Source organism: Achromobacter sp. RT286_PF (assembly GCF_059760425.1).
The window spans coordinates 1-115,343 of record NZ_JCBAMR010000017.1 but is presented as its reverse complement, the minus strand read 5'-3'; the positions used below and the strand labels follow the sequence as shown (position 1 = coordinate 115,343).

The following is a 115,343-nucleotide window of genomic DNA, read 5'->3' as shown; positions in this document are numbered from 1 at the left end:
GGGTTCGAGAACAGCTGGCTCATGATCTGCTGGCCAACGTCCTGGTCGGTCGACACGCGCGACACCACCACACCGGCCGCCGTCGAAATCACCAGCGCCGGAATCTGCGCGACCAGGCCGTCACCGATGGTCAACAGCGTGTAGACGCGGCCCGACTCGGCCATCGACATATCGTGCTGGGCCACGCCCACGATCAGGCCGCCGATCACGTTGATCACCATGATCAGCAGGCCCGCAATCGCGTCACCGCGCACGAACTTGCTGGCGCCGTCCATCGAGCCGAAGAAGTCGGATTCCTGGGACACTTCGGCGCGGCGCTTGCGCGCTTCGTCTTCGCCGATCAGGCCCGCGTTCAGGTCGGCGTCGATGGCCATCTGCTTGCCGGGCATCGCGTCCAGGGTAAAGCGCGCGCCCACTTCGGCAATCCGGCCCGCACCCTTGGTGATAACGATGAAGTTGATGATGGTCAGGATCACGAACACGATGATCCCGACCGCAAAGTTGCCGCCCACCAGGAAGTGGCCAAACGCCTCGATCACCTTGCCCGCCGCGTCGGGGCCGGTGTGGCCGTGCAGCAGCACGACGCGGGTGGACGCCACGTTCAGCGACAGGCGCAGCAACGTTGCAAACAGCAGCACGGCCGGAAAGGCGGCAAAGTCCAGCGGCTTGCGCGTGAACATGGCCACCAGCAGGATCATTACCGACAGCGCAATGTTGAAGGTGAACAGCAGGTCGAGCAGGAACGTGGGCAGGGGCAGCACCATCATGCCCAGCACCATCACGATCAGGATCGGGCCAGCCAGAAGCCGCGCATGGCCGGCCCCGCTACTCTTCAACATGGTGAGCAAAGCGCTCATACCTTAGACTCCTTGTGCTGCGGTTTTTGCTTGCGGGTCCAGCTCGGCGGGCACGGCCAGGCGGGTCGGGGCCGTCGGTTGGACGCCCCATCCCGACCGCCACGAACGCAGCTGGAAGACCCACGCCAGCACTTCCGCCACCGCGGTATATAGCTCGGCCGGGATTTCCTTACCCAGGTCGACGTGTTGATGCAATGCGCGCGCCAACGGCGGCGCTTCCAATGTGGGAATGCGGTTTTCGGCAGCCAGTTCGCGGATCTTGGCCGCGATCAGGCCGGTGCCCTTGGCGATCACGCGCGGGGCGCCGCTTTTGTCCTCGTCATACTTGAGCGCCACGGCGTAGTGGGTCGGGTTGGTCACGACCACATCCGCCTTGGGCACTTCCGACATCATCCGGCGCCGCGCCGCCTGGCGCTGCTGCTGCCGGATACGCGCCTTCACGTGCGGATCGCCTTCGCTTTCCTTGTGTTCCTGGCGCACATCCTCCTTGGACATGCGCAGCTTTTTCAAATGGCTCCAGATCTGCCATGGCACATCCAGCAGCACAATCACCAGCAGCGAGGACACGATCAACGCGCAGCAGATCGCCACCAGCGACAGCGCCTTGATCAGCGCGGCCGACGGGGCCACGTGCATCAGGCCCAGCATGTCGTCGTGGTAGCGCCAGATGACCCAGACGGCCACACCACCCACCAGCAACGCCTTGGCCAGCGCCTTGATCAGTTCCACCACCGTCTGCGACGAGAACATCCGCTTCAGGCCGGCGAACAGGCTCAGCTTCGAAAAATTGGCTTGCAGCGGCTTGCCGGAAATCACGATACCGCCCAGCAACACGCTGGACAGCACGGCCACCACCGCCAGCACGCCGAATACGGGCAGCAAGGCGGTCAGGGCGTGGCCGAAGCCGATCACGGCCTGCTCCACCATCACGCCCGGGTCCGTCACGATGCGCTGGTCGAAGGCCAGGCCGTTGTGCAGCACGCCGCTCATGCCCTGGTACAGCGAGCCGCCCAGCGCCCAGATCACCCCGACACCGGCGGCCAGCATCATGAACGTTCCCAGTTCGCGGGAACGCGCAATCTGCCCCTCCTCGCGCGCCTTTTCCAGGCGCCTGGGAGAGGCTGCTTCTGATTTCTCGAGGTCGCTTTCTTCAGCCATGCTCTGCGGTGTCGTTGCGGCTCGCGGATTTTCGGATTACGAGCCGCCCGCCGAGATTCTAGGATCGCCCGGGGTTGGGCGATAAGCCAAGAAGCGGGAAGAAAGCGGCGCTATTCGCCGTTGCGCCCAATGGCGGGCGCGCGGCCCCCGTCCAGCGCTGCCTGGAAGCGCACGTAGTCCAGCCCGATACGGACGGCGCCCCAGTGTTCCGACCCCAGATAAAGCGGGACGGAAATGTCGTTGACGATCTCGCCGGTATCCCGAGAATAGGTCTGGAACAGCATCGCGCCGGTATTGGCCGCCAGCCGCGCGCCCACCGGATCGTCAAAGATGCGCTTGTGCCGCGACCGCGCGATGTCCTGCTGCGGGTCGCCCGTGGGCGGATGCGAAAAGCGCCCGTTGTGAGCCGGCGCATAGCCGCGCGCATCCACCACCAGCGTGTAGATGCCGCCCGGCACGGCGTCCAGCACCTCGTCCAGCAACTGCGTCAAGGCGTCGTCGATGGCCCGGTCGTAACGCGTGTGGTAGCGCGGCGGCTCGCTGCCCGCGATGCGCTGGTAATGGCGGTCGAACACATCCACGCCCCGGCGCCGGGCGTCGTCCAGCAAGCGCGTGGCCGCATCGCGGAAACTCTCGACCGCCTCGCACAGCTGGTCAAAGGCGGTACGGCCGGTGCGCACGTCCGCCAGCACTTCCTGCACGCTTTCCGTCTGCCGGCGGATGCGGTCGATCTCGTCCGACATGCTGCCCACCCGGCCCAGCACATCGGCGCTCAAGGCGGCGATGCGGCTCACTTCCTGGCTCATGCCGTGGTTGGTGGCGTCGACGTCGCCGATGGCCTGCACAACTTCGTTCACTTGCAGGTTCATGCTGCCGAAATCACGCACGAAGCGTTCGAAGTCGGTGCAGGTGCGGTCCAGCACCGCGCCGGACGCGTCCACATCTTCGCGCAGCGTGCCGGTTTGGCGCTGGGTGGTGTCCACCAGGTCCAGCATTTCAACCGTATGTCGGCCAATATCGTTGGTGGCGGCGTTCACGCGCTCGGCCAGCCGCCCCACTTCGCTGGCCACCACCGCAAAGCCCCGCCCCGCATCCCCTGCCCTGGCCGCTTCCACGCCCGCATTCAAGGCCAGCAGCTGCGTTTGCAGGGCAATGTCCTTGATGAGCTTGCTGATGTCAGCGACCGAACGCGCGCGCAGGGTCAGCTGACCCACTACTTCGGTAAACGCGGCCATCTCGCGCGTCATGCGGTCGACCCGGGATTTGACGTCGGACAGCTCGGACAGCGCCGCTTCGGCCGCATGCAGGTTCTTGCCGGATACGTCGGCAATCTGGCGTGCATGTTCGGATGTGGATGCGGACAACGCGGCAATCTGCGCGCCGCTGTCCGCCAGCGCACCCGCCGCCCGCGCCTGCTCTTGCGCCAAGACCGAACAGCGCCCCGCCTGGTATTGCGTGCGGGCCGCGTTCAACGCGATTTCAATGCTGGATTGCCTGACGGTGACCACGCGCCCGCGCATGCGCGACAGGAAACGATGCAGGGGAAATACCGCGGGACTTAAGGAAAAGGTGCGTTCCGACAGCGTGCCGTCGCCCCGGTTCAAGCGGCGTAAAAGTGCCCACATGCCGCCGAGGCGGAATACGGATCTGGCCATGATGGACCTCCTTGTGCTGGCCCGGACCGCCTTCTGTGGGCGTCCGTTGCCTGGCGCGCGGCGCGCGCCTTGTCTCGTACTGCAAGGCCCCCCTGCTTATTCTTCTATGCACGCGCCGCCGGCGGCCAGGCCGGGCGGCGCGATGGGTCGATCAGAACCCCAGGCTGGCCAGCAGGTCGTCGACCTGGTCCTGGCTGGTCACCACATCGGTCTTGCCCTGCGGACTGATCTGCGGACCGTTCAACAGGCTGTTGGCCTCGTCGCGGCGTTCCTGCGGCACATTGTCCAGCAACACCTGCAACAGCTCGCGCTCAATCGCGCCGACCACGTCCATCATGCGCATGATGACCTGACCCGTCAGGTCCTGGAAATCCTGCGCCATGATGATTTCCATCAGCTTGGACTGGGTCTGCTGCGTCTGCTTGGGCACGTCCGCCAGGAAGGCGCGCGTGTCCTTGACCAGTTCACGCGCTTCGGGCATTTCCAGCGGCTGGTCGTACCATTGCTGCCAGCGGCTATCCAGCGCCTGCGCCGAACGCGACATGCCGTCCTGGATGGGGCCGGCCTGCTCGGTAGCGTTCAGCACGCGGTTGGCGGCCTGCTCGGTCATCTGCGCCACGTAGCGCAAGCGATCGCGCGCATCGGGGATGGCGTTGGCGGCGTCTTTGATGGCCTGATCCAGCCCAAGCTCGCGCATGCTGTCGCGCAACATACGCGTCAACGAGGCGATCCGATGAATCAGGTCAGGATTTTCCCCAGCGGGTTCTACATGTTCCGTTGTGCTCATTGCACACCTCAGCCCGCAATTTTCTCAAAGATCTTGGTGAGCTTTTCTTCCAGCGTTGCCGCGGTGAAAGGCTTGACCACGTAACCGTTGGCGCCGGCCTGGGCCGCCGCGACGATGTTTTCCTTTTTGGCTTCAGCCGTCACCATCAGCACCGGCAACGAAGCCAGCGATGCGTCGGCGCGGATCTGCTTGAGCATTTCCAGGCCGTCCAGGTTGGGCATGTTCCAGTCGGACACGACGAATTGGAAGCCGCCGTTACGCAGCTTTTCCAGACCGATCGCGCCGTCTTCGGCCTCGTCGACGTTCTCGAAACCCAGCTCTTTAAGCAGGTTGCGGATGATTCGTCGCATGGTGGGGAAGTCATCCACCACCAGAATCTTGATGCCCTTGTCTACCATCTTTCACTCCAGAAGAAATTTGCTTGAGATCGATCGGGGTGCAGTCGCGTCACACGCGGTGCCCACGGTCGCCCAGGCGAGTCAGAATGCGTTCGCTAATCGCCGACAGCGTCACCACTTCGTCGGCCGCGCCAATGGCGATGGCCTCGCGCGGCATGCCGAACACCACGCAGCTGGCTTCGTCTTGCGCGATGGTGTGCGCGCCCGCGCGGTGCATGGCCAGCATGCCCGCCGCGCCGTCCTTGCCCATGCCGGTCAGGATGACGCCGATGGCGTTCTTGCCCGCGGCCACGGCAGCGGAATTGAACAACACGTCCACCGACGGGCGGTGGCGGTTGACCGGTTCGCTGGCTTCCAGTTCGATCACATAGTTGGCGCCGCTACGGCCCAGGCGCATGTGCGTGTCGCCGCCCGGCGCCAGATACACGTGGCCCGGCAGCACGCGGTCGCCGTGGACGGCTTCGCGCACCGTGACGGCGCACAGCGCATCCAGCCGCTGCGCGAACGAACGCGTGAAGCCGGCGGGCATGTGCTGCGTAATAAGAATGGCGGGGCTGTCCGGCGGCAGGGGTTGCAGCACTTCGCGGATGGCCTCGGTGCCGCCCGTGGAGGCGCCCACAATCACCAGTTTTTCCGAGCTGGCCAGCGGCCGGCGCAACATCGGCGCGGGCGCGGCCGGCGCGGCGTGCGGCGTGGGCGCGCGCAGCTTGGCGCGCGAGGCGGCACGGATCTTGTCGGCGATGATCTCGGTGTATTCCAGCAGGCCGTCGCGAATGCCCAGCTTGGGCTTGGTCACGAAGTCGATGGCGCCCAGTTCCAGCGCGCGCAGCGTGATTTCACCGCCGCGCTCGGTCAGCGACGACACCATCACCACCGGCATCGGGCGCAGACGCATCAGCTTTTCCAGGAAATCCAGCCCGTCCATGCGGGGCATTTCCACGTCCAGCGTCAGCACGTCGGGGTTGTGGCGCTTGATGAGGTCGCGCGCCACCAACGGGTCCGGCGCGGTCGCAACCACTTCCATGTCCGGCTGGCTGTTGATGATTTCGGTCATCAGCCCGCGCACCAGCGCGGAGTCGTCTACACACAAAACGCTTATTTTTTTCATTGTTTGCTGCCTCGACCCGTTCAGGCCTTACTCGCACATTCGTAGACGGTCTGCCCGCGCAGACGAAAATCACGGCTGATGTAGGTGAAGTTCTCGGAGTGCCCCGCAAACAGCAGCCCGCCCGGCTTGAGCAGCGGCGCAAAGCGCTCCAGGATCTTCGCCTGTGTCGGCTTGTCGAAATAAATCATGACGTTGCGGCAGAAAATCACGTCGAACTTTTCGTTGATCGGCCAGCTGGGCGCCAACAGGTTCAACGTTTCGTACCGCACCATGTCGGCAATCTCGGGGCGCACGCGCACCTGGCCGGCGTTGGCGCCACGGCCCTTCAAAAAGAAGCGGCGCAGGCGCTCGTCTTCCATCTTGGCCACGCGTTCGGCCGGATACACGGCGGCGCGCGCGCGGTTCAGCACGTTGGTGTCGATGTCGGTGGCCAGCACCGTGGACGAGGCCGCGCGCGGGCCCAGGGCCTCGACCAGCGTCATCGCAATCGAATAAGGTTCTTCGCCCGTGGACGCCGCACAGCACCACACCGACACCGGGCCGCCGCGCTTTTGGGCGAAGTCGGCCAGGATGGGAAAGTGATGCGACTCGCGGAAAAACGCCGTCAGGTTGGTCGTCAACGCATTGACGAACTCTTCCCACTCGTGCGCGTCGGGCTCGTTTTCCAGCTGGTCCAGATAGCTGCCGAAGTCGTGGCGGCCCAGCGCGCGCAAGCGTCGGGCCAGGCGGCTGTAGACCATTTCACGCTTGTGCGTGCCCAGCGAGATGCCCGCGCGCGCGTGAATCATCTTGCGGACGCGGGAAAAGTCCGCGTCACGGAAATCGAATTGGCGGTCCACCGAGATGGACGGCGCCTGGGTTGCCGCAGTTGCCACGCGATTCCTCAGTGCCCAAGCGCAAACGCGTCAGGCGCTTGCAAACGAGAGTCTTCATCGGACGGGCGCGCCGAAGACAGGCGATGCGCCGGTACTTCGATGACTTCGCCCGCATTGATCTTGAACACCGCCACGGCTTCCGCCAGGCGTTGGGCCTGCTCTTGCAGCGAGCCCGCCGCAGCGGCCGCTTCTTCTACCAGCGCCGCGTTCTGCTGCGTCACTTCGTCCATCTGCGATACCGCGCGGTTGACCTGGTCGATGCCGCTGGATTGTTCTTCCGACGCGGCCGAGATCTCGCCCATGATGTCCGTCACGCGCTTTACCGACGCGACGATTTCCTGCATGGTCGCGCCCGCGCGTTCCACCTGCTGCGAACCGGCGCCAACCTTGCTGACCGAGTCTTCGATCAGGCCCTTGATTTCCTTGGCGGCCTGCGCGCTGCGCTGCGCCAACGAGCGCACCTCGCCCGCCACCACCGCAAAGCCCTTGCCCTGCTCGCCCGCACGCGCCGCTTCCACGGCGGCGTTCAGCGCCAGGATGTTGGTCTGGAAGGCGATGCCGTCGATCACGGAAACGATTTCGGAAATCTTGCGCGAGCTGGCCGAGATGTCGTGCATGGTGTTGACCACTTCCGACACCGCCGAACCGCCCCGCTCGGCAACGTCCGACGCGCTGGCGGCAAGCTGATTGGCCTGGCGCGCGTTGTCGGCGTTTTGCTTGACGGTGGACGCCAGCTGCTCCATGGACGCGGCGGTTTCTTCCAGGGACGCCGCCTGCTGTTCGGTACGGCTGGACAGGTCCGTGTTGCCGGCCGCGATTTCATGCGAGCCCACGTTGATTTCGTCCACGCCCCGACGCACGGTCGACACCGTGCGCGTCAGGCTTTCCTGCATGCGCTTCAAGGCGGCAAACAGCTGGCCGATTTCATTGGTGTTGCGCACGTCCACGCGCGCGGTCAGGTCGCCGCCCGCGATGCGGTCAAAGTGATGACCGGCCTCTTTCAGCGGCAGCAGCACGCGGCGGCGCAGGAACACGTAGGTGGCGAACACCAGCAGCGCGGCGATCACGCCACCCGCGCCCACGGCGATCAACACAAATTGGTAACGCACCTGCGCCACTTCGTGCGCATCCAGCATCTTGCTGGCGCGCCAGAAATCAAAGCCTTCGACGGCGCGGGCAAAGCGCCCTTCCAGCGCGTCCTGCACCGTCTGCACCTGCTTCTGGTAGGCCGGCATGTCGGCCTTTTCCAGCGCGGCGACCAGCGGGGTCAAGCCCTGCTGCACCAGCGCGGCGTACGACGCTTCAATCTCTTTGAGCGGTTCGGCCGCATCCGCCGGCTGCGGCAGGCTCTTGTAATACTCGTACTCGGCCTGGCCCTTGTTCATGGACGCCTTGGCGCGTTCCAGCAAACCGGTGGCTTCCGCCGACAAACCCTGCGTCAGCAAGGTGGCCTGGCCCACGCTGCCCACGATGTCGGCATAATTTGCGGTCGCGGCGCGCCCCAGGCCGTTCATCGTGTCCTTGTAGCTGGATACGACGCGGCCCACCGCGTCGTCCAGTTCCTGCGATTGCTTGATCTGGGCAAGGGTGCCATTGCTGATGCGCAGGGACAACACGCCCAGCGCCGCCCCGATCACCAACATGAAGGAGAAGAACGCCAGCACCCACAACAGGCTGCTGCGTATCGTCATGTTCGCGAAAAACTTGCGCATCTCAAGAACCACCCTTTGACTGCAATCGTTAAAGGAAAGCGCCACATCGGATTGAATATGGCGCCTCTACCCCGCGTTCCGGCCGGATTCCGATCAGGAAGCGACCTTCTCCACCAGCGCCATTTCATCGCTGGTCATCATCTTTTCGATGTCGACCAGGATCAGCATGCGTTCGTCCACCGTGCCCAGACCGGTCAGGTATTCGGTGGACAAGGTGGCGCCGAATTCCGGTGCAGGACGAATCTGGCCGGCGTTCAGCATCAGCACGTCGGACACGCCGTCAACCACGATGCCGACGACGCGGCGATCCAGGTTGAGGATGATGACGACGGTCTGCTCGTTGTAGTCGACGCGACCCAGGTTGAACTTGATGCGCAGGTCCACGATCGGGACGATGATGCCGCGCAGGTTCGTCACGCCCTTGATGAACGTGGGAACGTTGGCGATACGGGTCACCGTGTCGGCGTCGTAGCCGCGGATTTCCTGCACCTTCAGGATGTCGATGCCGTACTCTTCGTCGCCCAGCGTGAAGACGAGGAATTCGCTGCCGACATCTTCGTTGCGCGCGGATTGCGCTTGCGGTTTGGCTGCCATGATTTTTTATTGCTCCATCAATTCAGAATGGCTTCGGGCTGCGACCAACGCTCACGGTTGGCGCGCGCAAGCGCAAATACGTCGACAATCAAGGCCACGCTGCCATCACCCAGGATGGTGGCGGCCGAGATGCCAGGCACCTTGCGGTAGTTGGATTCCAGGTTCTTGACCACCACCTGGTGCTGGCCGATCAGGTGATCCACCAGCAGCGCAAAACGGCGGTCTTCGGCTTGCATGATGACCGCGATGGCCTGCGTGGGATCGGTCTGCGCCTGGGCAACCGAGAACACGCGGTGCATCTCGACCAGCGGCAGGTATTCGCCGCGCACATGCATCACGCGTTCGTTGCCCGCCACCGAGTAGATCTGGTCGTTGGTCGGTTGCAGCGATTCGGTAACGTGGTTCAGCGGCAGGATGAAGGTTTCTTCGCCCACTCGAACCGACATGCCGTCCAGAATGGCCAGCGTCAGCGGCAGCACGATGCGCGTGGTGGTGCCGTTGCCCGGCTCGCACGACAGCTGCACGTGACCGCCCATGTCCTGGATGTTGCGGCGCACGACGTCCATGCCCACGCCGCGGCCCGAGATGTCCGTGACCTTTTCGGCCGTGGAGAAACCCGGCGCGAAGATCAACTGCCAGATTTCATCGTCAGGCGAATTTTCGTTGACGGCCAAACCTTGCGCCATCGCCTTCTTCAGGATCTTTTCGCGGCTCAGGCCACCGCCGTCATCGCTGACTTCGATGACGATGTTGCCGCCGTTGTGTTGCGCGGACAGCACCAGCTGGCCAACCGGGTCCTTGCCGGCGGCGATACGCTTTTCGGGCGTTTCGATGCCGTGGTCCAGGCTGTTGCGCACCAAGTGCGTCAGCGGGTCGATGATGCGTTCGATCAGGCTCTTGTCCAGCTCGGTCGCGCGGCCGTAGGTCTGCAATTCGATCTGCTTGCCCATCTTGCCGGCGATATCGCGCACCAGACGCGGGAAGCGGCTGAACACGTAGTCCATCGGCATCATGCGGATCGACATCACCGCTTCCTGCAAGTCGCGGGCGTTGCGTTCCAGCTGTTCCATGCCGTTGAGCAAGCGGTCGTGCAGCACCGGGTCCAGCGTGGACGCGGTCTGCGCCAGCATGGCTTGCGTGATGACCAGCTCGCCCACCAGGTTGATGACCTGGTCGACTTTTTCAACGCCCACCCGAATCGACGTGGATTCCTTGTCGGCATGCGCGGGCGCAGCCGGACGCGAGGCGCGGGCGGCGGCTTGCGTGATGGCTTCGGCCGCGGCGGCGGTGTCGGCGACCGACGGCACGGGCTCGGCGGCGACGGGGGCCGGGGCGGCTGCCGGTGCCGGGGCCGCTGCCACGGGTTCGGCCACGGGCGTGGCGGCCTGGGCGGCGGGCGCGGCTTCGCGGGTGATGGACAACTGGTCGCCGTCAACGATGAAGCAGCACACCGCTTCGATATCGTCCGGCGTGCACGTGCTGTCCATCCACACGGTCAAGGCGCCGTTGGCACGTTCGCTGGCGCGCACGTTGCCCAGGTTGCCCATTTCTTCGAGCAGCGACGCGGCGTCCTTGTCGGACACCTTGGTGATCCTGACCTTGAGCGGCAAGTCGCCGGCGTCAGCCGCCGGCGTCTGTACGGGTTCGGGCGCGGGGGCCGGCGCAGCGGCGACAGGCGCGGGCGCAGGGGCCACGACGGGCGCGGGGGCCGCCGGCGCGGCCACGGCCGCGGCGGGGTCCTTATGCTCCAGCGCCAGCTGCCTCAATACGGCGCAGATACGCTCAAACACGGCTTCATCGGGCTCTTCGGAGGCCCGATAGGCATCCAGTTGGCTTTTGAGCACGTCTTTCGTTTCCAAGAAGATATCAATCATGTCCGTGCGCAGCGCCATTTCGCCGCGACGGATTGCGTCAAGAAGGTTTTCAAGCAGGTGGGTGGTGCCCGCCAGCTGCGTAAAACAGCCGAATGTCGCCGCGCCGCCCTTGATCGAATGCGCCGCGCGGAAGATGGCATTGAGCTGTTCAATGTCGGGAGACCCTACGTCGAGCTCCAGCAGCAGCTGCTCCATCTGCGCGAGCAGCTCATCCGCCTCGTCGAAAAAGGTCTCGTAAAACTGACTGAGGTCCAAACCAGAACTCATGACCCGTACGCCTTCATAAATGAACCTGCTTTACGCGCCGGCCTGCTCATCGAGCAGCTCGGTCGCCAATTCCACCAGCACATCGGGGTCGACCGGCTTGGACAGCCAGCCACAAACGCCCAGATCCCGAGCGGCCATCTTGCTACCCACATCGTCTTCGGTGGTCAGCACCAGCACCGGCACATCCAGGTACTGGTCCAGCTCACGCAGGCCTTGAATCAATTCAAGCCCGCCCTTGACGGGCATATTCCAGTCGCTGACCACGAGGTCCACCGGATGGCTCTTGGCCACCTCCAGCGCTTCCTGACCGTTGCCGGCCGTCAACACTTTCCACCCCGCGCCCGTCAACGTCGCCTGGACGATCATCCGCATCGTCGCCGAGTCGTCCGCCACCAGAATCGTTGCCGCCATTGCTATCGAACCCCCTGAACCGGCGGCGCGTTCGCCGCTTCGCCTTGATTGGTTGCCGTCGCGGCCTGGGCGGCGGCTTGCACCGCCTCCACGGCCGTCCCCACCTCGCGAGCATCTTTGGCGCTTACGTCCGCGGCTGCGGCGTTCTCGTTTTCGATGCGCTTCTGGGTGTTCATATTGAGCACCACGAGGCTGATACGTCTATTAACGGCTGCATACGGATCATCTTTAACCAGACTCATGCTGGAAGACAGACCCTGGATGCGCATGACCTTGCTTTCGTTCATGCCGCCGGCCACCAATTCCTGACGCGAGGCATTGGCGCGGTCCGCCGACAATTCCCAGTTGCTATAGGCGCGCTCACCGCGCGCGTACTGCGAGGCGTCGGTGTGGCCCGAGATACTGACGCGGTTGGGCAGCTCGTTCAGCACCGGCCCCAGTTCGCGCAGGATGTCGCGCATGTACGGCTGCACTTCGGCGCGGCCGGTGGCGAACATCGGGCGGTTCTGGTTGTCGATGATCTGGATGCGCAGGCCCTCGGTCGTCAAGTCGATCAGCAGCTGCGGCCTGAAGCTTTTCAGGACGGGGCTGGTCTCGATGACGTTTTCAAGGCGGCGCTTCAGGTTTTCCAGGCGGTGCTGTTCGCGCCGTTCGGCGTCGCCCATGGGCTGGGATTCGACCCGATTGCCCTGCCCTTTGCGCACATCGCCCTCGCTGCGCAAGGGGTCGCGGCCGCCGCCGGGCACGGCGCTGGTCTCGGCCGAGCTGCTGGGCCCGCCCGTGATCGCCACGCGCAGCGGCATGCGGAAGTATTCCGCGATGCCCTTGAGCTCTTCGCGCGGCACGATGCTGATCAGCCACATCACCAGGAAGAACGCCATCATCGCCGTGATGAAGTCGGCGTAGGCGATTTTCCAGCTGCCGCCATGGTGCCCGCCGCCCTTGACCTTCTTGCGGCGGATCACCACACGGTGGTTGTTTACGGTGCTCATCGCCCGCTCCGTCAGGCCTTGCCGGTCGACTTGGTTTGCCGGACGTGCTCTTCCAGCTCACCAAAGGTCGGACGCACGGACGAGAACAGCACCTTGCGGCCAAATTCCACCGCCAGCTGCGGCGGGTAGCCGTTCATGCTGGCCAGCAGCGTGGTCTTGATGCATTCCAGCACTTTCATGGCCTCGTCATTGCGGCGCTCGACCCGCGAAGCCAGCGGCCCCACGAAACCGTACGCCAGCAAGATGCCCAGGAACGTGCCGACCATGGCCTTGGAGATCAGGTCGCCCAGAATGGCGGGCGGCTGGTCCACGGCGGCCAGCGCCTTGATCACGCCCAGCACCGCGGCCACGATACCGAAGGCCGGCAGGCCGTCAGCCATCTGTTGCAGCGCGTGCGCGGGCACTTCGCGTTCATGGCGATAGGTCTCGATTTCCTCGTCCATGAGCGTCTCGATTTCAAACGAGCTCATGTTGCCGCTGATCATGATGCGCAGGTAGTCCGTAATGAACTCCATGAGCTTCGCGTCTTTGGCAATGCGCGGATATTCGCTGAAGATCGGGCTGGAAGCCGGGTCCTCAATATGCGATTCGATGGCCATCAGGCCTTCACGGCGCGCTTTATTCAACAACACGTACAGCAGAGCCATCAGCTCCATGTACACGTCCTTGCTGTAGCGCGAGCTTTTAAGCGCGTCGGGCAGCGCCTTCTTGACCAGCATCAGCGATTTTTTGCTGTTGCCGGCAAGAAAAGCCCCAAAGGCCGCACCAAAGATCAGTGTCAGCTCGAAGGGCTGGTAAAGCGCGCCCAAATGGCCGCCCAGCGCTATAAAGCTGCCGACGACCGACACGATCACCACGAGAAAACCGATAACAATCAACACATCAGGCCCCTGCCAACGAAGTCTAAAACTGGCGTCAATGATCCCCTGTTCCCCCCGACCCAAAAAGGCGGGTTACGGGGAGTTTTCCAGGGCTTTTGATGTATTTGGACGCGCGCCTGGCGCGTCCGGGTCACGGACGGGCAGCGCCGAGCGCGGGCACCGGACGGGTGCCGGCACGGGCTTTGGCCGCCGCGCGCGTCTTGCCGGCGCGAGGAGGCGGGCGGCAGATCGCGCACACGAAATCCGAGTGCGGATCGTGGGCATGGGCGATGAAATGGCCGCCACATTGGCGGCAGGCGGACAGCTGGAGCATGCCGCTGTCAAAGAAACGCACAAGCATCCAGGCACGGGTGAAGCTCAACACCGGTTCCGAGCTTTCGGCCGTATCCAGGCCGGCGTTTTCCAGATAAAGGCGGTAGGCGTCGATGATGGCGCGAATGCCTTTGCTGCTGGTGCGCGCGTTCAAGAACGAATAAACGTTGTAGAACAGCGACGAGTGAATATTCGGCAGCCAGGTCATGAACCAGTCCACCGAGAACGGCAGCATGCCCTTGGGTGGCGAGCAGCCGCGGATTTCGCGGTACAAGCGTGCCAGGCGGTCGTGGCTGAGGCTGGTTTCAGCCTCTAGAACCTGAAGCCGCGCTCCCAGGGTAATCATGGAGCTGGCAAGCAGGATGTCGTCCGCTTCCTGAGATACGCTTTTGGAGGCCATTACACGAGTCCGAGTGGGTGTTGGAGCGGCCGTCAGGCCAGTTCTTCTACAGGTTGCTTGGCCAGCAAGATTGTTGCGTGAGCTTGTTGCAGCGCGCCGCCCAGAACATCATGGGTCAGGGCCGACAACAGGCTGTAGTCATCAAAGCGGAAACGGCACAGCAGCGAGCTCGAGCTGGCCAGCTTGACCAGTTGCGCCGGCGACAGGCGCATCAGGATGTCAGCGACTTCGTTGCTGAATCCCAAACGAAACATGGATGCTGCAAAGTCATCACGCAACATACGTTGCGCAAGTAACAGGTATGACAGATTCACTTCGCGAATGTCTGCCAGCAAAGAATTTTCGACTTGTTGCACGCCCTACTCCCTATCCCAATCCCACCCACGGGGGCTCGATAACCAAAAGCACCGGTGTCTTAGTGACACCTGATTGCTGCTGCATCCTGTTTTAATGCGAAATGTATCATTTGTTCGCAATTTAAGTAAAATTTACCACAGGTGATGTCATTTTCTATGACTTATATGACAAATCTTTGTTGATATTGCGCAACCTGTGAGTTTCGATACACATTGACATAGAAACTCGTGACGAATTTACGTCAATTTGGCAAATAAGCATTCAAAACGTTGCGTACTTCCAGGAATGAAATGTTGTGCAGTGCCGACAATGTCACCTTGCCGATCACTAAATCCTGGTCGCTTTAGCGCAGCCGCGCGTTTGTCGACAATGTCGCAAATTGACAACGTCTGACGATGCGTCACGATGGACACCGCCTGACATTCCCGCAATGCCCCACGCAGATGACAGCTTGGTCGAATATGCCCCGCTAGTGCGGAAGCTGGCCCTGCAATTGCTCGCACGGCTACCCGCTAGTGTGGAGCTCGACGACCTGATACAGGCCGGCATGATCGGCCTGCTTGACGCCGTAAGGCGCTATCAGGAAACGGCAGACGCCCAATTCGAGACCTACGCCACGACCCGTATTCGTGGCGCGATGCTGGACGAGCTTCGCGGCCAGGACTGGCTGCCCCGCAGCGTCCGCACCAAGGCGCGCAAGATCGAGCAGGCTATCCAGCAGCTCGAGCAGCGCCTGATGCGCGCGCCTTCCGAAGCCGAGATCGCCGCCCAGCTTGAAATGCCGATCGGCGAATACCAATCGCTGCTGCACGACGCCCAAGGCGTGCAGATCGTGCATTACGAAGACTTCACCACCGAACCCGATTCCGCCTCCGGCCAATCCGACTGGACCGCCACGCTGAACCACGGCTCGGCCGGCGGGAATCCGCTGGATGCGTTACTGGCTGGTGATTTCCGCCAGGCGCTGGTGCAGGCGATTGATGCCTTGCCTGATCGGGAGAAGTTGTTGCTGTCGCTGTGCTACGAGCAGGGCCTGAATCTGAAAGAGATCGGCGCCATCATGAATGTGACCGAGGCACGGGTGTGCCAGTTACGGTCGCAGGCCACGGCGCGGATCCGGGCGAAGCTGAAAGAAATGGCTTGGCAGGACCTGCCGCTGGAAGGGCAGATCGCGCAGATTATTTGATGGGGCGATTTCGCGACAGGAAATTCCCCCGCAAATCCATCGCTGTTCGGCCCATATAGCCGAACGCCACGCTGATAGCCTTTCGCACAGCATCCCAATCCGCAAGCAGTCGCGTTCAAACCGCGCGCCGCCCCTTCCCCTGGAATTCCGCAATGACCGCAGCCGATTATTTGACTCAGGCCATCTCCGACGCCTACGACGAAACCCCCTATATATCGAACGCATTCGCGTACACGTCGCCGGGCAACCTGCGCGCAGTGGCAAGCCTTTATGGCTTGGCCGCGCCCGCGCTTGATACCGCACGGGTACTGGAACTAGGCTGCGCGGCGGGTGGGAACCTGCTTCCCTTCGCTTTGGCCCACCCCAACGCTCGCGTCGTCGGCATAGACTTGGCGCCGCAACAAATCGAAGCCGGCCAGCAGGTTGCCGAAAAGATCGGCGCCCGCAATCTGGACCTGCGCGCAATGAGCGTGACCGATGTCACCGCTGAATTGGGGGTGTTCGACTACATCATCTGCCACGGCGTGTTCAGCTGGGTGCCGCCCGAAGTCCGCGACGCAATCCTGCGCATCTGCCGCGAAAACCTCGCGCCCGAGGGTGTTGCCTACGTCAGTTACAACACCTACCCCGGATGGAAAGCCGCGGACGTGGTCCGCGATGCCATGATCCTGAACAGCTTTGGCGCGCAAACCGCACAAGAGAAGCTGGCCAGCGCCAAAGAGATGTTGGACCTGTTGGAAAACGGCTTGTGGCACAACAATCCGCTGCAGTCGGCCCTGCAGGCCGCGGCGCATAAACTGCGCGGACAGTCCGACCACTACCTGCTGCACGAATACCTGGAAGCGATCAACACGCCTTGCTACTTCCTGGAATTCGCCGCTGCCGCCCAGCAGGCCGGGATGGCGTATCTGACGGACTCCGAACCGCATCTGACCTTCGCTTCCACCTACGGCAGCAAGGTCGCGCTGGGCCTGAACGGCTTGTCGGCCAAGGGCAACCGCGAAATGCGCGAACAGTATCTGGATTTCGCGGTGGGCCGCTCTTTCCGCAAAAGCCTGCTGGTGCATGGCGAGCGCGCGGAAAAAATGCTTGAGCAGCCCGAGGGCACGGCGTTCAAAGCCATGCACTTCGCCACGCGGCTTGACGCCGCCGCCCCCTCGCCTGGCGCCTCGGCGGAACATCGCCACTACCTGACCCCCAACGGCGCGACCCTCAGCAGCAAAGACCCGGCCATGCTCGGCCTGATCGACGCGCTGAACAAGGCATGGCCGCGCTCTCTGCCGTTTGACGCGCTGCTGGACATTGCGCAATCCCACCATTCGGGCGTGCAAGGGGACGACCTGGCCAACGTGGTCTACATGAACCTGATCACACTGGTGCAATCCAGCGGGGTTCATTTCCGTATGGAGCCATCGCCCTACCTGGCGCCCGACGCCAAGCCCGCTTTGATCCCGGGTGCCCGCGAACTACTAGATGAAGTAACAAGCACGGCATGCCAAGTGGGTATGTACAACCTGTGGCACCAACCCGTAACGCCGCCCGCTGACGCATTGGGCCGATTCATCGCCCTGCATATGGACGGCTCGCGCAGCGTGGCGGAGCTTCGCACCCTGACGCGCGACACCCTGACATCCGGACGTAGGCCCCACCCCAACGGCCAGTCGTATAAGGGTGCGCGGAATCTGGAACCCGTGGCGCAGGAATTCCTGAATGCCTTGCTGGCTGAATTGCGACGCACCGGCCTGCTGGTGAATTGAAGCTTACAACTTCCACGGCCAGCGCCTTGCCGGCAAGCGCCGGGCCCGCGCCGCGGAACCGCCTAATAAAGCCAACATATTTACGATTGCCGAAAAAAAAGCCTAAAGATTGATTTGCGACTGCCGTAATCCTGACAACGGAGAAATTCGAAGACGCAAGAAAGCGAATTCTCCCGTTAACACGATGGGCGGCCCCGCTGCCCGGTTTGAAGAAGCCTTTCTCTCTTGGGAGCCTAAACATGGCTGCAGTCATTAACACCAACTACTTGTCGCTCGTTGCTCAGAACAACCTGAACAAGTCGCAATCTTCCCTCGGTACCGCCATCGAACGCCTGTCGTCGGGCCTGCGCATCAACAGCGCCAAGGACGACGCCGCCGGTATGGCCATTGCCAACCGCTTCACCGCGAACGTCAAGGGCCTGACCCAAGCCGCTCGTAACGCCAACGACGGTATCTCGCTGGCTCAGACGACGGAAGGCGCCGCCTCCGAAGTCAACACCCACCTGCAACGTGTTCGCGAATTGTCGGTGCAAGCCGCCAACGGCAGCTACTCGCAAGAACAGCTGAACTCGATGCAAGACGAAATCAACCAACGTCTGTCGGACATCGACCGCATCTCGCAACAAACCGACTTCAACGGCGTGAAGGTTCTGTCGGATTCGGCCAAGCCCCTGACGCTGCAAGTTGGCGCCAACGACGGCGAAACGATCACCCTGAACCTGTCGGAAATCAGCGTCAAGACGCTGGGTCTGGACGGCTTCAACGTGAACGGCTCGGGCGTGACCCAAAACCGTTCGGCCACCGTGTCGGATCTGCAAGCTGCCAACGGCACCGCCGCAGGCAACGACTGGACCGTTCAAACGAACCACGCTTCGGCCACCGCTGAAGACACGTTCGGCAAGCTGCAAAACGGCAACAAGGTCACCGTGGGCACGGGCACCGCCGCTACGACCTACACGTACGACTCCACCGCCAAGAACTTCACGTTCACCGACAAGTCGGCCTCCGATGCTGGCTCCATCACCGCGCTGGCAAACACGCTGCGCCCGGCCACCGGCACCACCACCGCCAGCTACACCCACAGCAACGGCTCCGCTTCGACCTCGTTCGAAGTCGACGCGACGGGCAAGGTCACCATCGGCGGCCAGGCAGCCTATCTGGACACCGCCGGCAACCTGACGACCAACAGCGCCAGCGCCACCGCTGCCACGCTGGACGGCGTGTTGCAAGCTGCAGCCACCACGAACGCAGCCGGCACCTCGTCTGTTTCGATCGGCGGCAAGACGTACTCGAACGTCGGCGGTGCTGGTAATGCCGCCAAGCTGCAATTCACCAACACCATCGCTTCGGATGCCCTGCTGGCCAACGTCAAGGGTGCCGCCGACTCGTCGATTCAACTGGGTTCTGGCATCACCAGCGCCACCGTGGCACTGACCAATGGTGTCTCGGCCACGACCTTCGTCGACGACACGGGCGAGTTCACGACCACCAAGAACTACACCACGGTGTACACGGTTGATCCCAACACGGGCAAGGCCACCGTCAAGAGCGGCACGGGCACGGGCGACTACGAAGCCAAGGTTGGTGCAACGGCTTACGTCAACTCTGACGGCAAGCTGACCACCGCAACCACCAGCGAAGGCACGAAGACCACCGATCCGCTGAAGACGCTGGACGCTGCCTTCACCAAGCTGGACAAGCTGACCGGCGAACTGGGTGCTGTGCAGAACCGTCTGGAATCGACGATCTCGAACCTGAACAACGTGGTCAACAACCTGTCCAACGCTCGTTCGCGTATTCAAGACGCGGACTACGCCACGGAAGTGTCGAACATGTCCAAGGCTCAGATCCTGCAACAAGCCGGTACCTCGGTTCTGGCGCAAGCCAACCAAGTGCCGCAAACGGTTCTGTCGCTGCTGCGTTAATTCAAGAACCGCCTCACGGGCAATGGAGAGAGATCACCCTCTCCTTATTGCCCGGCCGCATCGGTCCTTCGCGCCGATGCAAGGAAACCAAAGCCCGCCTTATGGCGGGCTTTTTTTCGCGTCTGCGCGGCGCTTCAGCTTCTCTGAAACTGACGGGATATTCGCACGCTGATTGATCGAATAGGGCGCGCCACTCATTCGTAGAATTGCTGCAACAAACTCAGTTGGTTCGTTCCACCGCCAAGCCACATGTTCCATCCGGCCTACATCCACCGCCAAACCGCCGCAGAGCCCGGCCCTGTCGCTCCCAGCCATTCTCCCGCAAGACTGCGGGCGACGGCGCATCTCTATGGCATCGACGCCGTTCCCTTGGAGCAAGCGCGGATACTGACGATTGGCTGTGGCGACGGTTCCGGCCTGCTGCCATTTGCGCTGGCCTACCCCAAGGCGCAGGCGATCGGTATCGACACCTCGGAGGCCCTGATCGCGCAAGGCACGGAAGCTGCCCGCCGGCTGGTAGCCACCAATGTGCAACTTTATGTCGGTGACGTATCCGACGTCGGTAGCCAGCTCGGAAAGTTTGACTACATCATCGCCACCGGCCGATACAGTTTCCTGCCCGAGGAGGCAGGCCAGGATCTGATGAAGGCATGCGGCCAACTGTTGTCGCCAAACGGCATCCTTTACTTGGACTGCCATGTGTATCCCGGTGCAAAATCGCTTGAGGTGGTGCGCGACGCCATCATGCTGCACGGTCATGCCGCAACGAACAATGACGAGCTGAGGCAATCCGCCATCGCCGCCCTGACGCTGTTCAAAGACGGCATGGCGGCAGGCAATCCGTTCAACGCATCGCTTTCCGCAGCAGCCGCGCAATTCGATCAAAGCTACCGCGCCGATGAGCAGCCGGCTCACACGGACCCTTTGGTGTGCAACCCGAGTTACTTCGTCGAAATCGCGGGCCGAGCCGCGCAGGCCGGGCTCGCCTACCTGGGCGACGCGCAACCTCTAAGCGAAATCCCCCTGTCATTCGGACAGGGGGTGTCTCTGAACCATAGTCTGCTGGCCCTAGGCCAACCCGCGACTGTCCGCCAACAATACCTCGATTTCGCCACCGGCCGCGGTTTCCGCCAGTGCCTTTGGATACCCCAGCAGCTCGCAGACGAGGCGCTTGGCAAGCTCGATATGAATCGCCTGCGCGACTTGCGATTCGCGTCCGGTCCGATCCGGCTTGCCGGCAATGGCCAGGAACAGGGCGCAGCCTATGTGAACCATCTGGGCCGATCCCTGATCACGCACGATCCCGACATGGTGACCGTGGTCGATACGTTGGGGCATGCCTGGCCTGGCACACTGCCCTACTCGACGCTGCTCGCAGTCCTGTTGCACCGCAATCAGATCGATGACACGGCCGCACGAAAGATCCTGGACCGCCTGCTGCATACGCTGATGGAACACGACCTGATCCATTACTGCCTGGATCATGGGCCTTACGACCTCGAGGCAGAAACGCCGCTGCGTCTATTGGGGTTCCTAACCGATTCCCCGGCATCCGGCGAGGCCGCGTTGCCACGTTTCAACCTGTGGCACGAAACGGTCAATTTCATGCCGTCGCGCGCCCAACTGGTGATCCTTGAGAATCTGGCGACGGGACGACTGCCCTCTGCGACCACCGGGGATGGCGATTCGTTCGAGCCTGCAGACGTGGGCGAAACCCTGACCATGCTTAAACGCTATGCGCTCGCGCATGGCGGTGCCAAGGCTTGGGCCGATATGCTTCGCAGTACGCTCAAGGCGTCGGCCGACGGCTACATGCCGCTGACAGGCCTGTACGCGAGCGCCATGGCCAGCATATGTCTGCATGCGCGTGTCCTGTCTGGAAACGGGCATCAGCCCAATCCGCCTCCAATCATTGCGGCTCAGGCCAAGCGAATGCACGAACTGCTGATGAAAAAGGCGCATGTGGACACCGAGCAGGCAGCCCGCCGCATTATCAAGCTCGCTCCAAATTTCTGGGATGCCTGGGAAGCCCTTGCGTTCTCGCTCTTTGGCACGTTCCGAAACCTGGAAGCATTGCAGGCTGCGCTGACCATGCTGGATTTGGCGCCCGCCGATGCGCAGAGCCACATCATGCTGGCCGCAGTGCTTACCCAGCTGGGGCGCACCTCTGAAGCGATCGTAATCAGCCGCCGAGCTGTCGAGTTGGCAAATCGCAGCGCCGAATCCCATTCGGCTCTTGCTGACGCCCTGGCAGCTGAAAGGCGATACAAGGAGGCCGAGGCATCCAACCTCGCTGCGCTCGCTCTGGATCCCACGCATCGCAAGGCGCTCATCAATCTGAGCAAGATCTACATAGATTCAGGCGAGGTCACGCGCGCCGAAGAGATGACCCGGAGAACGCTGTCGCATTATCCGTCGGCGACTGTTGCGCGCAACAATCTGTTGTTCGCGCTGAACTATTCCGATGAGCGCACGGCGGAAGAGGTGTTCCAGGCCTATGCCGACTACGATGCCGAACAATGCGTGCACTTGCGCTCGACATGGAAGCCGCATAACAACGGCCGCAACCCTGACCGAAAACTGAAGATCGGCTACGTTTCGCCGGACTTCCGTCACCATTCAGGCAATTGTTTTATCGAACCCTTGTTCGCGCACCATGACCGCGACCGCTTCGAGTTGACCGCGTACGCGGAGCTGGTGTCCGAAGACGCCACGACACCCCGCCTCAAAGCCTATTTCGACCGCTGGGTGCCCACCGCCACATTGACCGATGCACAACTGGCCGAACGCATCCGCTCGGACGGCATCGACATCCTGATCGATGTGGCCGGACACACCGCCGGAAATCGCTTGGGTGCGTTTGCTCGCAAACCGGCGCCCGTGTCGGTGACCTGGCTGGGATTCGGCTATACGACCGGACTGTCGGCGATTGATTACATCATGACCGACGAGGCCATGCTGCCGAAAGGCTACGAACGGTTGTTTTCGGAAGAACCCTGGCGCCTGGAGCAATGCAACTTCATCTACCGGCCCGGTAACACCACCGGTGATCCGGGACCACTCCCGGCGTTGAGCAATGGCTATGTGACGCTTGGCACGTTGACCCGCGCAATCCGAATGAACGACCGCACCGTCAAGGTCTGGTCCGAAATTTTGCGCCGTTTACCCAAGGCGCACCTTGTGGTCAACAGCGCGAGCTACCGCGACGGCCCCATGTGCGAGCAGCTGATCCGCCGCTTCGAAGCCCATGGAATAGAGCGCAACCGCCTTGAAATCGGTTGTACCAGCCCGCCCTGGGATGTGCTGCGTGGCATGGACATCGGCCTTGACTGCTTTCCGCACAACTCGGGAGTCACGCTGGTCGAAACGCTGTATATGGGCATACCTTACGTCACGCTGGCCGACCGCCCGAGCGTCGGCCGCATTGGCGCCTCCGTGCTGAATGGAGTGGGCCATCCGGAATGGATCGCGGACGATGAGCAAGCCTATATCCAGAAGGTCGTCGATCTCGCCAGCGATCTGCCGGCGCTGCAGGTCCTGCGCAACGAGCTGCGTGACGACATGCGGGCCAGCGCCTTGATGGACGAATCCGGGTTTGCCCGAAAGTTTGAAGCTGCCCTGCGCAGCATGTTCGCTAAATGGTGTGAGAAGAAAGCATGAAGGCAATCATTCTGGCCGGCGGCCTTGGCACAAGGATTTCTGAAGAAACCCACACGCGCCCCAAGCCGATGATCGAGATCGGCGGGCGGCCCATCCTGTGGCACATCATGAAGACCTATTCCGCCCACGGCGTGAACGACTTCGTGATCTGCTGCGGCTACAAGGGCTACATGATCAAAGAGTATTTCGCGAACTACTTCCTGCACATGTCGGATGTCACCTTCGACATGGCCGACAACCGCATGGAAGTTCACCAGCGAAAGGCGGAGCCTTGGCGCGTGACGCTCGTGGACACCGGCGAAACCACGATGACCGGGGGCCGGCTGAAGAGAGTGACTGATTACGTGAAGGACGAAGAAGCCTTCTGCTTCACATACGGCGATGGAGTTGCCGACATAGACATCAGCGCGCTACTCGCGTTCCACCGCGACCATGGAAGGCAAGCAACCGTGACCGCGGTACAACCTCCAGGCCGATACGGTGCACTGCGACGCGAAGGCAACCGCGTAACCGGCTTCACGGAAAAGCCTCGCGGCGACGGCGGGCTGATCAATGGCGGCTTCTTCGTTCTATCGCCTAGCGTGTTGTCGTTGATCGAGGGCGATGACACGAGTTGGGAAGCTGCGCCCCTGGAATCATTGAGCCGCAGCGGCCAACTGCATGCCTACGAACACTTGGGCTTCTGGCAGCCCATGGACACGCTCCGTGAAAAAAACCTGCTTGAGTCGCTTTGGAACTCTGGCGAGGCGCCTTGGAAGGTTTGGTGAGGGGGTCATTTGGCAGCCAATAACCAAAGTCCCTTAAGACAATCGCGGGAAGGGACGGCAGTGCGCCGTCCCGATTCAGCAGCGTTCACTTGATGATCAGGCCCTGCCCCGTCGGCAGTTCCAATACCCGATAACCCCGTTTCGCGAACCAGGGATCTTCGGCGTCCTTTTGCGCACGGTAGGCGAGCCAGCCATAGTCGTCCAGAAGGAGCACGGCACCGGGCACCATTCGATCAAACAGTACATCAAGCGCTCCGACTTCCGCGTCAGCATTGTTCAAGTCGAGATGCATGAATGCGATCTTTTTAGGTGCGACATCCTCGAGGACATCGGGAACCTTGCCTTGCGTAACGGTTACGTTGGGTAGGTCGGAAAACCTTTCTTTCACCCAGCCATACAACTGCTTGCTGTGCTCCGGCATGGCATGGTGGGGCAAGTTGGGGTCGTGATCGAAAAGGTCGTAAAGGTAATAGTGGCGATCTTGAAGCGACCCAAAGTCGATCGCATCGCAGACGATTCGTGCCGTCGTGCCTTTATAGCAGGCGCACTCGACGAAATCTCCCTCCAGGCGCAATCCGTTTCGCACCCCCCAGAGAACGACTGAAATTCGCCACAACACGGCCTGCTCCACTTCCGTAGCTGCATGCTTTTTGAAGGCATCCATCAGCTTCTGGTCTTCCAAAAACCCCAGATTCCGGTGATAGGTGAAGAGATTGTCGCCGGCGTAGGTGCCCGCGAGAACGTTCACTCCATCCATGGCAGATTGGATTCCCTGAAAGAACTTTGATGGATCTTTCAGCCCAAAAAACACCGCTTTCAAATGGTTGTTGCTCATGTTCGACTTCTTAGTGAATGGGGGCGTCTAAGTACGGAGTACGGGCAGAGTGCTCGCGGAATATCAACGGACATGTTACCGGACCAGCATCCTCAGCTTGCCGGAAAACTGGGGGTTGATTTCTATACTGATCCATCTATTGGCGAACGCTTACCTGCTTAGAATGTCCACACTACAAAGAGTCCATTCCCTCACTTTTCATCAATCAAGAATGCCGCCTCCTTCTTATTTGCGGCAGAACCACTCATGACCGGGTCCATTACGCCTCCCCCCCCCTTCTGGCGCGGCAAACGGGTTCTGCTGACTGGCCACACCGGCTTCAAGGGCGGCTGGCTGGCGATCTGGCTGCATCGCCTGGGTGCTCAGGTCACCGGCATCGCATTGCCGCCCTACACCGAGCCCAGCCTGTACCGGGCCGCCCGCGTCGGCGACCTAGTCGACAGTCGTTATTGCGACATCCGCGACGCTGCGGCGCTGCGCGAACAGGTGGTCGCCGTCCGGCCGGACATCGTGCTACACCTGGCCGCGCAGGCCCTGGTCCGCCCGAGCTACGCGCAGCCGGTAGAGACGTTCGCGACCAACATCATGGGCACGGCCCATCTGCTGGACGCCCTGCGCGCCGCGCCGTCGGCCCGGGCCGCCGTCATGGTCACGACCGACAAGGTCTACCGCAACAATGAATGGCCCTATCCCTACCGCGAGAACGACACGCTGGGCGGGCATGATCCCTACAGCGCCAGCAAGGCGGCCAGCGAACTGGTCATCGCCTCGTACCGCGACGCCTTTCTGCAGGGCCAGGGACTGGCAATCGCCAGCGCGCGCGCCGGCAATGTGATCGGCGGCGGCGACTGGTCCCAGGACCGCCTGCTGCCCGACGCCGTGCGCGCCTGGCGCGGCAATGGCGAACTGCATGTCCGGCGGCCGCAGTCCGTCCGCCCCTGGCAACACGTGCTGGAACCACTGGCCGGCTACCTGACCTTGGCGCAGGCGCTGTGGGACACGCCGGCGCTGGCGGACGCCTACAACTTCGGCCCCGACGCCGGCGAAGCCGCGCCGGTGCGCACCGTGGTGGATCTGGCCCAGGCCACATATGGCCAGGGCAGCACCCGCTACGCAGACCAGGTCGAAGGCCCGCACGAGGCCGGCCTGCTCACCCTGGACACGTCCAAGGCCCGCGCAACGCTGAACGTCGCGCCCCGCTGGCCGTTGGCGCAGGCCGTCGCACGCAGCATGGACTGGTATCGCCGCTTTGACGCGGGCGAAGACGCCCGCGCCCTGTGCAACGCCGATATCGATTTGTACGAGGCCCAACCATGAGCCTGGACATTATCGACACGCCGCTGGCCGGCCTGAAGATCGTGCAACGCCATCCCCGTGGCGACGCGCGCGGCTTTCTGGCCCGTCTGTTTGATGGCGCCGACCTGCGCACCTGCGGCTGGAACGGGGGCATGGAACAGGTCAACCACACCTACACCGCCCAGGCCGGCACCGTTCGCGGCATGCATTACCAACTGCCGCCTCATGCCGAGATCAAGCTTGTCAGTTGCATCCGTGGCGCCGTCTGGGATGTTGCCGTGGATGTACGCCAGGGGTCTCCCACCTTTCTTCAATGGCATGCCGAACGCCTGTCCGCCGACAACGGCCGCGCGCTGTTGATCCCGGAAGGCTTCGCTCACGGCTTTCAAACCCTGACCGACGACGTCGACATGCTCTATTGCCATTCCGCGCCGTATGCGCCCCAGTCCGAGGCCGGCCTGCATTTCCAGGACGCCCGGCTGGGCATCGCCTGGCCCCTTCCCTTTACCCAAGTGTCCGAGCGTGATCAGCAACACCCCCGCCTGGACACTGCATTTCCGGGAGTCGCACTGTGAAGTGCCGTCATTGCCAGGCTGAATTGCGCCTGCCCTTTTTGGACCTGGGCCACGCGCCCCCGTCCAACGCCTACCTGAGCGCCACCGCCCTGCGCGGTCCCGAGACCTGGTTTCCGCTGCGCATCCTGGTGTGCGAAACATGCTGGCTGGTCCAGACCGAAGACCACGCCGGCCGCGAAGCGCTGTTCACCGACGACTACGCCTATTTCAGTTCGTTTTCGTCTTCCTGGCTGGCGCATTCGCGCCGCTATGTGGACGAGATGATCGGCCGGTTTGGCCTGAACGCCGGCAGCATGGTCACCGAGATCGCCGCCAACGATGGCTACTTGCTGCAATACGTGCAGGCGGCCGGCATCCCCTGCTATGGGGTCGAACCCACCGCCAGCACCGCGCAAGCCGCCCGCGAACGCGGCATCGACATCGTGCAACGATTCTTTGGCGTGGAACTTGGTGACGAGTTGGCCGAACAGGGCCGAGCGGCGGACTTGATCGCCGCCAACAATGTGCTGGCGCACGTGCCGGACATCAATGATTTCGTCTCGGGCTTTGCGGCGCTGCTCAAGCCCCAGGGCGTTGCCACGTTTGAATTCCCGCACTTGCTGCGCATGGTGCAGGAAAGCCAGTTCGATACCGCTTACCACGAGCATTACTCGTACCTGTCTCTGACCGCCGTGTCGCGGATCTTCGCCGCCAACGGGCTGGCGGTGTTCGACGTAGAGCCTCTTTCCACCCACGGCGGCAGCCTGCGCGTCTTTGCGCAACGCCTGGATACCGGCAAGCATGAGGTCACCGCCGAGGTGGCGAGCACGCTGGCCGAAGAGCAGCAGGCCGGCATGACCGGCCCCGCCTTCTATTCGCGCTTCCAGGAACAGGCGGAGCGCGTCAAGAACGACCTGCTGGCCTTCCTGGTGGAATTGCGCCGCAGCGGCAAACGCATCGCCGCGTATGGCGCGGCCGCCAAAGGCAACACGCTGCTGAATTTTGCCGGCGTGCGACCCGACCTGCTTGCCTACGTGGTGGACCTGAACCCCGCCAAACAAGACAAGTACCTGCCGGGCAGCCACATTCCCATCGTCGCGGAAGCCACGCTTCGGGAAGACAAGCCCGAGTACATCCTGATCCTGCCCTGGAACCTGAAGACCGAGGTGTCCGCGCAACTGGACTATGCGCGCCGTGAATGGCACGCCAAGCTGGTTACGGCCATTCCGTCCTTGTCCATCGAGAGCGCGGCGCAGTAATGAACAAGCAGCCGGTCACGGTGTTGGGCGCTACGGGCTTCATCGGCCGGCACCTTGTCGCGCGCCTGCGCGCCGACGGTACGCCTTGCCAGGCGCCGCCACGCCATGACCCTGGCTTGATGACGCGCCCCTTGGGCCACGTCATCTACGCCATTGGGCTGACTTCGGATTTCCGCAGCCGGCCATTGGAAACCGTGGAGGCGCACGTCTGCCTGCTGCGCAGCCTGCTCGCGGCCGGCAATTTCGACAGCCTGACCTACCTGTCCAGCACGCGGGTCTACGCGGGCTCTGCCGATACGCGCGAGAGCGCAACGCTTGCCGTCAACCCGAATGACCCGAGCGACCTCTACAACCTGTCCAAGCTGATGGGTGAATCGCTGTGCCTGCACGGTGGCCGCCGCGGCGCCAAAGTGGCGCGCCTGTCCAATATCGTGGGCCTGCGCGATACGCCCGACAGCTTTATCGACCAATTGCTGGAAGAAGGCGCGCGCGGCAACGGCATTACGCTGCGCACCTCGCTTTCTTCGCGCAAAGACTATCTCTACATCGACGACGCAGTGTCGCAAATATTGGCCATTGCGCAATCAGAAGACGCCAGCGGCATCTTCAACGTGGCGCATGGCGCAAGCGTCGACAACCGCGAAGTTGCCCACTGGCTGCAACAGTCGCTGGGCTACCCCTGCAACGTGGCGCCCGGTGCACCCGAATGGGCCTTTGCCGATGTGGACGTAAGCCGCATCCAGGCGCTTTGCGGCGTTGCGCCGCGCGCCTTCTCCGACTATTTCCCGAATTTTCTGGCGCAGTACCGCCTGCACAAAGGAATCTGAATGTCCTACCTTGAAACCACGCCCGACGCGCACCCCGAATACCGCCAGGAAAAGCAGGCCCGCATTGCCGGCTTCGCCACCGACCAGGAATTCCGCGAGCTGTCCATTGCGTGGCGCCAAATGGCGCTGGAACGCAAGTACATGAACAACTTCTCGTGGGCCGGGCGTCCGCTGATCCAACTGCCCATGGACGCGATGGCCATGCAAGAGCTGATCTGGGCCGTGAAGCCGGACCTGATCATCGAAACGGGCATTGCGCACGGCGGCTCGTTGATGCTGTCGGCGTCCATGCTGCAATTGCTGGGCGCGGGCGACGTGGTGGGCGTGGACATCGAGATCCGCGAGCACAACCGCAAGGCCATCGAAGCCCATCCGCTGGCGCAGCGTATCCACCTGATCGAAGGGTCCAGCATTGATCCCGCGACCATCGCGCAAGTGCGCGCGCATGCCGAGGGCAAGAAGAACATCATGGTCTGCCTGGATTCGAACCACACGCATGACCACGTGCTGGCGGAACTGAATGCCTACGCCGATCTGGTCAGCGTCGGCAGCTATTGCGTGGTCTTCGACACCTTCGTGGAAGACATGCCGGCCGACTACGAATGGCCGGGCCGTCACTGGGGCAAGGGCAACAACCCCAAGACCGCCGTGTGGGAATGGATCAAGCAGCACCCCGAGTTCGAAATCGACCGCTCGGTGGAAGACCGCCTGCTGGTCACGTCCGCGCCGGACGGCTTCCTGCGCCGCAAGGCCTGACGAGCCAGGCGGCATTGTGATTCTGATCGATCCCACCGCGCGCGTGTCGCCGCTTGCCGACATCGAGGATTCCACGCGCGGCACGCGCATTGTGGTCGGCCCCAGGGCCATGGTGGATTCCTTCGTCAAGATCAAGCCAGCCGGCGGATCGGGTGATGTTGAGATCGGGCCGGAATGCGTCATCAATTCCGGCTGCGTGCTTTACACCGGCAACGGCATCCGCATGGGCGCGCGCGTGGCGGTTGCGGCGAACTGCACGTTCGCTCCCGCCAACCACGAGTTCCGCCGCCGTGACTTGCCGATCCGTGAACAGGGGTTTCGTCCCAGCAAGGGCGGCATCGTGATTGAAGACGACGTCTGGATCGGCGCCAACTGCGTGTTACTGGATGGGGCGATCCTGCGCCAGGGCTGCGTGATTGCGGCGGGCACGATTGTGCGCGGCGAAGTCGCGGCATTCTCGATACAGGGCGGTAACCCGATGACGGTGCTGGGCTGGCGCGAAGATAGCGGCGCTTGAATGGGTGTGGCCGCGTAGTGCGGCCAATCTTCCCTTCGCTCCAGGCGACCCAGGATGCCACATGCACCGTCCCCTCGGTCCACGCGGTCCCCTAGGTTCGCTCCGCCCTTGGGGCCACGCCGCGCTCCGACGGGCCCAGCCGCCCTCATCCAACCGGCCACCACGCCCAATCCTCACCAAACCGCACTTTTTCCACGCTATTCCCCTTTTGAGGTACTTGCTGCTTCCTTCATAATTGCCGTCGCACCGCTTTGTATCTATATTTTTCAGCCCCATGACCGCCACGCCACCCGATCCTTTCGCTACGCAGCATGACAGCACGACGGATCCTGATGCCACGGCACCGGTCGATGATGCGCAGACCCGGCGTCTGCGTGAAGAGAACCGCGCGTTGCGCGAATTGCTGGCCGCCCAGGTGCAGGCCATTGCACCGCCGCCGCCCCCACAGCCCGAGCCGAGCTGTATACGTCGCATCGGCTGGGCGCTTATTTCCGCGCCAGGCGCCGCGCTGGTTGGCTGGCGCGCCTTGTTGGGCCGTGACGATGACGCGCCGATTACCGGGCGCCGGGTCGGTTCCGCTACCTTGACCGTGCTGTACACCTTGGCCATCTATGCCGCGCTGGTGCTGCTTGTGGTCTCGTGGAACGCGCCGAACAATGGCATCACCGGTCCAGGCACGACCTCTGCCAACTCGGGGCGCGTCCCGCTGACACGTTTGCCGCTCCAGGCCACCGACGACGCCCCCAGCGATTGGGAGACGACGGGATCAACGCCTGTACCGGCCCCAAACGCGCAGCCCACGCCGTCCCCGGACGCGATGCCTGCCGAGGTGACGCCTGTGCCGCATGAGGAACCGTCGTCGAACGAAGCGCTGAACGGAGCGACAATCGGCGCATCCAACACCACGCCAAGCGCCGCATCACCCGCGACATCATCCACGCCGAAGTCCACGCTGCGCATCACGGAGATTCCGGCTGTTAACCCCTTGGCCTGGGTTGACACCTTGCAGGGCGAATTGGCGCGTTGCGCTGAGCTGGGCTTTTTTGAACGTCCGGATTGCGCCTGGGAAGCACGCAGGCAGTTTTGCGAGCCGAACCAGGGCTGGGGCGTCGTCAAGGAATGTCCTGCCCAACCCTGACTTTGATCAGCCTGGGTTTGTTATCCCTACCTTGATTAGGGATGCAATCACGCCCCCAAGCTGTCACATCCCGGCCACGCAAAACACCGACAATTCTTTTCACCAAAACCGCAAACCTGCGTAATAATGCGACATGTTTCTTTTGGCCAGGCCGCGTCGGCTTAGCCGTCTTGCCTGCCACACGCTTTCCTCTACAAGGACACAACCATGGATTCCATCAACAACACCGTCAACACCGCGCTGGCTTTGAAGGACGCGAATGTGGTCCAGGAAGTGCAGGCCACCGTGCTTAAGAAGGCGCTGAACGCGCAAGCCGATACGGTCGCAACGTTGATGCAATCCGTGGCGCCGATGGCGATTGATAGCACGCTGGGTTCGCGCATCAATACCCAGGCCTGACGCGCACGCGTTCAGCCCCGCGGCGCCGCCCACCTGCGCGGCCCGCCGATAAAAAAAGCGCCGGACCCTGAACAGGGCCGGCGCTTTTTGTTTGCCGTTGCGTGGCTTGCGTGAGGCGGCCAAGCCGCCCCACCGGCAATTACTTCTTCTTCATCGGCGGCAAGTCCGTGCAGACGCCTTCCGCCACTTCCGCCGCCATGCCCACCGATTCACCCAGCGTCGGGTGCGGGTGGATGGTCTTGGCGATGTCGACGACGTCGGCGCCCATTTCCACGGCCAGGGCCAGTTCGCTGATCAGGTCGCCAGCGTGGGTGCCCACGATGCTGCCGCCCAGGATGCGATGCGTTTCCGCGTCGAAAATCAGCTTGGTGAAGCCTTCGTCGCGGCCGTTGGCGATGGCGCGGCCGGAGGCGGCCCACGGGAACACGCCCTTCTCGATCTTGATGCCTTGCTTCTTGGCTTCGTCTTCGGTCAGGCCCACCCATGCCACTTCCGGATCGGTGTAGGCCACCGACGGGATGACGCGGGCGTCAAAGAACGACTTCTGGCCGGCGGCGGCTTCCGCTGCCACGTGGCCTTCGTGCACGGCCTTGTGCGCCAGCATCGGCTGGCCGACGATGTCGCCAATGGCGTAGATGTGCGGCACGTTGGTGCGCATCTGGCGATCGACCTCGATGAAACCGCGGTCGGTCACGGCGATGCCGGCCTTGTCGGCGCCGATCTTCTTGCCGTTGGGGCTGCGGCCCACGGCTTGCAGAACGAGGTCGTAGCGTTGCGGTTCCTTGGGCGCGCCCTCGCCTTCGAACGTGACGTAGATGCCGTCTTTCTTGGCTTCGGCGCCCACGGTCTTCGTCTTCAACATGATGTTGTCGAAGCGGTAGGCGTTTTTCTTTTGCCAGACCTTGACCAGGTCGCGGTCGGCGCCTTGCATCAGGCCGTCCAGCATTTCGACGACGTCCAGGCGGGCGCCCAGCGTGGAGTACACCGTGCCCATTTCCAGGCCGATGATGCCGCCGCCCACGATCAACATCTTCTTGGGTACTTCACGCAGCAGCAATGCGCCGGTGGAGTCGACGACGCGGTCGTCCTTGGGCATGAAGGGCAGCTTCACCGACTGGCTGCCGGCGGCGATGATGGCTTGCTTGAAGCGCAGCGTCTGGCTCTTGCCGTCGGCCGACGTCACGGTCAGGTGGTTGGCATCGGCGAATTCGCCCACGCCCGTCACCACGGTGACCTTACGAGCCTTGGCCATGCCGGCCAGGCCGCCGGTCAGCTTGGCGACCACGCTGTCCTTGTAGCCGCGCAGCTTGTCCAGGTCGATCTTGGGCTCGCCAAAGCTGATGCCGTGGGCAGCCAGCTCGCGGGCTTCGTCGATGACCGCAGCGTTGTGCAACAGCGCCTTGGACGGAATGCAGCCCACGTTCAGGCAGACGCCGCCCAGCGTGGCGTAGCGCTCGACCAGGACCACGGACAGGCCCAGGTCGGCCGCGCGGAAGGCGGCGGAATAGCCGCCGGGGCCCGCGCCCAGCACCAGCATGTCGTATTCACCGTCGGCTGAACCCTTGAAGGTTGCCGCCGCCGGGGCAGGCGTCGCGGCCTTCGGGGCAGGCGCCGCAGCAGCCGCAGCTTGCTTGGGTGCCTCGGCGGCCTTGGGTGCGTCCTTGGCGGCCGGCGCAGCGGCGGCGTCCGCCGCCTCCACTTCCAGCACGACCGCGCCTTCGGCAACCTTGTCGCCCACCTTGACCGCAATGGATTTCACCACGCCGCCTTGCGACGCGGGGATTTCCATCGACGCCTTGTCCGACTCAACGGTAATCAGGCTTTGTTCGGCCTTGATCGTGTCGCCCACGGCGACCAGCACTTCGATGACTTCCACTTCCTTGAAGTCGCCGATGTCCGGCACTTTGATTTGAACGGTATTGCTCATAGGGCTCCCCGTTTACAGCGCGATGCGGCGGAAGTCGGCCAGCAAGGCGCCCAGATAGGCGTTGAAGCGGGCAGCGGAGGCGCCGTCGATGACGCGGTGGTCGTACGACAGCGACAGCGGCACCATCAGGCGCGGCACGAACTGCTTGCCGTCCCAGACGGGCTTGTGCGCGGAACGCGACACACCCAGGATGGCCACTTCGGGCGCGTTGATGATCGGCGTGAACGACGTGCCGCCGATACCGCCCAAGGACGAAATCGAGAAGCAGCCGCCCTGCATTTCAGCGGGCGAGATCTTGCCGTCGCGCGCCTTCTTGGACAGGTCAGTCATTTCTTGCGCGATCTGCAAGATGCCCTTCTTGTCGGCGTCGCGAATCACCGGCACGACCAGCCCGTTGGGCGTGTCGGCAGCGAAACCGATGTGGTAGTACTGCTTGAGCACCAGGTTGTCGCCGTCCAGCGACGCGTTGAACTCGGGGAATTTCTTCAAGGCGGCAACCACGGCCTTGATCAGGAAGGCCAGCATCGTGACCTTGACGCCCGACTTCTCGTTTTCCTTGTTCAGCGTGACGCGCAGCGCTTCCAGGTCGGTGATGTCCGCTTCGTCGTTGTTGGTGACGTGCGGGATCATGACCCAGTTGCGGTGCAGGTTCGCGCCGGAAATCTTCTTGATGCGCGACAGCGGCTTGGCTTCGATCGGGCCGAACTTGGTGAAGTCGACCTTGGGCCACGGCAACAGGCCCAGCGCAGCGCCATCGGCCGAACCGCCGGCTGCGGCAGCCGGTGCAGCGGCCAGCGCCTGCTTGACGAAACCGCGCACGTCGTCGGCGGTAATGCGTTCCTTGGGACCCGAACCCTTGACCTTGCTGAGGTTCACGCCCAGCTCGCGCGCGAACTTGCGCACGGACGGCGACGCGTGGGGCAGTTGGCCCGGCTTCAGGTTGGGGTCTTCCAGCGCGGCGGCGGGTGCCGGGCGCGACGCAGGGGCGGCGGCGGGCGCTTCAGCCTTGGACTCTGCTTTCGCTTCGGTCTTGGCTTCGGCCTTGGCTTCCGGCTGGGCTTCAGCCTTGGCAGCAGGGGCAGCGCCGGCGTCGCCTTCAACGACGACCACCACCGAACCCTTGGCAACCTTGTCGCCCACCTTGACCTTCACTTCCTTGACCACGCCGCCTTGCGAGGCCGGAATCTCCATCGAGGCCTTGTCGGACTCCACGGTGATCAGGCTTTGCTCGGCCTTGATGGTGTCGCCCACGGCGACCATCACTTCGATGACTTCCACTTCCTTGAAGTCGCCGATGTCCGGCACTTCGATATTGACCGGGCCGCTGCTGGCGGCCGGCGCCGCGGCTTGCGCCTTGGCAGCAGGCGCGGCAGCAGCAGCCTGCTTCGGTGCTTCCTTGGCAGCGGCCTTAGGGGCCTCTTCCTTGGCGGCCGGAGCGGCGTCCGAGGCTTCGGCTTCCACTTCCAGCACGACCGCGCCTTCGGCAACCTTGTCGCCCACCTTCACAGAGATGGACTTCACCACGCCGCCTTGCGACGCGGGAATTTCCATCGACGCCTTGTCGGACTCGACGGTGATCAGGCTTTGTTCGGCCTTGATCGTGTCGCCCACTGCCACCAACACCTCAATGACTTCCACTTCCTTGAAGTCGCCGATATCGGGAACCTTGATTTGCACGATGTTGCTCATGTCTCTTTACCCTCAGGCGTATTGCGGGTTGGCTTTGTTCGGATTGATGCCGTACTTCTTGATGGCTTCCGCCACCTTGGCCATCGGAACCTTGCCTTCGTCTGCCAGTGCGCGCAGCGCGGCGACCACGACAAAGTGGCGATCCACTTCGAAGTGCTCACGCAGCTTGGCGCGGAAGTCCGAGCGGCCGAAACCGTCGGTGCCCAGCACCTTGTATTCGCGGCCCTTGGGCACGAACGGACGGATCTGGTCGGCAAAGAGCTTCATGTAGTCGGTCGACGCGATGATCGGGCCTTCCGTCTTGGCCAGCTGTTCCGTGACGTAAGCCACTTGCGGCTTCTTTTCGTCGGGGTGCAGCATGTTGTGGCGCTCGGCGTCCAGGCCGTTGCGGCGCAGTTCGGTAAAGCTGGTGACGCTCCACAGATCCGATGCCACGCCCCAGTCGGCGTCCAGCAGTTCCTGCGCCGCCATGACTTCGCGCAGGATCGTGCCCGAGCCCATCAGCTGCACGCGGTTCTTGCCCTTGCCGTGCGTCTTCAGCTTGTACATGCCCTTGATGATGCCTTCCTCGTCGCCCTGGGTCAGACCGGGCTGCGGGTAGTTTTCGTTCATCACCGTCAGGTAGTAATAGACGTTTTCCTGGTCTTCCACCATGCGCTTCAAGCCATGCTGGATGATCACGGCCAGCTCATGGCCGAACGTCGGATCGTACGACACGCAGTTCGGGATGGTGGACGCCAGGATGTGGCTGTGGCCGTCTTCGTGCTGCAAGCCTTCGCCGTTCAGCGTCGTGCGGCCGGCAGTGCCGCCCAACAGGAAGCCGCGCGCCTGCATGTCGCCCGCCGCCCAGGCCAGATCGCCAATGCGCTGGAACCCGAACATCGAGTAGTAGATGAAGAACGGAATCATGATGCGGTTGTTCGAGGAATACGACGTGGCCGCCGCGATCCACGAGCTCATTGCGCCCGCTTCGTTGATGCCTTCCTGCAGCAGCTGGCCGTCGGCCGACTCCTTGTAGTACATGACCTGGTCCTTATCGACCGGGATGTACTTCTGGCCTTCCGGCGCATAGATGCCGATCTGGCGGAACAGGCCTTCCATACCGAAGGTACGCGATTCGTCGGCCAGGATCGGCACCACGCGCGGACCCAGTTCCTTGTCGCGCAGCACCTGGTTCAGGATGCGCACGAAAGCTTGGGTGGTGGAAATTTCACGGCCTTCGGCAGTGGGTTCCAGCACGGCCTTGAAGGCGTCCAGCGCGGGGGCCTTGAGCTGCTCGTCGGCCTTGGCGCGACGGCGCGGCAGATAGCCGCCCAGCGCGGCGCGGCGCTCGTGCAGGTACTTCATTTCGGGCGAATCTTCGGCCGGCTTGAAGTACGGCAGGTCTTCCAGCTTGTCGTCCGGAATCGGGATGCCGAAGCGATCGCGGAATTCGCGGATGGATTCCAGTTCCAGCTTCTTTTGCTGGTGGGTCGGGTTCTTGGCCTGACCCACGTGGCCCATGCCGTAGCCCTTGATGGTCTTGGCCAGGATGACGGTGGGTTGCCCGGTGTGGCTGGTGGCGGCGTCGAACGCGGCGTACACCTTGTGCGGGTCGTGGCCGCCACGGTTCAGGCGCCAGATGTCTTCGTCGCTCATGCGCGAGACGGCTTCCAGCAGCTTGGGGTGCTTGCCAAAGAAATGTTCACGGACGAACTTGCCGTCGTTGGCCTTGTATGCCTGGTACTCGCCGTCCACGGTTTCTTCCATGATCTGGCGCAGGATGCCTTCCTTGTCGTGCGCAAGCAGCGGATCCCAGTAACCGCCCCAGATCAGCTTGATGACGTTCCAGCCCGACCCGCGGAAGTCGCCTTCCAGTTCCTGGATGATCTTGCCGTTGCCGCGCACCGGACCGTCCAGGCGTTGCAGGTTGCAGTTCACCACGAAGATCAGGTTGTCGAGCTTTTCGCGCGCGGCCAGGGCGATGGCGCCCAGCGATTCCGGCTCGTCCATTTCGCCGTCGCCGCAGAATACCCAGACCTTGCGGTTGCTGGTGTCGGCAATGCCGCGGGCGTGCAGGTACTTCAGGAAACGGGCTTGATAGATGGCCATCAGCGGGCCCAGGCCCATCGACACCGTCGGGAATTGCCAGAAATCCGGCATCAGCTTCGGGTGCGGGTAGGACGACAGGCCCTTGCCGTCCACTTCCTGGCGGAAGTGGTTCAGTTGTTCTTCGGTCAGGCGGCCTTCAAGGTAGGCGCGGCCGTACATGCCGGGCGACGTGTGGCCCTGGAAGTAGACCAGGTCACCGCCGTGGTTTTCGTCTTCGGCGTGCCAGAAGTGGTTCTGGCCGCAGCCGATCATGGTGGCCAGCGAGGCAAACGATGCGATGTGGCCGCCCAGGTCGCCGCCGTCCGGCGGGTTGTGCTTGTTGGCCTTGACGACCATGGCCATGGCGTTCCAGCGCACATACGAGCGGATACGCGTTTCCAGTTCCAGGTTGCCCGGATGCGCGGGCTCCAGGCCCGGCGGAATCGTGTTGACGTAAGCGGTATTCGGCGAGAACGGGATGTGGGCACCCGAACGACGCGCTTCGTCGATCAGGCGTTCCAGCAGGTAGTGCGCGCGCTGCGGCCCTTCGCGATCAAGGACTGCCGCCAGGGCTTCGAGCCACTCCTGGGTTTCAAGGGTGTCTTCGTCGTTGGCAGCCTGCGGGGCGCCAGCCTGGGCGAAAGAGGACATCGTGTGTCTCCTGTTGGGGTTCGTCGTGACCACACCCGCTTGATGGTTCAACTCGCGGACTCTGCATGGTAGCCGGGATCATCCGGGCTACCATGTCAGGCATGGGTCGGGGTGTTTTTCTAGAGACCTGCTTTGGGTCGGTTCCCTATCAGCCGGCATTCTAAGAAAGAAGATTAACCGGTCGCAAGGAAAATTTCATGTTGCGGTACGGCATTTCATAATGCGAAATGTTGACCATCCGCTGAACGGCCTCTGACGCGTCTTTTTATGGCCTAGGCCAAAAGCAGGGCTTGATTCCCGGCAATTCCCGCCCAACACGCACTAAAATGCGCGGTCTATCTGGCCCGAATTCCATGTCCAGCGCGCCCAAGTCCAATATTCCTACGCCGTTCCACGATCACGCCCGCACTCGCCGCCGCGGCGTGTATTGGGTCACGCCTGCCATGGTGCTGATCCTGTACATCTGTGTGATGGGGGTGTTCTTCTGGCTGCAACGCATTCATGACGATAGCGTCATGTTTGTGACGATCGACCAGGAAATGCGCCAGCAGCGCCTGATATGGGTGGTGCTGGCATTGTCCTGCGTGATCGTCATCAGCCTGTTGATGCTGTGGCGCTATACCCGCTTTCGATCCACCGCCGAAGCCGCGCTCATCGCCGAGACCGGCTTTCGCCGCGCCATGGAAAATTCCATGTCCACTGGCATGCGCGTGCTGGATATGGAAGGCCGCATCGCCTACGTGAACCCCGCGTTCTGCCGCATGATCGGCTGGAACGAAGCCGACCTGATCGGCCGCAGCCCGCCCTTTCCTTATTGGGTGCCCGGCCGCCATGAACAACACCAGCACACGCTGGACGTGCTGATGTCGGGCAAGACGCCCAGCAGCGGCCTGGAAGTGGAAGCGCAACGCCGCGACGGGTCGCGCTTCACCGCGCGCATGTATGTGTCGCCGCTGCTGGACCCGAACGGCAACCAGATCGGCTGGATGACGTCGATGACCGACATCACCGAACCCAAGCGCATCCGCGAAGCCCTGACCGCCGCGCACGAACGCTTCATGACCGTGCTGGAAGGCCTGGACGACGCCATCTCGGTCACGGCGGACACCCACGACGGCCTGGAACTGCTGTTTGCCAACCGCACCTATCGCCGCGTATTCGGCGCGCAGACGGGCGGCCACGACGAATTGCTGGCCGGCCGCCGTGGCCGCTTCACCGATGAATCCGTGGAAGTGTTCGCGCCGTCGGTGCAGCGCTGGTTTGAAGTGCACCACCGCATGCTGGCCTGGACGGACGGCCGCCGCGTGCGCATGCAGGTGGCGCGCGACATCACCGAGCGCCGTGGCCACGAAGAAGCGTCCCGCGTGCAGCAGGAAAAGATCCAGCTGACCAGCCGCCTGACGACGATGGGCGAAATGGCCTCGTCGCTGGCGCACGAACTGAACCAGCCGCTGACGGCCATCGCCAACTACAGCATGGGCGCGGTGGCCTTGGTCAAGGCCGGCCACACCAGCCCCAACATGCTGCTGCCCGCGCTGGAAAAAGCCGCGTCGCAGGCCGAACGCGCGGGCAAGATCATCAGCCGCATCCGCGAATTCGTGAAGCGCAGCGAGCCGCGCCGCCAACGCGTGGCCATAGGCCGCATTGTCGACAACGCCATCGGCTTTGCCGAAATCGACGCCCGCAAGCGCCGCATCCGCATCGACAGCTTCGTACCGTCGAATGCGCCTGACGTCCTGGCCGACCCCATCCTGATCGAACAGGTGCTGTTGAACCTGCTCAAGAACGGGCTGGAAGCCATGGAAAACAGCGAATCGGACGAATTGAAAGTCGCCGTGATCCTGCACGAGCAACATATAGAAGTGGCCGTGGTGGACCGCGGCCATGGCCTGGCCGAGCCCGAACGCCTGTTCGAACCGTTCTTCAGCACCAAGACCCAGGGCCTGGGCATGGGGCTGAACATCTGCCGTACCATTATTGAATCGCACCATGGCCGCCTGTGGGCGGACCCCAACCCCGCTGGCGGTACTATTTTCCGCTTTACCCTGCCCTGCGCTGCTTCCCAGCCGCAGGCCCAGAATGATCAGTCCGAGGAGTTGCACGCATGAACACGCCCCACCTGTCGAGCACGGTATTCATAGTTGACGACGACGAAGCGGTCCGCGATTCGCTGCGCTGGCTGTTGGAAGCCAATGGCTATCGCGTTCGCGCCTATGCCAGCGGCGAATCCTTCCTGGAAGACTACGACGCCAGCCAGATCGGCGTGCTGATCGCCGACGTGCGCATGCCCGGCATGAGCGGCCTGGAACTCCAGGAGCAGCTTATCGCCCGCAACGCGCCGCTGCCCATCGTCTTCATCACTGGCCACGGCGACGTGCCCATGGCCGTTTCCACGATGAAGAAAGGCGCCGTCGACTTCCTGGAAAAGCCCTTCAACGAATCGGACCTGCGCGAGATCGTTGCGCGCATGCTTGAGCAAGCCACGCAGCGCGTGTCCAAGCACCAGGCCCAAAAGGACCACGAAGCCATGCTGGCACGCCTGACCGCGCGCGAGCAGCAGGTGCTGGAGCGCATCGTCGCCGGCCGCTTGAACAAGCAGATTGCCGACGACCTGGGCATCAGCATCAAGACCGTCGAGGCGCACCGCGCCAACATTATGGAAAAACTGGAAGTGACTACCGTTGCTGATTTGATGAAAGTGGCCTTGGCCAAACCCGAGGCGCATGCATGACCGCCAGGATTATTGACGGCGCGGCCCTGTCGCTGCGCATTCGTGAAGAAGTCGCCCAGCGCGTCGCCACCCTGGCGGCCAAGGGCACCCGCCCCGGCTTGGCGGTGGTGCTGGTGGGCGCGGACCCCGCGTCCCAGGTTTACGTGCGCAACAAGGTTGCCGCCTGCGAAAAAGCCGGCCTGCATTCCGTCAAGGAACAGTACCCGGCCGACATGACCGAGGCCGAACTGCTGGCCCGCATCGCCGTATTGAACCAGGACCCCACCATCCACGGCATCCTGGTGCAGTTGCCGCTGCCCAAGCACATGGATGCCCACAAGGTCATCGAAGCCATCTCGGCCGAGAAGGACGTGGACGGCTTTCACATCAGCAACGCCGGCCTGCTCATGACCGGCCAGCCGCTGTTCCGCCCCTGCACGCCCTACGGCGTGATGAAGATGCTGGAATCGGAAGGCGTGACGCTGCGCGGCGCGGAAGCGGTGATCGTCGGCGCCAGCAACATCGTCGGCAAGCCGATGGCCATGTTGCTGCTTGCCGCCGGCGCCACCATCACCATCTGCAATTCCAAGACGCGCGACCTGGCGGCCCAGACCCGCCGCGCCGACGTCCTGGTGGTGGCCACCGGCAAGCCCGGCATGATCGACGGTTCGATGATCAAGCCCGGCGCCGTGGTCATCGACGTGGGCATCAACCGTGGCGAAGACGGCAAGCTGTGCGGCGACGTGGACTTCGCGTCCGCCAAGGAAGTTGCCGGCGCCATCACGCCCGTGCCGGGTGGCGTGGGCCCCATGACCATCGCCATGCTGCTGGTCAACACGGTCGAAGCCGCCGAACGCGCGGCGGGCTGACACGTTTCAGACCCATCACAAGGGCAATGCGCAGGCCGCCAACGGCTGCGCGTTGCCCTTGCCGCATGTGGGCTTGACTGCCCTTGCTTTCGGGCGGATCGTCCCTATCTGATCCTTATGTCTTTGCGGCCCCGCGTGCCCTCTTTCGGCACCGTGCTAGGTCCGCCCCGCCTTTTCACCTCCCGATCCCGGTAACACCATGACCCAGAACCCCTTGCTTGCCCCCGTTTCCGATCTGGTCGACTACGCGGCCGTCAAGCCCGAGCACATCGTGCCGGCCGTGGAAGAACTGCTGGGCATCGCCCGCAAGGCCGTGGACCACGCCGCCGATGCCGCGCTGGCGCCCACCTGGGAAGCCGTGGTGGAACCGCTGGACACCGCCTCTGAACGCCTGTGGCGCGCCTGGTCGGTGGCCGGCCACTTGAACGCTGTCGTCAACACGCCCGAACTGCGCGAAGCCTATAACGCCGCGCTGCCGTTGATCACCGAATTTTCAACCTGGGTCGGGCTGCACGAAGGCCTGTACCAGCAATACCAGCGTCTGGCCGCCGCGCCCGACTTTGCATCGTGGTCGCCCGTGCGCCGCCGCATCGTCGACATGGCGCTGCGCGACTTCCGCTTAAGCGGCGTGGAATTGCAAGGCGCCGACCGCGAACGCTACGCGCAGATCTCCGACCGCGAAGCGCAGGCGTCGCAGAAGTTTTCCGAGAACGTGCTGGACGCCATCGACGCCTGGTCGCTGCTGGTGGACGATGAATCGCGCCTGGCCGGCATCCCGGCCGATGTGCTGTCCGCCGCCCGCGCCGCCGCCGAAGAAGACGGCAAGACGGGCTGGAAGCTGACCCTGAAAATGCCCTGCTACCTGCCCGTGATGCAGTACGCGCAAGACCGCACGCTGCGCGAAGCGCTGTATCGCGGCTACGGCACCGTGGCATCCGAACAAGGCGATGCCAAGTTCGACAATTCCCCCCTGATCGAAGAGCTGCTGTCGCTGCGCGCCGAAGAATCCGGCCTGCTGGGCCTGGGCACCTACGCCTCGCTGCGCTTGCAGACCCGCATGGCGCGCGACGCCGGCGAAGTCACCGTCTTTTTGCGTGACCTGGCCGCCCGCGCCAAACCGTTTGCGCAACGCGACCTGGCCGAGCTCAAGGCCTACGCCACGGGCGAACTGGGCCCGGACGAGCTGCAACCCTGGGACGTGGCCTTTGCTTCGGAACGCCTGCGCGAATCGCGCTATGCCTATTCCGAAGACGAAGTGAAGCAGTACTTCACCGAACCGCGTGTGCTGGCCGGCCTGTTCGACGTCATCGAAAAACTGTTCGACGTGCGCCTGACCGAAACGCCCGTCTCCACCTGGCACAGCGACGCGCGCGGCGTTCGCGTCGAGCGCGCGGATGGCGGCTTGATCGGCTATCTGTACCTGGACCTGTATGCCCGCTCGGGCAAGCAAAGCGGCGCCTGGGTCGACAGCGAACGCGCCCGCCGCGTCGTCGCCGGCCACGTGCAAACGCCCGTGGTCTACCTGACCTGCAACTTCTCGCGCCCCAACGGCGACCGCGCCGCCGTGCTCACGCACGACGACGTCATCACGCTGTTCCACGAAACCGGCCATGCGCTGCACGCGCTGCTGTCCGAGGTGGACGAACCCGGCGCGGCGGCCTTCGCCAGCGTTGAATGGGATGCCATCGAACTGCCGTCGCAGTTCATGGAGAACTTCTGCTGGGAATGGGCCGTGGTGCAAAAGCTGTCGGCGCACGTGGACACCGGTGAACCGCTGCCGCGCGCGCTTTACGACCGCCTGGTCGCCGCGCGCAACTTCCAAAGCGGCATGCAGGCGGTGCGCCAGATCGAATTTGCCCTGTTCGACATGTTGATGCACGACCGCCCCAAGGGCGCCACCATTACGGAAGTGCTGGCGCTGTTGCAGGAAGTGCGCCAGGAAGTGGCCGTGCTGTTCCCGCCGTCCTGGCATCGTCTGCCGCACGCGTTTTCGCACCTGTTCGCCGGCGGCTACGGCGCGGGCTACTACAGCTACAAGTGGGCGGAAGTGCTGTCGGCCGACGCGTACGAGGCCTTCGAGGAAGCAGCGGCCAAGCAGCCGGGCAACCCCTTGGGCACGCTGGACCCGGAAACCGGCGCGCGCTTCCGGCGCGAAGTGCTGGCCGTGGGCGGCTCGCGCCCGGCGGCTGAATCGTTCGCCGCGTTCCGCGGCCGAGAGCCTCGCATCGACGCCCTGCTGCGTCACAGTGGAATGAGCGGCAGCTGATCGCCCTGCCCCGCGCAAAAAAGCCCGCAGCGGTTGCAATCCGCTGCGGGCTTTTTTGCGCCTGCGCCTGCGCCTGCGCCTGCGCCTGCGCCTGCGCCTGCGCCTGCGCCTGCGCCTGCGCCTGCGCCTACGGCTACGACTTCGACTTCGACTTCGACTTCGACTTCGACTTCGGTTTCGACTTCGACTTCGACTTCGGTTTCGACTTCGCTTCGCCTTTCCTCGTCACCTACGCCTGCGTCTGCGCAGGCACCGGCTCGTCCGGACGACGCGCCGACACCACCAGCCAGCGTCCATACACCGATTGATCCGACCCGGCCTGCTTCCAGAATTGACGCACGTCTTCGTTCTCGGCCCCCTTCACCCGGCCTCGGTAATACAGGCGCGACGGCACGGCCAGCAGACGCTCGATCATGCGCTTGGGCTTGGGCTCGTTGACTTCGTGCAGCGTAATGTCCGTGTAGCCGTAATGCGTCAGCAGCAGGTGCAGTTGCGGAAAGCTGAACGGAAAATACGCGATGTAATCCACGCCGCGCTGCTTGCCCACCATGGGGCGAAAGCCGGAATGAAAGCCGCGCATCAGAAATTGCCACCGGGACCGCAGATACCACGTATTCGGCGTGGTGACGATCAAGGTGCCGCCCGGCCGCAGCGCCTGGTACAGGCTCTGCGCCAGCACGCCCGGGTTGGTCATCAGGTGGATCGCCTCGCAGCACACCACCGCGTCATAGGCGGTGTCCACCTTCAGGGGCGTGTCCAGATCGTGCTCGGTGACTGACTGATAGCCGGCGTCGGCGGGCGGGAATTCCCACAGGCCTACGCCGTCCACGGCAATTTGCCGGCTGCCCTGGGCCGAGAGCATATCGCCCAGCCAGCCTGTTCCGCAGGGCGCGTCCAGCACGCGGCCGGCGTTGCGGTTATGCAGGATGTCGACCACTGCGGGGTAATACGGGAACAACGGATAACGAATTGCCGTGCCGGATGCCATATCCACGTTCAGGACCTTCCTGTAGCTGCGTTACTGACGAGGCTCTGAATATAGACCGCGCGCATCGTCGATGGAATGACTTTGCGACATCTCAAACACACTCCCCACAAAGCTTCACAAATCGACCCGCGGCCCGAAGCCGACGCGGATGTTTGCGCCAGGACAAGAACCGGGGGCGCCCAACGCCCTCCGCCCCTGGCCGGCCGCCGGCCCGCCGCATCCATGCGGGTAGAATCAACGGGTTTGACCGGCTTGATCCGGGACGGATTGCTCCTACAACTCTTTCGGCCTTTCCTGAGACTCATGCGACACCTCATTACCGGCCGCGCCTGGCGTGGTCTGCTGTTGGCCCTTTGCGTGTTTCTTGCCGCCTGCGGCGATCGGAACGTGGACTGGACGCTGTACAACGTCAAGGGGCATCTGCCCGACCTGAAATTCTCGCTGCCCGGCGCGGGCGGCAAGACCATCAGCAGCGACGACCTGAAGGGCAAGACGGTCATGCTGTTCTTCGGCTACGCCAGCTGCCCGGACATCTGCCCCACCACCATGGCGCAGTTGACGGCCGTGCTGCAAAACCTGGGCGACAAGGCCGAGAACGTGCGCATCGTGTTCGTCAGCGTCGACCCGCACCGCGACACGTCCGACATCCTGCAAGCCTACGTCAACGCCTTCAACAACAACGCCATCGGCGTGACGGGCGACGAAAAACAGATCGCCGACCTGGCTCGGCGCTACCGCGTGGCCTACCAGATTGAAAAGCCGCGCCCGGGCGACGACGCCGATATGTACGAGGTCACGCACAGCCGTGGCGTATACATTTTCGACAAGGACGGCCACGCGCGGCTGCTGGCGTCTGACACCGACAGCGTCTCGGCGCTGACCAAGGACGTCGCCCAACTGATCGACATTACCTCCTGATCCGGACACCATCCAGGCCCGGTTGCCCGACTTGTTGCATGGCCGCGCCACATACCAGTTGTTACAGCCGCCCCCCAAAAAGCGTGAGTATCATCAGTGCACATCGCCCCCTTTTAATAAAGCAAGGAGTATGCGCATGAGCATTATCATCATGATCATCGTCGGGTTCATCGTGGGCTTGATCGCCCGCGCCATCATGCCCGGAGACCAGAACATGGGGATCATCATGACCACCATCCTGGGTATCGTCGGCGCCGTGGTTGCCGGTTTCCTGGGTCAGACGATGGGTTGGTACGCAGAGGGCGAACCGGCTGGCTGGATCGCCTCGGTTGTGGGCGCCATCATCGTGCTGTTCGTGGTTGGCCTTATCGCCCGCAAGCGCACCTGACGCCCTGCCAGGCAAGCATCAATAAAAAACGGGCCGATCTTTCGATCGGCCCGTTTTGTTTTTGGCGAGTCCGTTGCGGTTACGAACCTGCGCCCGCGCCCGACCCCTGCGCGGTCGTAGCCGTGACCGTGCGCTCGGTCCAACCGCCGCCCAGCACCTTGTACAAGGTAACCAAGTTGGACAGCCGCGCCAGCCGCGTATCCACCAGCGCTTGCTGCGATGTGTACAGCGAACGCTGCGAATCCAGCACGCTCAGGTAGTCGTCGATGCCCTGGCGGAAACGCTGGTCCGACACGTCGTAGGCGCGCTGGTTGGCGTCCACCAGCAGGCGCTGCGCCTGGATCTGGTCGTCCAGTGTGCCGCGCCCGGCCAAGGCGTCGGCCACTTCACGAAAGCCCGTCTGAATGGACCTTTCGTACTGCGCCACCTGGATGTTCTTCTGCACCTTGGCCAAATCCAGATTCGCTTGCAGCGAACCGCCGGCGAAGATCGGCACGGTGATCTGCGGCACGAAGCTCCATGCGCCCGACCCGCCTTCGAACAAGCCGCCCAGGCTGGCGCTGGCGGTGCCCGCCTGGCCGGTCAGGCTGATGGTGGGAAAGAACGCCGCGCGCGCCGCGCCGATGTTGGCGTTGGCGCCCTTGAGCTGATGTTCGGCCGCGCGGATGTCCGGGCGGCGCGCCAACAGATCCGACGGCAAGCCGGCCGGCAAGGTCGTGGGCAACATGCCGTCATCCAGCTTTACGGCCTGGTCCAGCGCCGCCACCATTTCCGGCGACATCGGCTGGCCCACCAGCAGCGTCAACGCATTGCGGTCCTGCGCGGCCTGACGCGTGTATTGCGACAGGTTGCGCTGGGCCGTGCGCAGCGACACTTCCGCCTGGCTCAGGTCCAGCGCCGTGGACAGCCCCTGGTCGTAGCTTTGCTGCGTGAGCTTGAACGAATCTTCCTGGCTCTTTAGCGTGTCACGCGTCAGGCCCAGCAATTCCTGGTCGGCGCGCAAGGTCAGGTAGGCGTTGGCCACTTCGGCAATCAGCGTCAGCTGCGTGGCCGTGCGCGTTTCGTCCAGCGCCAGATAAGACTCCAGCGCCTGGTCGCTCAGGCTGCGGATGCGGCCGAACAGGTCCAGTTCCCAGGCCGACAGTGCGGCGCCCACCTGGTAGTTGTGGCTGGTGGTCGCGCTGCCGCTGGGCGACAGGTCGGCCGGCGTGCGCTGCGCGGTTTCCTTGCCGGCCACGCCCACGCTGGGCAGCAGGTCAGCGCGCTGGATACGGTACTGCGCACGCGCCGCCTCCACGTTCAACGCGGCCACGCGCAGGTCGCGGTTGTTGGCCAGCGACAGTTCGATCAGCTGTTGCAGCAGCGGGTCGCTGAAGAAGTCGCGCCAGCCGACGTCGGCGGTGGACATGCCCTGCGCCAGCTGCGAGCCATCGGCCTTGTAGGCATCACCGGTGGGATAGTTGGCGCTGACGGGCGCGTCGGGCCGTTCGTAGGTCGGGGCCAGCGAGCAGCCCGCCAGGGCCGCCGCCAGGGAAACAGACAACAAGGTTCTCATCTGAAGTTTCATTACGGTTGTCCTTCGGCGGACACTTCCTGCGAGCCGTTGGCGCTGGTGTCGTGCTTGTCTTGGTTTTCGCTCATGCGCTTGACCTTGAACACGCGCAGCATGATGACGAAGAAGGCCGGAACAAAGAAGATGGCCAGGAACGTGCCGGTCAGCATGCCGCCGATCACGCCCGTGCCGATGGCGTTCTGGCTGCCCGAACCGGCGCCCGACGAAATCGCCAGCGGCGTCACGCCCAGGATGAACGCCAGCGACGTCATCAGGATGGGGCGCAAGCGTTGGCGGGCGGCGTGGATGGCCGACTCCGTCAGGCTTGCGCCGGACTCGAAGTGTTCCTTGGCAAATTCCACGATCAGAATCGCGTTCTTGGCCGCCAGCCCCACCGTGGTCAACAGCCCCACCTGGAAGTACACGTCGTTGGACAGGCCGCGTGCCAGCGTCGCCAGCAGCACGCCGATAATGCCCAGCGGCACCACCAGCATCACCGCCGTCGGGATGGACCAGCTTTCATACAACGCGGCCAGGCACAGGAACACCACGATCAACGAAATGGCGTACAGCGCCGGGGCCTGCGAACCGGACAGGCGTTCTTCGAACGACAGTCCCGTCCATTCAAAGCCCACGCCCACCGGCAGCTTAGCCGCCAGCTTTTCCATTTCTTCCATGGCCGCGCCCGAGCTATAACCCGGCGCCGCCTGGCCCTGGATGTTGTAGGACGGCACGCCGTTATAGCGGTTCAGCTTTTGCGGGCCGAAGCTCCACGTGGCTTTCGAGAACGCCGAGAACGGCACCATGTCGCCCGCGTTGTTACGCACGTACCATTTGTTCAGGTCTTCCGGCAGCATGCGCGAGGACGCCTCGCCCTGCGCGAACACCTTCTTCACGCGGCCCCGGTCGATGAAGTCGTTGACGTACGACGACCCCCACGCCGTGGCCAGCGTGCTGTTGATGTCCGACACGGCCACGCCCAGCGCACGCGCTTTTTCGCGGTCGATATCCAGCTGGTACTGCGGTGCGTCTTCGATGCCGTTGGGACGCACGCCCACCAGCACCGGGCTCTTTGCGGCTTCGCCCAGCAGCTGGTTGCGCGCGGCAAGCAGCTTTTCATGGCCCACGCCGGCGCGGTCCATCAGCTGGAAGTCAAAGCCGGTGACGTTGCCCAATTCCATCACGGACGGCGGCGGCACCACGAACAGTTGCGCGCGGCGCTCGGTCTTGCCGAAGTGCGCGTTGGCGCGTGCCGCCACGGCGCCGGCCTTGAGCCTGGCGTCGCCGCGTTCTTCCCAGTCGCGCAGCTTGATGAACAGGATGGACGCGTTCTGGCCACGGCCGCCGAAGTTAAAGCCGTTGACCGCGAACACCGATGTCACGGCGTCCTTTTCCTCGGTCAGCAGGTACTTGGTCGCGTCGTCGATAACGGCCTTGGTGGCTTCGGCGGTGGCGCCGGCGGGCGTCTGGATCTGGGCGAACAAGATGCCCTGGTCCTCGGCCGGCAGGAAGGCCGTGGGAATACGCGTGAACAGCCAGCCCATGGCAATGACCAACGCCAGGTACACGATCATCAGCCGCTTGGTGCGGTTCAGCCCGCGCGCGACTGTATTGGCATAGCCGTTGCTGCTGCGCTCGAACGAGCGGTTGAACCAGCCGAAGAAACCCTTCTTCGTACCGTGATGGCCCTTGGGGATCGGCTTGAGCAAGGTGGCGCACAAGGCTGGCGTGAACACGATGGCAACCAGCACCGACAACACCATCGAGGACACGATCGTGATCGAGAACTGGCGGTAGATCACGCCGGTGGAGCCGCCGAAGAACGCCATCGGGATGAACACGGCGGCCAGCACCATGGCAATACCGATCAGCGCGCCCGTGATCTGGCCCATGGATTTGCGCGTGGCCTGCTTGGGCGTCAAGCCCTCTTCGGCCATCACCCGCTCCACGTTTTCCACCACCACGATCGCATCGTCCACCAACAGGCCAATGGCCAGCACCATGCCGAACATCGTCAAGGTGTTGATGGAATAACCGAACGCGGCCAGCACGCCGAACGTACCCAGCAACACCACCGGCACGGCCAGCGTGGGGATGATGGTGGCGCGGAAGTTCTGCAAGAACAGGTACATCACCAGGAAGACCAGGATGATGGCTTCGACCAGCGTCTTGAACACTTCATGGATCGACAGGCTGACGAACGGCGTCGTGTCGTACGGATAGACGACGTCCATGCCCGGCGGGAAGTACGGCTTCAGGTTGTTGATGGTGTCGCGCACCGCCTGCGCCGTGTCCAGCGCGTTGGCGCCCGGGGCCAGCTTGATCGCCAGGCCCGAGGCGGGCTTGCCGTTGTAGAAGCTGTCGATGGCGTAGGTCTGCCCACCCAGTTCAATGCGCGAGACATCGCCCAGACGCACTTGCGAGCCATCGGCATTGACCTTGAGCAGGATGCGGCCGAAGTCTTCCGGCTTCTCCAGGCGCGACGGCCCGATGATGGTGGCGTTCAGTTGCTGCCCGCGCACGGACGGCAAGCCGCCCAGCTGGCCGGACGACACCTGCACGTTCTGTTCCTTGATCGCCGTCACCACGTCCACCGTGGTCAGCCCGTAGTTCACGAGCTTGGCCGGGTCCAGCCAGATCCGCATCGCGTACTGCGAGCCGAACAGCTGGAAGTCACCCACGCCTTGCGTGCGGCTGATGGGGTCCTGTACGTACGAGGCCACGTAGTCGGCCAGGTCGTCCTTGGTCATCGTGCCGTCGGTGGACACGAAGCCCGCCACGATCAGGAAGTTCTTCGTGGCCTTGGTGACGCGGATGCCCTGCTGCTGCACTTCCTGCGGCAACAAAGGCTGCGCCAGCGCCAGCTTGTTCTGCACCTGCACCTGCGCCGTGTCCGGGTTGGTGCCCTGCTTGAACGTCAGCGTGATGGACATGCTGCCGTCGGAATTACTTTCCGACGAGATGTACTGCAAGCCGTCCAGCCCGTTCATCTGCTGTTCGATGACCTGCACCACGGTGTCCTGCACGGTTTGCGCGGACGCACCCGGGTAGGTCACCGCGATGCCGATCGCCGGCGGGGCGATGTTGGGGTACTGCGAGACCGGCAATTGCAGGATGGACAGCGCACCGGCCATCATCAGCACGATCGCGATCACCCACGCGAATACCGGCCTATCGATAAAAAACTTTGCCATGCAAGGCTCCCTGATTACTGCTTGGCCGGGGCGGCATTGGCCGCCTGCGGCTGCTGTGCGTTGGCGCCAGCCTCGGTAGCGACGACTTCGACGCCCGGACGCACCATTTGCAAGCCTTCCACGATCACCTTGTCGCCGGCGGCCAGGCCGTCGGTAACCAGCCACTTGTCGCCAATGGCGCGGTCGGTCGTCAGTTGGCGCAGCTCGACCTGGTTCTTGTCATTGACGACAAGCGCCGTCGGCAGGCCACGCTGGTTGCGCGTCACGCCGCGTTGCGGCACCAGCAGCCCGTCGGCGGCCACGCCGTCAGCCAGCCGCGCGCGCACGAACATGCCGGGCAACAGGCGCCGGTCGGGGTTGGGGAACACCGCGCGCAACGTGATGGAACCCGTACCCTGGTCCACCGTGACTTCCGAGAATTGCAGTTTGCCGGTCTGCTTGTATTGCGAGCCGTCTTCCAGGGTCAGCGACACCAGCGCGGCTTGTTCGCCATCGGCCCTCTTCAGCTGGCCGCTGGCCAGCGCGTCCTGCAAGCGCAGCAGCTGCACGCTGGACTGCGTCACGTCGACGTAGATCGGGTCAATCTGCTGCACCGACGCCAGGGCGGCGGTCTGGTTGGCCGTGACCAGCGCGCCTTCGGTCACCGCGGAACGGCCGATGATGCCGTCGATGGGCGACAGCACCTTGGTGTAGACGAGGTTGATGCGCGCCGTATCCAGCGCGGCCTTGGCCGACAGCACATCGGCCGCCGCCTGGTCGCGCGACGCCACGGCGTTGTCGTAGGTCTGTTGGCTGACGGCGCGCGTGGCCACCAGCGGCTTGTAGCGTTCGGCCAGCAAGGCGGCCGTCTTCTGCTGCGCCTGGGCGCGGGCCAGCGCAGCCTTCTGGCTGTCGAGGCTGGCTTGGTACAGCGCCGGGTCGATCTGATAGAGCTGCTGGCCGGCCTTGACCTCGCCGCCTTCGGTGAACAGGCGCTTTTGCACGATGCCGTTCACCTGGGGCCGCACTTCGGCCACGCGGAACGCGGACGTGCGGCCCGGCAGTTCGGTGGTCAGGGAAACGGGTTGCGTGGTCAGGGTCACCACGGTCACTTGCGGTTTGCCCGCTTGCGGTGCGTCTTGTTTCTTGCCGCAAGCGGCCAGGGTGAGAGCCGATGCCGTCAGCGTGAGCACTGCCGCGCTGCGCCACATAGCGCTTTTCTTATTCATAGATATTCCCGATTTCCGACAAAAAAGGAGCCCGCCTCCGCCCACGATAAGGGGGAGGTCTTGTGCATCGAATGGGTGGATTGGCATTGAAAACGCAAGAGGGCTTTATTGCATTGCTGCATTGCAGAACCCGCATTCTGAGTTATCCCGCCCCAGAAACAAAGGGGCGGATAAAGAAAACATCATTCCATTTATGGGACAATTTCCCACACCAAGTCTGTGAAAGAATCTCGACATGAAACGCTTACAAGGCATGGAACTCTTCGTCGAAGTGGCCAAGACACGTAGTTTTAGCCGCGCTGCAGCAACGCTGGGCGTGCCTAAATCGACCTTGTCTCGCCAGGTGGCCGAATTGGAAAAATCGGTGGGGCTGCGCTTGTTGAGCCGCACCACCCGCAAGGTGGAGCTGACCGATGCCGGGCGGCTGTACTTCGAACGCTGCCAGCGCATCGTGGCCGAGGCGCAGATCGCCCATGAAGAACTGCAAAAGCTGGTCGACACGCCGGCCGGGCCGCTGCGGGTCAACATGCCCGCGGATTTCGGCACCGACTTCCTGGCTGAATCGTTCATGGAGTTCTCCCGCCGCTATCCCGACGTCACGTTTTTCCTGGACCTGGCAAACCCGGACCACGCCTCGCGCGTATTCCAGACCTGCGATATCTCAATCGAAATCGGCGACCTGCCCGACTCGACGCAAATCGCCCGGCTGCTGGGCATGCTGCCCGCCCACCTGTATGCCTCGCACGACTACCTGGAAAAACAAGGAGAACCCAAACATCCCAGTGACTTGACTCGCCATGAGTGCATTGAGTTCCGCGCGGAAGGCGCGGGCCGCGTGACGCGATGGCCGCTCAGCAACGGCGATCAGCACATCGAATTCACGCCGGGCAACCGGTTTTCGGTCAACGGCGTCGCCATGGCGCGGCGGCTGGCCATGCTGGGCGCGGGCATCGCGGTGCTGGTGGGCGGCCAGACGGCTGAACAGCAATCAGGGCAGTTGCGGCGCGTGTTGCCAGACTGGCAACTGGGCCCCTTTCCTGTCTATGCCGTGACCGAGACGCGGCTGCTGCCGGCCAAGACCCGGATCTTCATCGAATTCCTGATGGAGCGCCTGGGCAGCAACGGGCAAGCGAAGGATACGCCCGCCTTCATGAAATAACGGCAGGTTCGAAACAGACTGAAAAATCTGCTGACGCCCGAATTCACTTGTCGGCCAGAAAGAACAGCCCGGGCGGGCCCAGGCTGACTAGATGCTGAACGATAGTGGGATTAAAAGCCCTCGTCGTCGCGCAGATACCGCCACTGCCCCAGCGGCAGGTCGCCCAGCGACACGCGCCCGATGCGCACGCGCTTCAGGCCCACGACTTTCAGCCCGACCAGTTCGCACATGCGGCGGATCTGGCGTTTTTTGCCTTCGCGCAGCACGAAGCGCAGCTGGTCGTGGTTTTGCCAGCGCACATGGGCGGGCTTCAGCGCCTTGCCGTCCAACGACAGGCCGTGATTCAGCAGTTCCAGGCCACGGTCGGGCAAATCGCCCTGCACCCGCACCAGGTATTCCTTGTCCACGCTGGAGTCTTCGCCGATCAGGTGCTTGGCGATGCGACCGTCTTGCGTCAGCACCAGCAAGCCTTGCGAATCGATGTCCAACCGCCCCGCCACCGCCAGGCCGTCCAGGTGCGCGCGTTCAAAGCGCTGCGGATGGCGGTCGCCGGCAAAACGCGAGCGCGAGTCGATCAACGCCACGGCGGGCGTATAGCCTTTTTCGGCCTGGCCCGACACATATCCCACCGGCTTGTTGATCAGGATGGTCACGCGCGAGGTCTGGCGCGCCTGCGCGGCGCGCTCTAGCGTGATGACCTGATCCGGAAACGCCTTGGCGCCCAGTTCGGACACCACTTCGCCGTCCACGCGGACCCAGCCGCGTTCGATATAGCTGTCGGCCTCGCGGCGCGAGCAAAGTCCGCGCTCGGACATGAGCTTGGAGATTCGTACTTTTTCCATGGGCGGTATTGTATGCGTTGGCGAGCCGCCCTTCGGGCTTGGCATAATACGCAGCCATGATGAAACCCGCCGCCCATCTCCCCCCGCTTGCTCCCGGCTGGCTGGCCGTCGCGCCACCCGTCCTGCCCCCCGCCATGCGCCACTGGCTGTTTCGCCCCGGCGCCCTGACCGCCGGCCTGCGCCAGGTAGGCCAGGTGCGCCTGCGCGTGCTGGCCGAATACGCCGACGGCGCGCCGCCCGACGAAGCCCGCGCCATGGGCATCGCGCCCGGCTCGCCGGTCTGGATCCGCGAAGTGCTGATGTCGGTGAACGGCGTGGACAGCGTGCCCGCCCGCAGCCTGACGCCGCTACGCGCGTCGCATGGCGCGTGGCAAGGCATGCGCCGCCTGCTGACCCGGCCGCTGGCCGACATGCTGTATCACGACAGCACCGTCATCCGTTCCCGCTTTGCCTGCCGCCGCCTGGCCTCGCCCGTGCCGTTCTACGCCACGGCGCGCGACGTGCTGCCCACCGACGGCCACTCGCAAGACGCCCACCGCGTGTGGGCAAGACGGTCCGTCTTCTGGCGCCAGGGCCAGCCGCTGCTGGTGGCCGAGTGCTTCCTGCCCGGCTTCTGGGACGTGATCGCCGGCCAGCCCACGCCCCCGCTGGTGCCGCATCAGCGCACGGCGCGATAACAGTAGCCGCCAGCCACGCGGGAATATCCTGGCGCTATTGCTCGCAACCGTCGGCGCCGGTTTTGCCCAGATAAAGCTCCACGGCGCTTTCCACCGTTGGATGGAAATGATCGTCGCCAAAAATTTCCGCCAGCTCAAAGCGCTTGAGCTTGTCCCGCACCGGATCCTTCATCTCGGCAAAATGCAGTGCCGCGCCTTCCTTGGACAGATGTTGGGCAAGTTCGCGCAACATGTCCGCCGCGGTCACGTCAACGCTGGTGACGGGTTCGGCCGCCACCACGACCCGGCGCACCGGCGTGGGCGAGGCATCGACGGCTTCCAACAGCCGTTGCTGAAACAGCTCGGCATTGGCGAAGAATAGCGGCGCGTCCCAGCGAAACAGCACCAGGCCATCGATTAGTGCGGCATCTGGATAGCGCGTCAAGTCGTGATAGCCGCGCAAGTTGGGCACACGCCCCAACACCGCGAAATGCGGCCGCCAGCCATCCCACAGAAACTCGATGATGGCGATGACAACCGCCAGGCCGATGCCGGGTATCGCCCCAAACGCCGCCACGCCGGCAAAGCACAACATCGACAGCCAGAACTCCCATTGCTGGATGCGGTAGATACGGCGCAGGTCCTTGATTTCGAACAGGCCGATGGCCGCGGCGATCACCACGGCGGCCAACGCGCTGTTGGGCAGGTAGCGCAGCAGGTCAGGCGCCAACAACAGCAAAAGCGCCACGGCCGCCGCCCCGACCACGCCCGTCAGCTGCGTGCGCGCACCCGCCGCTTCGGCCACGGGCGTGCGAGATGCGCTGCTGCTGATCGGAAACCCCTGGAAGAATCCCGCCGCCAGGTTGGCCACGCCCAAGCCCACCATTTCCTGATTCGGATCGACATGGGAGTGCGTGCGCGCGGCGTAGGTTCGCGACAGCACGCTTGTATCCGCGAAGGAAATCATCGCCACCGCGCCGCCTCCGACGATGATGGTGAGCCAGTCCGCGTTATCCAGCCATGGCCAGGTGAATGTCGGCAAGCCCTGCGGGATCTCGCCCAGCACTTTCACGCCGTGAACATCCAGCCGAAAAATGCTGACCGCCAATGTGGCCAGGACAACGGCGACCAAGATGCCGGGCACGCGCTTAAAACGCTTAAGCAGCAAGATCGTCACCAAACTGGCCGCCCCTACCGCGAAGGCATACCCGTTGGTTTTGCCATCGGCCACTGCCCGCCCCAATTGCCACAGCTCGCGCAAGGGGCCGCCGCCTTCGATCGGAATGGCGAACAATTTCGGCAGCTGGCTGACAAGCACGGTGAGCGCAATGCCGTTCATGTAGCCATAGCGTATGGGCTTGGACAACAGTTCGGTGATGAACCCCAGGCGCAACAAGCCCAGAACAATGCAGACCAGCCCGGCAATGACGGCCATCAGGCTGGCCGCGGCCACCGCGCGCACGGGGTCGCCCCCGGACACGCTCAGCACCACCGCAAGAATGGGCGCGGCCAGCGCCGAATCCGGCCCCAGCACCAGGATGCGGCTCGGCCCAAAAATGGCATAGGCCAGCAGCGGCACGATGGTGGCGTAAAGCCCGTAGATGCCCGGCACGCCCGACGCCTCGGCATAGGCGATGCCCACCGGTACCAGCATCGCGGCCAATGCCAGGCCCGCCGCCAGGTCGTTGGGTAGCCAAGCCGCTTGATATGACCGTAGTACAGACAGCCCGGGCATCCAGCGCGTAACCGCCGAGTCGGCGGGGGCAGGCGTGGGCGAGGATGCGGGCATGGTGGGCAACCGTCCGTCGCGGGGTCGATCAGTAAAGCAGCCAGACGATCACCGTTCCCCACGTCGTGATCAGAATGTGTCCGAACGCCACCGTGCCGGAATACCCGATGACCGCGACCGGGCTCTGTGATTTTTCCTGCACCGCGGCAAGCCCGGCCGTCATCGTTTGTGCGCCGGCCAGCGCGCCCAGCAGCAACAGGGGCTCAAGCTTCAGCACGTAGCGCCCGAACAGCAAGCCGACAAACTGCGGAACCATCGTGACCACGATGCCCGCCAGGAAAATCGTCAGCCCGACTTCTTGAAGCGCTTGCACGAATACCGGCCCCGCCTTCAGCCCGATCATCGCGACAAAGCCCGCCAACCCGATGGACTTCATGAATTCAAGGGCGCCATGGGAGATGCGCCCAAACAAGGGCCTGGCGGAATTTCGCCAGCCCACCAGCAGCCCAAGAATCAGTGTCCCGACACTGCTGCCAATGGCGATATGCATGCTGCCGATGGGCAGCACCAGCGACGTCCCCACCACCGCGCCGACGAAAATGCCGAATCCCAGCGCAACAAAGTCCGTGGCGTTCAATTCCCGCACGATGCTGCCCATGCGCTCGGCCACGCGTTCAACCGCGGGCTCAAGCCCGACGATACTGAGCACGTCGCCGCGCAACAGCACCGTTTTGGAGCCCACCGGTATCTGCACGCCGTTGCGCCGGATGTCGCGCAGGAACACGCCGCGCACTTCCTGCGCCTGCTCCGCGATCTGAGCCACTGTCTTGCCGACAAGCGCAGGGTTGGACAACACGACGTCGTACATCGCGCTTGGAATATCCAGCAGTTCGCGGTCTGCCTGCTCGACGGCGTGGCCGTCCAGCCATTTCAGTATCACTTCGCTTTTGCCCGAGACCGCCACCACGTCGCCCGCGCACAGGACCGTCGTGGGCTCGACGGCAAGCAAGCTGCCGTCACGCCGGATGCGTTCCACGAACACCCGGTCCGGGGCATATCGCGATTCGACCAGCGCGACGCCATGGCCCACCGCGGGGTGGTCGGGCTGAAGAAGATAGGCGCGCAAGTCGAATTTGCGCCACGCCGAAGCCACGCCGGCTTTCTGACGCTGTATGCCGTACGCCTGTTCAAGCCGCGCGCCCTCCGCCTTCAGGTCCACGCGCAATAGCTTCGGCCCCAGGCTGGAGCAGAACCAGATGATTCCGAACGTCCCGAAGATGTAGCAGAGCGCATCGGCAACCGCGATCTGGCTGATCAGGCGGTCCTTCTCGGCAGCGCTGATGGGAAGATTCCGGATGGCTTCACTACCCGTGCCGATAGCGGGCGACTCGGTCAAGCCGCCCGAGATCAAGCCCACGGCATAACCGAGCTCCAGCTTCAACAAGAGCGCCAGCGCCCAGGCCGTGAGCAGCCCCGCAACGGGTATGACGACGCCCAGCACCGCCCACCGCCAGCCGCCATCCTTCATGCCTCGAAAGAAACTGGGCCCCACCGAGTAGCCGATTCCGAACATAAACAGCAGGAAGAGCACCTGCTTGGCGGTGTCGGATACCGGTATGAGAAAGAAATAGCCGATAAGCAAGCCCGCCAGCAAGGACCCCGTCACCGGCCCGAAGCCGACCCCGCGAATCTTGAATCCGCCGACCCAATAGCCCAGGCCGATCGCCAGGAAAACGGCAAGCTCGGGGTAGCGCTGCAGCAAGTTGCCTAAGAAGTCCATGGCGTTCGGCCCTCGAAAGACGACGTTCTGGACCCCCGACCTACCACCTCCGGGGAAGCCCCCTCAAGTGCGAAACCTGCATGGCATTGTTGCTACCGACGGATCGCAAAGTCCATGCTATATCCGGCAAAATTCCGTCAGACCGGCAATCGGCCGCGTCCGTGGGTGTGCGATCCGCCCAGGCCGGCCGATCACGGGTTTGACGCCGAACCGATCAGCGGTCCGCGCGATCATCCGATACTGCCGGCACCGCCGGCGCCGTATACCATTGCGCCGGCGCCACCACCTTGGGCTCGTCCGGGTCCCCTTCGTAGGCCGGCGTCATGATCTGCACGCCGTATTCGTTGAAGACGTCAAGAATGTGGCGGTGCAGTTCGGCATAGGTCTTGGCGATTCTTTGCGTATCGCGGGTGTAGGCGTTCAGCTCGTAGGTAACCGCAAAGTCTCCCAGCTTGGTCAGCAGCACGAAGGGGCCGGGCTCGGCCAGCACCACCGCGCACCGCGCGGCCGCGGCGTGCAGCATGGCTTCAACCTGCCGCCACGGGACTTCGTAGCCAATGCCGACACTGGTGTGAAGAATCAAGCCTTGGGAGGCGGCCAGCGAGCTGTAGTTGGTGACGTCGCTGTTCAGGATCTGGGAATTCGGAATCGTGATTTCTTCATTCTTGTTCGTCCGGACATGGGTCACCTGTAGGCGCACCGACACCACTTCCCCCACCACGTCACCCACCTTCACCCTGTCCCCCACCTTGAACACGCGTCGATAGGTCATCAGATAGCCGGCGATAAAGTTGGAGATTGCCGTGGAAGATCCCAGCGACACCACCAGGCCGATGAAGATTGAAATGCCCTTGAACGCGGCAGTCTCGGAACCGGGGATATACGGGTACGCAACGATCAGCGCAAACGCCAGGATCAATATCCGCGCAAGCTTGTAGGTGGGGATGGCCCATTCCGGCTCGAATTGGGCAAAGCTCACGCGCCGGTGTTCGACCGCATCGAAGAAAGTGCGGACCCGTCGCAGCGCGAAGCGGGCCACGTAATAGATAAGGACAAGGATAAGAATGTCAGGGATCACCGCGGCTGCGGATTTTCCCAGCCTTTCGGCGGTACCGGTGGCCAGGTCGAACAGGTCGTTGGAAAGTGAGCGCGTCCAGGGAAACAGCGCAAGCACGTATTGCAGGTACGCATACACCGATATGACGATGGTGGCGGCGCCCACCGCCAGCACCAGCGCGTGCAACGCCTTCCAGATGGTGTCCGATCGCAATAGCTCGAATGACTGGATATCCACCGCGCGGACGCGGCTTTTCAAAAGCCGGGACACCGCCCTGTCCAGCCAGCGGTTAAGCAACAGCAGAACGGCGATACCCAGGGCCAGCAATACCGTTGCGCCGGCACTGTAAAGGCCGGACCTGAGCAGGGCTTCGGTGCCGCGCGCCCGCCGGAAGTCGTCTATGGCTTGCCGGATTCGCAGCAGATGCAACGCCGCGAGATTGTCACGGGTGGTTTGTTCAAGCTGGGCGTCGGCGTCGCTGACGATGATCAGCGCGGTTGCCCCCGCCATGATGACGGTGCCGTTATCAACGGGCTCGGTCCGAAGGCCGGCGCTTGAAAACGAGGTATCCGCCGCGACCTTCGTGATTCTTTCCCGGATGGCCTCGGCGCGCCGCTCGGCGGGAAATGAGGACAGCCCTCGGACCCGGAAGAGCACCTGGCCGTCCACCTCGACCGGGGCGGTCTCAAGCGCCAGCTCAAGGGGAGAGGGTTCCGGACGCGCGTCCTCTGCCCCAGCGGACAGTGCAGGCGTCAGGATCAGCAGCAACACAGCAAGAATGGAGACTCGGATGATTCCAGTCATGATTCCCTCTCGCGCCGATGCCGCCGTCTTCGTCTTGCGATGACGGCGATTGCCTGGCCAGCACGATAGTTGGCCCGGCGGTTGCAGCGAATCCATCTTAGCGCTATTGATCCGCGAAATGCGATGCGCTTTGGGGGAATTTCTGATCGGGCCGCGCGCGTGGCCTACCCTTGCCCTACCCCTCGTACTGTCGCCCCTGCTCCAGCAGTTCAGGCGTACCGATCACCGCGTTCAAGCCGTCAAAATCCAGCATCCGTTCCTGCCATGGCGCAGTCGTGCCGTGCTGGCGCAGGCTGCCGTAGTAAGCCTGCAAGGTGTGCGCCACGGCGCGCGCCGTGCCGCCGGGAAAGATGACGATGCGAAAGCCCAGGGCGGTCAGCGCGTCCGCGCTTTGCACCGGCGTCTTGCCGCCTTCCACCATATTGGCCAACAGCGGCACGCGCGCGGCAAAGCGGGCGCAGGCCGCCTGCATCTGTTCTGGCGTGCGCAAGGCTTCAATGAACAGCGCGTCGGCGCCGGCTTCAAGATAGCGCTCGGCGCGGTCCAGCGCGGCCTCCAGCCCTTCAACCGCCACCGCGTCGGTGCGCGCCAGTATCAGCGTGGACGCTGACACCCGCGCGTCCACGGCGGCGCGCAGCTTGCCGCACATCTCGGTCGCGGGTATCACCGCCTTGCCATCCAGATGCCCGCAGCGTTTGGGAAAGGTCTGGTCTTCCAGCTGGATCATGGCAGCGCCCGCGCGTTCGAAGCCGCGCACGGTGCGCTGCGTGTTCAACGCGTTGCCAAAGCCCGTGTCGGCATCCACGATCACCGGCGTGGCGACGCGTTCGGTGATCCGGGCCAGCGTGTCCTCGACCTCGGAATAAGTGGTCAGGCCAATGTCTGAACGGCCCAAGCGGGTGTAAGCGATGGAAGCGCCCGACAGGTACAGCGCGGTAAACCCGGCCTGCTCGGCGATCAGCGCCGACAGGGGGTCGTAGATGCCGGGGGCCAGCACGGCGCCCGCTGCCAATTGCGTTTTCAGGGTTTGCTTCATGAGGGTTCCTGTACAAGTTCGTGCCCCAGCAGCGATGCGGCGGTCGCGGCGGCGATATAGCCGCCCGCCACCGCACTGAGCAATCCATTGCCGGACAGATAGCCCGACACGTCGTTGCCCGACACGCCGCGCGCGGCGCCACCGGCAGCCAGCAGATTCGGCAGCGCCTGCCCATCGCGGGTCAACACGCGGCATTGCGCATCGATATCCAGGCCACCTTGCGTATGAAACAGCGCGCCCGTGACCTTGACGGCGTGGTACGGCGCTTGCAGCGTGCGTTCAAAGCGGCGGCCATGGGGGTCCGCCCCATCCGGGCCGACGGCTTGCAAGGTCTGTTGCAACACGCCGGCATCGCAGCCGATCAGCGCCGCCAGGGCGGGCAGATCCGCACAGGTTTTCACTGCTTGGCCCGCTTCGGCCGCCCCAAAATCCGGAAAGCCACGTGCCAATGCCAGCGTGCGGTCGTCGAACACGTTCCAGGCCACGCCGCCCGGCTGGGACAACACATGCACGGCGGCTTCGGAATAGCCCTGCGTTTCGTCATGAAAGCGCCGCCCATCGCGATTGATCTGCACCCCGCCGTCCATCATGACGGCCCAGGAGATCAACGCGCCTTGCGGTGTCGCCCAGGACCCGTGCCCCTGGTAGGCGCCCAGGTCGGCCAGGCGTGCGCCCAAGGCCTTGCCCCATTCGATGGCGCTGCCGTCGTTGCCGACGTGGCCGCCGTAGACGGCCTGGCGCATGGCGGGCAAATGTTCGGCCACCATGGCCGCGTTGCCGCCAAATCCGTTGCAGGCCAGGATCAGCACCTGGCAGCCGATCACGTCCACGGACCCGTCCGGCCGTTCGCAGCCCACGGCGGTGATGCGGCTGCCGGGCTCCACGCCGCCACGGTCGCCCTCGCCCGCTTCCACCCAGATGTCGCGGGCCAGCGCGCGCGTCAACAGATGCGCGCCCGCCGCCGTGGCGGCGCGTTCCAGCGCGGTCACCAAGGCCACGCCCGTGCGTTCCGGCAAGGCATGCATGCGGCGCGCGCGGTGACCCGGATACAGAAAACCGTCCAGGACCTCGAACGCCAGGCCATGTCGCGCCAACATATCCATGGCCGGGGCCGCCGCGCCCGTGTAGGCGGCAACCAGATGCGGCGCGGCCGTGCCGTGGGCCTTGGCCTGGATGTCGGCGGCGAAACGCGCCGCGTCGTCATCGATGCCGGCGGCGCGCTGCACCGCCGACCCCGCTGCCGGAATAAACCCCGAGGACAACGCCGACGAGCCACTGGGCGCGGCGTCGCGTTCGATCAACACGGTTTCAATGCCTGCCTGCGCCAGCCGTAGCGCGGCGGTCAGCCCGCAAGCGCCCGCGCCGATGATCAGCACCGGCACCTGCATCATGTCGGCGTCCGAAGGGCCGCCGGGCTTTCCGCGTTTGACGACAGCCGCGCTCACGACGCCAGCCTGCCGATGAAATCCTTGCACGTGATCACGTCCGCCACCGTGCGCAGGTCCGCCAGCGCGGCATCGTGCATGGCGGGCGTGGGCGCGGCGCAGCCGTCGGCCAGCACGGTCACATGATAGTCGCGCATGTGCGCATCGCGGGCGGTGCTGGCCACGCCGCCGTTGGTGACGATGCCCGCAATCACCACGCTGGAGATGCCCGCGCGGCGCAACACCCAATCCAGCTGCGTGTTGAAGAAGGCTGAATACGCCACCTTCCACACCGCCACGTCCACCAACCCGTCCAGCTCGGCCACATTGGCCTGCCCCGTGGAGCCTGCCGCGAAATCGCCTTTTGCCAGGAACGGACGCAGTTGCTTCAAATGCGGCGAGATCATGGGCTCGCCGTGCGCGTCGGGCCACAGCGTGAACTGGCTGGCCGCCACAAAGCCGCCTTGCGACTTCAACGCGCGGGCCACGGGCGCCACGCGGGCCGGCAAGGCCCGCGCCTGTGGGCTGACCGCGCCGCCGCGATCATAGGCGCCGCCGGGCGCCAGGAAATCGTTTTGCAGATCGATCACCAGCAAGGCGGTGGTACGAGGGTCTAGAACTTGCATGCTTGTCTCCTAGGCGTCCTGCCGGGTAATCAGCAAATTGCCCAACGCGTCGACGCGGCCGGTAAAGCCCGGTTCGATCCAGATGGTGGTGTCGGGCTGTTCAAGAATCGCCGGGCCGGCCACCTCGGCGCCTACCGGCAGGTCCAGCCGCGCATAGCGCACGGCGTCGTGCCACTGGCCCGCGTGAAACACGCGCTGCGTGCCCAGCGCGGCCGGCATGTCGCGGCAGGTGGGCGCCAGCAGCGACAAATCGAATTTGGGGCGTTGGCCGATCCGCGCATAGCGCAGGTTCAGGATGCGCACGGCGATGCCGCTCAAGCTGCGGCCGAATGCGGCGCGGTAGGCGCGGTCGAAGGCCGCTGCAATGCCTGGCCGGGTCAATGCATCGCGCGTGACTTCCACGCAGACGGTGTGGCTTTGGCCCACGTAAAGCATGTCCAGTTCGATGCTTTCACGCACGCCTTCGAATGCCACGCCCGCCGAATCCAGGCGTTCCTGGCAGGCCGCGGCCAGGGCATCGATACGCGCCAACAGGTCGTCGGTGTCCAGCGCGTCCAGCGCGGTGTTCAAGGTCTGCACGCCGTCGTGCCGCATGTCGGCCATGACGCAACCCAGCGCGGACGTCACGCCCGGGTAGCGCGGCACGATGCCGTGCGCGGCGTCCACTTCATTCATCATGGCGCACACATGCAAGGCGCCACCGCCGCCGAATGGCATGTACGCGAACTTGCGCGGATCGTGCCCGCGTTCGATGGACACCACGCGTATCGCGCCGGCCATCTTGGCGTTGGCCACGGTCAGGATCGCCTCGGCGGCCGCGTGCACCTCCAGGCCCAGCGGTTTGGCCACATGGTCTTCGATGGCCGCGCGCGCCAGCTCCACGTTCATGGTGGCCAGCAGGCCGCCGCCCAACGGCCGCTCTGCCGAGATGCGGCCCAGCAGCACATTGGCGTCGGTAACGGTGGGCCGGGTATTGCCGCGCCCATAGCAGGCCGGGCCCGGAATGCTGCCCGCGGATTCCGGCCCCACCTGCAACAGGCCGCCCGCGTCCACGCTGGCGATCGACCCGCCGCCCGCGCCGATGGTCTCGATCTGGATCATCGGCGCGCGCACCACCATGCCGAAGTCGATCACGGTCTGCGCCGACAGCGAGGCCTCGCCGCCCGCCACCAGCGACACGTCGAACGAGGTGCCGCCCATGTCGCCGGTAACGACGTTGGGAAAGCCGGAGGCGCGCGCAATCGCCGCGCACGCAATCACGCCCGCCGCCGGGCCCGACAGCGCGGTGCGCACCGGCACGTCGCACGCCGTCTGCCGCGACATCACGCCGCCATTGCTCTGCACGACCAGCAGCTCGCCGTCAAAGCCGTGCTCGCGCAAATCGGATTCCAGGCGCGTCAGATAACTGCCCACCACCGGCTGCAACGCGGCATTGAGCACCGCCGTCGAGCAGCGTTCGAATTCGCGGATCTCGGGCAGCACTTCGGTGGCCGCCGTGACATTGGCGTTGGGCCAGAGTGCGCGCACGCGCGCCACCGCCTGCGCCTCGTTCACCGGGTTCGCATACGCGTTGACGAAGAACACGCACACGGCCTCGCAGCCCTGCTCCAGCAGCGCGCGCGCGGCGGCCTCCACCTGGCCCAGGTCCACCGGCGTGTGCACGGTGCCGTCGGCCAGCACGCGTTCGCTGACTTCCAGGCGCAGGTCGCGCGAGACGACCGGTTCGTAATTGCCGCGCAGGCCCCAGGTCTGGGGTCGGTCGCGGCGGCGCATCTCCAGCACGTCGCGGAATCCCGCCGTGGTGATGATGCCGGTGCGCGCCACCTTGCGTTCCAGCAGCGCGTTGGTGCCCACGGTGGTGCCATGGACGATGGTGTTGATGGCGCCCGCGCCGTCGGCCACGCGCGCAATGCCGTTCATGAAGCCACGCGCTTCTTCGCCGCGCGTGGACGGTACCTTGACCACGCGCGCCGTGCCGCCTGCCTCGTCCAGCACGAACAGGTCCGTGAACGTGCCGCCCACGTCCACGCCCACCACAAGCCCCCGCGACGCGTTGCTGCCTGGGACGAAACCCCGATCTGCCGTGCTCATGCCAACTGCTCCTTCTTGTTGCCGGCGATATCGCCCACATAGCCCATCTTGCGGTCGTGTTCACGCGCGGCCGTCGTGCGGCCGGCAGGATCGCCGTAGCCGCCACCGCCCGGCGTTTCCAGCCGCACGCGGTCGCCGCGCTGTAGCTGAATGCCCAGCATCTTCGAACTCATCGGGGGGGATGCCCATTGCCCGTCCTGCTGATACCGGAACACGTTCAGTGCAGCCTGGCCGCCGCCCGCGATGCCCTTGGGCGCGCTGCGCCCGCGTTCCCCGAAGATGAACGCTTCGGCGCTGTCTTCCAGCAATTCGATTTCGTAGATGGCGCCCAGCCCGCCGCGATGCTTGCCGTCGCCCGCCGAATCCGGGCGCAGCGCCCACTGCGTGAAGCGGACGGGATAGGCGGCTTCCAGGATCTCCAGCGGTGGAATGGTGGCGGTGGAAATCGGCGCATTGCCGTGGCTCAGCCCGTCGCCATCGGCGTGCCCGCCGTGCCCGCCACCGAAAAAGCTGAACATCACCCAGCGCTGCCCTTTGCGCGCGGCGTCGCTGCGATAGCCGGCGATGGACAGCGCATTGATCGTGCCGTAGGCCTGGGCCATCGCGCGCTCTGGGGCGGCTTGCGCCATCGCGCAGAAGATCACGTCGATCATGCGCAGGATGGTTTCGGTATAGCCGCCCACCGGGCGCGGCCGGTCGGCCGAGATGACCAGGCCATCGGGCAACACCACGTCCACCGCGTCCAGCACGCCCGCGTTGGCCGGCACGTCGGGAAACAGGTGCTTCAGCGCCACGTAGCACGCCGCGATGGCAGTGGCGCGGGAGATATTGACGGGCCCCGCGCAGGCGGGCGACGTGCCGTTGAAGTCCAGCGTCAGCCGGTCACCATTGATCGACAGCTTCAGCGCGATGCGCAGCGCCACGTCGCGCACACCGTCGTTGTCCAGCATGTCTTCGAACGCGTAGTCGCCGTCGGGCAGGCGCGCGATGTGGTCGCGCATCAAACGACGCGCACGCTGGCGCAAGGTGTCCAGCGACTCCAGCACGGTGGCGTCGCCATATTCGTCCAGCAGCCCGTCCAGACGCCCCGCGCCCAACTCCAACGCGGCCAGTTGCCCGTTCAGGTCGCCCCACAAGCTGTCCGGCAAGCGGGTGTTGGCCTTCAGGATGGCCAGCACGTCCGGGTCCAGCACGCCCGCGCGCACGATGCGCACCGGCGGGATCTGCACCGCCTCTTGCCAGCATTCGGTGGCGGCCGGGTTGTAGTTGCCCGGCACCGCGCCGCCCACGTCGTGCCAATGCGCGGCCGACGCCAGAAAGCAGAACAGCTTCTGGTCGCGGAACACCGGGCGCACCAGCTTGAAGTCGTTGGCGTGCGTGCCGCCTTCGTACGGGTCATTGAACAGCCAGACGTCGCCGTCCACCATGCCGCCGCGTTCGGCCGCCACCTTGGCCGCCGCCTTCACGGCAAACGCCATCGCGCCCACGAAGACCGGCAGGCCGGACTTGCCCTGGATCAGCGTGGCGCCCGTGGCCGCGTCGTACATGCCGTGGCAGGCGTCGTGGGCCTCGGCAATGATGGGGTTGAACGCGCTGCGGTACAGCGTCGCGTCCATCTCATCGGCAATCTGTTCCAGACGGCCCTTCAGGACCGCCAGGGTGACGGGATCTAGCATCGTGTTCTTCCTAGGAGGTTTGGCGCTGTTTCAGCAGATTCAGCAGCCCGCCGGCCCGCACCATGTCCATCAGGAAGTCAGGTACGGGCTCGCAAGGCAATGCAGCGGGGTCGGCGGCTTGGGCGCGGCCGATACGCCCGGCGATGGGGTCGAACGTGATGCGTTCGCCTTCGGCCAGCGCATCCGCCTGCGCGCAGGTCAACAGCAACAGGCCGACATTGAAGGCGTTGCGAAAATACAGGCCGTTGAAAGACGGGGCGATGACGGCGGCCACGCCAAGGCGCACCAGCGCCGATGCGGCTTGCTCGCGCGAGGAGCCGATGCCGAAGTTGTGCCCGGCCACCAACACGTCGCCCGGCTGCACCTGCGCCGCGAATTCCGGGCGGACGCGTTGCAGGCAGTGGCGCGCGATTTCGTCGATGCCGAACTTCATGTAGGCGCCCGGGGCCAGCGCATCGGTGTCGATATCGGCCCCCACGCGCCAGACGCGATGGGTCGATGTGGCGGGCGTCGACGTGGTCCGCGCCGTGCCGGCTTCGACGGCGGTGGGAGTTGTTGCAGCGCGGTCGGTCATGCCATCACCTCGCGCGGGTCTGCAATGCGGCCGGCAACGGCCGAGGCTGCCACGGTGTAGGGCGACGCCAGGTAAACCCGCGCCGTCTCGGAGCCCATGCGGCCCTTGAAATTGCGCGCGGTGGTGGAGATGACGCTGGCCCCGTCGGGAATGGACCCGCCATAGCCCGCACAGGCCCCGCATGACGTGGCCAGCACCTCTGCGCCGGCGTCTTGCAGCACTTGCATCACGCCTTCCTGTTCGGCCTGTTGCTGGTCCAGGCGGCTGGCCGGCGCCACCATCAGGCTCATGCCCGGCGCCAGGCGGCGCCCGCGCAAGACGCTGGCCGCGGCGCGCAGATCCTCAAGCTTGGCGCCCGTGCACGCGCCGATATAAGCCACTTGCACCGGCACATCGCGGTACTGGTCCACGTCGCGCGCGTTCGCCGGGCTGTGCGGCGCGGCCACCTGCGGCGCCAGCAAGGCCGCGTCAAAGTCGTGCCATTCGGCGTCGGCGTCCGCGTCGCTTTGCCAGCGCGCCAGGTCCAGGCTGTCGGTCACGCCCGCCTTGCGCAAGTAGGCGGCCGTGGTCTCGTCCGGCGCGATCAGGCCCACCTGCGAGCCCAGCTCGGCGCTCATGTTGGACAGCGTCATGCGTTCCTGCATGGGCAGCGCGCGCACGGCCTCGCCGCAGAACTCCACGGCTTGGTAGCGCCCGCCGTTCATGCCGTAGCGGCCGATCATGTGCAGCATCATGTCCTTGGCGGTCACGCCGGCGGCCAGCCGCCCGTTCCAGCGCATCATCAACGTTTGCGGCACCTTGACCCAGATCTTGCCGGTGACGGCCACGCCCAGCATTTCGGTGCTGCCGATGCCGAACATATACGCGCCGAACGCACCGCCCGTGGGCGAATGCGAATCCCCGCCCACGCAGAACATGCCGGGGCGGATGTGGCCATGCTGCGGCACGACCACATGGCAGATGCCAACCGAGTCATACACATTGGGCAGTTGCTGCCCCGCCGCCCAGTCGCGCGCAATGCGCACGATGCGGCGCGATTCGTCGTCGGATTCGGGCACGTAGTGGTCGATGACCAGCACGATCTTCTTCGGGTCCCACAGCGACGCGCCCAGCTCTTGCAGCATGGGCTGCAAGCGGCGCGGCCCGCTGGAGTCATGGAACATCGCCAGGTCCACGGCGCAGGTCACGATTTCGCCCTGCTGGACCGAGGCACGTCCGCAGGCGGCGGCGATCAACTTCTGGGCCAGGGTCTGCGGTGAGCGCTGCGGTGAATCCTGGGGCCGGAGGGCTTGATCAACAGGCATCGCTACATCCCCAGATAGGCCTGGCGCACGTCGTCGCTGGCCATCAGTTGCGCACACGATCCGCTATAGCGCACCGCCCCGTTTTCCATCACATAGGCACGCTGCCCGGTTTCCAGCGATTGCCCCACGTTCTGCTCGACCAGCAGAATTGCCAACCCATCGGTGTGCAGGCGCTGGATCAGGCCGAACAGTTCTTCAACCATCAAGGGCGACAGGCCCAGCGAGGGTTCGTCCAGGATCAACAGGCGCGGTTCGGCCATCAGGCCGCGTCCGATCGCCAGCATCTGCTGCTCACCGCCCGACATGGTGCCGGCCAGCTGCGCCAGCCGTTCGCGCAGGCGCGGAAAAATATCCAGCACCTTGTCCAGGTTGCCCGTGCGATGCTCGCGCGCCCGGGTGAACGAACCCAGCTCCAGGTTTTCGCGCACGCTTAGGTTGGGAAAAATGCGGCGGCCTTCAGGGACCTGGATCAGCCCGGCGCGCACCAGGTCACGGTAGTGCCTGCCGGTCAGGTCGTGACCGTCAAAACGCACCGATCCGCCCCAGGGCTTGCACAGCCCGCAGACGGTGTTGTTCAACGTGGATTTGCCGGCGCCGTTGCTGCCCAGCAGGACGACGATTTCCCCTTCGCCCACCGCCAGGTCCACGCCGCGCAGCACCTCCATGCGCCCGTAGCCCGCCCGCAAGCCGGTCACTTCAAGCAGCGCGCTCATGCCGGCGCCCCTTGTGCGGCCAGCCGCGCGGCCGCGCCATGCCCCAGGTAGGCCTCCACCACCGTCGGGTCGCGGGTGACTTCGCCCGGCGTACCGGACGCAATCAAACGCCCCTGCGCCAGCACCCACACGTGTTCGGCCAGGCTCATCACCGCGCGCATCACGTGTTCGATCATCAACACGGTAACGCCATCGTCCACCAGCTTTTTAACCACCGGAATCATCTCGTCGATCTCGCTTGGATTCAGGCCGGCCAGCACTTCGTCCAGCAGCAGCAGGCGCGGGCGCGTGGCCAGCGCGCGGGCCAGTTCCAGCCGCTTGCGCCCGGCCACGGTCAAGTCGGCGGCGGGCTTGTCCAGCACCTTGTGCAGGTTCACGCGCGCGGCCACGTCTTCGGCGGCGGCCAGGGCAGCGCGCCGATCGCGCAGGCGCAGATGCGCGCCCACGGCTATGTTCTGGCGCACCGTCTGCGCACCGAACGGCTGCACGATCTGGAAAGTGCGGGTCAGGCCCAGCTGCGCGGATTCATGCGGTGCGCGTCCGGTGATGTCTTGCCCGGCAAAGCGCACCGACCCGGCGCCCGGTTTCAAAAAGCCGGACAGCAGCGCAAACAGCGTGGTCTTGCCTGCGCCGTTGGGGCCGACCAGCGCGGTCAACGAGCCCTCGGGCACGGCCAGGTTCACGTCCTGCACGGCCTTCAGGCCGCCGAACGAAATCGAGAGATTGCTGGCTTGCAAAAGGATGTCAGGCACGGGCGCGCTCCTTGCCGAACAACCGGCCCAACGATTGGCCGCTGCCACTGATGCCGCGCGGCAGGAACATCACGATCAGAATCAGCACCACGCCGTAGATCACCATGCTGATGCCGGGCAATTCACCAAACAGATTGCGCGTCAGGTCGGCCAGCCCATGCAGGGCGACGGCGCCCAGCACCGGCCCCCACAACGTGCCCATGCCGCCCACGATGGCGCCCACCAGCGCTTCCACCGATACGGCGGAGCCGAAGGCGATGCCCGGGTCGATGTACTGGAACACCTGCACATAGAACGCGCCCGCCGCGCTCATGAACGCCGCCGACAGTGCAATGCCGCCCAGCTTCACCCGCAAGGGGTTCACGCCGATGGCCCGTGCGGCGTCTTCGTTGTCGCGCACCGCTTGCAAGTACGCGCCAAAGCGCGAGTGCCGCAGCCACGCCGTCACCAGCAACGCCAGCACCACAAACGCCAGCAGCAGATAGATGTAGCCCCGGCGCGACGCAAACTGCATGTTTGCCGCGCCCTCTTGCAGCGGCACCATCAGCCCCACCCCACCGCCCGTGAAGGACGCCGACAAGGCCAGGATGCGAAACACTTCCGCAAACGCCAGCGTCACCAGGGCAAAGTAAGACCCCTTCAGGCCGTAGCGAAACGTCAGCCCGCCCACCGCCAGGCCGACCAGCGCGCCCAGCGCAATCGCCACCGGCAACGCCAGCCACGGATTGATGCCGAAGTTCAATTGCCCCAGCGCTTGCGCATAAGCGCCCACGCCGAAGAACAGCGCATGGCCGAACGACAGCTGCCCGCCATACCCGCCCAGAATGTTCCAGGCCTGCGACAGCAGCGCGGCGTACAACGACATCATCACGAACGTCAGCAGCACGCCCGATTGCGCAAACGTTGCCAAGGCGGCCAGCGCAAGGCCGAACAGCGCGATGGCGCAAAGATCCCTATTCATGTTCAGCCCCTCGCCCCGAACAGCCCCTGCGGGCGAAACAGCAGCACCGCGATAAAGATCGCGAAGATGCCCATCTGGCCTAACGAATCGCCCAGGAACAGGCCGCCGATGGATTCCACCACGCCGATCAATAGCCCGCCCACCAGCGCCCCCACGAAGCTGCCCATGCCGCCCAACACCACGATCGTGAAGGCCACCAGCACGAAGCCGCTGCCCACCTGCGGGTTCACGTAATAGGCCGGCAGCAGGAAACAGGCCGCCGCGCCCAGGCAGGCCATGCCGATGCCGAACGACAGCGCATAGACTTTTTCCACGTCGATGCCCATCAGCTTGGCGCCCTGCTTTTCGCGCGCCACCGCGCGGATGGCGCGGCCCAGGTCGGTGCCGCGGATGATCCAGAACAGCACCGCCGCCACCGCCAGCGCGCCGAAGAACGCAATGACCTTGGGCAGCGCGATCATGGCCGGGCCGATTTCAACCGTGGACAGGGTGTAGGCGGTGTCGATGCTGCGCGTGTCGGACTTGAACCACACCAGCGCCAGGTTCTCCAACACAATGGCCAGGCCCAGCGTCACCAGCAGGATGTTCTCGTCCTTGCCATGGCTGGCCCGGTTGATGACGAAGCGCTGTAGCGCATAGCCCAGCCCGAACATGCCCGCCACCACCAGGGGCAGCGCGGCATACGGGTCGATGCCCAGCCGGTCCTTCAGCAGATAGACGGCGTACAGCGCCACCATCAGCGCGGCGCCGTGGGCGAAATTGATGATGTGCAGCACCCCGTAGATCAGGGTCAGCCCCAGGGCGATCAGCGCGTACACCGCGCCGGTCGTCAGGCCGTTCAGCACCGACGAGAAAAGGATGGCCGGGTCCAGCATGCTTGCGCTCAGCCCTTCAACGGAAAAATCGCGTCGGCCTGGCGATACTCCGCCGGGATGATCACCTTGATGTCGCCGCCGATCACCTGCGTCAGCAGCGGCTGCGCGCCCGTGTTCTGGCCGTTGACGAACTTGGTCGGGCCGTAGGGCATCAGGTTGTCGTGAAAGGTGCTGGCCGCCAGCGCGTCGATGATGGCGGCGCGGTCGGCGGACTTGGCGCGTTCGATGGCATCCGCCAGCAATTGCACCGCCACGTAGGTCATGAACACTTCGTAGCTGAAGTACGCGCCCTTTTCCTCGACGCGCGCCTTCAACGGCGCAACACGCGGGTCTTTTGGATTGAACCAGTGGTTGCAGTCGATGATGCCGTTGGCGATATCCGGAAATTCCTTCAAGAACTTGTAGCTGGACGCCGCGCCCCCCAGCACCGAATAAATCGCCTTGGGCTGCACCTTTTGCTGCTTCATGGCGCGCAGCAACAGCGCGTATTCGTTGTAGTAATTGGCGGGGATGACGATGTCCGGATTCACGGACTTCATGCGCAGCACGATGTTGTTGAAGTCGCGCGTGGGGTTCGGGTGCTTGACCACTTCCTTGACCTCAAAGCCCTGCTGCGGCAACGACTTGGACAACAGCGCCGCCGTGCCGGTGCCAAACAGCGAATCCTCGTGCACGATCATCACGGTCTTGGCCGGCTTGCCGGCAGCGTCGTTCAGCGCCACCAGGTCGGTAATGGCGCGCTCGCTGCAAGCCCGGTAGCCCGGCCCGAAACGGAAGGTGTTCTTCAGCCCGCGTTCGACAATCTGGTCGGCCACGCCTACGTCCACCACATGCGGCAGGTTGTACTTGGCCGCCGTCTGCGTGGTGGCCAGGCAGATCGCGGAGGCGTACGCGCCGACGATGGCCGACACGCCCGCCTCGTTCATCTTTTCCACCTCGGCGGAACCGGCCTCGGGGCGCGACTGCGCATCGCCCAGCACGGCGGACAACGGCGCGCCACCCAGGGACTTGATGCCGCCGGCCTTGTTGATGTCTTCAATGGCCAGCAGCGCGCCCAAGCGGCATTGCTGGCCCGAATACGCCAAGGCGCCCGTCACCGGATGCAGCACGCCGATCTTCACCGGCGCGGCGCCTTGCGCGCGCGCCACCCAGGGCGCGGACAACAGCGCCGTGGCGGCGGCGGAACGATAGAGGAAGGTGCGGCGCGAATTCATGGGTGATCTCCGAAGGGTTCAATGAAATTGGGCCGACAGCTCTTCGCTGACCCAGACCTTGGCGTCGATGCTGCCGACGCGCGACAGCTGCAATTGGTATTGGTATCGGTCGGGCCGGTACAGGCCCTGCAACAGCTGGACGGGGCGATCATTCACGTCGCGCACGACTCGCGTCACGGCCAGCAGCGCCGAACCCACGGACACATCCAGATGGCGCGCCACCTGCGCATCGGCCAGGCGCGCCGAGATGGTCTGCGTGGCGCCGCCAAATTCCACGCCGGCCGCTTCCAGCAGCATCAGCAAGGGCTCGCGTTCCAGGTCTTGCCGCGTGAAGTCGGCCACCGCTTGCGGCACGTAGGTGGTGATGTGGGACAGCGGCCCGGCCTCGGTGCTGCGCACGCGCAGGCTTTTGTGAACCGGCGCACCCGCGGGAATGCGCAACGACTCGGCCACCGTCGGCGGCGCGGACACGAGCGTGCTGTCCAGCACCTGCACCGAGGTGCGCAGGCCCATGTTGACGATGTTCTCAAGCAGCCCGGTCAGGTGCGCCTTTTGCGACGCATTGGCGGCGGGCACGGCCTGCGCGGCGGTGGACGCGCGCAACGGCCAGGTGCCCAACCCGGGGCGGCGAGACACCAGCCCGTCGGACACCAGCATCTCCATCGCCTTGCGGATGGTGATGCGGGCCACGTCGAACTGCGCCGCCAGCGCGTGCTCGCCCGGCAGCCCGTCCTGATCGAAACGACCTTCTTGCAATTGCTCGCGCAACACAAGGTAGATCTGGTGGTACTTCGGCAGAGGCAGTGTGGTTCCCATGCCGGAAACTCTAGGGGTGTCCTAATGTACCGTCAATGGAACAAATGGCCGGATGGGTTGTTCTATCGGGAAAACACCGAGGTCGGCTTCGAGCGACCCCGCCTCGATCCCGCCTCGGTCCCGGCTCAATACCGCCTCAATACCGCCTCAATACCGCCAGCGCACGTTCAACGACCCTGCATGTTCCCGGTTGCCGCCGCCGTACTGGCCGCTGTAGTTCAAGCCCAGCGACGCATTACGCGACACGGCCACTTCCCCGCCCAGTTCGGCGATGGCGGCGTTGCGGGCGATGGGCGCGCCCGACACCGTGAACGCTTGCCCGCCATCGAACGCCATGGTGGACCGCGGCAGTACATCGCCGAAGGCATGGCGCCAACCCAGCGTGGCTTGCAAGCGCGCTTCGGCACCCGCCATCGAGACGTTCGTTTGCGTGCGCACGCCCAGCGTGCTGCTGGTCTGCTTGTTGCTGCTGCTTTGGCCGCTAAGCGCCGCCGAGCCGCCCGACTCGCTGAAGCTGCGGCTGCGCAAGTCGCTCCAGGCCACGCCTGCGAAGGGTTCCAGGGTCGTGCGGTCGGACAAAGGCAGCGCATAGCCCAGTTCGGTGAAAAGCTGCGTCGTGCTGGCGCCGTAGTCGGCGGTCAGCTTTTGCGATGCGCCGGCTACCGAGGCGTAGCGCTCGCTGGCGACGTCGTGCCAGGTGTAGGACGTGCCGACCAGCAGGTTCAGCTTGCCCGAGCCGGCATCAAACGATTTACCGCCATAGACGGCGGCGCTGTAGCCGGACACGTCCGCCTTCGAGGCGCGGTCGTCGACACGGATCTTGCTGTCCGTGTAGCCCAGGGCCGCACCCAGCCGCCATCCGTTACCCACGGCATGGTCGGCGCCCACAAACAGCCCGCCGGTGTGCTGACGCACTTGCGCCGTGTTGTCCGTGGCGTTCTGCGTTTGCCAATTGCCAACCAGCTCGGCCCAGGCGGGCTGCGCGTTTGACGACGGCAAGGCAGAGGCGGACAGCGTGCCGCCCGCCTGCGCCGTGGGAGACCCCGGGCGCATGCCGGCGTTCAGGTTTGCGCGCAGGTGCGACAGCGGCAGCGTGCGCGTCGTGCCGGCCGAACCCATCAGGCTGGACGCGACGCTGGCGTGCGCTTCGCCGGACAGGCTGTTGAACGCGGCGCGCGGAGCGCCGTCGGGCAAGGTCAGGATGTACTCGTGCAGCGCATTGCCGGCTGGCAGGCTGTCCAGCGCGTTGGCGACGGCGCGCTGGTTGCCGGTGCGCGCGGCGTCGGCAAAGGCAATCGGACGGCTGGGCGGGGTGGGCGCAGCCGGCGCGGTGGGTGGGGTGGGCGTGATCGGCGTGGTGGGGTCCACCGGCACCTGCTTGCGTCCCAGTTGCAACGTGACGTCCTGCGCGCCGTAGCGCAGCGTCGGGGCCAGGAAAGCGTAGTTCGACGACACGGCGTTGAACTGACCGTTGACCGAGCCGGCCGTCAGGATCGTGTATTGCCGCGTACTTTCAAAACCGCCTTCCGGCCCGACGTGCACAAGCGAACCGGCAAGGTTTGCCGCGCCGCTGACCGCCACCCGCGAGCTTGCCGACGAGGCCGGGTCGGCGCTCACCTGGTAGACCGAGCCCGGCATGAACGTCAGGTCGCCCGCCACCTTCAGCGTGCTGTTGGCGTTACCCGGAGCCAGCACCGCGCCGTTTTGCAGCGTGGTCGTGCCGACCTGGCCCGTGCCTTGCAACAGCGTGCCGTTGGCCATGGTCAACGTGCCGCCAAGCTTGCCGGCGGACGCCATGTTCAGCACACCGGCCTGCACCAGCAGGTTGCCGGCATACGCGCTGCCGTCCCCGGCAATGTTGAGCACGCCCGCGCCCGTCTTGCTCATGTCACCGCTGCCGGTGATCGAGCCCGACAAGCCGAGCGTTGTGCCCGATGCCACGTTGATGCCGCTTGCCTGCCCCGGCGTCAGCGTGACGGCGCGGTTCGTGTTGAAACTGGCCGTGGTCGCCAGCACACCGCCGCTCAGCGTCAAACCGCCGGTGGCGGCGCCCAGGTTGGCGTCGTTCGACACCGACACGGTGCCCAGGCGCACATCGGTGCCACCGCTGTAGGTGCTGTCGCCCGTCAGAATAAGGGTGCCGTAATCCGTCTTGGCCAGCGTGCTGGCGCCGGTCAGACGCGAGGCGATGGTCCCCGTCATGCCAGCCCCGGCAGCCAGGCCCGACCCCACTCGGATGACGCTTTCACCGCCTGCGCCTTGCAGCGCGATGTCGTCACCTTCAATGCGGTAGCCGTCGGTTGCGATCTGCATGCCGGTGACGCCGATGGCGCCGGCCGACGCGTCGACCGTGACCGTGCCGGCTTGCCCCTGGAACACGGCAAAGGTGGGGTTGGGCTGAAACACGCCGTTCAGCGTGCCGTCCAGATTGGTCCAGTTGCGGCCGTCGGCGCGCCACGCGCCCGTGCCGCCGTTGATGATGCCGTTGTCATGGCCGGCGCTGTTGCCGCCGTCCCAGAAACCCAGCGTCGCGCCGCTGGTGGATGCCAGGTTCACCTGGCCGCCCACGGCGGTCTGAATGCGCAGGTCGCCGGGCAATACGCCCGTCGGCGCGGTGCCCAGGGCCAGCGTGTTCGTGGTCAACGCACCGCCATAGTTGAACAGGCGATAGATGCCGGGGCCAAATCCGCCTTGGTCGCTGACGTTCAGCGTGCCGGCCAAAGCCAGGTTGCCACCCACGTCAAACAACGCGTTCGATGACGCGGTGCTACCCAGCGCCACATTGACCCGGCTGGCGCTGTCCAGCGCAAGGTCGCCGTTGATGGTCAGCGTGCCACCTTGCGCGCCTTGCAGCGTGCCGCCCGTCACGCTGACGTTCTGGCCGATCGTGCCACTGCCCGATAGGAAACCAAGGCTGCCGATGGTGGCGCCGCCAAGCAGCGTTCCCGTGACGTTCAGCCGAGCGCCGGTCACGTCGGCGCTGCCGCCAAGCTGGTTGGCCACCGTCAGCACACCACCGCGCACGCGCGTCGAGCCGGCAAATGCGCTGCTGTCGGCCGTCAGGCTCAGCACGCCCATGCCTCGCTTTTCGAATGCGCCGCTGCCGGTGAACACGCCCGACGCGCTGCCGTCCACGCTCTGGTTGAAGATGGCAGTACCGTTGTTGAGCAGATTGCCCCGGATCGACGCACTGTCGCCGATCAAGCTGCCCGCCAGCACTTGTGTGCTGGCGTGGGTATTGGCACCCGACAACGTCAGCGTGCCGGCGCCATCCTTAACAAGCGCGCCGGCCCCCGAGACCGTGCCGGCCAAGCCCAGTTCGATACCGGCCGCCACATTGAAGATGCCGTTCTGGACCAGGGCAACGTCGCGCGCCGAGTCAAAGCTGGCCGTCGTGGTCAGCGTGCCGCCGGCCATCGCCAGCGCGCCACCGGCCGCCCCCAGGTTGGCGTCCGACGCAACCGATAGCGTACCGCTCTGGATTTCGGTTCCGCCCGAATACGTATTGACGCCCGCAAGGGTCAACGCGCCCCCGCCTGTTATCGTCAGCCGCCCGGTGCCGCCCAGCCCCGTCGAAATGCCCACGTCGAAGCCGTTGGAATCCAGGTACATGCCGTTGGCACCCAGCGTGACGTCGCCCGCGCTGAATCCCTGGAAGAGATCCGCTTGCGCGGTAGTCGCGCGCAAGATGCCGCCATCGAAATCGACAGTGCCGGTTGCCGTGCCGGCATGCCGGATGATGGGTCCCGTTTCCAGGACGCCCCGCAACGCCGGGTCCAGGCCATAGACAAACAGCGACCCGCCTTGCCCCCCGATCTCGACCCGGGGTGCACTAGCCGTGGCGCCCTTTTCGATAAGCAGGCTGCCCGTCGTCCCTGGCAGATTGCCCAAGAGGATTCCGGTTGCAGTGTCCAGGCGCGAGTTCGCGCCGGAGACCAGGGCCGTGCCGTTGGAATACAAACCGACGAAGGCTCGCGCGACGGACAATTGGCCGCCGTCAAGCAATCGCAGCTCGCCCAGGCCGCCGGCGCCTACATTGAAGTAAAAGGCAGTCCATTTGGAATCTGCACCGGTGACGATGGCAGTGCCGGTACCGGTTGAACCGATTTGGATATCATGGGAATTCAATTGCGCGCCGGCGCTTACGGTCAAGATCGCGTCGGCCGTGGATCCGACGATGATTTCCGAAGTCCCGCTGCCCAGCCGCGCCGTGGCGCCCGTGAGCTCGACGGTGCCGCGATTCACGTAGACGTCGCCTGTTCCCGTACTCGCGCCCAACAGGCGCAGCATGCCCGTACCGTTGTTGGCAAGGTTGCCGCTGCCGCTCATGGCGCCTGCATAGTCAACGATGTCGGACCGGCTGAACACCACCGACGCATTATTGACAATATTGCCGGCGATCGAACCCGTGGTGGCGCCGGCGCCGATTTGCAACGTCCCCGCGGATACCGTCGTTCCGCCGGTGTAGGTGTTATTGCCCGTCAGGACCGTCGTGCCACTGCTGTTGACCGCCACGGAACCGGACCCGGCGATGGCCGGTGTCAACACATAAGAGCCGGCATCGGACTGGTTGAAATTGATAAGCCCGTTGTTGACCAACGAGGTCAGGTTGACGATCGTGCCGCCCGTTGCAACGCCCGGCGAAGCGCCACCGATATTGAGCGTGCCGTTGCCGTCGATGGTGAACGCGCCGCCCCCGGCGAAGTTGGCCGTGCCCGGGCCCAGGTTGAACACACCGGTCCCGCCACCCGTGCCGCCACCAAGCTGGACGCGCGCGCCGCTTCCGATCGCCACGGTGGAATTACCGCCAAGAGTCAGCGTACCGTTGCCGCCCTGCCCGCCTGTGTACGAGGCATTGGCACTGCCCCCGCCCGCGCCGCCGATCAGAAGGGTGCCCGCGACGGAAAGCGACGACCCCATCAGCGTCAATGCGCCGTCCCCGCCGCGTCCGCCGATGCCGACGATGCTGCTGCCTCCGCCAGACCCGCCCAGCAACAGCGATCGGTTCACCGTCAGCGTCGCATTGTTGACGGTCAGGTCGCCTGCCGTGCCGGCGCCACCCGCAACGATCTTTCCGGCCCCGCCGCCGCCGCCGCCGATGCCGACATAGTCGTAGGTGGCCGGCAAGGTAATGACGCCCGAGGAAGCCGCTTGGGCGCCCTGGCCTGCCGTGCCTGCAAAAGACGTTCCGTCAATGTCGACAATGGCCCCGCCGTCGCCGCCGGCCCCACCGTTGCCCTGGCCGCCTCCTGCTCCAAGAGCACCACCGCCGCTGCCACCGCCTCCGGTCGCGCCGCTGGGGCCGCCGGCGCCACCGCCGCCGCCCAGGCCTCCTGCGCCGCCCAAGGTTCCGGGTGCGCCGCCCGCGCCGCCGTCGATACCAGTGTTGCTGCCACCGGCCGGCCCGCTGGCTTCCCAAGGCCCGTCGCCCCCACGCACCAGGCCGCCCCCCGCGCCGCCGCTAAAGCCGCTTCCGCCACCCCCGCCGCCCCCGCCAATACCGCCGCCGCCGCCACTGCCCGCTGCGAAAGCGCCACCCGTGGACTGGCCACCGTTACCCCCGCTGCCCACCAGCAGGTTGGCCGCGAAAGTCGGCGTCACTACCAAGGGTATGCAGGTCGCGGCGGCAAGAGCCAGATAACCGGGCGTGCGTTTCAGTTTGAGTGCGGCATGGGCGGGAATACGCATGGATACGGTCTCAGGTCGGAGAGGGTTTGTTGCCGTCGGCAAGGTCCGGCCAGCCCTGCGAAACCGCGGGCCGACTACCCCTGTTATCGACAGGTGCGCGCAAAAATTTAGGGATCGCGGCCAGGTTTTTATCGAAGGTCGCCTGCCAGATCTGTCCCCACGAAACCGCCGCGTCCCGCCGAACTCGGCGGTATCATCGCTTTCCTATGCGCACCCGTCCCCCCTTCCCCATTTCCGCCCCCCGCCCCTGGTTTTGGCGCATCGGCATGTTCGCCTTGGTCGCATGGTTCGCGCTGGTTGCGGGCGTGGTCCGGGCCGAGTCGTTTGACCGCCAGCTTGAGAACCAGCGCTACCAGCAATGGCTGACCGACTTCCGGCAAGACCTGCAAACCTTGCGGCAGTCGCCTGACCCGGCCAACGCCGACATCGACAAGATGTTTGCCAAGACGCTGGTGCCAGGCTCGCGCGCCTCGCAGCTGGTCAAGTCATTGGCGAAGGCGCCGGGCGGCAGCACGCACGGGGAAATTCACTTCGTGGGGATCCAGCGGGTGTTCATGGGCGCCTTGGCCCAATCGGTGGTGGCCGGCGATGGCGGCGTGTACCCCGACACGCACGACACGTACAAATTGCAGACCTTGCGCGTGCGCTACATGCACGTGGACGGCGGCGGAAGGCTGGAGCGGTATTTCAATAACCCGGAAATCTTCACGCCCTACCGGCTGCCGGACAACGGCGTGTATGCGCGCAATGCCTACCCGTTCCTGTTGTTCGAAGACGGCCAGGGCGGGCTGCGCCTGGGCGGGGTGTCGAAGGAATTCTGGGATCTGGTGCAGTTCATGGACTCGCTGCAATATGCATAAGCCGCCCAGTAGCCTGCCTATGCCGCACAGTTTGCACACCCCGCGTACTTCGCACCCCCTGCATATTTCGCGCAGCCCGCCTATTTCGTGCACCGCGCACGTGCCGCCCATCCCGCGTTTGTTGATGCTGTTGTGCGCGGCCGCGCCGATGTTCTTCGCCGCCCCGGCCCACGCCGCCTGCGGCCCGACCGAGACCGACTTCTCGGTGCCGTCCACCCTGCCCGCCGTGCCGGTCACCCTGGCGCTGGACGATGAGCGCGTGCTGCTCGGCAAGCGCGGAGAGCGGGTGCCGACCAACGGCAGGCTGGCCTGGATAGATGACAGCGGCGACCTGATGCCGCACACGTGGGCGGACAAGGTCGACTGGTCCGCTTACCGCGCCGGCAACAAGGTGGCGGGCTCCGCGCCAACGCGGCTGTACTTCGACCCTGAAGGGCGCCTTTGCCGCATAGAGCGCTATCGGCCAATACGCGGCAAGGCCGTGCTGGACGGCGGCTTTACGCTGGCGTACGACACCACCGGCGCGTTGACGGCTTATACCGAATACGGCGAGGCCGGCGCATCCGGCGATCAACCCTACCAGCCAACGCGTCGCGCGTGCGTGCAGCGCGACGCCCAAGGCCGGCTGACGGCGTTCATCGACGACGGTTGTAGCCTCGGCAGTGCCGGCAGCACTGCCAGCGCCACGACCGGCACCGCAACCGGCGCCAGCCGTCACTATGTGCGCGATGCGTCCGGCGGCTTGCTGCGCGTGATCGATCTGGCGTCACCGGGGCAGCCCGTGGCCGTTCAGACCCTGGACGCGCAGGGCAAGCCCGGGCCGCGTTACGTTCTTCAGAGCCTTGGCGACTTCGCGCCGGGCGGCGATACGCTGGCCGCCTATGCCGCGCCGCCCGGCAAACCGTCTGATCGATTGTTCCCCGTGCATCGCGATGCGCTGGCGGCGCTGCCCGTCGACGTGCCGGACAACCCGTGGCGCGTTGTCCGCATCAAGGACGGCGTGCCGCTGGACGACGACATGCTGTCCTGGGACCCCGACGCGCAGATCGTGCTGGCCGAAGGCGCGCAAAGCACGCCCGGTGGCGCGATCCTGACGCCGGCTCAACAGCAAGCGGTATGGCAAGCGATGGGGGAACACCCATGGCGCGTGTACTTCTACCGGGACCCGGCAAGCCGCGTCATGCTGCTGCCCGCCATGCCGCCGGAAAAGTGGAAGGCATGCAGCGACCCGGCCAACCCGGCCCCCGACGCCTGCGCAAGCTGAGGATTGGCCCGCCCGGGCAATCAGCCCCTGCCCGGCCGCGTATCGACTGCCAAACACAGCAACGCCGTCACCAGGGCCAGCGCCACATGCCCCACATACAGCGGTGAAAACGCCGCATGGTTCACCGCGCCGTGCCCCAGCAACAGCACCGTGATCGCCACCCCCATCACGCCGCCGATCTGCCGCGTGGCCTGGTTCACGGCGCTACCCACCGCGTAGTGCTGCGCCGGTAAACGGCTGACCGCCGCCGCCGACAAGGACGGCAGCACCATGCCCACGCCGATGCCGCTAAGCAGCAGGCCCGGCAACCATTGCGTCAGATAAGCCGGCTGCTCGCCCGGCACCAGCAAGAACCACAGGCCGCTCGCCGCGTAGATCAGCGCCCCCGTCACCAGGAACGGCCGATGGCCCAGACGCGCGGCCAGCCGCCCCGTCAGGATGGCCGTGGGCACCACCAGCAAAGGCCCCGGCGTTACCGCCAACCCGGCACGCGGCAAGCTGTACTGCCACACCCCGGTCATGTAGAAAAAGAACGCAAAGAACATCATCGCGAACGCGATGCCGAAGCTCAACGTCGCCAGGTTCACGTAGCGATACGTGCGATGCGAAAACAGCGACAGGTCCACCAGCGGATGCGGCGTCGCCCGCGCCCATGCCACGAACGCGCCCAACGACACCACGCCCACCGCCGCCACCACCCCCAATTCCAGCCGGCTCCATGAAGGCGATTCCGACTGCACCGTCGCCAACGCCAGCGCACCCACCGCCAACATCAACAATGTCATGCCCACGCCATCCACCCGGCGGCGCGCGTCCGGCTTGACCGATTCACGCAGCAGGCCCGCCCCAAACCACAGCGACAGCGCGCCCAACGGCAAGTTGATATAGAACGCCCACGGCCAACCCGCCGCGTCCACCACGAACGCCCCCAGGCTGGGGCCGACCGCCGCCGCCAGACCACCCACCGCGCCCCACAGGCTGACCGCCACCGCGCGCTTGGACACCGGAAACGCCGCCAGCACAATCGACAGCGACGCCGGCGTCAACAACGCCGCGCCTATCGCCTGCAACACGCGCGCGGCAATCAGCCAGCCCACGCTGCCCGCCAAGCCACACGCCGCCGACGCGGCCAGGAACAACACCACCCCCATCATGAACATGCGCTTGCGCCCATGCGTGTCCGCCAACCCGCCCGACGGAATCAACATCGCGGCGTACACCACCGTGTAGGCGTTCAGCACCCACGACATATCCGCAGCGGACGCCTCGGGAAAGCCCGCCCGCAACGCGCCGAACGCCGCGTACAACATCGTGCCGTCCAGCGACACCAGAAACACCGCAATGCTGGCCACCCAGAACACCGGCCAGGGCGACGCCGCCACCGGTTCGGCCGCGGGCGACGTAGAAGAATGAGTCGTAGCGTGCATGACAGCCTTAGCCCCGCGCCTGCAAGTACACCGCCGGCTCGGCGGACAAGCCCTGCTTGACCTGACGCGCCACCGCATCGGCCAGCACTTCCTCGGCGCCCTTTTCCAAGCCGTCAAACGCTTGCACCACGATGTCTTGCGGCGTGGACTTCGGCGCGTCGATGCCCTTGGTGAAGTCGGTATCGACAAAGCCCATGTGCAGCCCCAAGACCTGCGTCCCTTGCCCACGCAAATCATGGCGCAGCCCGTTCGTCATCGCCCACGCGGCTGACTTGCTCATCGCATACAAACCCAGCGGCTGCCCATTGACCCAGCTGGCCACCGACAGCACATTCAGCAACGCCCCGCCGCCATTGGCGCCCAGCACCGGGGCAAAGGCCTGCGCCACACGCAATGACCCGTACAGGTTGACCTCTAGATGACGCTGGGCCGATTCGATTGCATCCGCATCCAGAAAACCACCCAGCGCCGCGATGCCCGCATTGTTGATCACCAAAGTCACGTCCGTGGCCAGCGCCGCGGCCGCCGCCACATCGGCTGCGTTCGTCACGTCAAGCTTGATGGCCTGGACGCCCGGCAACGTCACCATGGACGGGTCCCGCGCCCCGGCGTAGACCTTGCGCGCCCCCCGCGCCAGCGCTTCGCGCGCAAACGCCAGGCCAAGCCCACGATTGGCGCCGGTAATCAAAACGACTGCATTCTTTAAATCCATGATGATTTCTCGATAAGGCCTGCACACCCGCTGGTGACAGAAGGCACAAATATGACGATCATCATATTTGTGTCGGATAAAAAGGCCGCGCATGGCGGCCCTTGAAAATGTGGGATTCAGTGCGCCGGGCCGACTGCCTTGCGCTCGTACTGATCCAGAATCGATTGGCGCGCCGACGCCAACACCGCCCGCCCGTCATCGTTATTGCCCAACGCACGCGCCAGCTGCAACGCGCCCACCATCGTGCTGGTCACCGCTACCGCCGCATGCTCGCCCGCCTCCGCCGGCAACACCGCCCGCACCGCCTGTATCAGGCGCTGCACACGCACCGCCGACACCTCGCGCACTTCGGTCGACTGACGCGGCATCTCGGACGCCAGCGCCGCCACCGGGCAGCCGCTTTCGCAGCCTTTCAGATGCGCATCGCCTAGGTAGGCGTCCACCCACGCACGCAGCGTGCTGGCCCCCTCGGCCTCGCGCCGGGCCACGCTTTGCATCATCCGCGCCGCGCCATCCCGCCCCGCCCGCTCCATCGCAGCTGCCAGCAACGCATCCCGCGACGGGAAGTGCGCATAGAACCCGCCATGCGTCAGCCCCGCTTCCTTCATGATGTCCGCCACGCCCACCCCGGCGTACCCCTCTCGCCGGATCGCGCGCGCGGCGGCGTCAACGATCCGTTCGTGGGAAAGCGCTTTGCGGTTGGATGGGCCAGGCATGATCGGGCTTCTGAAATATGATGATCGTCATATTAATCCCGCAAAAAACCGGCGAGCAAGAAAAATCGCCGGAAAATGTGTAACGCCGGGTTCCGGCGCAGCGCTTAGCGCCACACCTCGGGCTCGATGCTGACCTCGCCCTTGTCGGCCGAGAAATACACGATGCCATCAGAAATGTTTGCATTCAGCTGCATGGTGCGTTCCGCCAGCTTCGCCAACGCCCGGCTCTGCTCGGAAGGCAGATTCACCACCTTCAGGTTGCGCGTGCGTTCCAGCTTGTTGCGTACGCCGTCCCACCAGATCTTGCTGGCAGACCCGCCGTAGCAATAGACGATGACCTCGTCCGCCCGCCCACAAGCGCGCAAGATGCGCCGCTCTTCCGGCTGCCCGACCTCGATCCACAGCTTGACCGCCCCCGTCAGATCCTTGACCCACAGATCGGGCTCATCGGTATCGCTCAGCCCTTTGGTAAACGCCAGGTCTTCCTGCGCATGCAGCGCAAACGCCACCAGCCGCACCATCATCCGTTCATCGGTCTCGGAGGGGTGACGCGCCACCGTCAGCGCGTGGCTGCCGTAGTAGTGGCGATCGGTATCGGCAACGTTAAGTTCGGCCTTGTAGATAGTGGCGCGCAGGGCCATGGCAAAAATCCGTATAAGAAAGGGCAAATAGCGTGAAGCCCGCCATGATACCGCCTGCGCACATTCGTCAATAAACCCCGACCGAATGCCGGGCCACAAAGTGCCCCTCTCCGACGGCCACCAACGGCTCCACCAGCGGATCGTCCCCCAGCTTTCTCATCGGGCTGGGAATCTCATCCACCAGCAACGACCTCTCGCGATGCCGCCTTTGCGGATCCGCAATCGGCACCGCCGCCATCAGCTTTTTCGTATAGGGATGCTGCGGATTTTCGAAGATGGCCCGGCGCGGCCCGATCTCGACGATCTGCCCCAGATACATCACCGCCACCCGATGGCTCACGCGTTCCACCACCGCCATGTCATGCGAGATAAACAGGAACGAGACCCCCAGTTCCCGTTGCAGATCCAGCAGCAAATTCACAATCTGCGCCTGAATCGACACATCCAGCGCCGACACCGATTCATCGGCAATCACCACCTTCGGGTTCAGCGCCAATGCCCGCGCAATGCAGATCCGTTGACGCTGCCCGCCGGAGAACTCATGCGGATAGCGGTCGATCATTTCAGGTAGCAAGCCGCACTTATCCATCAGCCAGCGCACCCGTTCTTGCGCCGCCTTGCCCTTGGCCACGTTATGAATCAGCAGCGGTTCCATAATGGAATAGCCCACCGTCATCCGAGGATCCAGCGACGCAAACGGGTCCTGGAAAATGAACTGAATATGCTGGCGCAGCGTCTGCATCGCGCTACCGCGCAACGCCCCGATATTCTTGCCGTCGAATTCAATCGTGCCGCTCTTGCTCTTGACCAGCTGCAACAGCGACCGACCCGTCGTCGTCTTCCCGCAGCCCGACTCACCCACCAGCGACAAGGTCTCGCCCGGGTACAGATCAAAGCTGACCTTCTCCACCGCATGCACGCGCTTCTGCACGCGCCCCAGAATGCCGCCCGTGATGTCGAAACTGGTCGTCAGGTCCCGCACCTTGAGCACCGGGCCATTCTCGCGACGCACCGTTGACGGCGCCGCCACCGGCGCATCCACCAGCGCCGCCGGGTTTGCCACATGCGCCGCCTCTTCCACCTTCAACAGCGGAAACGGCGCCGGCTCGTCCGTGCCATGCATCGCGCCCAAGCGCGGCACCGCCGACAACAACGCCCGCGTATACGCATGCCGCGGTCGCGCAAAAATCTCGTCCGAGCCGCCCTCTTCCACCTTGTCGCCGCGATACATCACCAGCACACGGTCGGCCACTTCCGCCACCACGCCCATATCGTGCGTGATGAAAATCACCCCCATGTCCATCTCTTCTTGCAGCTGACGTATCAGTTGCAGAATCTGGGCCTGAATCGTCACGTCCAACGCCGTCGTCGGCTCATCCGCAATCAGCAATTGCGGCTTGCACGACAACGCCATCGCAATCATCACCCGCTGCCGCATGCCACCCGACAACTGGTGCGGATAACGGTCAAGAATCGCGCGCGCCTCGGGAATTCGTACCCGTTCCAGCATCCGCAACGTTTCCGCCCGCGCCGCCGCCGCGTCCAGCCCCTGGTGCAACTGCAACGCCTCGGCAATCTGGTTGCCCGCCGTAAAGCTGGGGTTAAGCGACGTCATCGGCTCCTGGAAAATCATCGCCACGTCCGCGCCACGCACCCGTTGCAGCGTCGTGTCGGGCGCATGCGCCAGGTCCAGCACCTCGCCGTTGCGGCGGCGCAGGAACATATCGCCATTGACGATCTTGCCGCCGCCGTATTCCACCAGCCGCATCAGCGCCAGCGACGTCACCGACTTGCCCGAACCGGACTCGCCCACAATCGCCAGCGTCTCGCCGCGATCAACGTGGAACGACACATTGCGCACCGCTTCCACCGTGCGTTCGGGCGTCTTGAAGCGCACCGTCAGGCCGCTGACATCAACGACGCGTTTGGGATCCATTGTTGCCATAGTCATTACTTTTCCTGACGCGGATCGAGCGCGTCGCGCAACCCGTCGCCCAACAGATTGAAGCCCAGCACCACCAGGAAAATGGCCGACCCGGGGAAGATCGACATCCAGGGCGCCTGGGTCATGAAGTTCTTGGCCGTGTTCAGCATCGAGCCCCACGACGGCGTCGGCGGTTGCAGGCCCAGCCCCAGGAACGACAGGCTGGCCTCGGCAATGATCGCCGTGGCGATGGTGATCGTGGCCTGCACGATCAGCGGCGGCATCACGTTGGGGAACACATGCCGGCCAATGATGCGCAAGTCCGACGCGCCCAACGCCCGCGCGCTTTGCACATAGTCTTCGTTCTTGACGGCCAGCACCTGCCCGCGCGTCAAGCGCACGAACTTCGGCGCGGCCGACACGCCGATGGCGATCATCGCGTTTGTCAGGCTGGGCCCCAGGAAGGCGGCCAGCGCAATGGCCAGGATCAGGAACGGAATCGCCAGCAACGCCTCCGTGGCGCGCGAAATGATGCTGTCCGTCCAGCCACCGAAGTAGCCAGCGGCCAAGCCAAACGGCACCCCGACCACCAAGGCGATCAACACCGACACCAGGCCCGCCATCAACGACGCCCGGGCGCCATAGACCATGCGGCTGAAAATGTCGCGACCCAGCTCGTCCGTGCCCAGCCAGTACGACGCCGACGGCGCTTTGCGGATGGTGGTGAAGCTGGTCTGCAAGGGGTCGTGGTTGGCGATGAAAGGCGCCAGCACGGCCAACAGCACAAAGAACGCGACGATGGCCAGGCCCAGCATCGCGATGTGATTACGTTTGAATTTTCCCCAGGCGCGGTTGCGGCTGCGGGGCGGCGTGACGGCAGCGGCCGTTGCAGTATTTGCGCTCATGAGTGCCTCAGGCGGGGGTTGACCAGGATGTAGAGAATGTCGGCCAGCAGGTTCATCAGAATGAAGCCCACCGCCACGCAGAGCACCACGCCCTGCACCACCGCGTAATCACGCGTGAACACCGCGTCCACCACCAGCTTGCCGAAACCCGGAATCGTGAAGACCTGTTCCGTGAGCACTGCACCTGCCAGCAATTCGCCGAACAGCAGCGTCACCAGCGTCACGATCGGCATCAACGCATTGCGCAGCGCGTGGCGCAACACCACCTGGCGCGGCGACACGCCCTTGGCGCGCGCCGTGCGTACGTAGTCAGCCGACAAGGCTTCCAGCATCGACGAACGCGTATGCCGCATCAGGTACGCCGCGATGGCCGTGGACAGCACCAGCGACGGCATCAGCATGGTCTTGATCGACAACCAGAAATCTTCGGCGGGCGACACATAGCCCGATGCCGGCAGCAGCTTCCATTGCACCGACACCACCATGATCAGGATAATGCCCAGCCAGAAGTTGGGTATCGACATGCCGGACAGCGCCGCGATGTTCGCCCCCATTTCAATCGGCTTGCCCTTGCGCACCGCGGCAAGAATCCCCATGGGAATGCCGACCAACAGCGCAAAGAACATCGCCATGGCGGCCAGTTGCAAGGTCACCGGCAGCTTTTGCGCGATCAGCGTCGTGACCGGCACGTCGGTGCGCAGCGACTTGCCCAGGTCGCCTTGCAGCACCTGCCCGGCCCACGCCGCGTACTGCATCGGCAAGGGGTCGTTCAGGCGGTATTTGTCGCGCAGATAATCCAGGACGGCCGGGTCGCGCTCTTCGCCGGCCAGCGTCAGCACCGGGTCGCCCGGCAGGATTTTCTGCAGCATGAAGACGATCATCGACACCAGTATCAGTGTCGGTATCGCGACGATCACGCGGCGCAAGATAAGTTTGAGCATGTGGGAAAAACCGTATAACAGGAACGGCGGACGGCATCAGGCCTGCATCACCTGGCGCGCGTCCGCCGCAAAAAGCCAAAGGACGCGTTGCCGCGTCCAACGCGCGCGGCAGCCCTGGGGCCGCCGCGCCTCGTTCTTACTTCTGGGCGAACGTCACGCCCTTCAGGCGGATCATGCCATCCGGGTACGGCGTGAAGCCCTTGACCTTCTTGCCCATCGCGAAGGGCCACGGCTGGTAGTAGTTATACACGCCGGGCAGCTCGTCCTGGATGATGGTCATCGCCTGCTCGTAGATGGCCTTGCGGCGCGTCTCGTCAGGAACGGTGCGCGCTTCGTTCAGCAGCTTGTCCACTTCCGGGTTGCAGTAGTGGCCGTCGTTGAGCGCGCCCTTGCACGTCACGAAGGCGTAGATATTGCCGTCCGGGTCCACCCGGCCCGACCAACCCAGCATGACGATCTGGAAGTTGCCGCCCGACGCTTCCTTTTGCAGCGCCGCGTACTCCGTGGGGCGCAGCGACAGGTCAAAGCCCGCCTCGGACGCCATCGCCTGCACAATCTCGGCAATCGACGAGGTAGTCGTGTTGTTGCCGAACACCAGTTCCGCCTTCACGCGATCCATGCCGGCCTGCTTGAGCAGCGCCTTGGACTTCGCCACGTCGCGCTGGGTGACGGGGAATTTGTCGCTGTGATAGGGGCTTGCGGGCGGGAACGGCTGCTGGGCGGGTTCAAAGATGCCGCCGCCGGCCACTTCGTTGATGGCGTTGCGGTCGATGGCGTACTGGAACGCCTGGCGCACCAGCTTGTTCTTGAACGGGTTGTCTTCGGCGCGCTTGCCGTTGCCCACGTTGAACATGAACTGCTGGAAGCCCAGGCCGGCCACCGGCGCGAACGTCAGGCTGGCGTCGGTCTTGACTTGGGGCGCGTCGGACGGGTTCAGGCGTTCAAGCATGTCCAGGTCGCCCGCGCGCAGGTTCGACAGGCGCACCGTCGTGTCGGGGATCGGCAGGAAGGTGACGCGCTTGAACGCGTAATCCTTGGCGTCGTAGTACTGGTCGAATTTTTCCAGCACGATGCGGTCGTTCTGGATGCGTTCAACGAACTTGTACGGACCCGAGCACACGGGCTTGCGGCCCACGGCGGCCACGTCGGCGTCGGTGAAGGTCTTGGGCGACAGCATCATGCCGGCGCGGTCGGACAGTTGCGCCAGCAAGGTGGCGTCCGGCTTCTTCAAGGTCAGCACCAGCGTCGTGGCATCAGGCGCGTCCACTTTTTCAACCGAGCCCAGTTCACCCTTGCGCAGGCTGTCCGGCAGCGTCATCGCGCGTTCCAGGTTGGCCTTGGCGGCCGCAGCGTCGAACTTCGAGCCGTCATGGAACAGCGCGTCGTCGCGCAGCTTGAACGTCAGCACCTTGTTGTCGGGGCTGAACGACCACGAGGTGGCCAGTTGCGGCACAAAGTGCAGCTTGGGGTCGATGTCCACCAGCTTGTCGCACAGCGACGTGAACACGATGCGGCCCACATAGGTGCGGGCGCGGTGCGGGTCCAGCACGTCCGGATCTTCCTGCAGGCCGATGCGGATGTTCTGCGCGCACGCGGCGCCGGCGGCAAGCGCCAGCAGGCTGGCGCCGAAGGTCAAGGTCAAGCGTTTCATTGTGAGTTTTCCCCTTGTAGCTTGCGAGCGGTTTGGTCTTAGAAGCCGACCGCCTGGCCGTCACGACGGCTGTCGCTGGCGGCGACGTAACCCAGTTCGTTGTCGTTTTCCGACATGCGCCAGATGAATTGACCGGCGCCAAAGTCCATGTACGGATCGTCAACGGACTTCAGAGCATGCCCCAGGTCTTTCAGGCCCGCAATGGTGGAAGCCTTCATATTGGTCTCGATGTCCAGCGTGAAGTCGCGGTTGACCTTCCAGCGCGGCGCGCAGCACGCGGCCTGCGGGTTCTGGTGGTAGTCGATCATGCGCACAACCGTCTGCATATGGCCTTGCGGCTGCATGTCGCCACCCATCACGCCAAAGCTCATCACCGGCTTGCCGCCGCGCGTGAGGAAGCCCGGGATGATGGTGTGGAACGGGCGCTTGCCGCCTTCCACCACGTTGGCCGACTTGGGATCCATCGAGAAACCCACGCCCCGGTTCTGCATGCTGATGCCGGTGCCCGGCACGACCACGCCCGATCCGAAGCCCATGTAGTTGGACTGGATGAACGAAATCATCATGCCGTTTTCGTCGGCGGCGGTCAGGTAGATCGTGCCGCCTGCATGCGGGCGGCCCGCTTCGAAATGGGTGGCCTGGTCCAGGCGGATCAGCTTGGCGCGGCTGTCCAGGTAGGCGTCCGACAGCATCTGTTCCGGCGTCACCTGCATGGCGCGCGGGTCGGCCACGTACTTGTACAGGTCGGCAAACGCCAGCTTCATGGCTTCGATCTGGATGTGCTGCGACTGCACGGAATCCACCGGGATGTCCGACATATCGAAGCGTTCCACGATGCCCAGCGCGATCAGCGCGGCAATGCCCTGGCCGTTCGGCGGGATCTCGTGCAGCTCGTAGCCGCGGTACGACTTGGAAATGGGCTTGACCCAGTCCGGGCGGTAGTTGCGCAGGTCTTCCAGCGTCATCGCGCCGCCGCATTCCTTGCTGAAGGCGGCGATGCGTTCGGCCAGTTCGCCTTCGTAGAAGTCGCGGCCCTTGGATTCGGCGATGCGGCGCAGCGTGTTGGCGGCATCCGGAAAGCGGAAGTGTTCGCCGACCTTGGGCGCGCGGCCCTCGGGCATGAAGGCGGCGGCATAGCCGGGCTGCGACTTCAATTCGTCAGCGGCGGCGGCCCACTTGTGCGCCACCACCGGCGGCACGGCATAGCCGCGCTCGGCAATTTCGATGGCCGGTTCGAACAGTTGTTCAAACGGCAGCTTGCCCAGCTTTTCGTGCAGCGCGGCCCAACCGGCCACCACGCCCGGCACCGTCACGGCATCCCAGCCGCGCTTGGGCTGGATGGCCAGGCCATCCGGGCCCGTGCCGTACTTGGCCTTGAAGTATTCGGTATTCCAGGCTGCCGGGGCCACGCCCGACGAATTCAGGCCATGCAATTCCTTGCCGTCCCAGACGATGGCGAAGCAGTCGCCGCCCAGGCCGCAAGACACCGGTTCCACCAGCACGATGGTGGCGGCGGCGGCAATGGCCGCATCAACGGCGTTGCCGCCCTTGAGCAGCATGCGCAAGCCCGCCTGGGCCGCCAGCGGGTGCGACGTGGACACCACGTTGCGCGCGAACAGCGGAATGCGTACGGAAGGATACGGATTGACCCAGTCGAAGGTTTTCATGGCTTGTCTCTAAACGGTCTGAACGGTTAAGCAGGCGAAGGTACTCTCGTGATCTAATTAAATCAATTTGATTTTTTGTTCCGTCATAAAAGAAATTTTTATGGATCACGGCGATGAGCACCATCCGGTTTTTACGCACTTTCCTGGCCGTCGCGCACCATGGCTCTTTTTCCGAAGCGGCCGAGCAGGTGGCGCTGACCCAGGCCGCCGTCAGCTTCCAGATGCGTTCGCTGGAAGCCGAGCTGGGCCGGGAACTGTTCGACCGTAGCGGCCGACTTGCCATTCTTAACGCAGCTGGCCGCGAATTGCTACCCGAAATCAAGCATTTGCTGGATTTATACGACCGGATGCGGCTGCCCCGAACCGTGCCGGGCGAACTGGCCGGGTCGGTGTCGGTGGGCAGCATCGTGTCCTGCATGGGCACCTTGTCCAAGGTCGTGTCCGGGCTGAAAAAAGCGCACCCCAAGCTGGACGTGCGCATTTTGTCGGGCAAGGCCAGCGAACTGGCGGGCAAGGTCGAAGACGGCGAGCTGGACGCGGCCTTTCTGGTGGAAGCCGGCCGCAAGATGGCCAGCACGCGCTGGACCCCGCTATATGAAGAACAGCTGGTGGTGATTGCGCCGGCGTCAGCCACCGGCAAGGACGCCCGCCAGGTGCTGGCCAACAACCCCTTTCTGCGCTTTGACCGCACGCAGCGCACCGGCTTGCAGATTGACCGGCTGCTGCGCCGCCTGGCGGTGCCGATCAATGAATTCCTGGAACTGAACGCCATCGAAACGCTGGTGGAACTGGTGCGCCAGGAAGTCGGCGTCACCCTGTTGCCGCTGATCAACGGGTCCAACTGGCAGCACAGCCCCGAACTGCGCATTCTGATGCTGCCGCAAGATTTAGGCCCGCTGTCGCGGGCCATCGGGATGCTGGAACGGCGCGAACACGCGCGCCAGAGCATTACGGCGGCGATCTGCGAAGCCTGCGCCACGGCCTTCCGGGCGCGCGAACCGCAAACCGCCGCGTAAGGCTACTTACATGCCCATCGCCGGATCGGTGACGGACGGCTTGCCCGTTTCGACGCGGCCGGCGAAGCGGCGCAAGTACGACGGGTCTTGCGCCAGGCGGGCCGTGAAGTCGTACCAGTGGCCGCTGCCTTCCAGCGCCCAATGTTGTTCGACCTTGCTGCCGGCCGGCACGGTCAGCGTCCAGCGCTCGTTATTGCTGTAGTAGGCGTTGGGCGTGACTTCGAACGTGCAGGCGTCCTTGCCGCTGTTGATGAAGCTGACATAGACGTCGCCATTGGCGATGTCATAGCAAACGCGGATTTCCGGGTCCAGCTGCGACGTGCGGGCCAGCGCCAGGTCGCCCGCGAAATGCCGGTGATAGCCGTTGGGGCCCAATACCCACAGATCGTACTTGCCGCCGTCGGCCGCCGTGTCCCAGCTGCCTTCCAGCTGCTTGTCCGGCTCCACGGTATAGCGGCGCGGCAGGCGGTCCAGGTGCAGGCGGTCATACACATGGAAAACCGCCGCCTGCTTGCCCGTGTTGGAAAACAGCAGCCACATGTTGCCGGTGGTGGGCTGGCTGCGGCCGCTGGTGTGCAGCTCGTAGGGCAAGGCGCGCGAATAACGCACGCCCTGCTCCTGCACCGGCTTGGCCTGCGTCGTCGTGTCGGGCAAGGGCACGGCGGTCAGCGCCTGCTGGTCGGCGCGCAACTGGTCGGCGCCGGACCGGGTCAGGATATTCAGGTCGGGCAGCTTTTCATCGTTGGGCGTGGCGAAGTTGAAGGCGGACGTCAGGTCGCCCAGCACGGCGCGGCGCCACGGGCTGATGTTGTCTTCCGGCACCCCGAAGCGCGCTTCCAGGAAGCGCAGCACCGAGGTGTGATCGAACGCCTGCGAATTGACCCAGCCGCCACGGCTCCACGGCGACACCACGTACATCGGCACGCGCGGGCCGGGGCCATAGACGCGGTTGTCGGCCGCGTCTTGCGCCGAGGCGTGCGTGTGGCGATCCAGGTCGGTGTTGACGGTGGACGCGCCGGCCATCGAGCCGTCGGGGTTCAGGGACGGCGCGGCGGGCGACGGCACGTGGTCGAAGTAACCGTCGTTCTCGTCGAAGTTGATCAACAGGACGGTCTTGCTCCAGACGTCCGGGTTGGCCGTCAGCGCATCCAGCGTTTCCTGGATGTACCACGCGCCCTGCACCGGGCTGGACGGGCCGGGGTGTTCGGAATACGTGGCGGGCGCCACGATCCACGACACCTGCGGCAAGGTGCCGTTGTTGACGTCATCGCGCAGCGATTGCAGGAAGCCGCCGTCCGGCATGGTGTTGGCCGTGCCCTTGTACAAGGGGTTGGCGCCGTCCATGCTGGGCGTCCAGGCCGGGTACGGCGAACCGTCGGCGGCGTTGCCTGCCTGTTCGTTGGCGCGGCGGTATTGCTGGAAACCGGCCAGCGAGTTGTCGCCGAAGTTCTCGGGCAGGTTCTGGTAGACCTTCCAGCTGACGCCGGCCTTTTGCAGGCGTTCGGGATACGTCATCCAGGTCCAGCCGGTGGTGGACGCGCCCAGGCTGTCCCACTGGTTGCGGGTCGACGGGCCATTGCCTTGGGCCAGCGGGTCGTTGGTGCCGGTCCACAGGAACAGGCGGTTGGTGTTGGTGCCGCCGTGGGTGGAACAGTGGTAGGCGTCGCACAGCGTGAAGGCTTCGGCCAGCGAAAACTGGAATTCCACCTCTTTCTGGCGGTAATAGCCCATGGACTGGTTCTGCTTGTAGCGCGGCCACTGATCCATGCGGCCGCCGTCCCAGGCCATCTGCGCGTCCATATAGTCGTGCGGCGTGCCGGACACGCGCTGGGCATTGCCCTGCGTGCTGTCCAGGTGATACGGCATCACCACGCGGGTGCCGTTGGTCTGTTCCCACACCGAACGGTTCTGCGGCAGCGGGATCGTCATGCGGTCGCCAAAACCGCGCACGCCCTTGTACGTGCCGAAGTACATGTCGAACGAGCGGTTCTCCTGCATCAGGATCACCACGTGTTCAACGTCGTTGATCGTGCCGGTGCGGTTGTTGGCGGGAATGGCCAGCGCGCGGCGGATGGCCGGCGGGAACATCGACAGCGCGGTCAGGCCGGCAGTGGATGCGGCGGCATTGCGCAGGAAGCGGCGCTTGCCGGCGTGGATCGGGTCTTTTTCGGACTTCACGGATGCTATTCCTAGTGATCGATAAGAAGCGCGGCTCAGGGCGCGCAACGCAATTCGGGCTTGGCCGGGGTCGGCGGCGTCACCGGCGTTTCGGTGCCGCCGTTGCCGGGCGTGCCGGCGCCGTTATCCGGCTTGCTGTCATCGCCGTCGTCGCCGCCACACGCGGCCAGGGCCGCGGTCAACATCAGCACCGCGCCGGCGCGCACGAAACCGCGCAATATCAGGGACTTGCTCATGGTTTTTCTATCCTTGCCACATCAGGGAAACAGGTCGGAAACGGACTTGCCGGACAGCGCCAGGGACTTCACTTCCGTCTCGGTCAGGGCGCGCGACCAGAAGGCCAGGTCGTCAAAATTCATCGTGTACGGGCCCTTGGTGCCGGCGCAGCAGATGCCGTAGGTGCCCTTGCCGTCTTCGTTCAGGCCGATGTGCGGGCCGAACAGGCCGGCCACTTGCGCCAGGTTCACCGAGCCCGTGGTCACGTTGCGACGCAGGAAGCCGATTTCGCTGTCGTACACGTACGCCGTCATCATCTTGGCGGGCTTGTCGATGGTCATGGCGATGTACACGGGCTTGTTCGGCGTGAACTTGATGCCGTTGATATCGGCGCGCACGCCGCCCCCGGCCAAGTTGAAGCGCAGCTCGGGGCCGGCCCACTGGGCGATGGTGATACCGGGGTTGCCGCCCGAGTTGTAGTCCTTGTTGCCCAGGATCGAGCGGTCGTTCGCCGTGCCGTCCGACTGATACCAGAAGCCGATGGTGAACACGGACACGCTATCCAGCATGCCTGCCGGGTAATCGAGCTTGAACGCGCCCAGGGCGGCCGAGCCACGCTCGTTCTGGAACATCTTGCCGAACACGCCGCCGTCCGCGAACGCGGGCGCCTGCACACCGTCATACGGGGTGATCGCGCCGCCGCCTGCTGCAATGTCGGTCAGGTTGCCTTCAAACGGGAACAGCATCGTCAGCCCCGTGCGCAGTGACGCCAACAGCGGCACCGGCTTGGCATACACCACCGACGCATGCGTGGCGCTGCTGGCGCGGCCCGCCGACACGGTGTAGTTCAGCGTGTGCACGCCTTCCGTGTCGAACGTGAAACCGCTGTCGGTATAGGTGGCGTCGGTGCCGGGCAAGCGCGCGACTTCCACGCCGTCGCGGCTGACCACGATCTGGCCGTCGGGTTCGCCCACGCGCACCCAGGACAGCGTCACGCTCTTGTTGTCCATGGACGTGCGGGCCGACAGGCGGCGCAGCGCGAGGGCTTCGGACAAGGGCGTGCCCGCCATGTCGTACTGTCCGGCGGCGGGCAAGGCGCCCAGGTGCGCCAGCATCGTGGGGGCCACGTCGGCGGCGCTGGGCAGCGCGTACCAGTTGCTGTCCCACGCGCCGTCGAACGAGGCGTCATCCGCGCTGCCGCCCAACATTGTCGGCTGGTTGCTGGCCAGGAAGATGGTCTTGTTCGGGGACAGGGGCAGGCCATCGGCCACGCCGGTCTTGCCCAGGCCATGGCTGGAGGCCACCACCATCAGCCAGTTCTCGTTCGGATGCGCCGCGCGACGCTCGGCGACCTGCTTGGCCAGCACGCCGATGGCCGCATCCGTCTGGCGGATCACGGCGTCGTAGTTGCCGGTAAAGCCGTTGTCCGAGGCCGCGCGTTCGGGTGCGCCGAACTGCGCAACCACCACGTCGTAGCCTTCGGTGATGCGGTCGCGCGCTTGCGAAGCCACGCAATCGTCCACGCCCGCGCAGTCGGTCAGGGTTTGCAGGTAGCCCGCGTCGCGATCGCCGCCGACCAGGCCGGCCAGCAACGGCGAATTGAATGCGCCGGCCGTGCGCGCCTCGGGGTGCGCCAGCTTGATGCGCTGGAACAGGCTGGCCGCCTTCATCCCCTGCCCGGCCGCGTTGGAGCGCACGCCGTGTACGTCCGCCCACTGGCCTGTCAACAAGGTGGCCCAGCCGGGCGCGGACAGCGTCGGCTGCTGCGTCACGTCGCCGGTCACGCCGCCCGTCCAGGCGCGGGTTGCGGTCAACTGGCCGATATTGGCCAGGGACTTGTCGGCCACGCCACGGCGCATGGCGTCATAGGTCAGGCCGTCCACGCCGATGAACAGCACCTTGTCGGCGCGCGGCGCGGCGGGTTCGCTGACCGGCGGTTGCGTGGGCGGCGGCGGCGCGGTCGTGCCGTCATCGTCGTCATCACTGCCCCCACAGCCGGCCAATGCGCTGGTGGCCAGCAACATGGCGCACCATTTTCTCCAATCCATTGTTCTCATGCTTCTCTTCTCGTTTCATGAACACGGTTTACGCTGCGCACAGTGTGGCGAGCGAACGTGAAAGGCCCATGAAACAAAGAGCAGAAAGCTTGATCGACGGATCAGGAATTTTTGCAAGGCGGCGGGCGGCGCCGCCTTGCCACGGACTCAGGCGTTGATCTTCACCGCCGTCAGATATCCGACCGAGGCGCCCCGGCCGTTGCGGTACTTGGCCTTGACCAGCGGCTCCAGCACCGGGCGCACCGCATCATGCACGTCGTTCCAGTCCGCCGTGTGCTGAAAATTGCTGGTGATGTAAGTCCAGCCATTGATGTCGTCCACCGCGTGCAGCCCCGTGGATTCCGCCGCCACCGGGCAGGACAACAGGCGCGACAGCACCCGCGTATCGACGTTGAACGCCCACAGGAAACTGTTAACGCGCCCCATGCTGTCTTCGCCCACGAACAGCGTGCGCAGTTTCTCCGAGAACTTCAGGTTGTCGGGGTTGGATATCCGGTCGCTGCGGTGGCGGTTGCCCAAGGCGTCGGGCGCGGCCAGCATCGCGCCCACCAACTCGGGCACCGCGCCCATGTCCACCGGCACCCATTCGCTGTCGATGTCCTGCCCGTCCGTATCCACTTGCCCGGCTTGCAGCCGCAGTTGATAGACCGCGCCCGCGTCCGGGCCTTCTACGTGCAGGTGCGGCGAGGTGCCGTCCACCATGGACGTTTCGATGTGCGCCATCGCGGTGTACGCGATCTTGTCCTGGGCGTTTACCGTCGTGCCCTCCATCTTGGTGAACGCCAGCGTGCCGCCCACCAGTGCCGCGTAGCGGTGCGTTTCCAGGAATGCCGCGGCTTGGCGGCGGCCGGGCTTCAGACGCACCCAGTTGTTCTTGCCGTCAAACCGAATGCGGGTGTAGGCCGCATCCTTTGGGTCCGCCGTGCGCACGTCCATGATGTCGGCGGCGACCAGGTCGTCGGCCAGTTCCTTGACCTCGGCGCTGGTGGCATGGCCCAGCCGGATCCAGGTCAGCGTCCCGGCGCCGGGCCCCGTGCCTGATGTCTGCGTCCAGCGGGCCACATACAGCGTGCCCGAGGACAGATCCGCGCGGCGGTCCGCCACGAACATGAACAGCCCGCCGTTGGTGGCGTCGTCGCCCATCAAGGCGGTGCGCTGGTCGGGCATGATCTGCACCAATTCATGCGAGATGCGGCCCATGCAGTAGTGTTTTTTGATGCTGCCGGTGCCGTCCGGCTGCACGGTGATTTCGGGCATGTGGCCGTAGTGATAGGGGTTGGCGCGGCGGGCGTCGCCATACAGGTGGCGGCTGAACGCGCGGAACGACGCCGAGGTGCGCGCCGTGGTGGCGTCGGGCTCGTATTCTTCGCTGGACAGATGCGTGTTCCACGGCGACAGGCTGGCGCCACAGGTGACCCACAGGCCATGCACGGGCGCGGTGTTCACGTTGCTGTAGCGCACCAGGGTCAATTGGCCGGTTTGCAGGTCTTGCGACAGCGTCAGCACCGCGATGGGCGATGGCAGCCGCGCCCACATGTCCTGGCCGGCCCGATCGCGCGACAGATATTCGAACTGCACGACGGCGTAGACGGTGGCGGTTGCCGGTTTGGTGACGGTGGGCGGACCCGTTGCGCCGTCGGCCTCGCCAAGCGGGCCGGCCAGCGTCAGCAGCGACATACCATCCGGGCAGTCCGAAAAGAACGGGCGCGCGCGGCCGGGCACCGACCTATCCATGATGGGTGCGCCATGGATGTCCAGATAGCCGCCCGCCAGCACCATGCCGCCCTTGCCGTCCGGGACGCGGTCGCCGGTCATGAAGAAAGCCTCGTAGCCCAGTTGCACGCGGCGCCGCGAGCCATCGGCAAACACCAGGTCCATCGCGGATTCCACCGTCGTGCGCGCCATGCCTTCCGGCTCGGACAGGCCGGGCGCGGGCATGGAGATGAATTCGGCGGATACGAACGGCGCGGCGCCCGGCGTGGCGACGGATGGCCGGGCGATGGGTTTGGTGCTTGGCAACGCGGGGGTGCCGTCCTCCGAGGCTCGCGCGGGATGGCCGGCCAACAACCCGGCCAAGCCCGCCGCGCTTGTTGCGCCTGCGGCGCCCAGCGGCAGCATGGGCGCGCCGGCCAGCATCTTCAATAGTCGGCGACGCTCTGTGTGATCAGGATTTTTCATGTGAACGCTCCCAGGTTCAAAGCCGAACAACGAACCGGCAATGCGCGCACAGACACTGGCGAAGGCGCGGGTGCAGGTGCAGGTGCAGGTGCAGGTGCGGGTGCAGGTGCAAGTGCGGGTGCAAGCCGAATTGCAAGCCCGGACCGCAACGCCACCGCAAACGCAATCACGCCTGGCAGCGCATGCCGGAAGACGCATCAACTGCATCAGGCAAGCCTGACGCCGCCGAGTGTAGGAGCGAGCCGGCGCGGACATGGTCGGCGTTACACCTGTGAAATGATTGCCGATACCCACAATGCATAAGGGACCGGCTAGCCGGTCCCTTATGTCTTCCCTTACACCGCGCGGCATCCCGATGGGCGATGCCGCGCCCCGGCGTGCGGGCTATTGGCGGTTGCGTTGCGCCTGGCGCTTACGCGCCGATCTTCACGCCGGTCAGGTAGCCCACCGCCGCGCCAAAGCCGTCCTTGTAGTTGGCCTTGACCAGCGGCTCCAGCGTCGGGCGCACCACCGCGTGCACGCTGCCCCAGTCGGCCGCGTGCTGGAAGTTGCTGGTGATGTAGGTCCAGCCGTTGATCTCGTCCACCGCCTGCAAACCGGTGGATTCCGCCGCGACCGGGCACGACAGCAACCGCGACAAGGCCTTGGTGTCGATGTTGTAGGCCCACATGAAGTTGTTGACGTGGCCGCCGCTGTCCTCGCCCACGAACAGCGTGCGCAGCTTTTCCGAGAACTTCAGGTTATCGGGGTTTGAGATGAAGTCGGCGTTGTGCGTGTTGCCCAGCGCGTCGGGCGTGGCCAGCGGCTTGCCGATCAGTTCCGGCACGGCCGCCATGTCCACCGGCACCCATTCGCTGTCGATGGCGCCGCCGTCGGTATCGGCCTGACCCGCTTGCAGATGCAGCTGGTACACCGCGCCGGCCGAGTTCGCTTCCACCTTCAAGCCCGGCACCTTGCCGTCGATCATCGACGATTCAATGCGCGACATCGCGCTGTACGCGATCTTGTCCTTGGCGTTGACGGTGGTGCCTTCCATCTTGGTGAAGGCCAGCGTGCCGCCCACCAGCGCCGCATAGCGGTGCGTTTCCAGGAACGCGGCGGCCTGGCGGCGGCCGGGTTGCAGCTTGACCCAGTTGTCCTTGCCGCTGTAGCGGATCTTGGTGAACGAGGCGTCGGCCGGGTCCGTCGTGCGCACGTCCATGATGTCGGCGGCCGTGAGCTGGTCGGCCAGTTCCTTGACCTCGGCGCTGGTCGCATGACCCAGCTTGATCCACTTCAACGTGCCGGCGCCCGGGCCCGTGCCCGACGTCTGCGTCCATTGCGCCACGTACAACGTACCGGCCGACAGATCCGCCGCACGGTCGGCCACGAACATGAACAGGCCGCCGTTGGTGGCGTCATCGCCCATCAGCGCGGTGCGCTGGTCCGGCATCATCTGCACCAGTTCGTGCGAGATGCGGCCCATGCAGTAGTGCTTCTTGATCGTGCCGGTGCCATCCGGGTGCACCGTCACTTCGGGCAGATGGCCGTAGTGGTACGGGTTGGCCTTGTTGGGGTCGCCATACACGTTGTTGCTGTAGGCCTGGAACGAGGCCGTCGTGCGTGCCGTGGTCGCGTCAGGCTCGTATTCTTCGCTGGACAGATGCGTGCCCCACGGCGACAGGCTGGCGCCGCAGGTGATCCACAGGCCATGCACCGACGAGGTGTCCACGTTGCTGTACTTCACCAGGCTGAGCTTGCCCGTATTCGGGTCTTGCGACAGCGTCAGCACGGCGATGGGCGACGGCAGCAAGCCGTACATGTCGTTGCCGGCCTGGTCCATCGACTGGTATTCAAACTGCACCACCGCGTACACGGCGTTGCCCGCCACGCCCGGCACCGTGGTGGGCGCGGACAAGGCCAGCAGCGAGGTGCCGTCGGGGCAGTTCGAGAAAAACTGGCGCGCGCGGGCGGGCACCGAGTTGTCCATGATGGGCGCGCCGGCCAGGTTGAAATAGCCTCCCGCGACGGCGGTGCCGCCCTTGCCGTCGGGCACCGTGTCGCCGGTGATGAAGAACGGTTCGTAGCCCAGCTGCACGGTCCGTTTGGAGCCATCGCTGAACGTCAGCGCCATGGCGGAGCTGACGGTCGTGCGCGCCATCAGTTCGGGGTTGGCCAGCGTGGGCGCGGCCATCGGCGTGAACGATGCCGACGTGAACGTCACCGGTGCGGGCTGCTGCGTGCCGGGGCCGGGATTGGGCTGCGGATTGCCCGAGGTGTCATCGTCATCATCGTCGCTGGAATTACAGCCGGCCAGCAACGCAGCCATGCTGACGCCGCCAATCGGCAGCATCGGCGCGCCTCCCAGCATCTTCAGGAGTCGGCGGCGATTGGCTTGATTCGTGTCTTGCATGCGGGTTCCCATTGGATCGGATGAATGCCCGGCCATTGACGCCGAGCGGTGCCCGCATGCTAGATAGGCGGCGTGTAATCACAATGACAGAAAGCTGTACGCAAGCTGAATCGACACGGCCGGTATGCATCGCGGGATTGTCACGAAGCGCCGCTATAGTCAGGCGCGTTGCTTCACCGATTCGCCGCATCGCCGATTCGCCGCATCGCCGCTTCACCGCATTGCCGCATCACCGCATCACCGCTACCCCGCTGCACCGCTTCACCGTTCCATCGCTTATCCGTTCCACCGCCTAACCGCCCAACCGTTTCGTGTCCGCCATGCCCCTGTCGTTTCGCCCCACCCTGCCCTCCGCCCCCGCCGCGCTGCGCGTGATTGCCATGCTGGCATTGGCCGCCGGCTTGGGAGTGTGGGCGTCAATCTTGCTGGCCCCGCGTCCGGGCGCGCTGCCGCCCGCCGTGTCCGCGGCGCCGCCGCGCGCGGCCGACAACACGCCGGTGGCGCTATGGTTTGGCAAAGATGAAGTGATGCGCACGCAGATCAGCGTGCTGGGCCTGATCGCGGCCGGCCCGGATGGGGCGGCGGTGCTTAGTGTGGATGGTGGCCCGCCCCTGGCGTGGCGCGCGGGCGCCGAAGTGGCGCCAGGCATCGTGCTGCGCGATATCGCAGTAGACGCCGTGACGGTCGAGCAAGGGGGAAGATTGAATCGCCTGGCAACGCCCGCCGCGTTGGCGGCGCCAGCAGGCATTACGCAGGGAAAAGAATGATGCGGGGTTGCAGACCCGGCGGCGCGTCCTTACCGCGCCCGCCGATCAGCGCTTACGGCCTGCGGGACGCCCCATCTGCTTGCGTCCCGCCATGTTCGACAGGGAAGATCCCGTCGGCTTTTGCGTGGCGGCAGCCAGCTTCTTCTGTTGAAGCGCCTTTTCAACCAACGCTGCCAAACCAGTCGAAGACTTCTCTTTTGTAGCCATTACCGCTCCTTGTAGAAGGGCCATGGTAGCAGGCGGGAGGCTTGCACCGATTCCCGCCGCTGATGGCGATGACACTATCGGGCCCATTCAGGGGCTTCGATCAATATTCCGGTGTGTGCCCAACCGCCGCAGAATCGCCACGGAACCGTCCATTTCAAATGTGATTTGCCAGGACTTGTTGGCCAGCACGTCTATTTTCAGGATGCGCGGGTCAAAGCAGCCGGTGATCGAGTGCATTCTCAGCTTGCTAGGTTGCGGGCAACGCATCAAATCGCGAATGGCGTTCTTCGCGGCATTCTGGATTTCAACAGGAGCCCGGCGAAAGTCACGGTCGAAAGTCTCTTTTCTGGACAGCGCCCTGATCAGTATGGCCGCCAAATCTATTGACCCAAGGACTTGAGGAACGCCTCGACGTCGTCCTGGGGCCCGCCCGTGACCACCGCCGCCGCGTCGGCGTCATTTTCCATCACGGCCCATTTCAAGTCGTGCAAATGGGAAAAGGCATCCTTGACCTGAATGATTGCCTTGACGAATGACTCCACCACCCCATCGCTGTCACGAAGTTGACGATCCAGCGAGGCGGCCAGGCGCTTTTCCTCCAGTGTGCGGCCTAGCTCCGCCACCACATCCAGCGTTTCGTCAAACGCCGCCTGGAATGCGCCATCAGGATCCAGGGGCTGCCGTTCGTTTGCGGGCGCACGGCAGATGGCGTAGGCAACATCGGCGGCGTTTCTTGAAATGGCTTCAAAGGTATTGGCCAGCACTTCGTTGCTGGCCACGGTGTCTTCGATAGCGCGCAGCAAGTGCAGCGAACGGCTGCTGTCGGCCCTGGCGCCCTCGACAATGAAGGCGACCAAGCCGCTATGAGAAATGATGGACCGCATGAGCGCTTCCCTTTTATCGGCGTCTTGCGACCCGAAGCAAGACATTCGGAAAGTATAGACACAAAGCCGAAGCCGCCACCAGTTGTGGGAAGCCGCAATGCCCGGGGTTTTTGCCGCCGCCACGCCAACGCAAGCATTACTGTCATATTTCATGTCCACAATCCCGGGCTTCTACTAGAAGACCGGAGTCGTAAAGTGCGTCAGTTACCGCGCGGGCTTGCCCGTCAGCAAGGTTTCACCCTGATCGAGATCATGGTGGTGATTGTGATCATGGGGATCCTGGCGGCCCTGATTGTGCCGCGTGTGCTGGATCGCCCGGACCAGGCGCGCCAGGTGGCGGCGCGGCAGGATATTGCGGGCATCATGCAGGCGTTAAAGCTGTACCGGCTGGACAACGGCCGCTATCCGAGCACGGCGCAGGGCCTGCGCGCGCTGGCTGACAAACCGGATGGCGCGTCGAACTGGCGCGGCTATCTGGACAAGCTGCCCAATGACCCTTGGGGCCATCCGTATCAATACCTGAGCCCGGGCGTCAAGGGCGACATCGACGTGTTCTCGTTTGGCGCCGACAACAAGCCCGGCGGGGAAAGCGGCGATGCCGACATTGGTTCCTGGGAACTCTGAACGCGGCTTCACGCTGGTCGAGGTGCTGGTGGTGCTGGTGATCGTGGCCATCGCGGCCAGCATGGTCAGCTTGTCGATTGGCAAGCGCGACAACGGCCTGCGCACCGATGCGCAGCGGCTGGCGGACGCGTTCACCGTGGCGCAGAGCGAGGCACGCAGCGATGGCCGGTCCATCCGCTGGTTGGCCGGCGACACGGGCTGGTCGTTTGAACGCGCGGGCCGCCCACCCGGCCCCAGCGCCCAGGAAAACGTGGTCGTGCCAGTGGATCGCCTGGAAGGCGACGACATGCTGCGCCCGCAAACCTGGCGCGCGGGTGCCGTGCAACTGCGGCTGACGCCCGATCGCCCGTTGGTGTTCAACACCGAATGGGTCGCGGATCCGATCACCCTGACCCTGCACGCGGGCGATGCCACGGTCACCCTGCAACGCGACGCCGCCGGCCGTTATGAAATCCACTAGATTTTCCCGCCGCGAGGGCGAACGATGCGACGTGGACGTTCCCACGGACGGGGACGCCTTGCCGGATACGGGCGGCTTGCCAGAGGCCGCCGCCGCCCTCGATATGCCGCGCGCCATCCCCCCCCGCGCGCGCCGTGAACGCGGCTTCACGCTGATCGAGGTCTTGGTGGCGCTGGCCATCATCGCCGTGGCGATGGCCGCCGCGCTGCGCGCCACGGGCGTCATGACGGCCAACAACCGCGCCTTGCAGGACAAAACGCTGGCGCTGCTGGCCGCGCAGAATGCCTTGACCCAATTGCGCCTGGAACAAAGCCTGCCACGCGCCGGCTCGCAAACCGTGCCCTGCCCGCAAGGCGGGCGCGCGTTGCAGTGCGAGCTGGTCTTTACCAATTCCATGAACCGCAGCTTCCGCCAAGTGTCGGTCAACGTCCACGACGCCGGCTCGGCCCGCCCGGACGCCGTGCTGCTGCAATTGGACGGCCTGCTGTCCAGCCTGCGATGACGATGCAACGCCCCGTTTCCCGCGCCGCCCGCCAGGCGGGCTTTACGCTGATCGAAGTGCTGGTCGCGTTGGCGCTGATGGCGCTGGTCAGCCTGATGGCCTGGCGCGGGCTGGCCAGCGTGTCCAGCGCGCGCGACTGGATCGAGCAGCAAGCCGAAGACACCGACGCCATCGTCCGCACGCTGGGGCAGATGTCGCGCGATGTGGAACTGTCTTATTCCGGCCCCGGCTTTGACGCAGCAGGCAAGGACGCCGTCACGCTGACCAGCGGCGTGCGCCTGCTGCGCCAAAACCAGGGCGGCCAGACGCTGGAACTGCTGCGCCCCGACCCGGACGGCAACGGCCTGTGGCAACGCGTGCAGTGGCAGGTGCGCACCGACGGCTTGTGGCGCGTCAGCGGCCCGCCCGCGCCGCGCAGCCCGCTACCCGCCGCCGTCAATGGCGTGCTGCTGCTGCCTGGCGTCAAGACATTGAGCCTGCGCGCCTGGGTACCCGGCGTGGGCTGGGCCAACGCCAACGCCAGCTTCGGCGCGCCGCCCACCGGCATCGAAATCGCGCTGGAACGCGGCGCGCCCGGCCAGCCGCAACGCTACACGCGCATCCTGGAGCTGCCATGATGCGCCACCGCGACACGCAGCAAGTTGCCCGCCCACGCAGCCCGTGCACGCAGCAACAGGGCGCCGCGGTGATCAGCGCGCTGATCATCGTTGCCATTGTTGCCGCCTTGACCACCAGCCTGTTCCAGCGCCAGACGGCCAGCACGCGGCGCGTGGAAAACGAAATGGCGCGCGTGCAGGCGCGCGTCATGCTGGCGGGCGGCATCGACTGGGCGCGCCTGGTCATCCGCGATCACGGCAAGCGCGAAGCCACGACGCGCGGCGACCAGATCTGGGCCACGCCCATCCTGGACACGCGCATCGAGCGTCCGGGAGACGATCGCGTCGCCGTGTTCTCGGGGCGCGTGCAAGATGAACAGGGCAAGTACAACCTGAGCAACCTGGCGCGCAATGGCGTGCCGCAACCCGAGCAGGAAAAGGTGTTGCGCCGGCTGCTGGCCGCGCAGCAACTGCCCGATACGCTGGCGCCGCGCATCATCGACATCATTGCCATGGCGCAGCCGCCCGCCCTGCCCGCCGATGCGCCGTCCGCCCCCAACGGCCAACCCGCCACCGCGCCGGACGCGCGCGCGCCGCTGCCGCGTGGCGTGGATGACATCGCCGCGCAGCTGGGCCTGGAACCGACGGTGCGCGACGAGATGCGCCGCACCATGACCGTGCTGCCCATCGCCACCAGCGTCAACGTCAATACCGCGCCCGCCGAGGTCATCGCGGCGTTGGTGCCCGGCCTTTCGCTGGGGCAGGCGCGCGCGCTGGCGGGCGAGCGGGATCGCGGCAACTGGTTCAACAACGCGGGCGACTTCGGCAACCGTCTTGCCGGCACCGGCGTGGACGCGCCCGCCCCCACCGTCACCACGGCCAGCGGCTGGTTCCTGGCCAGCGGCACCGTCGTCTACGAACGCGCCCGAGTCGCCATGCAAGCCTTGGTGCGCAGCGCCCCGCCCGCTGCGCCCGACACGATATGGACAAGAGAAACCCCTTGAAAAACGCCTTGCGCATTGCGCTTGCCCCTCTGGACGAATTCAGCGCGGATTCGCCGCTGCCCTATGCCTGGTTCGACCGGCGCGGGCGCTGCGCGCAGCAGGGCGAACTGCCCTTGCACGCGCTGGGCAACGCCTATCCCAACGCGGTGTGCGAAGCCGTGCTGCACCCGCGCGACGTCATCGCCACCACCATCCGCATTCCGGCCGTGCCGCGTGCGCGCTTTGCCGCCGCCGTGCACGGCGCGCTGGAACCCCTGGTGCTTAGCGACCTGGAGGCGCTGGCCATCGGCTTTAGCCCGCGCGCCGCGGATGGCAGCGTGGCATTGGCGTGGTCGCCGCGCGAGCCGGTACGACGCGCCTGGGCGTTGTTGAGCACGCACGGCCTGCGTGTCGACGCACTGATTGCACCGCAGACGCTGGGGACGACAGTGGCCGGGCCGTCCTCAGAGCCGTCCGCCCCCCTGTCCTCGGCCCTGTCCTCGACCCCTTCCTCCCCCCCTTCCTCCCCCCCTTCTTCCGCCTTCGACGCCGATCTATCCGCCACGCCCTTGCGCGATCCGGCCGACCCGCGTTGGCTCGCGCCGTCGCCCTCGTGGTCGTTGGCCATGCCGCGCCTGGCGCCGGTGCGCGCGTCGCGCTGGCGGCCCGTGTGGCGCTGGGGCGCGGCCGCGGCGGTGGTCTGGATTGCGGGATTGAATCTTTACGCCTCGCGGCTCAGCGCGGAAGCCGGCGCGCTGACGGCGGGCATGCGTCAACAGGTGCTGGCCGCCTTTCCGGACCTGCCCGTCGTGCTGGACCCGGCGCGGCAGGCGCAGCAAGGCCTGGACGCGCTGCAAGCCAATCGCGGCGCGGCCAGCGCGGGGGACTTTCTGCCCCTGGCACGCGCCGCCGCCCAAACGCTGCCCTTTGCCGCCGACAAAGTCGCGCGGCTGACGTACGCCGATCAAGCGCTGACCCTGCAACTGGCCGACGCGGGTGCCGACGCGCAGCGCGTCTCCGAAACGCCTGCGCTGATCCAGCAAGCCGCGGCCCTGGGCCTGAAGCTGGAACGCGGCGACACCGATAACACCTGGCGCATCACGCGCAAACAACCATGACCGCCATTGAACGCCTGCATCGCCATTGGCAAACCGCCGCCGCGACGTTGCGCAAAACCGTCGACCCCACGCTGACCCGCGCGCGCCAGCGCTACCAGGCGCTGGCGCCGCGCGAGCGACGGCTGGTCACTGTCGCGGGCGCGCTCGTCGGCGTCGCCGTGATTTTCGTCACGCTGATCGAACCGCCCCTGAAAACCGTGCGCAAGTTGCAAGCCGAACTGCCCGCCCTGCGCGGCCAGGCCGCGACCGTGGCCGACTTGACGATGCAAGCCCGCGCCCTGCGGCAACGCTCGGCCACGCCGGTCGCCGTTGCCCCCACGCCCGCCGAATTAAGCGCCAGCCTGGAAGGCGCGGCGCTGCCGGCGGCGATGTGGTCGCTAGGCCAGCCCGAATCCGGCAAGGGCGTGCGCTTGACGTTGAACCAGGCGCCGTCGTCCGCGCTGCTGCGCTGGCTGGATGGCGCCGCGCGCGATTGGGGCCTGCAAACACAGCAAGTGGAATTGACGCGTGCGACCAATCCCAATGGCCGCCCACTGCCGGGCCTGGTCAATGGCCACATCACGTTAACCACCGCCGATGCGGGGGCAAGCCACTGATGCCGATCCTTTCATTTGCCATGCCGGGTGCCCGCTGATGGCGCGCCTCCCTTTCAACAAGCGGACTGCCGGCCTGTGGCTGGCCGGCGGCGTCTGTTTCCTGGCGGCCGCCGCAAGCGTGCTGCCGGCACGTTGGCTGTTGGCGATGCAGCCGGATGACTCCCTGGTTTCGCTCGCGGATGCCAGCGGTACGTTGTGGCAAGGCAGCGCGTGGGTGGCGCTGGGGCCACCGGGGTCGCAGCGCGTGTTGCCGCAACCCGTGCAATGGCAGTGGCGCTGGGATGCGATGGCCCTGGACATCACGCACCCGTGGTTGCAAGGCCCGCTGCGCGCGCGCGTCGGCTGGGCCGGCGTGTCATTGCCCGCGCAATCGCTGCGTGTGCCAGCCACGGTGTTACCCGCGCTGGGTGCGCCCTGGAACACGCTGGCGCCCGACGGCATGCTGGAGATCAATTGGCAAGCGCTGCGCCTGGGCGGGGATTTGCCCGCGGGCAATATCGCGGACCTGCGCTGGCGCAACGCCGGCACCGCGCTGACCTCCATCAGCCCCGTGGGCACCTACCTGTTGCGTCTGCAAGGCGCGGGAAAGTCTGGCGCAACATTGGCGCTGACGACCGAAAGCGGGCTATTGACGGTAACGGGCCAAGGCACGGCCGGCCCACGCGGTGTGCGCTTCGATGGCAAGGCGACGTACGCGCCCGGGGCCACCGACGCTCAGCGCGCCGCGCTGGACGGCCTGATGTCCACCCTGGGCCGCCGTTCCGGCGATACGGTCGTCTTCAGCACGGGCAAATAGCAAAAAACAAAAAAGCAAAAGCAAAAAGCAAAAGGCGCCATCAAGCGTCGCGCGTCACCCGCACAATTTCCTCGGGCGACGTCTGCCCGCTGTCGACCCAACGCTGGCCGTCTTGCCGCATCGTCCGCATGCCCGAGGCCATGGCGGCCTGGCGCAATTCGCGTTCGTCGCGGCCTTCGTGGATCAAACGGCGCGCGTCATCGTCCACCGTGAACAGTTCGTGGATGCCGGAACGGCCGCTGTAACCCGTGTGATTGCACGTCGGGCAACCCACAGGGTGAAACACGCGCACGCCATCCTGCATCGACGGCTTCTTGCATTCCGGACACAGCTTGCGCACCAGCCGCTGCGCCAGCACTCCCAGCAGCGACGAAGCCAGCAGAAAGGGTTCCACCCCCATGTCCGTCAACCGCGTCACGGCCGAGACCGCGTCGTTGGTGTGCAGCGTCGCCAACACCAGGTGACCGGTCAGCGACGCCTGCACCGCGATCTGCGCGGTTTCCAGGTCGCGGATTTCGCCGATCATGATCACGTCCGGGTCCTGCCGCAAGATGGCGCGTAGCGCCAGCGCGAAGCTCATGTCGATCTTAGCGTTTACCTGCGTCTGGCTGATGCCGGACAAGTCGTATTCGATGGGGTCTTCCACCGTCAGGATATTGCTGGTGGCCGAATCCAGGCGGCTCAATGCCGCATACAGCGTGGTGGTCTTGCCGCTGCCCGTCGGCCCCGTCACCAGCACGATGCCGTGCGGCTGCCGGATCAAGCGGTCCAGCTGCGTCAGCACATCGGGGCACATGCCCAGGCGTTCCAGCTGCAAGCGCCCCGCCTCTTTGTCCAACAGGCGCAGCACCGCGCGTTCGCCGTGGCCCGTGGGCAAGGTCGACACCCGCACGTCAATCGGCCGGCCGCCCACCCGCAGCGCGATGCGCCCGTCTTGCGGCAAGCGCTTTTCGGCGATATCCAGGTGCGCCATGATCTTGATGCGCGAAATCAACGCCGCGTGCAGCGCCTTGCGCGGCGACACCACGTCGCGCAACGTGCCGTCCACGCGATAGCGCACCACCGAGTGCGTCTCGAAGGGTTCGATGTGGATATCGCTGGCGCCATCGCGCGCGGCCTGGGCGAACAGCGCGTTGATCATGCGGATCACCGGCGCATCGTCCTGCGCTTCCAGCAGGTCGGCCACTTCGGGCATGTCCTGCAACAGGCGGTCCAGATCGATCTCGTTTTCGGCCACGCCCATGACGGACGCGGCATCCTCCGAATGGCTGTAAGCCGCCGTCAACAACGTTTCCAGCGCCTCGTCATCCACCTGCGCCAGCGCCACCTCGCCATGGCAACGGCGTATCTCGCGCACCGCCCATTCCGGCGTGCGCGGGCTGACGGTCAGCTGCGCCTGCCCCGCGCGCAGCGACAGCACGGCGCGCTGCGCCCGTGCCCAGGCATAGGGCAAGGGGTGCGCGCTCATAGCAGCGACTCGGGGTCCACCGCCACGCTGTGCATCAGCGCGCCGGACACGCGGATCGGGCGCGCGGCATCGCGCGTGGGGTTCGCGCCGGGATACTGCCGCACGGCAAACGACTGCACCGTGGTGGGCGGCGGGCGGCGCAGCGTGTCGGCCTGCTGGTCGGGGCGCAGGTCATAGGCGTTGTTGGACACCGACGGCGCCGAGCCCGGCGGCGGCAACATCGGCGCCTGCATATCGGGCAGCGCCCAATGCTGGCCCGGTTGCGCGGAGCCCTGCGCGCGGCGCATGTAGTCGTAGCGGTCCATCGTGACGCTGGCGCTGCGGTTGGCGTCGCGCACCACGTAGGGGCGCAGGAACACCATCAGGTTGGTCTTGGTGCGCTTGCGCGTGTCGTAGCGGAACAGCGAACCGATCACCGGCAGCGAGCCCAGGCCGGGCACGCTGTTGGACGTCAACGTCACGTTGTCTTCCAGCAAGCCGCCCAGCACGATGATCTGGCCATCGTCGATCAGCACGCTGGTGTCGATGGCGCGCTTGTTGGTCACGATGCCCGTCGTGGCATTCGAGCGGCTTTCGTCGATGCTGCTGACTTCCTGGTAGATGTCCAGCTTGACCGCGCCGCCTTCCGAAATCTGCGGGCGGATGTTCAGCTTCAAACCGACGTCTTCGCGTTCGATGGTCTGGAACGGATTCGAACTGCCGTTGCTGCCCGACGTGACATATTGGCCGGTCACGAACGGCACGGTCTTGCCCACCAGGATGCTGGCCGACTGGTTGTCCAGCGTCAGCAGGTTCGGCGTGGACAGGATGTTGGCTTCGCCCGTGTTCTGCATGGCGCGAGCCAGCACGCCCAGGTTGATGACCTGGTTGCCCAACACGTCCACCGTGCCCTTGACCACACCCAGGCTCAGGCCGCTGCCCAGGGCGTCGATCGACGTGGGCCCGGTGCCCGTGATGCCGCTGCCGCCCAGGTTGGTGCCGCCGATAAAGCTGGTGCCGTTGCTGTTGATGTTGCCCGCGCCCGTCATCCACTGGATGCCGAATTCGGCGGCCTTTTGTTCGCTGACTTCAACGATCAGGCTTTCCACCAGCACTTGCGCGCGACGTTGGTCCAGCTGGTCGATGACTTCACGCAGGCTGCGGTACAGCGGTTCCGGCGCGGAGATGATCAGCGAATTGGTGGCCGGGTCGGCCTGGATGGTGGCGCCGCCGGCCGAATACGACACGGCTTGCGAGTTGTTGTCTTCCCGCGCGATGCGCTCTTGCTCGCCCGACAAGCCGCCCTTGGACGAGCCCGACATTGCCCCCATGCCCTGCCCCGCCGGCACGTTGCCGGCAGACGTGTTTTGCGCCCGGGCGCCGTTCTGCGCGCCGCCCGTGTTGCTGCTTGCCGCGCCGCCCGAGGCGCCGGGCGCCGCGTTGGCCTGTCCGGTCAGCAAGCCGCCCAACACTTCGGCGATGCGCGTGGCCTGCGCGTTGCGCATGTAGACCACGTGCAGATTGCCGGCGCGGTTTTGCTGCGCGTCCAGCTTCAGGATCAGGTCGCGCGCCAGCCGCGTGCGCGCCGGGCTGCCCGAGCGCACCAGCACGCTGTTGCTGCGCGGGTCGGCCACCACGGCGATGCGTTGCGTGGGGTCGCTGCTTTGCGTGTCCAGCAATTGCGAGGCCAGGATGGCGATGTCGGTGGCAATGCCGGACTGCACCGGCACCACATCGGTGTCGATGGAGCTGGGCACGTCGATGCGCGCGATGACTTGCGCGATGCGTTCCAGGTTGTCGGCGTAGTCGGTGACTACCAAGGTGTTGTTGCCCGGGTACGCGTTGATCGGGTTATTCGGCGGCACCATGGGGCGCAGCACCGGCACCAGGTTGGCGGCGTTTTCGTACTTCAGCGGGAACACGCGCGTCAGCATCTCGCCGCTGCTGCTCGAGCCCTTGGCGAACGCGGACACGGGCACCGGGCCACGCGCGGCGTTGCCGGCCGGCGCGCCTGCCGCCGCCTGCGCGGGACGCGCCTGAGCTTGCCGCGCCTGGGTCGGCGGCGTGTTGCCCACCACCGCGCTGCCTTGCAGCTTGGCGTCGGCTTCGGGCACCACGCGCGTCACGCCGTCGACATCCACAATTGCAAAGCCTTGCAGTCGTAGCGCACCGGTCAGCATGGCCAGCGCCTGTCCGCTATCCACGGGTCGGTCCGACACCAGCGTCAGTTTGCCCTTGACGCGAGGGTCCACCAGGAAGTTGCGCTGCGTGAACAACGACAGCGCGCGCAACACGGCGGGGATGTCGGTGTCGACGAAATTCAAGCTGACACGGTTGTCCGTTTGTTGAGCATGGGCCGTGCTGATCGCCGGTCCGATTTGGCTTGCGATGAGCAAGGCGGCAAGGCTGAATTGCGCGATGTGACGCATGACGAGATAGGTGCCTTCAGACGTGAATGCAAGTGTGAAAAAACGTGAAATCGCGTCGGAGTATACGGGGTGACAGTGCAACACTACGGTCATATTTGACATGCAACATACGGGCTGCAAACCCTTTAAATTCGGGGCTTTTGCGCGTTTTTGATTCGCGCGGCGCCCCCTGCTTTCGCCATGCCTTCCTATCGATACGAAGCCACCGACGCGCTGGGCAAAATCGTGCGCGGCACGATCGATGCCGACACCGAGCGCGGTGCCCGCAACCAGCTGCGCGGCCGGGGCTTGCTGCCCTTGTCCACCGCATCGGCGGCGCGCGCGCAAGGGCTGGGCGCCAGCTTGCGCACGCGTTTGTCGGATGCGGACCTGGCCTGGTTGACGCGCCAGTTGGCCAGCCTGCTGGCCGCGCGCCTGCCGCTGGACGCCGCGCTGTCGGCCACGCTTGAACAAGCCGAGAAAAAACACATCGCGGCCACGCTGGGCGCGGTGCGCGACGACGTGCGCGCCGGCCATCGCTTGTCTACCGCGCTGGCGGCTCGGCCGCGCGACTTTCCCGAGATCTATCGCGCGCTGATCGGCGCCGGTGAAGAATCCGGCGACCTGGCGCAAGTGATGGAAAAGCTGGCGGACTACATCGAGGAACGCAACACGCTGCGCAGCAAGGTGATGACGGCGTTCATCTACCCGGCCGTGGTCGCCAGCGTGTCGGTCATCATCGTGATCTTTCTGCTGGGCTATGTCGTGCCGCAAGTGGTGTCGGCGTTCAACCATGCCAAGCAGCAGCTGCCGATGCTGACCCGCGTGATGCTCGCGCTGTCGGACTACGTGCGTGAATGGGGTGCGGTGACGGGCGCGGTGCTGGTGGCCGCCATCGTGCTGTGGCGCTACACGCTGCGCGCGCCGGCCGCGCGTCGCGCCTGGCATGCCCGCGTGTTGCGGCTGCCGCTGGCGGGCCGCTTTGTGCTGGGCGTGAACGCCGCGCGCTTTGCGTCGACGTTGGCCATTCTGTGCGGCAGCGGCGTGGCCTTGTTGACGGCGCTGGAAGCGGCGCGCCGCACCTTGGGCAACGATGTGCTGCGGCTGGCGGTGGATGAGGCGTCGGCCCGCGTGCGCGAAGGCGCGGCGCTATCGGCCTCGTTGGGCGCGCAGAAGGTGTTCCCGTCGCTGCTGGTGCACCTGATCGCCAGCGGCGAGAAAACCGGCCGCTTGCCGGAATTGCTGGATCGCGGCGCGCAGAACCTCTCGCGCGACCTGGAACGCCGCGCCATGGCGATGACGGCGTTGCTTGAACCGGCGCTGATCCTGCTGATGGGCGGGTTCGTGCTGCTGATCGTGCTGGCGGTGATGATGCCGATCCTGGGAATGAACCAGGAGAATCGTTAAAAAAACAGAGGGCTAAAACTGGCTCTTATACACCACTCCAAGGCCACGAGACCACGGGACAAATCTCGTATGACGTCTTCTT

General features: G+C 64.9%; 95 protein-coding genes (1 of these 95 running past the window's edge). 35 read left to right on the top strand and 60 right to left on the bottom strand.

The features are described 5' to 3' along the window. The 15 genes from flhA to flhD all read right to left on the bottom strand — a co-directional run. A protein-coding gene (gene flhA / locus AC6LJY_RS15495) for a flagellar biosynthesis protein FlhA (RefSeq protein WP_046806443.1) crosses the window boundary here: on the bottom strand, positions 1-857 show its 5' portion. Its footprint begins 1,261 nt before the window's first position; only the first 857 of its 2,118 coding nucleotides appear in the window; the start codon lies at positions 855-857; the stop codon falls past the left edge of the window. Between the two features lie 3 nt (positions 858-860). Further along, a complete protein-coding gene (gene flhB, locus AC6LJY_RS15490) occupies positions 861-2,015 on the bottom strand; it encodes a flagellar biosynthesis protein FlhB (protein ID WP_046806442.1) in 1,155 nt (384 codons plus the stop codon). 110 nt (positions 2,016-2,125) lie between these two features. Next, the gene (locus AC6LJY_RS15485; protein ID WP_370512769.1) at positions 2,126-3,670 is read right to left on the bottom strand and encodes a methyl-accepting chemotaxis protein; all 1,545 of its coding nucleotides are present in this window, start codon (positions 3,668-3,670) and stop codon (positions 2,126-2,128) included. 151 nt (positions 3,671-3,821) lie between these two features. Next, a complete protein-coding gene (gene cheZ / locus AC6LJY_RS15480) occupies positions 3,822-4,457 on the bottom strand; it encodes a protein phosphatase CheZ (protein WP_006219034.1) in 636 nt (211 codons plus the stop codon). Positions 4,458-4,465: 8 nt separating this feature from the next. After that, positions 4,466-4,855, bottom strand: a complete 390-nt coding sequence (gene cheY, locus AC6LJY_RS15475) for a chemotaxis response regulator CheY (RefSeq protein ID WP_006219033.1) — start codon at positions 4,853-4,855, stop codon at positions 4,466-4,468. 49 nt (positions 4,856-4,904) lie between these two features. Next, positions 4,905-5,963: a protein-glutamate methylesterase/protein-glutamine glutaminase gene (locus tag AC6LJY_RS15470; protein WP_046806441.1), complete on the bottom strand. Its 1,059-nt coding sequence runs from the start codon at positions 5,961-5,963 to the stop codon at positions 4,905-4,907. 20 nt (positions 5,964-5,983) lie between these two features. After that, the gene (locus AC6LJY_RS15465) at positions 5,984-6,838 is read right to left on the bottom strand and encodes a CheR family methyltransferase (RefSeq protein ID WP_046806440.1); all 855 of its coding nucleotides are present in this window, start codon (positions 6,836-6,838) and stop codon (positions 5,984-5,986) included. Positions 6,839-6,846: 8 nt separating this feature from the next. Continuing rightward, on the bottom strand, positions 6,847-8,550 hold the full coding sequence (locus AC6LJY_RS15460; protein WP_498136307.1) for a methyl-accepting chemotaxis protein: 1,704 nt from the start codon (positions 8,548-8,550) through the stop codon (positions 6,847-6,849). A 93-nt stretch (positions 8,551-8,643) separates the two neighbouring features. Then, positions 8,644-9,144, bottom strand: coding sequence for a chemotaxis protein CheW (cheW, locus tag AC6LJY_RS15455; RefSeq protein ID WP_006219029.1), 501 nt, complete (start codon positions 9,142-9,144; stop codon positions 8,644-8,646). A 17-nt stretch (positions 9,145-9,161) separates the two neighbouring features. Further along, entirely contained in the window at positions 9,162-11,285 is a 2,124-nt protein-coding gene (cheA, locus tag AC6LJY_RS15450; protein WP_498136306.1) for a chemotaxis protein CheA, read from the bottom strand. 30 nt (positions 11,286-11,315) lie between these two features. Further along, positions 11,316-11,696 (bottom strand): response regulator, encoded by a 381-nt coding sequence (locus tag AC6LJY_RS15445; protein ID WP_046806437.1) that lies wholly within the window; start codon positions 11,694-11,696, stop codon positions 11,316-11,318. A 2-nt stretch (positions 11,697-11,698) separates the two neighbouring features. Beyond that, positions 11,699-12,688 carry a flagellar motor protein MotB gene (motB, locus tag AC6LJY_RS15440; protein WP_104144971.1) on the bottom strand — a complete coding sequence of 330 codons (990 nt, stop codon included), beginning with the start codon at positions 12,686-12,688 and terminating at the stop codon, positions 11,699-11,701. 11 nt (positions 12,689-12,699) lie between these two features. Further along, positions 12,700-13,569, bottom strand: a complete 870-nt coding sequence (gene motA / locus AC6LJY_RS15435) for a flagellar motor stator protein MotA (RefSeq protein ID WP_046806435.1) — start codon at positions 13,567-13,569, stop codon at positions 12,700-12,702. Positions 13,570-13,699: 130 nt separating this feature from the next. Beyond that, the gene (gene flhC, locus AC6LJY_RS15430; protein WP_046806434.1) at positions 13,700-14,281 is read right to left on the bottom strand and encodes a flagellar transcriptional regulator FlhC; all 582 of its coding nucleotides are present in this window, start codon (positions 14,279-14,281) and stop codon (positions 13,700-13,702) included. Positions 14,282-14,313: 32 nt separating this feature from the next. Next, the gene (gene flhD / locus AC6LJY_RS15425; protein WP_046806433.1) at positions 14,314-14,637 is read right to left on the bottom strand and encodes a flagellar transcriptional regulator FlhD; all 324 of its coding nucleotides are present in this window, start codon (positions 14,635-14,637) and stop codon (positions 14,314-14,316) included. A 431-nt stretch (positions 14,638-15,068) separates the two neighbouring features. Here flhD and AC6LJY_RS15420 point away from each other — a divergent pair, with 431 nt between their 5' ends. From AC6LJY_RS15420 to rfbF, 5 genes are all read left to right on the top strand, one after another. Next, on the top strand, positions 15,069-15,824 hold the full coding sequence (locus AC6LJY_RS15420) for an RNA polymerase sigma factor FliA (protein ID WP_046806432.1): 756 nt from the start codon (positions 15,069-15,071) through the stop codon (positions 15,822-15,824). A 152-nt stretch (positions 15,825-15,976) separates the two neighbouring features. Continuing rightward, positions 15,977-17,581, top strand: a complete 1,605-nt coding sequence (locus AC6LJY_RS15415) for a methyltransferase regulatory domain-containing protein (RefSeq protein WP_498136305.1) — start codon at positions 15,977-15,979, stop codon at positions 17,579-17,581. Positions 17,582-17,820: 239 nt separating this feature from the next. Continuing rightward, entirely contained in the window at positions 17,821-19,506 is a 1,686-nt protein-coding gene (locus AC6LJY_RS15410) for a flagellin N-terminal helical domain-containing protein (RefSeq protein ID WP_498136304.1), read from the top strand. Positions 19,507-19,755: 249 nt separating this feature from the next. Beyond that, positions 19,756-23,166 (top strand): O-linked N-acetylglucosamine transferase family protein, encoded by a 3,411-nt coding sequence (locus AC6LJY_RS15405; RefSeq protein ID WP_498136303.1) that lies wholly within the window; start codon positions 19,756-19,758, stop codon positions 23,164-23,166. Beyond that, positions 23,163-23,933, top strand: a complete 771-nt coding sequence (gene rfbF / locus AC6LJY_RS15400) for a glucose-1-phosphate cytidylyltransferase (RefSeq protein WP_127184304.1) — start codon at positions 23,163-23,165, stop codon at positions 23,931-23,933. Before AC6LJY_RS15405 ends, rfbF begins: the two co-directional genes overlap by 4 nt. A gap of 85 nt (positions 23,934-24,018) precedes the next feature. Here rfbF and AC6LJY_RS15395 read toward each other — a convergent pair whose 3' ends face one another. Beyond that, entirely contained in the window at positions 24,019-24,768 is a 750-nt protein-coding gene (locus AC6LJY_RS15395) for a class I SAM-dependent methyltransferase (RefSeq protein WP_498136302.1), read from the bottom strand. Between the two features lie 246 nt (positions 24,769-25,014). Here AC6LJY_RS15395 and rfbG point away from each other — a divergent pair, with 246 nt between their 5' ends. From rfbG to AC6LJY_RS15355, 8 genes are all read left to right on the top strand, one after another. Beyond that, positions 25,015-26,085, top strand: a complete 1,071-nt coding sequence (gene rfbG, locus AC6LJY_RS15390; protein ID WP_498136301.1) for a CDP-glucose 4,6-dehydratase — start codon at positions 25,015-25,017, stop codon at positions 26,083-26,085. After that, a complete protein-coding gene (locus tag AC6LJY_RS15385) occupies positions 26,082-26,639 on the top strand; it encodes a dTDP-4-dehydrorhamnose 3,5-epimerase family protein (RefSeq protein ID WP_498136300.1) in 558 nt (185 codons plus the stop codon). The genes rfbG and AC6LJY_RS15385 overlap by 4 nt, the downstream gene beginning before the upstream one ends. Next, positions 26,636-27,877 carry a methyltransferase domain-containing protein gene (locus AC6LJY_RS15380; protein WP_498136299.1) on the top strand — a complete coding sequence of 414 codons (1,242 nt, stop codon included), beginning with the start codon at positions 26,636-26,638 and terminating at the stop codon, positions 27,875-27,877. Before AC6LJY_RS15385 ends, AC6LJY_RS15380 begins: the two co-directional genes overlap by 4 nt. Beyond that, positions 27,877-28,704, top strand: coding sequence for an NAD-dependent epimerase/dehydratase family protein (locus tag AC6LJY_RS15375; RefSeq protein WP_498136298.1), 828 nt, complete (start codon positions 27,877-27,879; stop codon positions 28,702-28,704). Before AC6LJY_RS15380 ends, AC6LJY_RS15375 begins: the two co-directional genes overlap by 1 nt. After that, positions 28,705-29,460: a cephalosporin hydroxylase family protein gene (locus AC6LJY_RS15370; RefSeq protein WP_277549419.1), complete on the top strand. Its 756-nt coding sequence runs from the start codon at positions 28,705-28,707 to the stop codon at positions 29,458-29,460. 16 nt (positions 29,461-29,476) lie between these two features. Continuing rightward, complete coding sequence (locus tag AC6LJY_RS15365; RefSeq protein WP_498136297.1) at positions 29,477-29,977, top strand: acyltransferase; 501 nt, start codon at positions 29,477-29,479, stop codon at positions 29,975-29,977. 274 nt (positions 29,978-30,251) lie between these two features. Beyond that, positions 30,252-31,115: a hypothetical protein gene (locus AC6LJY_RS15360; protein WP_498136296.1), complete on the top strand. Its 864-nt coding sequence runs from the start codon at positions 30,252-30,254 to the stop codon at positions 31,113-31,115. Between the two features lie 207 nt (positions 31,116-31,322). Continuing rightward, the gene (locus tag AC6LJY_RS15355) at positions 31,323-31,514 is read left to right on the top strand and encodes a putative motility protein (RefSeq protein ID WP_046806427.1); all 192 of its coding nucleotides are present in this window, start codon (positions 31,323-31,325) and stop codon (positions 31,512-31,514) included. Positions 31,515-31,653: 139 nt separating this feature from the next. Here the strand turns inward: AC6LJY_RS15355 and lpdA are convergent, their stop codons facing one another. From lpdA to aceE, 3 genes are read right to left on the bottom strand one after another with little or no spacing between them, the layout of a single operon-like run. Then, a complete protein-coding gene (gene lpdA, locus AC6LJY_RS15350) occupies positions 31,654-33,441 on the bottom strand; it encodes a dihydrolipoyl dehydrogenase (RefSeq protein ID WP_219992239.1) in 1,788 nt (595 codons plus the stop codon). Between the two features lie 12 nt (positions 33,442-33,453). Next, complete coding sequence (aceF, locus tag AC6LJY_RS15345) at positions 33,454-35,130, bottom strand: dihydrolipoyllysine-residue acetyltransferase (protein ID WP_498136295.1); 1,677 nt, start codon at positions 35,128-35,130, stop codon at positions 33,454-33,456. Between the two features lie 12 nt (positions 35,131-35,142). Then, complete coding sequence (gene aceE / locus AC6LJY_RS15340; protein ID WP_046806424.1) at positions 35,143-37,851, bottom strand: pyruvate dehydrogenase (acetyl-transferring), homodimeric type; 2,709 nt, start codon at positions 37,849-37,851, stop codon at positions 35,143-35,145. A 353-nt stretch (positions 37,852-38,204) separates the two neighbouring features. Here aceE and AC6LJY_RS15335 point away from each other — a divergent pair, with 353 nt between their 5' ends. The 4 genes from AC6LJY_RS15335 (at position 38,205) to AC6LJY_RS15320 (ending at position 43,696) form a co-directional block, all read left to right on the top strand. After that, on the top strand, positions 38,205-39,959 hold the full coding sequence (locus tag AC6LJY_RS15335; protein WP_006219004.1) for a PAS domain-containing sensor histidine kinase: 1,755 nt from the start codon (positions 38,205-38,207) through the stop codon (positions 39,957-39,959). Continuing rightward, the gene (locus tag AC6LJY_RS15330; RefSeq protein WP_006219003.1) at positions 39,956-40,582 is read left to right on the top strand and encodes a response regulator transcription factor; all 627 of its coding nucleotides are present in this window, start codon (positions 39,956-39,958) and stop codon (positions 40,580-40,582) included. Before AC6LJY_RS15335 ends, AC6LJY_RS15330 begins: the two co-directional genes overlap by 4 nt. Then, complete coding sequence (gene folD / locus AC6LJY_RS15325; protein ID WP_046806423.1) at positions 40,579-41,430, top strand: bifunctional methylenetetrahydrofolate dehydrogenase/methenyltetrahydrofolate cyclohydrolase FolD; 852 nt, start codon at positions 40,579-40,581, stop codon at positions 41,428-41,430. Before AC6LJY_RS15330 ends, folD begins: the two co-directional genes overlap by 4 nt. A gap of 199 nt (positions 41,431-41,629) precedes the next feature. Beyond that, positions 41,630-43,696, top strand: a complete 2,067-nt coding sequence (locus AC6LJY_RS15320; RefSeq protein WP_498136294.1) for a M3 family metallopeptidase — start codon at positions 41,630-41,632, stop codon at positions 43,694-43,696. 229 nt (positions 43,697-43,925) lie between these two features. Here AC6LJY_RS15320 and AC6LJY_RS15315 read toward each other — a convergent pair whose 3' ends face one another. Continuing rightward, positions 43,926-44,684 (bottom strand): methyltransferase domain-containing protein, encoded by a 759-nt coding sequence (locus AC6LJY_RS15315; protein WP_498136310.1) that lies wholly within the window; start codon positions 44,682-44,684, stop codon positions 43,926-43,928. A 303-nt stretch (positions 44,685-44,987) separates the two neighbouring features. On the opposite strand from AC6LJY_RS15315, the gene AC6LJY_RS15310 reads away from it, so the two are divergent. Continuing rightward, positions 44,988-45,602: an SCO family protein gene (locus tag AC6LJY_RS15310; RefSeq protein ID WP_498136293.1), complete on the top strand. Its 615-nt coding sequence runs from the start codon at positions 44,988-44,990 to the stop codon at positions 45,600-45,602. Between the two features lie 136 nt (positions 45,603-45,738). Then, positions 45,739-45,990, top strand: coding sequence for a GlsB/YeaQ/YmgE family stress response membrane protein (locus tag AC6LJY_RS15305; RefSeq protein ID WP_314364050.1), 252 nt, complete (start codon positions 45,739-45,741; stop codon positions 45,988-45,990). A gap of 79 nt (positions 45,991-46,069) precedes the next feature. Here the strand turns inward: AC6LJY_RS15305 and adeC are convergent, their stop codons facing one another. The 3 genes from adeC to AC6LJY_RS15290 are packed head-to-tail and all read right to left on the bottom strand — an operon-like array spanning position 46,070 to position 51,926. After that, positions 46,070-47,557, bottom strand: coding sequence for an AdeC/AdeK/OprM family multidrug efflux complex outer membrane factor (gene adeC / locus AC6LJY_RS15300; RefSeq protein ID WP_314364051.1), 1,488 nt, complete (start codon positions 47,555-47,557; stop codon positions 46,070-46,072). Continuing rightward, positions 47,557-50,736, bottom strand: a complete 3,180-nt coding sequence (locus AC6LJY_RS15295; RefSeq protein ID WP_120154964.1) for an efflux RND transporter permease subunit — start codon at positions 50,734-50,736, stop codon at positions 47,557-47,559. Before AC6LJY_RS15295 ends, adeC begins: the two co-directional genes overlap by 1 nt. Positions 50,737-50,750: 14 nt before the next feature. After that, the gene (locus tag AC6LJY_RS15290) at positions 50,751-51,926 is read right to left on the bottom strand and encodes an efflux RND transporter periplasmic adaptor subunit (protein ID WP_314364070.1); all 1,176 of its coding nucleotides are present in this window, start codon (positions 51,924-51,926) and stop codon (positions 50,751-50,753) included. A gap of 271 nt (positions 51,927-52,197) precedes the next feature. Here AC6LJY_RS15290 and AC6LJY_RS15285 point away from each other — a divergent pair, with 271 nt between their 5' ends. Continuing rightward, positions 52,198-53,103 (top strand): LysR family transcriptional regulator, encoded by a 906-nt coding sequence (locus AC6LJY_RS15285; RefSeq protein ID WP_498136309.1) that lies wholly within the window; start codon positions 52,198-52,200, stop codon positions 53,101-53,103. A gap of 110 nt (positions 53,104-53,213) precedes the next feature. Here the strand turns inward: AC6LJY_RS15285 and AC6LJY_RS15280 are convergent, their stop codons facing one another. Beyond that, positions 53,214-53,945: a pseudouridine synthase gene (locus AC6LJY_RS15280; protein ID WP_046806415.1), complete on the bottom strand. Its 732-nt coding sequence runs from the start codon at positions 53,943-53,945 to the stop codon at positions 53,214-53,216. Between the two features lie 56 nt (positions 53,946-54,001). Here AC6LJY_RS15280 and AC6LJY_RS15275 point away from each other — a divergent pair, with 56 nt between their 5' ends. Next, a complete protein-coding gene (locus AC6LJY_RS15275; protein WP_046806414.1) occupies positions 54,002-54,622 on the top strand; it encodes a chorismate--pyruvate lyase family protein in 621 nt (206 codons plus the stop codon). A gap of 34 nt (positions 54,623-54,656) precedes the next feature. Here the strand turns inward: AC6LJY_RS15275 and AC6LJY_RS15270 are convergent, their stop codons facing one another. The 17 genes from AC6LJY_RS15270 to AC6LJY_RS15190 all read right to left on the bottom strand — a co-directional run bounded on the left by AC6LJY_RS15270 (position 54,657) and on the right by AC6LJY_RS15190 (position 79,721). Then, positions 54,657-56,390 carry a SulP family inorganic anion transporter gene (locus tag AC6LJY_RS15270; RefSeq protein WP_498136292.1) on the bottom strand — a complete coding sequence of 578 codons (1,734 nt, stop codon included), beginning with the start codon at positions 56,388-56,390 and terminating at the stop codon, positions 54,657-54,659. 28 nt (positions 56,391-56,418) lie between these two features. Beyond that, positions 56,419-58,110 (bottom strand): aspartate-alanine antiporter, encoded by a 1,692-nt coding sequence (gene aspT, locus AC6LJY_RS15265; protein WP_498136291.1) that lies wholly within the window; start codon positions 58,108-58,110, stop codon positions 56,419-56,421. Between the two features lie 214 nt (positions 58,111-58,324). After that, the gene (locus AC6LJY_RS15260) at positions 58,325-59,971 is read right to left on the bottom strand and encodes a DUF8459 domain-containing protein (RefSeq protein ID WP_314364055.1); all 1,647 of its coding nucleotides are present in this window, start codon (positions 59,969-59,971) and stop codon (positions 58,325-58,327) included. A gap of 175 nt (positions 59,972-60,146) precedes the next feature. Continuing rightward, positions 60,147-61,007: an isocitrate lyase/PEP mutase family protein gene (locus tag AC6LJY_RS15255; protein WP_046806412.1), complete on the bottom strand. Its 861-nt coding sequence runs from the start codon at positions 61,005-61,007 to the stop codon at positions 60,147-60,149. Next, positions 61,004-62,452, bottom strand: a complete 1,449-nt coding sequence (locus AC6LJY_RS15250) for an FAD-dependent oxidoreductase (RefSeq protein ID WP_498136290.1) — start codon at positions 62,450-62,452, stop codon at positions 61,004-61,006. Before AC6LJY_RS15250 ends, AC6LJY_RS15255 begins: the two co-directional genes overlap by 4 nt. Then, positions 62,449-63,057, bottom strand: coding sequence for a cysteine hydrolase family protein (locus AC6LJY_RS15245; RefSeq protein WP_104144948.1), 609 nt, complete (start codon positions 63,055-63,057; stop codon positions 62,449-62,451). The genes AC6LJY_RS15250 and AC6LJY_RS15245 overlap by 4 nt, the downstream gene beginning before the upstream one ends. Before the next feature lie 9 nt (positions 63,058-63,066). Then, positions 63,067-65,148, bottom strand: coding sequence for a hydantoinase/oxoprolinase family protein (locus AC6LJY_RS15240; RefSeq protein WP_498136289.1), 2,082 nt, complete (start codon positions 65,146-65,148; stop codon positions 63,067-63,069). Next, on the bottom strand, positions 65,145-66,824 hold the full coding sequence (locus tag AC6LJY_RS15235; RefSeq protein ID WP_046806408.1) for a hydantoinase B/oxoprolinase family protein: 1,680 nt from the start codon (positions 66,822-66,824) through the stop codon (positions 65,145-65,147). Before AC6LJY_RS15235 ends, AC6LJY_RS15240 begins: the two co-directional genes overlap by 4 nt. Before the next feature lie 10 nt (positions 66,825-66,834). After that, entirely contained in the window at positions 66,835-67,398 is a 564-nt protein-coding gene (locus AC6LJY_RS15230) for a LeuD/DmdB family oxidoreductase small subunit (RefSeq protein ID WP_498136288.1), read from the bottom strand. Further along, on the bottom strand, positions 67,395-68,702 hold the full coding sequence (locus tag AC6LJY_RS15225) for a 3-isopropylmalate dehydratase large subunit (protein WP_104144945.1): 1,308 nt from the start codon (positions 68,700-68,702) through the stop codon (positions 67,395-67,397). Before AC6LJY_RS15225 ends, AC6LJY_RS15230 begins: the two co-directional genes overlap by 4 nt. A gap of 2 nt (positions 68,703-68,704) precedes the next feature. Then, a complete protein-coding gene (locus tag AC6LJY_RS15220) occupies positions 68,705-69,415 on the bottom strand; it encodes an ABC transporter ATP-binding protein (RefSeq protein ID WP_498136287.1) in 711 nt (236 codons plus the stop codon). After that, the gene (locus tag AC6LJY_RS15215) at positions 69,412-70,167 is read right to left on the bottom strand and encodes an ABC transporter ATP-binding protein (protein WP_046806405.1); all 756 of its coding nucleotides are present in this window, start codon (positions 70,165-70,167) and stop codon (positions 69,412-69,414) included. The genes AC6LJY_RS15220 and AC6LJY_RS15215 overlap by 4 nt, the downstream gene beginning before the upstream one ends. Beyond that, positions 70,160-71,128, bottom strand: coding sequence for a branched-chain amino acid ABC transporter permease (locus AC6LJY_RS15210; protein WP_104144943.1), 969 nt, complete (start codon positions 71,126-71,128; stop codon positions 70,160-70,162). Before AC6LJY_RS15210 ends, AC6LJY_RS15215 begins: the two co-directional genes overlap by 8 nt. Before the next feature lie 2 nt (positions 71,129-71,130). Further along, positions 71,131-72,003, bottom strand: coding sequence for an ABC transporter permease subunit (locus AC6LJY_RS15205; RefSeq protein ID WP_314364065.1), 873 nt, complete (start codon positions 72,001-72,003; stop codon positions 71,131-71,133). A gap of 8 nt (positions 72,004-72,011) precedes the next feature. Beyond that, positions 72,012-73,217, bottom strand: a complete 1,206-nt coding sequence (locus AC6LJY_RS15200) for an ABC transporter substrate-binding protein (protein WP_219992228.1) — start codon at positions 73,215-73,217, stop codon at positions 72,012-72,014. An 18-nt stretch (positions 73,218-73,235) separates the two neighbouring features. Further along, the gene (locus AC6LJY_RS15195) at positions 73,236-74,033 is read right to left on the bottom strand and encodes a GntR family transcriptional regulator (RefSeq protein ID WP_104144942.1); all 798 of its coding nucleotides are present in this window, start codon (positions 74,031-74,033) and stop codon (positions 73,236-73,238) included. A 147-nt stretch (positions 74,034-74,180) separates the two neighbouring features. Beyond that, positions 74,181-79,721, bottom strand: coding sequence for an autotransporter domain-containing protein (locus AC6LJY_RS15190; protein WP_498136286.1), 5,541 nt, complete (start codon positions 79,719-79,721; stop codon positions 74,181-74,183). A 266-nt stretch (positions 79,722-79,987) separates the two neighbouring features. Here AC6LJY_RS15190 and AC6LJY_RS15185 point away from each other — a divergent pair, with 266 nt between their 5' ends. Further along, positions 79,988-80,581: a hypothetical protein gene (locus AC6LJY_RS15185; protein WP_498136285.1), complete on the top strand. Its 594-nt coding sequence runs from the start codon at positions 79,988-79,990 to the stop codon at positions 80,579-80,581. Positions 80,582-80,600: 19 nt separating this feature from the next. Continuing rightward, positions 80,601-81,845, top strand: a complete 1,245-nt coding sequence (locus AC6LJY_RS15180) for a hypothetical protein (RefSeq protein ID WP_498136284.1) — start codon at positions 80,601-80,603, stop codon at positions 81,843-81,845. 20 nt (positions 81,846-81,865) lie between these two features. Here AC6LJY_RS15180 and AC6LJY_RS15175 read toward each other — a convergent pair whose 3' ends face one another. The 9 genes from AC6LJY_RS15175 to ggt form a co-directional block, all read right to left on the bottom strand. Then, entirely contained in the window at positions 81,866-83,272 is a 1,407-nt protein-coding gene (locus AC6LJY_RS15175; protein WP_314357294.1) for an MFS transporter, read from the bottom strand. Between the two features lie 7 nt (positions 83,273-83,279). Next, a complete protein-coding gene (locus AC6LJY_RS15170) occupies positions 83,280-83,984 on the bottom strand; it encodes an SDR family oxidoreductase (RefSeq protein ID WP_046804622.1) in 705 nt (234 codons plus the stop codon). 116 nt (positions 83,985-84,100) lie between these two features. Beyond that, positions 84,101-84,700 (bottom strand): TetR/AcrR family transcriptional regulator, encoded by a 600-nt coding sequence (locus AC6LJY_RS15165; protein ID WP_498136283.1) that lies wholly within the window; start codon positions 84,698-84,700, stop codon positions 84,101-84,103. 104 nt (positions 84,701-84,804) lie between these two features. Continuing rightward, positions 84,805-85,341, bottom strand: a complete 537-nt coding sequence (locus tag AC6LJY_RS15160; protein WP_046804620.1) for a YaeQ family protein — start codon at positions 85,339-85,341, stop codon at positions 84,805-84,807. Between the two features lie 67 nt (positions 85,342-85,408). Continuing rightward, complete coding sequence (locus AC6LJY_RS15155; RefSeq protein ID WP_219992637.1) at positions 85,409-87,277, bottom strand: dipeptide ABC transporter ATP-binding protein; 1,869 nt, start codon at positions 87,275-87,277, stop codon at positions 85,409-85,411. Positions 87,278-87,291: 14 nt separating this feature from the next. Further along, positions 87,292-88,170, bottom strand: a complete 879-nt coding sequence (gene nikC / locus AC6LJY_RS15150) for a nickel transporter permease (RefSeq protein ID WP_046804619.1) — start codon at positions 88,168-88,170, stop codon at positions 87,292-87,294. Next, a complete protein-coding gene (locus tag AC6LJY_RS15145) occupies positions 88,167-89,111 on the bottom strand; it encodes an ABC transporter permease (RefSeq protein ID WP_332607552.1) in 945 nt (314 codons plus the stop codon). The genes nikC and AC6LJY_RS15145 overlap by 4 nt, the downstream gene beginning before the upstream one ends. Before the next feature lie 136 nt (positions 89,112-89,247). Further along, positions 89,248-90,762, bottom strand: coding sequence for an ABC transporter substrate-binding protein (locus tag AC6LJY_RS15140; protein ID WP_046804617.1), 1,515 nt, complete (start codon positions 90,760-90,762; stop codon positions 89,248-89,250). 38 nt (positions 90,763-90,800) lie between these two features. Next, the gene (ggt, locus tag AC6LJY_RS15135) at positions 90,801-92,429 is read right to left on the bottom strand and encodes a gamma-glutamyltransferase (protein WP_046804616.1); all 1,629 of its coding nucleotides are present in this window, start codon (positions 92,427-92,429) and stop codon (positions 90,801-90,803) included. A 113-nt stretch (positions 92,430-92,542) separates the two neighbouring features. Here ggt and AC6LJY_RS15130 point away from each other — a divergent pair, with 113 nt between their 5' ends. Beyond that, positions 92,543-93,445 (top strand): LysR family transcriptional regulator, encoded by a 903-nt coding sequence (locus AC6LJY_RS15130; RefSeq protein WP_104144935.1) that lies wholly within the window; start codon positions 92,543-92,545, stop codon positions 93,443-93,445. A 6-nt stretch (positions 93,446-93,451) separates the two neighbouring features. Here AC6LJY_RS15130 and AC6LJY_RS15125 read toward each other — a convergent pair whose 3' ends face one another. The 4 genes from AC6LJY_RS15125 to AC6LJY_RS15110 form a co-directional block, all read right to left on the bottom strand. Beyond that, positions 93,452-95,623, bottom strand: coding sequence for a phosphocholine-specific phospholipase C (locus AC6LJY_RS15125; protein WP_314357231.1), 2,172 nt, complete (start codon positions 95,621-95,623; stop codon positions 93,452-93,454). Between the two features lie 35 nt (positions 95,624-95,658). Further along, positions 95,659-95,859: a hypothetical protein gene (locus AC6LJY_RS15120; RefSeq protein WP_046804613.1), complete on the bottom strand. Its 201-nt coding sequence runs from the start codon at positions 95,857-95,859 to the stop codon at positions 95,659-95,661. Positions 95,860-95,880: 21 nt separating this feature from the next. After that, the gene (locus AC6LJY_RS15115) at positions 95,881-97,863 is read right to left on the bottom strand and encodes an alkaline phosphatase family protein (protein WP_498136308.1); all 1,983 of its coding nucleotides are present in this window, start codon (positions 97,861-97,863) and stop codon (positions 95,881-95,883) included. Positions 97,864-98,043: 180 nt separating this feature from the next. Continuing rightward, a complete protein-coding gene (locus AC6LJY_RS15110; RefSeq protein WP_498136282.1) occupies positions 98,044-100,074 on the bottom strand; it encodes a PhoX family protein in 2,031 nt (676 codons plus the stop codon). Positions 100,075-100,114: 40 nt separating this feature from the next. On the opposite strand from AC6LJY_RS15110, the gene AC6LJY_RS15105 reads away from it, so the two are divergent. Then, complete coding sequence (locus AC6LJY_RS15105) at positions 100,115-100,294, top strand: hypothetical protein (protein WP_498136281.1); 180 nt, start codon at positions 100,115-100,117, stop codon at positions 100,292-100,294. 192 nt (positions 100,295-100,486) lie between these two features. Here the strand turns inward: AC6LJY_RS15105 and AC6LJY_RS15100 are convergent, their stop codons facing one another. Then, a complete protein-coding gene (locus AC6LJY_RS15100) occupies positions 100,487-102,466 on the bottom strand; it encodes a PhoX family protein (RefSeq protein WP_046804611.1) in 1,980 nt (659 codons plus the stop codon). 320 nt (positions 102,467-102,786) lie between these two features. Between AC6LJY_RS15100 and AC6LJY_RS15095 the strand changes: the two genes are divergently transcribed. Next, positions 102,787-103,233, top strand: a complete 447-nt coding sequence (locus AC6LJY_RS15095; protein WP_314357362.1) for a hypothetical protein — start codon at positions 102,787-102,789, stop codon at positions 103,231-103,233. 45 nt (positions 103,234-103,278) lie between these two features. On the opposite strand, the gene AC6LJY_RS15090 is transcribed toward AC6LJY_RS15095, so the two are convergent. The 3 genes from AC6LJY_RS15090 to AC6LJY_RS15080 all read right to left on the bottom strand — a co-directional run bounded on the left by AC6LJY_RS15090 (position 103,279) and on the right by AC6LJY_RS15080 (position 104,477). Then, positions 103,279-103,440, bottom strand: a complete 162-nt coding sequence (locus tag AC6LJY_RS15090) for a hypothetical protein (protein ID WP_006218955.1) — start codon at positions 103,438-103,440, stop codon at positions 103,279-103,281. An 87-nt stretch (positions 103,441-103,527) separates the two neighbouring features. Continuing rightward, entirely contained in the window at positions 103,528-103,818 is a 291-nt protein-coding gene (locus AC6LJY_RS15085; RefSeq protein ID WP_219992220.1) for a hypothetical protein, read from the bottom strand. Between the two features lie 2 nt (positions 103,819-103,820). After that, complete coding sequence (locus AC6LJY_RS15080) at positions 103,821-104,477, bottom strand: hypothetical protein (protein WP_314357217.1); 657 nt, start codon at positions 104,475-104,477, stop codon at positions 103,821-103,823. A gap of 42 nt (positions 104,478-104,519) precedes the next feature. Between AC6LJY_RS15080 and gspG the strand changes: the two genes are divergently transcribed. The 8 genes from gspG to gspN all read left to right on the top strand — a co-directional run bounded on the left by gspG (position 104,520) and on the right by gspN (position 109,999). Beyond that, positions 104,520-104,948, top strand: coding sequence for a type II secretion system major pseudopilin GspG (gene gspG / locus AC6LJY_RS15075; protein ID WP_498136280.1), 429 nt, complete (start codon positions 104,520-104,522; stop codon positions 104,946-104,948). After that, positions 104,920-105,408 carry a type II secretion system minor pseudopilin GspH gene (gene gspH / locus AC6LJY_RS15070; RefSeq protein WP_104144929.1) on the top strand — a complete coding sequence of 163 codons (489 nt, stop codon included), beginning with the start codon at positions 104,920-104,922 and terminating at the stop codon, positions 105,406-105,408. The genes gspG and gspH overlap by 29 nt, the downstream gene beginning before the upstream one ends. 103 nt (positions 105,409-105,511) lie before the next feature. Beyond that, entirely contained in the window at positions 105,512-105,910 is a 399-nt protein-coding gene (gene gspI, locus AC6LJY_RS15065; RefSeq protein WP_046804650.1) for a type II secretion system minor pseudopilin GspI, read from the top strand. Next, a complete protein-coding gene (locus tag AC6LJY_RS15060) occupies positions 105,907-106,527 on the top strand; it encodes a type II secretion system protein GspJ (RefSeq protein ID WP_104144927.1) in 621 nt (206 codons plus the stop codon). Before gspI ends, AC6LJY_RS15060 begins: the two co-directional genes overlap by 4 nt. Beyond that, on the top strand, positions 106,524-107,510 hold the full coding sequence (gene gspK, locus AC6LJY_RS15055) for a type II secretion system minor pseudopilin GspK (RefSeq protein WP_314357212.1): 987 nt from the start codon (positions 106,524-106,526) through the stop codon (positions 107,508-107,510). Before AC6LJY_RS15060 ends, gspK begins: the two co-directional genes overlap by 4 nt. Next, positions 107,507-108,607, top strand: coding sequence for a type II secretion system protein GspL (gene gspL / locus AC6LJY_RS15050; protein WP_498136279.1), 1,101 nt, complete (start codon positions 107,507-107,509; stop codon positions 108,605-108,607). Before gspK ends, gspL begins: the two co-directional genes overlap by 4 nt. Continuing rightward, positions 108,604-109,203, top strand: coding sequence for a type II secretion system protein M (locus tag AC6LJY_RS15045; protein ID WP_498136278.1), 600 nt, complete (start codon positions 108,604-108,606; stop codon positions 109,201-109,203). The genes gspL and AC6LJY_RS15045 overlap by 4 nt, the downstream gene beginning before the upstream one ends. Positions 109,204-109,240: 37 nt before the next feature. Then, on the top strand, positions 109,241-109,999 hold the full coding sequence (gene gspN, locus AC6LJY_RS15040) for a type II secretion system protein N (protein WP_314357206.1): 759 nt from the start codon (positions 109,241-109,243) through the stop codon (positions 109,997-109,999). A gap of 40 nt (positions 110,000-110,039) precedes the next feature. Here gspN and gspE read toward each other — a convergent pair whose 3' ends face one another. Then, a complete protein-coding gene (gene gspE, locus AC6LJY_RS15035; RefSeq protein ID WP_046804603.1) occupies positions 110,040-111,467 on the bottom strand; it encodes a type II secretion system ATPase GspE in 1,428 nt (475 codons plus the stop codon). After that, positions 111,464-113,875: a type II secretion system secretin GspD gene (gene gspD, locus AC6LJY_RS15030; RefSeq protein WP_314357204.1), complete on the bottom strand. Its 2,412-nt coding sequence runs from the start codon at positions 113,873-113,875 to the stop codon at positions 111,464-111,466. The genes gspE and gspD overlap by 4 nt, the downstream gene beginning before the upstream one ends. 180 nt (positions 113,876-114,055) lie before the next feature. Between gspD and gspF the strand changes: the two genes are divergently transcribed. Beyond that, positions 114,056-115,261 (top strand): type II secretion system inner membrane protein GspF, encoded by a 1,206-nt coding sequence (gspF, locus tag AC6LJY_RS15025; RefSeq protein WP_498136277.1) that lies wholly within the window; start codon positions 114,056-114,058, stop codon positions 115,259-115,261. Positions 115,262-115,343 lie beyond the last annotated feature (82 nt).

Bases quoted from the DNA above. Each gene is read 5' to 3' on its own strand.
- AC6LJY_RS15460 (WP_498136307.1), bottom strand. From the start codon at position 8,550: ATGCGCAAGTTTTTCGCGAACATGACGATACGCAGCAGCCTGTTGTGG.
- AC6LJY_RS15420 (WP_046806432.1), top strand. From the start codon at position 15,069: ATGCCCCACGCAGATGACAGCTTGGTCGAATATGCCCCGCTAGTGCGG.
- AC6LJY_RS15275 (WP_046806414.1), top strand. From the start codon at position 54,002: ATGATGAAACCCGCCGCCCATCTCCCCCCGCTTGCTCCCGGCTGGCTG.
- AC6LJY_RS15095 (WP_314357362.1), top strand. From the start codon at position 102,787: ATGCCCCTGTCGTTTCGCCCCACCCTGCCCTCCGCCCCCGCCGCGCTG.
- cheY (WP_006219033.1), bottom strand. From the start codon at position 4,855: ATGGTAGACAAGGGCATCAAGATTCTGGTGGTGGATGACTTCCCCACC.
- gspE (WP_046804603.1), bottom strand. From the start codon at position 111,467: ATGAGCGCGCACCCCTTGCCCTATGCCTGGGCACGGGCGCAGCGCGCC.
- AC6LJY_RS15045 (WP_498136278.1), top strand. From the start codon at position 108,604: ATGACCGCCATTGAACGCCTGCATCGCCATTGGCAAACCGCCGCCGCG.
- AC6LJY_RS15230 (WP_498136288.1), bottom strand. From the start codon at position 67,398: ATGACCGACCGCGCTGCAACAACTCCCACCGCCGTCGAAGCCGGCACG.
- AC6LJY_RS15415 (WP_498136305.1), top strand. From the start codon at position 15,977: ATGACCGCAGCCGATTATTTGACTCAGGCCATCTCCGACGCCTACGAC.
- flhB (WP_046806442.1), bottom strand. From the start codon at position 2,015: ATGGCTGAAGAAAGCGACCTCGAGAAATCAGAAGCAGCCTCTCCCAGG.
- AC6LJY_RS15105 (WP_498136281.1), top strand. From the start codon at position 100,115: ATGCGCGCACAGACACTGGCGAAGGCGCGGGTGCAGGTGCAGGTGCAG.
- AC6LJY_RS15175 (WP_314357294.1), bottom strand. From the start codon at position 83,272: ATGCACGCTACGACTCATTCTTCTACGTCGCCCGCGGCCGAACCGGTG.
- AC6LJY_RS15355 (WP_046806427.1), top strand. From the start codon at position 31,323: ATGGATTCCATCAACAACACCGTCAACACCGCGCTGGCTTTGAAGGAC.
- gspI (WP_046804650.1), top strand. From the start codon at position 105,512: ATGCCGCGCGCCATCCCCCCCCGCGCGCGCCGTGAACGCGGCTTCACG.
- AC6LJY_RS15130 (WP_104144935.1), top strand. From the start codon at position 92,543: ATGAGCACCATCCGGTTTTTACGCACTTTCCTGGCCGTCGCGCACCAT.
- AC6LJY_RS15145 (WP_332607552.1), bottom strand. From the start codon at position 89,111: ATGCTCAAACTTATCTTGCGCCGCGTGATCGTCGCGATACCGACACTG.
- AC6LJY_RS15180 (WP_498136284.1), top strand. From the start codon at position 80,601: ATGCCGCACAGTTTGCACACCCCGCGTACTTCGCACCCCCTGCATATT.
- AC6LJY_RS15255 (WP_046806412.1), bottom strand. From the start codon at position 61,007: ATGAAGCAAACCCTGAAAACGCAATTGGCAGCGGGCGCCGTGCTGGCC.
- AC6LJY_RS15370 (WP_277549419.1), top strand. From the start codon at position 28,705: ATGTCCTACCTTGAAACCACGCCCGACGCGCACCCCGAATACCGCCAG.
- AC6LJY_RS15330 (WP_006219003.1), top strand. From the start codon at position 39,956: ATGAACACGCCCCACCTGTCGAGCACGGTATTCATAGTTGACGACGAC.
- AC6LJY_RS15200 (WP_219992228.1), bottom strand. From the start codon at position 73,217: ATGAATTCGCGCCGCACCTTCCTCTATCGTTCCGCCGCCGCCACGGCG.
- flhC (WP_046806434.1), bottom strand. From the start codon at position 14,281: ATGGCCTCCAAAAGCGTATCTCAGGAAGCGGACGACATCCTGCTTGCC.
- AC6LJY_RS15170 (WP_046804622.1), bottom strand. From the start codon at position 83,984: ATGGATTTAAAGAATGCAGTCGTTTTGATTACCGGCGCCAATCGTGGG.
- lpdA (WP_219992239.1), bottom strand. From the start codon at position 33,441: ATGAGCAATACCGTTCAAATCAAAGTGCCGGACATCGGCGACTTCAAG.
- AC6LJY_RS15225 (WP_104144945.1), bottom strand. From the start codon at position 68,702: ATGCCTGTTGATCAAGCCCTCCGGCCCCAGGATTCACCGCAGCGCTCA.
- AC6LJY_RS15295 (WP_120154964.1), bottom strand. From the start codon at position 50,736: ATGGCAAAGTTTTTTATCGATAGGCCGGTATTCGCGTGGGTGATCGCG.
- AC6LJY_RS15305 (WP_314364050.1), top strand. From the start codon at position 45,739: ATGAGCATTATCATCATGATCATCGTCGGGTTCATCGTGGGCTTGATC.
- AC6LJY_RS15110 (WP_498136282.1), bottom strand. From the start codon at position 100,074: ATGAAAAATCCTGATCACACAGAGCGTCGCCGACTATTGAAGATGCTG.
- AC6LJY_RS15165 (WP_498136283.1), bottom strand. From the start codon at position 84,700: ATGCCTGGCCCATCCAACCGCAAAGCGCTTTCCCACGAACGGATCGTT.
- aceF (WP_498136295.1), bottom strand. From the start codon at position 35,130: ATGAGCAACATCGTGCAAATCAAGGTTCCCGATATCGGCGACTTCAAG.
- AC6LJY_RS15120 (WP_046804613.1), bottom strand. From the start codon at position 95,859: ATGAGCAAGTCCCTGATATTGCGCGGTTTCGTGCGCGCCGGCGCGGTG.
- AC6LJY_RS15115 (WP_498136308.1), bottom strand. From the start codon at position 97,863: ATGTTGCTGGCCACCAGCGCATTGGCCGGCTGTGGGGGCAGTGATGAC.
- AC6LJY_RS15100 (WP_046804611.1), bottom strand. From the start codon at position 102,466: ATGCAAGACACGAATCAAGCCAATCGCCGCCGACTCCTGAAGATGCTG.
- gspD (WP_314357204.1), bottom strand. From the start codon at position 113,875: ATGCGTCACATCGCGCAATTCAGCCTTGCCGCCTTGCTCATCGCAAGC.
- AC6LJY_RS15310 (WP_498136293.1), top strand. From the start codon at position 44,988: ATGCGACACCTCATTACCGGCCGCGCCTGGCGTGGTCTGCTGTTGGCC.
- AC6LJY_RS15470 (WP_046806441.1), bottom strand. From the start codon at position 5,963: ATGAAAAAAATAAGCGTTTTGTGTGTAGACGACTCCGCGCTGGTGCGC.
- gspN (WP_314357206.1), top strand. From the start codon at position 109,241: ATGGCGCGCCTCCCTTTCAACAAGCGGACTGCCGGCCTGTGGCTGGCC.
- gspK (WP_314357212.1), top strand. From the start codon at position 106,524: ATGATGCGCCACCGCGACACGCAGCAAGTTGCCCGCCCACGCAGCCCG.
- cheA (WP_498136306.1), bottom strand. From the start codon at position 11,285: ATGAGTTCTGGTTTGGACCTCAGTCAGTTTTACGAGACCTTTTTCGAC.
- ggt (WP_046804616.1), bottom strand. From the start codon at position 92,429: ATGAAAACCTTCGACTGGGTCAATCCGTATCCTTCCGTACGCATTCCG.
- AC6LJY_RS15405 (WP_498136303.1), top strand. From the start codon at position 19,756: ATGTTCCATCCGGCCTACATCCACCGCCAAACCGCCGCAGAGCCCGGC.
- AC6LJY_RS15280 (WP_046806415.1), bottom strand. From the start codon at position 53,945: ATGGAAAAAGTACGAATCTCCAAGCTCATGTCCGAGCGCGGACTTTGC.
- AC6LJY_RS15410 (WP_498136304.1), top strand. From the start codon at position 17,821: ATGGCTGCAGTCATTAACACCAACTACTTGTCGCTCGTTGCTCAGAAC.
- AC6LJY_RS15485 (WP_370512769.1), bottom strand. From the start codon at position 3,670: ATGGCCAGATCCGTATTCCGCCTCGGCGGCATGTGGGCACTTTTACGC.
- AC6LJY_RS15080 (WP_314357217.1), bottom strand. From the start codon at position 104,477: ATGAAATATGACAGTAATGCTTGCGTTGGCGTGGCGGCGGCAAAAACC.
- aceE (WP_046806424.1), bottom strand. From the start codon at position 37,851: ATGTCCTCTTTCGCCCAGGCTGGCGCCCCGCAGGCTGCCAACGACGAA.
- AC6LJY_RS15240 (WP_498136289.1), bottom strand. From the start codon at position 65,148: ATGAGCACGGCAGATCGGGGTTTCGTCCCAGGCAGCAACGCGTCGCGG.
- AC6LJY_RS15185 (WP_498136285.1), top strand. From the start codon at position 79,988: ATGTTCGCCTTGGTCGCATGGTTCGCGCTGGTTGCGGGCGTGGTCCGG.
- nikC (WP_046804619.1), bottom strand. From the start codon at position 88,170: ATGAGCGCAAATACTGCAACGGCCGCTGCCGTCACGCCGCCCCGCAGC.
- AC6LJY_RS15375 (WP_498136298.1), top strand. From the start codon at position 27,877: ATGAACAAGCAGCCGGTCACGGTGTTGGGCGCTACGGGCTTCATCGGC.
- AC6LJY_RS15285 (WP_498136309.1), top strand. From the start codon at position 52,198: ATGGAACTCTTCGTCGAAGTGGCCAAGACACGTAGTTTTAGCCGCGCT.
- AC6LJY_RS15315 (WP_498136310.1), bottom strand. From the start codon at position 44,684: ATGGCATCCGGCACGGCAATTCGTTATCCGTTGTTCCCGTATTACCCC.
- folD (WP_046806423.1), top strand. From the start codon at position 40,579: ATGACCGCCAGGATTATTGACGGCGCGGCCCTGTCGCTGCGCATTCGT.
- AC6LJY_RS15060 (WP_104144927.1), top strand. From the start codon at position 105,907: ATGACGATGCAACGCCCCGTTTCCCGCGCCGCCCGCCAGGCGGGCTTT.
- gspH (WP_104144929.1), top strand. From the start codon at position 104,920: ATGCCGACATTGGTTCCTGGGAACTCTGAACGCGGCTTCACGCTGGTC.
- AC6LJY_RS15235 (WP_046806408.1), bottom strand. From the start codon at position 66,824: ATGCTAGATCCCGTCACCCTGGCGGTCCTGAAGGGCCGTCTGGAACAG.
- AC6LJY_RS15395 (WP_498136302.1), bottom strand. From the start codon at position 24,768: ATGAGCAACAACCATTTGAAAGCGGTGTTTTTTGGGCTGAAAGATCCA.
- AC6LJY_RS15220 (WP_498136287.1), bottom strand. From the start codon at position 69,415: ATGAGCGCGCTGCTTGAAGTGACCGGCTTGCGGGCGGGCTACGGGCGC.
- AC6LJY_RS15190 (WP_498136286.1), bottom strand. From the start codon at position 79,721: ATGCGTATTCCCGCCCATGCCGCACTCAAACTGAAACGCACGCCCGGT.
- cheW (WP_006219029.1), bottom strand. From the start codon at position 9,144: ATGGCAGCCAAACCGCAAGCGCAATCCGCGCGCAACGAAGATGTCGGC.
- AC6LJY_RS15335 (WP_006219004.1), top strand. From the start codon at position 38,205: ATGTCCAGCGCGCCCAAGTCCAATATTCCTACGCCGTTCCACGATCAC.
- AC6LJY_RS15385 (WP_498136300.1), top strand. From the start codon at position 26,082: ATGAGCCTGGACATTATCGACACGCCGCTGGCCGGCCTGAAGATCGTG.
- AC6LJY_RS15195 (WP_104144942.1), bottom strand. From the start codon at position 74,033: ATGGGAACCACACTGCCTCTGCCGAAGTACCACCAGATCTACCTTGTG.
- AC6LJY_RS15140 (WP_046804617.1), bottom strand. From the start codon at position 90,762: ATGAAACGCTTGACCTTGACCTTCGGCGCCAGCCTGCTGGCGCTTGCC.
- rfbG (WP_498136301.1), top strand. From the start codon at position 25,015: ATGACCGGGTCCATTACGCCTCCCCCCCCCTTCTGGCGCGGCAAACGG.
- AC6LJY_RS15205 (WP_314364065.1), bottom strand. From the start codon at position 72,003: ATGCTGGACCCGGCCATCCTTTTCTCGTCGGTGCTGAACGGCCTGACG.
- AC6LJY_RS15245 (WP_104144948.1), bottom strand. From the start codon at position 63,057: ATGCAAGTTCTAGACCCTCGTACCACCGCCTTGCTGGTGATCGATCTG.
- adeC (WP_314364051.1), bottom strand. From the start codon at position 47,557: ATGAAACTTCAGATGAGAACCTTGTTGTCTGTTTCCCTGGCGGCGGCC.
- AC6LJY_RS15270 (WP_498136292.1), bottom strand. From the start codon at position 56,390: ATGCCCGCATCCTCGCCCACGCCTGCCCCCGCCGACTCGGCGGTTACG.
- AC6LJY_RS15210 (WP_104144943.1), bottom strand. From the start codon at position 71,128: ATGAATAGGGATCTTTGCGCCATCGCGCTGTTCGGCCTTGCGCTGGCC.
- AC6LJY_RS15290 (WP_314364070.1), bottom strand. From the start codon at position 51,926: ATGTGGCGCAGCGCGGCAGTGCTCACGCTGACGGCATCGGCTCTCACC.
- motB (WP_104144971.1), bottom strand. From the start codon at position 12,688: ATGAGCACCGTAAACAACCACCGTGTGGTGATCCGCCGCAAGAAGGTC.
- AC6LJY_RS15320 (WP_498136294.1), top strand. From the start codon at position 41,630: ATGACCCAGAACCCCTTGCTTGCCCCCGTTTCCGATCTGGTCGACTAC.
- AC6LJY_RS15155 (WP_219992637.1), bottom strand. From the start codon at position 87,277: ATGGATCCCAAACGCGTCGTTGATGTCAGCGGCCTGACGGTGCGCTTC.
- AC6LJY_RS15360 (WP_498136296.1), top strand. From the start codon at position 30,252: ATGACCGCCACGCCACCCGATCCTTTCGCTACGCAGCATGACAGCACG.
- rfbF (WP_127184304.1), top strand. From the start codon at position 23,163: ATGAAGGCAATCATTCTGGCCGGCGGCCTTGGCACAAGGATTTCTGAA.
- AC6LJY_RS15260 (WP_314364055.1), bottom strand. From the start codon at position 59,971: ATGACTGGAATCATCCGAGTCTCCATTCTTGCTGTGTTGCTGCTGATC.
- AC6LJY_RS15160 (WP_046804620.1), bottom strand. From the start codon at position 85,341: ATGGCCCTGCGCGCCACTATCTACAAGGCCGAACTTAACGTTGCCGAT.
- cheZ (WP_006219034.1), bottom strand. From the start codon at position 4,457: ATGAGCACAACGGAACATGTAGAACCCGCTGGGGAAAATCCTGACCTG.
- aspT (WP_498136291.1), bottom strand. From the start codon at position 58,110: ATGGACTTCTTAGGCAACTTGCTGCAGCGCTACCCCGAGCTTGCCGTT.
- AC6LJY_RS15090 (WP_006218955.1), bottom strand. From the start codon at position 103,440: ATGGCTACAAAAGAGAAGTCTTCGACTGGTTTGGCAGCGTTGGTTGAA.
- AC6LJY_RS15445 (WP_046806437.1), bottom strand. From the start codon at position 11,696: ATGGCGGCAACGATTCTGGTGGCGGACGACTCGGCGACGATGCGGATG.
- gspF (WP_498136277.1), top strand. From the start codon at position 114,056: ATGCCTTCCTATCGATACGAAGCCACCGACGCGCTGGGCAAAATCGTG.